The sequence below is a fragment of the Paraflavitalea sp. genome, assembly GCF_059502485.1.
In genome coordinates this window covers 692,059-807,401 of record NZ_JCACET010000008.1, presented here as the reverse complement: position 1 = coordinate 807,401, position 115,343 = coordinate 692,059, and the positions used below count along the sequence as shown (strand labels likewise).

The window sequence follows — 115,343 nt, the reverse complement described above, 5'->3', positions numbered from 1 at the left end:
ATGCCACTGAAAAGTTATCGGCTATCGACAAGCTGCGCTTTATCGGTACAGCTGAACAAAAGTCGGGTGTGTTGTCTTTTATTGTTGAAGGTGTTCACCCGTTTGATGTTGGCGTATTGCTCGATAAGCTGGGTATTGCGGTGCGTACTGGTCACCACTGTACGCAGCCTTTGATGGAATTTTTCGGCATTCCGGGAACTGTTCGTGTGTCACTGGCGTTTTATAATACCAAAGAGGAGATCGATCAACTGGCTGCCGGTGTGGAAAGGGCTGTGGCGATGCTGACTTAATACAAGCTGCGAGCCGTGAGCTACGAGCTGCGAGCGTTAGCCGGAGGCTAACAAATAGGCGTCACCAGCCAGAGGCTGGCGACTGAAAAGAATTACACGAAATTGAATTATGACGATTAACGAAATACAGGATGAGCTGATCGATGAGTTTTCTCTTTTCGGGGACTGGATGGAGAAGTATGAATATATCATCCAGCTTGGAAAGGAATTGGCTTTGATCAAGGATGAGTTTAAGAAGGATGAAAACCTGATCCGTGGCTGTCAGGCCAAGGTGTGGTTGCACGCTGATTTTCAGGACGGCCGTGTTCTTTTCACCGCTGATAGTGATGCCATCATTACTAAAGGATTGGTGAGTATGGTAGTGCGTGTGCTTTCGGGCCATACGCCTGAAGAGATCGTAAAGGCTGATCTGTATTTCGTGGATAAGGTTGGCTTGCGCGAGCACCTTTCCGTGACGCGCTCCAACGGGTTGCTTTCCATGATCAAACAAATGAAGGTGTACGCTTTGGCTTTACAATCCAAGGCTTCTTAACAATGTTCTTATGTTAGATAAGCAGTTGATTGAACAGGATATTATCGAGACTCTGAAAACCGTGCATGACCCGGAAATCCCGGTCAATATTTATGAGCTTGGCCTGGTGTATACTATCGACGTCAATGATGCCGGTTATGTTCAGATCACCATGACACTCACCGCACCCGGCTGTCCAGTAGCTGGTGACATCATCCGTGAAGTGGATGAGAAGGTGCGCACCGTAGCTAATGTTTCGGATGTGAATGTGATGCTCACTTTCGACCCACCGTGGAATAGGGAGATGATGAGTGAAGAGGCAAAGCTCGAACTCGGGTTTCTTTAATATTATTCCGAACGGAGGGTTTTGACGGGGTTGGCGAGGGCGGCTTTGATGGCCTGTGTGCTTACCGTGAATAATGCGATCAGCACAGCGCCCACTCCTGCTGCTGCAAATATCCACCAGCCTATTGTGATCCTGTATTGATATGTCTGCAGCCAATCGTGCATCATCCACCATGCTACCGGGAATGCCACCAGGCAAGCTATCGCTACTAATTGAAGGAAATCTTTTGATAGCAACCCCACCAGACCGCTCACGCTTGCGCCCAATACTTTGCGAATCCCTACTTCCTTGATTCTGCGCTCGGCCGTATAGGCAGCCAATCCAAAAAGTCCCAGGCAGGATATAATGATCGCTAATGCAGCGAATACGCCTGAAGCTTTCCCAATCAGGGCTTCGTTTTGGAATTTATCATTGAATTGCTCGTCTACAAACCTGTATTCGAAGGGATAGGCAGGGTTGTGTTTTTTCATCACTGCTGCTATTGTAGCTATTGCCTGTTCCGGATTGCTTTGTGGTTTTGGGCGTACGTATAGCAGGTTGGCTTTTTCAGGTGCGTTGAAAAATATTACTGGTCCTGGCTTTCCGTACATATCTCCATACACATAATCGTTTACCACTCCTATCACTGTCAGGCTCGTGTATTTTCCATCTTCATTGCCGCGTGGTGATTCGATGATGTTTCCTATCGCACTTTCTTTGCTGATGATCTTCGCCATCGACTGGTTGATGACAATGGTATTATTACCTGCTGCTGTGTTTGCATCTAAGTCCCTACCTTCTATAATCTTCATTCCTGTTGTAGCAAAATAATCGTTGCTAATACCTCTGTGTGCAATGGATATTTCCTGATCGGGTGTTTTGCCCTCCCACCAGAAGCGGCTGTCTGTATTTCCTCCACCCATAATCGTCCGGTCGATCATGGCTACATTTTCTATGAGGCCTGATTGCAAGAGGTCTTGTTTTATCAAAGGGAATATGGCCGCGATATTGTGTTGCATATCAACCTGCACCAGGTTGTCTTTGTTGAAACCGAGGTCTCTGTTCTTGATGTGTTGTAATTGCTGGTATACGATGATGGTGCTGATGATAAATACCACCGACACGGCAAACTGCAGCACCACCAATCCTTTTCTGATCCATACTGCACTGCCTGCTTTGAGTTTTAAGCCTTTCAATACAGCTACCGGCCTGAACGACGATAAATACAGTGCCGGATAACTTCCTGCCACCAACCCACAAATAAGGACAATGGCAAGCAGGGCTATTATATGTATGGGCTCACTGAGCTGCATGGACAGGCTTTTCTGCATGAGCACGTTGTAGCCGGGCAATGAGATCATGACTATGATGATGGCTACAGCAGCGGCCAGCACCGTCATGAGTAATGCTTCGCCGATGAATTGCGCTATCAACTTTCCCTTTTCAGCGCCCAGCACCTTGCGTACGCCCACTTCTTTTGCACGCTTCTGGCTACCGGCTATTGCAAGGTTCATAAAGTTGATGCAGGCGATGAGCAGAATGATCCAGGCGATGATGGTCAGCATGCGCACTTGTTTGATACGCCCACCTCCTGTTTGCTTGCCGTCTTCAAACTCACTGTACAAGCGCCAGTCGGACATGGGGAACAGGAATGCTTCGCTTTGCTGGCTGGCTTCTTTGTCGTGTATAAAGCTTTTTAGTTGTTGATTGACTATTGTCTCGCTGGCGTTGGGGTCCAGTTCTATATAGGTGTATGGGCCGTAGCTGTCCCAACTGAGGGCAGCCTGATCTTGTTGTATATCGAACTCATAGGGCGCCAGCCATTCGAATTTCAAGGTGGCATTTTCCGGCAAGTCTTTTAATACGCCCGTTACTACAAAGTCCTGTTGGTTATCTAAGCGTACTGTTCTTCCTATTACATTTTTTTCTTCTCCAAAGAACTTCTTTGCTGTTGCTGCTGTGATCACCACCGAATGTAATTGTGCAAAGGCGTTGCTGGCACTTCCCTGTTCAAAGGGCAGGGTGAACATTTTGAATATTTCGGGGTCGGCATATCGGCCTGTGGCATAGAGTGACTTGTCATCAAAGCTGAAGAGTGCTTTTTGTGGTTCGTCGGACACGCGGGCGGTATTGGCTATTCCGGGTATCTCACTTTTCAACGCGGCTGCCATGGGGCGTGGCGTTGACCCCATTGTAAAGATGCGGCCGTCGAATTTTTTGTTGATGTTGAGTCTATAGAGGTTATTCTTTTTTATATGTACTGTGTTGTAGTTCACTTCATCTTCTACCCACAGGAAGATGAGTGCGGCGCAGGCTATGCCGATAGCCAGTCCCAGGATATTGAGGGTGTTGTAGGTTTTGTTTTTGCGCAGGCTGCGGAAGGCGGCTTTAAGGTTCGTGAGCATGTTGCAGGTTGAATTGGTTGGTGACTGAGGGAAAGACACGGTCTGAAATGAAATGTTGCATGAAAAAGCCCGCCGGATATGTATCGCCGGCAGGCTTTGTTCTTAACCCTACTTTGAAAACAACCTTCTTCTTAATTCCTTCCGCGGGTTCTATCCAGTTCTATTCGTGCTGACAGGTATTCGAATACCGATTCCAGGTAATTCAATTGTGCTGTTGTGAGTGCCAGTTCCGCGTCTGTCAATTCCAGTCTTGAAGCTACTCCTTTGGAATAGCGGTATTGTATGATATCGTAGCTCAGCTTTGCTGTTTCCTGCACCTGTACTTGTGTTTTCATTCTTTCGAATGTTTCATTCAGGTTGGCTATTACTTGTGCTACTTCTGTTTTGAGTTGCTCGTGTGCGTCAGTTATCCGTACTGCCGCCTGGTCTTTATTGATCTTTGCCTGGCTGATGCGGGCCTGGTTCTTATAGCCAGTAAATAAAGGCAGTGTTACCTGTGCGCCGGCAAATGAAGCGCTGGGCCAGTATGCGTCAAAGAAGTTGGCGCCTTTGGCCTGGCTTTGCACCTGGTATTGACCGATCGCCGATACTACCGGTAAGCGTTGTGCTTTTGCCGATAAGATCTGCTGTTCGCTGATCTGCTGGTTGATAGCCAGCAATTGCAAGTCCGGGCGTTGGGCTTTTGCCTCTTCATATAATGCTTCCTTCGTAGGTATCTGCTCCTCTTTTGTCAAGGTGAGCGAATCAGTGAGCTGGAGATCCTGCAAGGAATCTATTCCAATAAGGGTAACCAACTGCTGCTTGCCTACCTGCAGGGCATAGTTCAACTTCAGGATATCGGGTTGCAGGTTCTTCACGGACGTATATGCCCGTAATGTATCTACCCGCAATCCTCTACCTTGCGCCAACAGCGAGCGGGCATCCTGCAGGGCTTTTTCATTGCGCTGCAGGCTTTCATATTGGAGTTGTAGTCTTTCATTCAATACCAACATACCAAGGTATACGCGCTTTACGGCAGCAGCCACATCTATCTCATTGTACTTCTGGTTGGTGCGGCGTGCATACTGGTTCAGTTGTGCTTCGCGCAGTGCCGGCTTTGCCGATGGATTGTAGAGTGGGTACGCCACTGATAATGTAGCTGCAAACTGATCTCTTCCTCCTATGCGGGAGTAAGGGACTTTATCGCCCCCACCATTATTACCAAACCCGAAGAAGGCAGGCATTACGAAGTAGTGGAGGTACTGACCGCCAATGCTGGCTGTGGGCAGGGAAAGACTGCGGGCCACGCGTATTTCTTCTGCTGCTTTATCTATATCCAGGCTCGATATTTTCAATGCCCGGTTGTTTTTGATGGCCATCGATACAGCATCGGGCAAGGTCAATGATAATGACTGTGCGATGCTGCGTACGCCGGGCAGGAGAAAGCCTGCCGATATAATGAGGGCGTACATTATTTTTTTCTTATTGCTCATATTGATGCATTTGGATTCACTATAACTGGTGCAGGGACTGGTGCTATACCGTGTGGTATAGCGTCCTCTCCCCCTGTTGTCTTTTTAGCGGGCCTCGAGAAATATGAATACACAGATGGTATTACATAGAGCGTAAGGATGCCCGCGAAAATCAGTCCGCCCACTACCACGATCCCCAATGAGGTACGGCTTCCGGATGAAGTGCCGAGTGACAGTGCGATGGGGAGTGTACCAAAGATCATGGCCAGGGTGGTCATGAGGATCGGACGGAAGCGTGATGTAGCTGCTGAGACTACCGCATCTCTTACTTTCAATCCTTCGTGTTTGCGCTGGTTGGCAAACTCCACGATGAGGATACCGTTCTTCGTGATCAACCCGATCAGCATGATGATACCGATCTGGCTAAAGATGTTGATCGACTCGCTCGTGAGCCACAGGCTCAACAATGCTCCGGTTACCGCCATCGGTACTGTGAGGAGGATAATGAATGGGTCTATCAAGCTCTCGAACTGTGCGGCCAATACCAGGTAGATGAGCACGATGGCAAAGATGAATGCGAAGATCAGGCTGGAACTACTTTCTGCATAATCACGGCTTTGTCCTGCCAACTGTGTTCTAAATCCTTTGGGCAACACTTCTGCTGTGATCTTATCCAACTCTTTGATCGCTTCTCCAAGGCTCACGCCTGGCGCTGGTGTGGCGCCAATCGTAACGCTGTATGATTGGTTGTACCGATAGATGGCGGGTGGACTGATACCTTCTTTAAGGGTAACCAGGTTGTCGAGTGACACCATTTCATTGCTGGCTGATTTCAAGAATAGCGAGCGCAGGTTTTCCGGTGTCGATCTTTCAACACGGTCCAACTGCCCGATCACTTCATATTGTCTGTCATTGTAGATAAAGTATCCATAACGGCGTCCGCTCAATGCCAGCTGGAGTGTACGTCCTATCTCCTGTGTTGAGATGCCCAATTGTGCAGCTCTTTGCCTATCAATAGAGATACTGATCTCGGGCCTGTTCACTTTAAAGTCCGGGTTCTGGAATGCCAGCTTAGGGCTTGTAAACACCGCTCCCATTAGTTTCGGCATCACTGCTATGAGGCTATCCAATGAAGGGGCCTGCACCACATATTCCACCGGTTGCGATGTTGAGAATCCTCCGATCGTAGGTATTTGGATCGGGATCAGGATCACGTTGCGGAATTTTGCGGATGCCACTACCAGCTTTTCGTAGATCTGCTGTTGTGTCATTTTGCTTTTCCGCTTTTGTGGATCTTCGAGGAATATCCATTGAAAGCCTCCATTCACCGGCTGCACCAATGTTCCTACTGAGGCTGCAATGCCGGCGTAGGTCGTATTGTTGTTGAGGTCGGGGATGGAATCTGCTACATAGGCCGTGATCTCTTTCATGGTTTCTTCCATGCTCTCGTAGGATGTTCCTTCCGGCGCAATGACAGCGAGACCCACCATCGATCTATCTTCCAAGGGGGCCAATTCTGAAGGCAGTTTCGGCGCCAGGAAGTAAGCGATACCAAATGACAGCAGCAGTAATACAATTCCTAACCAACGGAATCGCATGAATGCTTTTAAGGAACGCTCGTAGCCGTTGTTCAATTTCACGAACCAGGGTTCTGTTTTGCGGTAGAGCCAACCGTGTGTAGCTCCGGGCTTAAGCAGGTAGGCGCTCATCATTGGTGACAGTGTCAAGGCCACGAATGCGGAGATCAATACCGATCCGGCTACTACAATCGCGAACTCTTTAAACAATCTACCTGTGATACCACCCAGGAACAGGATCGGCAGGAACACGGCCGCCAGCGTAACGGTTGTCGAGATCACCGCAAAGTAAATTTCATTGGAGCCTTTCCGTGCTGCTTCCAATGGTTTCATGCCTTCTTCCACCTTACTGTAGATATTCTCCAGGACCACAATCGCATCATCTACCACCAGCCCAATGGCCAGTACCATACCCAACAGGGTAAGTACATTGATGGAGAAATCACCCAGGTACATGATGAAGAAGGCTGATATAATGGATACTGGTATTGCCACCAGCGGGATGAGCGTACTGCGCCAGTCGCGCAGGAAGATGAAGATGATCAACGTTACCAGACCAAATGCCAGCAACAATGTTTCTTCTACTTCGGAGAGTGAGTTGCGCACCGGCACTGTAAAGTCTTTTCCCAATGTGATGTTGTAATCTTTGGGTGCTGACTTTACAATGTCATCAAAGCGTGTTTTAAATTCTTCCACTATCGCCAGTGAGTTGGCACCGCGCTGGGGCTGCACGCCTGTTCCCACCCCGTATTGTGCTTGTTTTCCTTCTGCCACGATCATCGCTGTGCGCTCGTTCTGAGACGACATGATGGCTGTACCGATGTCCCTAAAGCGAACGATGGCACCATCTTTCTGGCTAATGATCATGTTGTTGAAATCTTCTTCTGTTACAAGGCGTCCTTGTGTACGCAGCGTTACTTCGGTGTTCTGTCCTTCAATGCGCCCGCTGGGCAAGTCAACGTTCTCTCGCTGCAGGGCTGCCTGGATATCGTTGGGGGTAAGACCATAGGCTGCCAGCTTCACCGGGTCCATGCGTAAGCGCATCGCTCTTTTGCGGCCTGCGTAGGTATCTACCAGACGCACTCCGGGAATGGATTGCAGTCTTTCTTTGATGTTGATGTTTACAAAGTCGGTAATGTCTTCGAGGCTCCTCGTGTCGCTTTGTACGGTGAGGAACACCAGGAAGTCGGCCGGTCCTGATTTTTCCACGATTGTGGGTTCAATATCTGTTGGCAGCTGCTGACGCGACTTGGATACTTTATCGCGCACGTCGTTGGCTGCTGCTTCCAAATCTGCATTGAGGTTAAACTCAACGGTGATGATGCTCACCTGTTCGCGGGAAACGGATGACATGGCGCGTATTCCGTTCGCTTCGGCCACCGCTTCTTCGAGCGGCTTCGTGACCTGCGAGGCTATAATATCCGCACTGGCACCGGGATACACTGTTGTAACCGTGACAATGGGTGAATCTGTAACCGGGTATTCACGGGTACCGAGGAAGGTATATCCTACGATACCGAAAAGTATTAGTAGTACTGACATCACTCCGGCCAATACGGGCCTGGAGATGCTCATTTGTGAAATGGCACTCATACAAATGTTGTATTAATTAGAATAAATTCTGAGACGGATGACTGCAGGGGTTCCTGCTTATTTAACTTTTACCAATGCTACATCCGCTCCGGGTGAAAGGCGCAGCAGGTTGCTCGTAATCACTGTGTCGCCCTGGTTGAGCCCGCTGATGATCTGCACTTCCTGTGTTCCGCGCTGCCCGATAACAACCGGTGTTATCGCTACTTTATTTCCTTTGGCTACGTATACTGCGTATCCCTGTGGTGAAGGCATCAGTGCCTGACTGGGCACTTTAAAGGCATTGTTGGTCGTGTGCAGTGCGAGGCTGAGCCGTGCGCTCTGTCCTGATACCAGCTTTGTCTGTGGGTTGTTGCCGATGGCTTCTACCAGCAGCGTACGTGTCTGCTCATTCATCTTCGATTCTTTGGCTACTACTGTGGCAAAATAGGAGGCGGTATCTGACTGCACAGTAAAGCGTTGTGCTTTACCTATTGTTACCAGGTTGGCGTATTTTTCCGGTACTGCAAATTCTACCTTGATTCGGGTATCATCTACTATGTTGGTGAGCACTGTATTGGGTGATACCAACGCGCCGGGATATACGCGCACAATACCTATGCGACCGTTGAAGGGGGCGCGTATGCGTGTCTTATCAATGGTAACTGCCAACTGGCGAATTTCTGCTTTCAATACATTCAGGTTGGTAATCGCCTGATCGTAGTCCTGCTGAATAGCGGCATCATGGGCTATCAGGTCTTTCATGCGCGCTTCATTGAGTGCTGCCAGTTTTTCCTGCTGGCGAAGGCGTTCAAGCTGCGCCTGCAGATCGGCATCGTCAAGCTGGAAGAGGAGGGCGCCTGCATTTACGTAGTTGCCTTCTTTTACGTGTACCTGTACCACTTTGCGCAGCAACTCGCTGGCGATCGTTACTTCCTGGTTGGCAACCAGTGTTCCGGTGATCTCTATTTCTTCGCTTACTGTAGTAGGCTGTACGATATAGCCATCGGCGGGTACGCCGGGATTGGCTGGTGCTGCCGCTGCTATGGCAGCTTTTGGTTCGTTGGCCTGGGTTTCACAGGCCTGGATGAAGATCAGCACAGGCAGCAACAATAGTAATAGCTTGTAGGCCTGGTTCTTGAATAATTGTGGACTCATATATCTGGTGTTTAATTGATACATTCAAATATTTCGATGTATTAGGGCATAGAACTCCATCCCGCTAATTACTTCGGCGAATGGTGACAAGCTTTTCGGTGGAAACGGACTGCAAACTTATAGAAACATCGAAATACTTCGATATGTTCGGCCAAAAAAAATTTGTTATGCCTTTAGTGCCTGCAGGAAGTTAACATACTGATCGATCATTTTGTTGTTGAGCTCGTACTTCATATTTCTCCCTTCCTTGGTGGGGATGATCAATTCGGCATCGGTCAACAACTTGAGGTGATGTGAAATGGAGGGTTGTGTAAGGTCCACAAACTCATATACATCTGTACAATACAAGCAATTCTTGTTTTTCCGGAGTTCTTTGAGGATCAGGAGCCTGTTGGGGTCGGCCAGGGCTTTGGAGATCTTTTCTACTTTTTTTGCGTCCATAAAATATCTTTTAATCGTTCTGCCTTTTGCAAGGCACTCACGCAGAAAGTTTTATGGTTCGAAATGAAAACATGTCTATTATAACAGGTATTTGGCAAGATTTGTTGCCGATTGCAAAATTAGGTGTTTAAACAATAAGGTGCTGCTTTTTTTGTAGCCACAAGGCATTGAGGCAGCAAGGCAACGAGAAGGCACCAGAAGGGCTGAATGCTTAATTTCCGGTAAGCAGTGCTCAAGTGGGATACTTTAATAAGGTCAAACGGTGATCAAAGGGCTCAGGGTTTAATAAAGTTTGGAGTTGACAAGAGGAATGTGCAATGTTTAATTTTTAATGGCCAATGTTGAACAGGATGGTTTAGGATGGAGCATAAAAAAAAGCCACCCTTTTGGGGTGGCTCGCCTGTGTGAATTGATACCCTATTGAATGATGACCCTGCTTATACCAATCAGTTTGTATAATTTTTTGTGCTACGGTTTAAACAATTAAAAATTGTTTTCATGGCTATACCCTTGTTGGGCTTGTTGCCTTGTTCAGGGATATTGAATATAATACTACCCACTTAATCGATGCATCTCATCCTCTTCTTATTCCTTTTACTAAGTATCGATAAACAGTATACGAATATCTGTTGCGTGCAGATTTGTATTTCTAAAAATATTTTTTAGTTTTTATTTGTCGAGTTTTTTACTGTAATAATCTATTAAGTAGTTCTACGCAAGCCTTTCTACAACAAGGTTTCAAGCGTTCTAATATTTCCCGCTATGGGACAACTTTTAATTATAAAATTGTCTCTCGTCAATAATTTTCGCTGCTCGCCACTGTTAGCAATTAAAAGAAAATAAAAATGACAAAAAATCTGACTTTCATTTAGTACGTTAATTCAGTTTACTTGTTACATATATAGGAAGGCGATGGTAAGAGAAAATACTTATAGATCGCCACTACGTACCGATAGAAAAAACACGATTAAAACCATAAACCATGCAAACTGAAAAACCAATTCCCGACTTCACGCAAGATGAATAAGATCTACCTACACATTTTAGTATACACGTTGCATTTATAAGGTACACTCCTGGGTAATGCTTTTGATGGGGGCAAGAATTTTGCAGCATCATTTACACCACATGTATTTAAGGTCCCCCCAAGTTGCTCTCTCTCCGAGAGAGTGTGCCGTATTTTATAATCACTCAAAACCAGTTATGAATTTAAAGTTACCAACCAAGAACTATAGTATTCCGTTGCCAGCGATGGACTGTGTGCAGGACTTTGAGCAGTTTGCCCGGGCCTTGAATGGGGAAGTGATCGGTAAAGACATTGTGCAACTAAGTGGCGGATTTGCGAAGGGGATGGTGAAGAAGCGGCAGGTTCAACCGGGTTGTTGTCTGCGGGCGTGCAATCTTGTGTTCAATCATCCTGTCGAGTTGCAAAAATGTAGCGAAGATCCGGACAGCAAGCGCTTTACTATTGTATATGTATTGACCCCTGGCAGTTGCCGGTTGAAAAGTATAGCAGGTCATGAGCAGTTCAGCCAGATCGAAACGCGTAATACGCTGATGGTGGCTAATGATGTAGCGCTTAAGTTCGACATTGCGCCTCACCGGGCTGTTCAAGTGATCGAGATCAGCGCGACTTCGTTTTGGCTGGCGCAGCAGTTTCAACGGGCTGGGCTACCATTGGATAATTTTCTGGACAGGGTTAATGAGAAAGGTAATCCGCTCATTCTGAACTGTACGTGCCCACCTTCGGTCATCAACCGGGTGAATATGCTTTTTGATCACCTGATGGGTGTCGAGGAGGATTACGCTGATGCTGACCAGTTAGCGACCTCATTGATCCTTGACTTTCTGCATAAAATGCTCAATAGTCAAATACCCCGGGTTGCCGGAAGCCAGGATGCACATTTTTTGAAGGTGATGGAAGCCGAGGCTATCCTGCAAGCTCATCTGCAGCGTAATCTGCCCAATGTTTGTGCTATAGCGCAGCAGGTATCGCTCAGTGAATCGACGTTGAAGCGTCATTTTAAAATCATCTTTGGTAAAAGTTTGTATGAATATTACCTGGAGAAGAAAATGAATCTTGCGAAGGTTATGTTGCTTGAGAAGCCGTTGACTGTATATCAGGCAGCATCTATGTTGGGTTATGAGAAGGTGAGTAATTTTATTGGCATCTTCAAGAAGCATCATGGTTATTCGCCGGGCAGTATGAAGAAGAAAGGTTTTATGAATCAGTAATAGCACAATTGTGTAGAATGATTCACAATCAGTACGAATTCCCATTTTTGGGGCAAACAGTGGTTAACAGTGTAATTTGTTAACATACTAACAAGGGCAGCTAAGTGAATTTTAATTTCTGCAGCCACTAATATTTGAAAAAAAATTCTAACTTAGTATCCTCATCAGCAGTAGCATAGGTTATTATTCCTGACTTCTCACAATTGGTTAAAGACTCTCTGAAAGTTGCTCCAGGCAAGGATTACATGCCATCACTCAAAGCCTTATAATTTTATTCCCGTGTTGTAGTAACGGGATTGCTATTTCTTATTGTGAAATCAATTGAAAAACCACAAATAAGAAAGAGTCAAGTGTCACATCCAGGCATGAAGAATGTTGCGTGCCCTACCTGGTTAAATGGCGCATCTCTTTCCAGTTGATCGCTTACCGGCCACTCCTGCTTAGTAATAGGGAGGAGTGGTTTTATGTTCTTAAGGAATCAATCCGGATTACCGGTTTATGCTCAAACAGCGACTCTCCACTGCTGCAAGGCATGCAAACCGGTGATCCGGATTTTGTTCTTTATCCTCCTGATTTACGTGCGTATATACCTTTTTAATTCCATTTTAATGCGATATTTATAGCAGGAAACCCTTAGATGGCCATTATTTACTGATTTTTGCCAGCATAATCATCTACTTACGCTATGGAAGAAGTTAAAATCTTATTGGTAGAGGATGAGAAGAAGATCGCTGAGGCCCTCAAGAAAGGATTAATGGAGCAACAGTATCACGTGGAAGTAGCCTATGATGGGTTGATCGGGAAGAAAATGGTGGAGACTTATACGTTCGATCTGGTCATCCTCGACATCAATCTACCGGGTATGAATGGCTATGAGCTTTGCAAGGAGATCCGTAAACGTGATGAGCGCATTCCGGTTGTGATGCTCACGGCATTAAGCGCCACGGAAGACAAAATCGAAGGGTTTGATGCGGGCGCTGATGATTATATCGTGAAGCCTTTCGACTTTAAGGAATTGCTGGTACGTATCCGGGCGTTGCTGAAACGTATCTATCAAAACGTTCCTACCGGTAATATGTTAAAGGTGGCTGATCTTGTAATGAACCTGGACAGCAAAGAGGTGATGCGTGCCGACAAAACTATTTCGCTTACCGCCAAAGAGTTTCAGTTGCTTGAATTTTTAGTGCGTAATAAGAACCGGGTCGTTTCGCGTGCCGATATTGCGCTGAATGTATGGGATATCGATTTCGATACTAAAACGAATGTGATCGACGTGTACGTTAATTTCCTGCGCAAGAAGCTGGATAAAGATTTCGATACCAAACTGATCCATACACAAGTGGGGATGGGCTATATTTTAAAAGAGCAAGCATAGGTGAAGATCAAATTTAAAATAACTGCTCTTTTCACGTTGCTTGTAACGGCTATCTTGTTGCTTCTTAGTTTTTCCATTTATTATTTTACTTCGCTGGAAAGGCTCGAAAGTTTTAAGAAACGGTTAAAGGGCCGTGCCAACAACAACGCTCAGTTATATACTTATTTCGGCGACAGCAGTACGGCGATGTTGCGTCGTATCGATTCAGGCTCCACCAATACGCTTGTCGATAAGAGTGTAATTATTTTCAATTATCTCAATCAGCCGGTGTACGAGTTCAACGCCCAAGGAGTGAAAACTCCCGAAGTGCCTTTGGCGATGCTGGAAAAGGCCCGCCTGAATGGCGAGACTTATTTCCACATCGAAAAGCGGGATGCGCTTGCTTTCCATCATACTGATTCTGTAAACCGCATTGTGGTGGTCGTAGCGTCGTATGATACTGATGGCTGGAACCGTCTCTGGCAATTGCAAAAGCTATTGCTGACAAGTTTGCTGATCGGCATTGCCGCGGCGGCCATCGTAGGATACTTGTTTTCCCGTCAACTGCTCATGCCTATTTCCCAGATCATCCGCGAGGTGAATGATATTTCTTCTCAGAACCTGTCGCACCGCATCGAGGCTGGCAGCGGACAGGATGAGCTACACCAATTGGCTAATACGTTCAATGAGTTGCTGAATCGCCTGCAGGAGTCTTTTATGATCCAGCGGCGGTTTATCTCCAATGCTTCTCATGAGCTTTCTACACCGCTTACTTCTATCTCCAGTCAATTGGAGGTAACACTGCAGAAGGACCGGAATACTGCTGAATATCAACAGGTGTTATCTTCTATTTACGAGGATGTGCAACAAATGCGGCAGCTTACCAAGAGCCTGCTGGAGATTGCCAAGACCGGCTCGCAGGGCACTATCGAGCTGAACGAGGTGCGAATCGATGAGGTGTTGTTCAAGGTGATGAGTGATGTACGGAAGATCAGTCCTACGTACCAGGTGGAGCTGCAGTTTGGCGAGTTTCCTGAGGATGAAAAGAAGTTCCTCGTTTTTGGTAATAATGATCTTCTGTATAGTTCTATCAAGAACCTTGTTGAGAATGGTTGTAAATATTCGCCTGATCATTCTACCTGGGTTGATCTTTCTTTTGCAGATGACCAGGTTATTGTAGAGGTGAGGAATCATGGTAATGTAATCGCTGCAGAGGAGATGGACCATATATTCCAGCCTTTTTACCGTACCGATAATACGACCCAGATCAAGGGTTTTGGACTTGGTCTTGCCCTGGCCAAGCGGATCATCAGTATTCACCGGGGCAACATCAACGTTCAATCGGACGAAAGCGCCGGCACTGTTTTCACTATCCAATTACCTTCTATCAAGGCTTTCTCTGCTCACCTCAATGCGCTTAATTAATTGCCTTTTAATGCTTGTTTAATTGGTGTTTAACGGCAATAAAGCATATTTGGCGTTGTATTATCAAGGTATGAACAGACAATTATTCTTTCGCTGGTTTCCCTTACTGTGTCTCATCCTGGTCGTTGCTGCCGGGATCAGTCTGGGGCAAAAGAATTCAAAGCTTGTCACCAGGAACCAATCTTTGGTATTACAGAATGATTCTATTCTGGCGGTGAACCTCCGGCTTTCAAAGGAGGTATCAAAGCTGCAATCTTTACTGGATAGTATCCGGTTAAAAAACAGCTCTGCCGGCAGTTTACGTATACGCAACTAATTGACGATTCCGGCCCGATTTTTATAGGTAATCGTATTGTTAATCCGTACTCTATTTATTGGGTTCTCTCCTGATTGATGTTGCCCCATAAATTACCCGTTTGCGATAACCATTTTTTAATAAAAAAGTCTTTCTGAATTTCCCCAACACTTCGTACCTTTTAGGACGTAAAAAAGGAACTATTTCTCCCTTGCCTGGCTTAGTTATTTAGTAGTATCACCGATTGCCCGCCTTCCTTGTTTTATCAGCCCGTTTTAATCAACCCCACGTCCCTACCTTATGAAAGCGTGTGCCGATACCCGTGGCATCCAACATCATTCCTGTCACACTCAAAAAAGGAGAAGCTATGAAACCGCATCAATCACCTTACATTAACAAGCGGAAGAAGACGATCGAATTCCACATTCACAACAGTTGTGCTGGTAATATTGCGCTTGCCGGCACGTTTAATCACTGGGCGCAGGATGAATTGAAAATGCAGCCTTCCAAGAAAGGTAATGGTATGTGGCTGATCGAGATCCCTATGCTGCCCAGCGGGAAGTATCACTACAAGTTTTTTATTGACGGGCGTATGTGGATGGAAGACATTGAAAACCAGCTGAGGGAGCCCGATGGCGTTTGCGGCTGGAACAGTGTGCTCACTGTGTAGCTCTGTGTTACTTGCTTATCGAATTAAAGGTGTAAAGAGGCTCTCTTTACACCTTTTTTATTTTCAGTCGATCTTAAGCTTCACCATATATTTTATACAGCGGTGCGCGCAGGGGATCGCCTTTATCGGAGCAGATGAATTCCAAGAGGTCGGCAATCTGTGCCGGGCTTACCCATTTGCTGAAGTCTGCCTTGGGCATATCCTTCCTATTTACGGGTGTATCGATCGTGCTGGGGGCTATGACCGACACTACCACGTTTGTGCCCTTGGCGGCTTCATTAAGGAGGTCAGCAAGCTTAATAAGGAGTGATTTACTAAGGGCATAGGCGATCATGTTCTTTCCTGCTTCGGGTTGCAGGGCCGGCCTTGCTCCTACCAACACGATACGCCCATAGCCATTTTCCATCATGTGTTGAAAGAGGGGGCGGGTCAGGTAGTAGGCTGTTTCAAAGTTTTTAGAGAACATCTTGCGGAGGGCTTCTCCGTCGGTGGCTGCAATGTCGCCCATAGCAAACCCTCCGGCCAGCAGTAATGCTCCGTCGATTTTTTTGTAGAGGCTAATGGCTTCTTTGACAAAGGTGTCGCTTTCTGATTCGGAAGCAAGTTCTACAGCATGGAGCTCAAACTGTGGGTGGTTATTGGCAAAGCCCAGGCGGCTGCCGGAATGGTCTACTGCTACTACTTTATAGTTTTCATCGAGGAATTTCTTTACAACGGCTGTTCCCAGGCCTCCATTGGCGCCGGTGATTAGTATCGTTTTGGGCATGGTAGTAATTGTATTGACAAATTTATAAAAAAACCGGCGTGGATACGCCGGTTATAACCAACATGGACTCGGTTGATCCTTTATAACACAAAATTCCAATTATGTATATCTGTTTCTTTGCCTGTGCGCATGGCTTCGAGTTTGTCTCTGAGCCGGAACATAACTGCCTGGGACGTATAATCGGGTAAATGATAGTCGACGCCGTTGATATGGATCGTTCCGATAGGTGCTACGATGGCAGCCGTGCCTGCTCCAAAGGCTTCGGTAATTGTATGGTGACGGAATGCCTTTTCCAATTCTTCGATGCTCACAGGACGGGTCTCTACCGGAACTCCCAGATCGCCGGCAATGGTGAGCAGTGAATCGCGGGTGACACCATCAAGGATAGAATCGCTCAGTGGTGGTGTTACCAGTTTGCCATCTATGACAAACATGGCGTTCATCATTCCTGATTCTTCAATGTATTTGTTCTCCTTGCTGTCTGTCCACAGTACCTGATCATAACCCGCTTCTTTGGCTTTTTGAGTGGGATAGTATGCTCCTCCATAGTTACCACCGCACTTGGCAGCACCGGTACCACCTCTGGCAGCCCGTACGTATTCCGTTTCCACCTTCACACGTAATGGCTTCTGAAAGGCTCCTGCTACAGGACCCGTGAAGATGACGAATTTGTATTCGTCGGATACCTTGACACCGAATTTCGCTTCGCTGGCGTAGGCAAAAGGCCTGATGTAGAGGGCTGTTCCGGGTGCTGACGGTACCCACTCTTTATCGAGTGTTATCAGCTGGCGCAACCCTTCTATAAATATTTCTTCGGGCACAGTGGCCATGCACATGCGATCGAGTGACCTGTTTAAACGTTCGTAGTGTTTATGGATGCGGAAGATGTTGATGCGCCCATCTTCGAGGCGGAAGGCTTTCATGCCTTCGAACACTGTTTGTCCATAATGCAGGGCCAGTATGGTGGGTGACAGTGTGAGATCTCCAAAGGGAACGATCTCCGGTGTTTTCCATGTTCCGTTGGCATAGTCGCATACCAGCATGTGGTCGGCGACATATTTGCCAAATTCGAGGTGGCTGAAGTCTACTTCCTGTATCCTGGAATGTTTGATTGGCCGTATGGCAACTGTTTGTGTGAGTTCCATGTTGATCTTTTTTATTAATGGCTATACTTTCCCTTTTGCGTTTTATGCGGTCAGCTCTTTTCCTATGCGGAGGGTGGCTTCTACCAATATATCAAAATCCTCCATCCTGCTGCGGTAATTGGTAATGGCTGCACGGATGGCATATTTTCCGTTGAGCAGGGTGTAGGAAGGTGCTGCAATACCTTGTTCCTGTAAACGCATCAGTATTTCTTTGTTGATGTTGTTCAGCTCTTCTTCTGTATGTGTGCCGGTATTAAACCGGAAGCATACGATGTTGAGTGTCACCTCTGCCAGCAGCTCCAGTTCCTGTTCTGTTTGTACTAGTCCTGCGAGGTATTGCGCCTGTCGCAGGTTCTTGCGGATCATGTATTGGTATTTCTGTATGCCGTGTTCTTTTATCGACATCCATACTTTCAATGCTTTAAAGCCGCGCGACAGCTCCATTCCGTAATTGCTGTATGGGTCGGGGCCGCCTGATAATCCTCGTTCATGCTGCACCAGGTAGTTGACTGCCGAAGCAAATGCTTCCCGGTGGATGGCTGTGTCGCGGATGAGCACACAGGCTACTTCATAGTTTACATATAACCATTTGTGGAAGTCGAAGGAAAGGCTGTCGGCGAGCTCTACTCCTTTTAAGCGTTCCTCAAACTCAGGTAATATTTTGGGTATGGCGCCAAAGGCTCCATCGATGTGAAACCACATGCCTTCTTCTTTTGCGATGGCCGCCAGCTCTTCCAGTGGATCGATAGCGCCTGTGTTTACCGTACCTGCATTGCCTACGATGCAAAAGGGCAGGTGGCCCGCTGCGCGGTCTTCCTGTATCATTTGTCTGAGCAGGTCGACGCGTACACGGTATTGTTCATCTACCGGTATTTTGCGAAAGTTGTCGCTTCCAATGCCTATTACTTCCACTCCTTTTATTACGCAGTTGTGTGTTTCGGCCGAACCGTACATCATCATCTGCGCAGGCACCGCCTGTAGTCCCTTCTTGCGAATGGTTTTATTGAAATGATTCCTGGCTACTACGAGGGCAGTAATATTGGCCAGGGAAGCGCCGCTCACCAATATACCACTGGCTTCCTGTGGAAATCCCATCATTTCTTTTGACCATTCTATTACCTGCTTTTCTACATACATCGGCATGTGATCGCCAATGCTCACATTGCTGTTCATGCCTGCCGCCAGCATATCGGCTAACATGCCTAATGGCGTGCCGCCTCCCTGTACCCATGACCAGAAGCGCGGGTGTGCATTTTCTGTATTGTAGGGCAGTATCTGTGTGAAGAAGTGCTCGTATACTTCTGTTGCATCCTGCGGAAACTGTGGCAGGGGGTGTTGCATGCTGCTGAGCGCAAACTTCGTTGGCTTCTTCCAGGCTAGTCGTTGCCGTGATGTTTGCAGATAATCAAACATATCATCTACCATCCGATGTCCCAGCTCTTTCATGGCTTCCCAGTCTGATGGGTCTAATGTTTCTTCTTCCAATATCTCCGGTGCTCTTTTCATACGAAACATGTTTTAGTTTAATTGTTACGTGCAAATTGTGAAAGGGGGTTGTGTGTAGCAACCTGATTCTTGCACTTTGCTTTTGTTACACAAATTTCCTTAGATATTGTGATTAAAAACAGATTCAGTTTTGTGAATTTGGAGTAGATCAGTTGGGGGATAGGTTGAAAGGTTAACAGGTTGAAAAGTTGATAGAGGGACGTTTGTTTCGAGGGGAGATTAGTCTGGCCGCTGGAGCGGCCTGACTAATAAAAAAGGAGCCAGCCTTACGGGGCTGACTCCTTAACGTTTAAACTTCGAAAGGCGTAGGGATCAAAGCTAATATAGCCTGTTGTGTTACGGCACAACGGGTTATGTTTTTCTTACTGCAATGTAATGGTATACGATTGCGGTGATGTTGTTTCTAAATACCCGTAGGTCCGATCGTTTTTGGGGGTCGCCGGTTTTGCTGCTACGTCGGCGTTTTTGTCTTCCCTGGCTACTGTAAATCCCATGGTGGCGATCACGCACAACAGGATGGCTATCTTTTTCATGCAAAGGTGTTGGCTGGTTAATGCAACTTTGATACGGCACAAATGTGCGCCGATTCAGCCGCCCGGGCAATGGCTGCATGCGCGAACTGTTGTTTCGGACGGATGAAATGGCGGAAAAGCGTGCCTGGGGTCAAATAGAGCGTAGCCCCTCTGGGGCACGATAGCCTTGTTTGATGTTTTTCTACAAAGCTTTAGTCCCTACGGGACAAAAACGCACAAGCGGAACAGACTTTTAAGAGGAACAAGTGGCTGAAAAATAAAGCAAAGCCCCGCTTTGGACGGGGCTGGCTTTATAGGGAATGAAATATGTAATGTGCTTAGCTGACGGTTTCTGTGCGGGTATCATGGTAAATACGGTCGATGGCATCGCGGTATTTTTCCATGATCACTTTGCGCTTGAGGCTTAGTTTGGGGGTCATTTCTCCGGTTTCTATGCTCCACTCGTTGGGGAGCAGTTCAAACTTCTTGATCTGCTCTACATGGTTGAAGTATTTGTTGAAGTTCTCTACCAAGTCTTTATACATGCGTATCACTGCTGGATCGTGTACCAATTCTGCGGTATTCGTAGTTTTGATACCCTGCTGGCGTGCCCAGTCTTTCAGGTTGCTAACGGATGGTACGATCAGGGCTCCTACGAATTTCTTTTCGGCGCCTATTACCATTACCTGTTCCACGAAGGGCGATTCTTTGAGTTTATTTTCAATCGGCAGCGGGGCTACATATTTTCCGCCACTCGTTTTGAACATCTCTTTTTTACGATCGGTGATCTTCAGGAACTTGTTCTCGACCAACATACCGATATCGCCTGTGTGGTACCAACCATCGGTAATGGATTCCTGTGTGAGATCGGGGCGCTTGTAGTAACCCATCATCACATTGGGTCCTTTGCAAAGTATTTCTCCGTCTTCTGCGATCTTCACTTCGATGTGGTCTATGAGTGGCCCTACTGTTCCAAACTTCCTGCCTTCCTGCTGGTAGCGGTTTACGCTGATGACCGGTGAAGTTTCTGTCAACCCGTATCCTTCCATGATGGGGATACCAGCGGCTGTAAAAATGCGTATCAATCTCACCTGACAGGCGGCCCCACCGGTTACTATGCAGAGCAGGTTATTACCAAGCGCTTCGCGCCATTTGCTAAAGATGAGTTTATTGGCAAGGGCCAATTGCATTTTGTAACCGAAGCCCATGTTTTTATCTATCTCGAAGCGAGTGGCGAGGTCATGTGCCCAGAAGAAGAGTTTCTTTTTGATGCCTGTCAGTTCCGCTCCTTTCGACATGATGCGGTCGTACACTTTTTCCAGCAAGCGTGGCACTGTTGTGAACATCGTTGGCTTCACTTCTTTGAGGTTGTCGCCGATGGTCTCCAGGCTTTCTGCATAGTAAATAGCTGTGCCCTTGAACAGGTATACATAGCTAACCATTCGTTCGAACACGTGGTTCAAGGGAAGGAAGCTAAGTGCTCTCATCTTATTGTCCTCACCGGGAGGGAAACAGGGTATAGAGTCCATTACATTGCTCAACAGGTTTCTGTGTGAAAGCATGACTCCTTTGGGCTTGCCTGTGGTTCCTGATGTGTAGATGATGGTGGCCAGGTCCTCGTATTTGACCGATGCTGCAATGGTGCGCACTTTTTCTGCCGCCTGTTCGTTGGCCAGTGCCATTATTTCTTTCCAATGTTTAGCACCGGCTACCTGTTCGAACGTGTAGATATCTTTTAAGGAGGGTACCTGCTCTTTTATGCTTTGTACTTTATGGAACAGGTCTTCGTCGTTCACGAATATCATCTTTACCTCAGCATCCTGTAGTATAAATTCAAGCTCACTGATGCTGATGGTAGGATATACCGGTGTAAGAATAGCGCCCACTTGTTGTACTGCCATATCCAGCATCAACCATTCGGGGCGGTTCTTGCTGATGATGGCTATTTTATCGCGGCCTTCGGCTGTCATATCGCCGGCACCGACGCCGAGGTTGAGCAAGCCTGCACTTAGTTTATCGACTATTTCTTTTACCTGTTGTGTGCTATAGGTTCGCCATTGGCCGTTTTCCTTGCCGGCAAACATATCGGGCAAGGGTGTGCGGTCGAGGTGGTATTGTATGCAATCAAAAAGTCGCCTGGGCTCTGTCATAACAATCGTTGTTTACGTGTATAATTCAGGGGCTCTCGTTATTACAACATCTGGTCTCTCCCTGTTGTTGTTTTTCCCTGGCTATCAGCCATCAAATTACCAAATATGTGGTAATAAAAAAAGCTCCCGCCATAGGGGAGCTTTATCAATATGTTAATGCGTGTAATCAGTTATTTAGAAGCTGTTTGGTAGTATTGGCCGGTGGGTTGTTTGTATACCCGGTTGTGTTGGAAGGTGTTGAACTGGTTGTATTCTTCCGCGTGTGTTTTGGTCCAGGTTTCATAGGCGGGCAGGTTGCCTGCTGTGCCAAATACCCACTGGTTGTATGCTTCGAACATTCCGGATTTCAGCAGTTGTTGCTGGTATTCGTATAAACGGAATGGGAGTTTTTTAGCATATTTTTCAAACCAGGTTACTACGAATTTGGTCCTGATGGCAGACAGGGTTTCCGGTGTAATGCCATTGGCTGCGGCGTAGGCCGATTGGGTCTTCATTATATCCAGCCATGTTTTTACAAACTCGTTCTTGTTGTCCTGGTTTTTGGAGATATCTCCTTCGGTGAAGAGCTTTTTGTAGGAATCGAGCATTATTTGCTTGATCTCTGGTGTACGTTTTGAATAGCTTTCGAGGTTCAGGAAGATCTCACCGTATATCAATGCCCAAACTTTATCTTTTGTAAAAAAGTAATATTTGGAGGCGTTGTAGTAGTTGCCTGAGTGGTTAGGATCGACTTCTATTCCTTTTTCCCATTGTTTTAACGCATCGCTATAGCTCTTTTTGCTCCAGAGCATTTCTCCGTATTCGCTGTAAAGCACGCCGCTGTTGGGGAATTTTTTCAGGCCTGCTTTGTACATCTTTTCGGCATCTTTTGCTTCTTCGATGGCTTTGTAGACCATGCCCAATATCTGAAAGCTTTGCACGTCAGCATCCTGCAATTCAGGGAATGGTTTTGCCACTTCCAGTGCGCGCACGTAGTCGCGATTGAGGTAGTAGGTAAAGGCAAGGTCTTTCTTCAACTCAAGGTTGGTGTTCTCTTTCTCCAATGCACGGTTGAGCACCATGATCGCGTTGGGATAATCGCCCTGACGGGTAAATGCCCGGGCTTTTTCCTGCGAGGCTTTCCAATCCTGATCCTGGGCTATTGTGGTTCCTATCGATAAGCTCAGGATAGTAGCAACAAACAATTGTTTCATAGTGGCCAAAGATAGCGAAAACGGAAGAGTACTGGTAATTCATCATTTTGGAGGACAAGCAGGCAACGGCCGTCTTTAACGGGTATTTCTTTGATGTCCCTGATCACTCCGCTCAGCTCAAGGCCGGATTGTTTATTTGACAGGTCGGTGAACTCTCCTTTGCCCTTGTTCAGTAATACGTGCCCAAAGGAGGCGTCCATGCGGGCAAACTGGGGCAGGAAGGCAAAGCAATTTCCTCCCATTACCAGGTCGGTAAGGCCGTCTTTGTTGATATCGGTACAAAGTATGCTGTTGATGCAGGAGAGTTGTGTTGTTGTGGGCAGTTTTCTGATGGTGAATTTTCCGTTGCCCTCATTGATTGCAATACAGGAGGCTGCATTGTTGATGGTTTTTACCATGCTTTTCTCCAACAGTTCGGCAGGGAAAAGGTCCTGTATTGTCTTTTTGGCAAAGTCTTCATGTTTCAATGTAAGCTTTTTCACTGAGGGTAGCTGATCGGTGAGGTCACGCTTCATGAACACTGTTACATCTTTTCCATTTACCGTGCGTGTCATGATCTTATCTGTTATTCCATTGCCATCAAAATCGTTGATCCATATTTTCTGCGGGGTTTCCTGTGTAGGTTTCAGGTAAAAGTTCTCGCCCATATTGCCGAGGATGAAATCCTGATCGCCATCGTTGTCTATATCGGCAGCGGCTATTGACTGCCAGCATCCGTATTGCTGACCGAGGTTGGTTTTTACTTCTGTAAAGTGGTCTTGCTGCCAGGTGAAGATGCGCGGGGTCATCCATTCGCCTGCAATGATCAGTTCCGGTTTTTGATCGCCTGTAATGTCGGCCAGTGTTGCTCCGGTTATCAACCCTATCGTAGCAAGGTCAGGATTCTTCGCTTTGGTGATATCGGTAAACTTACCGCTTCCATCGTTGAGCAACAAGTAGCTCTGTGGTGAGGTGCCATAGTTGCCGGGGATGCTACGGCTGCCTACAAAAAGATCGAGATCGCCATCGCTATCAAAATCGTTTGCCAATACAACTGCTGTGTTGCCATCATTGGCGGGCAGGGCATCGATGTGGATGGTGAAGTTGCCTTTGCCATCATTGAAGTAGAGCCTGTTCTGCATTTCGCGGCTGCCTATGGGATGGCTGTTGCCGCCTGATCCTACAAATAGATCGAGGTCTCCATCTTTATCGGCATCAAAGAATAGCGCTGTTACGTCCTCGAAGTTGACAAACTGATCGAAGGTCTTTTCCGGCTTTTTTACAAAGCCGTTGTTTGTTTGCAGGTATAGTTGCCCGGATGTTCCGGCAGCTCCGCAGATGTACACATCGATCAGGCCATCACCGTTCACATCGCCGCAAGCGGCTTTGGGACCTTCGCGGGAAAGCATCATAGGCACGTTGCGCTCGTAATAAAAGTCTACGTAATCATCTTCGGTGTGTTTGTCGAAGTTATTGCTGATTACTTCCAATAGTGGTTGTACCGGTGCGGGCATAAGCTCTGGCGCTATATTGCCACCATTAGGCTGCTGAATGACGTACATTGAATCACTGGCCAGCTTGTCGTAGTGGGTATAAGTACGGTCGGGCCAAATGATCGTCATTGAATCTATCGGCTTGTTACCTAACCCGATGATGGCTTTGTAGTCGATGGATGACTGGAAGCCCCGGGCGGGAATTACTTCGCGTGTCATCACCTGGCCTCCCTGGTAGACCTTGATGGTGCTACCGATGGCGAAGGTGTTGCTTCCTTTTCCTTTGAGGTTGATGCCTATGTAATGGTTGCCCGTGGTTTCGCGGCTGTTATTGCGGTAGATGAATGCTTTTTCGTTGACGTTGTTAACGATCATATCCAGGTCGCCGTCGTTGTCGAGATCGCCATAGGCTGCGCCATTGGAGAAGGATGGCTTGGTGATGCCCCAGGAAGGGCCCATGTCTGCAAATTGCAGGTTGCCCATGTTCTTAAAGGCTTTATTGGCAATGGGGCGTGAGGGCATTTTGGAAATGATCTCATCGATCTGTTCTTTTTTTCCGGTGAGGGCCATCTTGCGTACGACCTCATTGGCAAAGAAATCTATGAAGTCCTGATCGGTGACGTCGCGGTAGATGCCATTGCATACATAGATATCTGAAAGGCCGTCATTGTCTGCATCGAATATCAGTGCGCCCCAGCTCCAATCGGAAGCCGCTACTCCACTGTAATGGGATGTTTCGAGGAAGCGGCCGTTTTTGTTGTTTACCTGTAGTGCGTTCTGCATGTACTGGTGATAGAAGCCTTTTTTGATGGTGAGGCGGTTCACATCAATCGACTCAAAAGATGCCGTTGTTTTTAAGCGATACTCTTCATCGGGCAGCATATCTGTGGTGAAGATATCGGGATACCCGTCGTTATTGATATCAGCCATGTCGGCCCCCATTGATGACAGGCTGATGTGCTGCGTCCATTTCTCCAGTTCTTCTTTGAAGGTGCCATTCTGTTGATTGATGTAGAGGTAATCGCGTTCAAAGAAGTCGTTGGAAATGTAGATGTCGGGATAGTGATCGTTGTTGACGTCTCCTACCGTGACGCCGAGGCCAAAGCCAATGAGGCTACCGAATATACCTGCCTGCTCACTTACGTCTGTAAACCTGCCGTTGTCGTTCCTCAGCAGCCTGTCACCGCCGCCTTTGAGGAAGTCGGCCACCGGCCAATCTTTTGCACGCATATCGCGGTTATTGGCATAGTTCAGTGTGTTGACTGGTATGAAGCTATTGTTGAGTACGTAGAGATCGAGATCTCCATCGAGGTCATAGTCAAAAAAAGAGGCGTGGGTTGTATAATCGTTTTCGGTTAATCCATAGGCTGCTGCTGAATCGGCAAAGCCAAGGTTGTGGTTATTGATGAATAGTTCATCGTGCTGGTCTACTTCTTTCTGGTAGCCCGCGTTGCATACGTATATATCGAGCCAGCCATCGTTGTTCACGTCGGCCATGACTACGCCTGTGCTCCATTTCTTTTTGTTGGTGAAGCCTGCTTTTTCGGAGATGTCTTCAAACTGCCAGTTGCCTTTGTTGAGGTATAGTTTGTTGCCGCCTGTGTTGGCAGTAAAGAATACATCGCTCAGGCCATCGTTGTTGATATCGCCGATGGCTACGCCGCCGCCATTGTAGAAGTTGCGATAGGAGAAGATGTTGAAGTCGGAGTTATCCTCAACGATATTGGCAAAGTCAATGCCCGTGTGTTCCATCTGTTCAAACAAAGTGGGTGGAGAGTCCTTTTGTTTGCAGGCAAGGAACGGACTTATTGCAAGTAGCAGGCAGGCAAAGGTGTTGCGATTTCTCATAAAAAAACAGGAAGCTGTGTAGCTTCCTGTAATTTAACCAACTTATAATTATTATCTAATTAATAGCCGGGATTTTGTTCAAGATTCGGGTTGGCAGCGATCTGCTGGTTTGGTATGGGGAAGAGCAGGTTCCTGGGATCATCTGTTGGTTTTTCCTGCCAAGGCTGGAGGAATTTACCAAAGCGGACGAGGTCGTTCCTTCTCATACCTTCCCAATAGAATTCGCGTCCTCTTTCATCGAGGAGCTGGTCGAGGTTGACGGATGCCAATGCTCCGATGCCACGCTTGGTGCGCACGGAATTTACGATTGGCAGGGCTGCTGCTGCTCCGTTGTTCCTTAACAATGCTTCTGCTTTCATAAGGAGTACGTCGGCATAACGATAATACACATAGTCGTTATTGGAGTTGTCGCCTGAGCTATAGTCTATCGGGTATTTAATAACGCGTATACCGGTTACTTCGAGATTGGTTCCGATCTCGATGGCTTTTACTTCCGGAGTGAATGCCAGTGGACGGCCGCCACGGTCTTTCAACGCTACGCCGTTCTGGTCGAACTGTTGTCCTACGAGGAAGCCAGGTTTGATACCACTGACGTTGGTGACGCCGGGATAGCTTTGGCTACGACGCAGATCGGCTGCATCGAACTTGTTGTAGAAATCGGAAAGGGTGGTGAAGCCGTTCCAGCCGCTGGGGTTGTTGTTGTAGTGCAGGGTACAGAACCAACGGGAGCGTACGTTACCGCTGGATGAGCCACCAATATTTTCGGCCGTGAAGATGTTCTCGGTAGAGATGGCATCGTTGTTGGGCGCGAAGTTATCGAAGTAATTATTGGCGAGGCTGTACTTAGCGCTGTTGATGATCTGATCGGCCAAGGTTACTACCTGTTGCATGTCTGCAGCAGCAAAGGTGGGCGTAGCGCGGTTGGCGATCACTCCTTTGTTGAGGTAGCATTTCATCAGCAATACTCTGGCTGCGTCTTTATTTGCTCTATTGGCTGGCGTGGCTGGCAAATCGTTCATGATCGCATTTACTTCTGCGATGATAAAATCCAGCGCCTCCATCCCTTTTCTTACTTTGGGTGCTTCGAGGGCGCTGCCGCCTGGCTCACGGTAGGGTACCTGGTTCCAACCATCGAGCATAGAGAACATGGCAAATGCACGAAGAAATCTCGCTTCTGCCTGTTGTTGTGGTGATGGGTTGAATCGCAGCAGGTCGGTAGAGGAATAGATCACGCCTCCAAGGTCTTCGAATGTTTGACGAAGGAAGAGGTGATCACCATCCCATCTGTGTACGTGAAGTGTTCTCCATACGCCGTTATCGTCCCAGTCGCCTCCTCTTGTGGGCCCGATACATTCATCGGAAGTGTGTTCCTGTGCGGCCCAGAAACGGCTTTGATCCTGGTAAGGGCTGCGCATGGCATCGTATAGCCCTCTTACCAACGCGGCAGTATTGGCTGAGCCTCCACCAACGGAGGAGCCTGCCACTTCTCCATTTAGTTTCTCTTCGAGCCTCGTACATCCGGCAAGGATGAGGGGCAGCGAGATGATATATAGCAATCGTGTATGTCTCATAACTAATTTTTTATTATTGTAGTGAAAATCTAACACCTACCTGGAATGAACGGGCGGAAGGATATGGTGTGTATTCTATGCCTACGGAAGGCACGCCGTTCACCTGTTTATCTGTATTCACTTCGGGGTCAAATCCTGTAAAGTCTGTTATCACAAACAGGTTCTGTCCGGAAACGAATACGCTCAGGTCCTTCAGTGATTTTCCAACATTTCCAAATTGGTATGATATACTGGTGTTGGCCATCTTCAGGTAAGCACCGTTTTCCATGTACCTGGTAGAGGGCGTAATGGGGTTGGCTATGGCTTCTTTCACATCGCCTCCGACGAGTGACCTCGCAATGTTGCGACCTCCGTTGAGGTTGCCGATGGGAAGTACTGTATTGGCGGTGTTGTTATAAATATCTACGCCCATAACTCCATTGAGGTTTACTACTGCAAACAGTTTTTTGTACTGTACAGATGTTGTGATACCTATAACCGTTTTAGGGTTGGGATTACCCACAAAGTATCTTTCGTATCCCTCTTGTTCGTAATCGGCAATTCCTGTTGTTTTATTGATACCCTGGAAGCGCTTCAGGTAGAATACGTTGATCGGCTGGTTATTGGCGATCAGCTGCACAGTGGCTCCCGATATACCTTGTCCATGCAATGCGCCTGTTACGATGGGTGAGTTCAAATCCTGTACTTCATTCTTCAGGAAGGAGGTGATGATGCCGAAGTCCCAACTCAGGTCTTTTGTCTTTACAAGGTTCGCATTAAGGGTTACTTCAATGCCTTTATTGATGATGTTGGAAGGGAGGTTGGCCCAGGTGGGCGGCGCTCCGGGCGCTACCGGCTGTGCTGATACCAGGGGATACAGCAGGTCGGTTGTTTTCTTATTGAAGTAATCAATGGTTCCCGAAATCTTACCATCGAAGAGGCCGAAGTCGATACCTATGTTTGTTTGCTGATCGGCCTGCCATTTAAGTCCTTCGTTGGCATTGTTGGCAGGGCTAATTGCTCCGGGACCTGTGAAGGCGTACCTGAACTGGGCTGATCCGGCAGGTACATCCTGGCTACCGGTTTGTCCCCAGCCTGCGCGTACTTTCAGGAAGCTGATGAACTTAGCATTGGACATGAAGTCTTCGCGGTCCACATTCCACGCTGCGGAGAATGAAGGGAAGTATCCATATCTGTTGTCTTTACCAAACTTCGTCGATCCATCAGCCCTGATCGTAGCAGTAAGTAAGTACTTCTCTTTCAGGTTAACGGTTGCTCGTGCAAAGTAAGATTGCAACTCCGTGGTGGGATCGATGAACGAAAACACTCCACGGGTATTTTGTGAGCTAAACTGGAAGTAGTTATAGTATGGTAGCCCAAAGTTGCCAAAGTCGCTTGCATTCATTCCATTGCCCTTGTTGTCGAACTTCAGGTATTCGTATCCAACGAGTGCATTGAGGTTGACTGCAGACGAAAGTTTCTTGTTGTATGTAAGGGTATTCGTCCATTGTTTGGTGACCAACTCATTGCTGCCGGTATAGGCTACGCCGCGATCGACTATATTTTCCAGGTTGATGAAGGAGGCGATCTGTGCTTTGCGGATACCAGTGCTGTAGTTAATACTGAACAGCATGCGGAATTCCAAATCTTTGGTGATCTTGTAATAGGGTGTGATGCTTCCGAGGATCGTAGTTACTTTGGAATTGTCTGAATATGCTTCCGACATCGCCAGCGGATTCACAGTTGTTGATCCTCTGAGGATGTTCAGCGAGTCTTCTCCATTGGCTTTCTTTACTGTTAGTGGCATTGTTGGGTTCCATTGCAATGCCTGACCAATGATGCTTCCTGTGAAACCTGCGTCGTTGGAAACCGGTGCAATGTCTTCGATGGTCTGGGAAGCGATCAGGTTATAATCTACTCCAAGGCTTTTGTTGTCGAGGAACTTGAAGAAGCCAGCAATATTGGTGCTGTACTTTTTAAAGCCTGACTTGCGAACAATGCCTTCCTGATTGAGGTAACCGGCTGCGATACGATACCTGGAGTTTTCAGTACCTCCGCTGATGCCGATATCATAGTTCTGTGTCCAGGCAGTGCGTAGGATGGCATCCATGGCATCTACGTTTCCGCCAAAGTCGCCGGAGGTGAGGCCATAATCTGACAGTGCTTTGCGATATTCTGACCCATCAAGCACTTTCAGTTGTTTGATGATCTTACTCATACCTACGTAGGTATTGAAGTCGATCCTGGGTGCGCCAAGATTACCTCTCTTGGTATTGATGATCACCACGCCATATGCACCTCTCGATCCATAGATGGCGGTAGCTGAGGCATCTTTCAATACATCGATAGAGGCAATGTCATTAGGGTTCATAAAGTTCAGCGGGTTGGCACCTGGTGATGTACCAATGCCGGCTCCTGAACCACCCGGGCGTGCTGAACGGCCATCCAGTGGTATTCCATCAACCACGAACAAAGGGTTGCTACCTGCGCGGATGGTAGAGTTACCCCTAATCTTGATGGTGGTACCACCACCGGGCTGTCCACTGTTGTTGAGGATCTGCACACCTGCCACCTTACCTTGTATCAACTGGTCGGGTGAGGTTTGCATTCCCTGGTTAAAGTCTTTTGCTCTTACTGAGGCCACAGCGCCTGTAAGATCTTTTTTGCGTACTGTGCCATAACCAATCACCACGATCTCATTCAACGCGGCGTTGTTGGCTTCGAGTGAGACATTAGCAAGCAATGATCCTGCGATGTTGAACTCCTGTGTAGTGTATCCAACGGATGATACTACGATGATGGTTACGTTTTCACCCACGTTGAGGCGAAAGGTACCATCGCCACCGGAGGAGGTTCCTTTTGTTGAACCTTTCGGAACGATCGAAGCACCTACAACCGGAGCTCCATCTTTTGAATCTGTAATCTTTCCTGTGATGATCTTTTCCTGTGCGAGACTGACCGTGCTTATGCATAGGGCCAGCAATAGCATAGCAGATGCTGTAAACAATCGTCTTGATGTCATAGCAATCAGTTAGGTAGTTATAAAATGGCGGAATAGAACGTGTAGCTTATACACAATTTAATATATATTCTTTTAATATTCAAAAAAATTTAACAATCATTTCAGGACGGGGCATGATGGAGTTTGGAAAATTTGTTCTATTGGGGCAACTCTTGATAAGAATATAATTATCAATGAATTATGGAAATAGTTAATAGGTTGACGGATTGGAAAGTTTATAAGAGGATGCGAACAGGTGGAATTTGACAGGTTGAGAGGGAGTTGACAGGTTGAAAAGTTGATGGGTTGAAAAGGGGTTATTCTGACTGCCGGGAGCGACCTGACTATATATAAAAAGGTGAGCCGCTCTTTGAGGGCGACCCACCTTTAGTAAAGAGTCTTCGACAACCCTTCGACAAGCGCAGGGTGACAATGATTTTAATTAGTGTACTGCTTCTTCGACTTTTTCTTTGTCTTCTTTCACTTTGCCATCGGAGAATTTAGCGGCATTGAAACGGTATAGTTTGCCGGGACGGTGTGGTACATCCTGTTCGAGTTCGTTTACATCGATGAGCCAATCCATGAGGAAGAATTTCTTGCGGAAGTTGCGGCGATCGAGCTTGGTGGCGTGTATGGATTCATACAGGCTTTGCAACTCGCGCAGGGAGAACTTCTCCGGTAACAAGTTGAATACAATTGGATGTTCATCAATCCTCGACTGTAATTGCTTCAGGCAAGTGTCCAATATTTTTTTATGATCGAATGCGAGGGTCGTGATCTCGTTGACCGGATGCCAGTGGAGCTCATTGTGTTCGAGATCGAGCTGGTGGTCTTTTATGTTGATGAGTGAATACCATGCGGTAGTTATTACTCGTCCCGCAGGGTGGCGGTTGACATCGCCAAATGTGTGTACCTGCTCTAAGTATACATCGTCCAGTCCTGTACGCTCTTTCAATACACGGTAGGATGCACTGTCCAGGTTTTCATCGGGCTTTACCAGATCGCCCAGCAAAGACCATTGGTCCTGAAATTCTTCCAGGTCTGATTTAATGAGCAGCACTTTCAACTCATTTTCATCGAATCCAAAGATCACGCAGTCTACTGAACAGGCAATCTGGAAGTATTCTCTGTTCTCGGACCGTAGTTGTTGAATCGTTTTCTGCAAAGCGGTTCCCATATTGTTGACGTTATAAGAGGCTTAGTTAATAATTATTTTCCTGACTACACTGTTGTAGCCTACCTGCATTCGTATAAAGTAAAGCCCACTCAATTGCTTGTTGCGCTTCAATGCATACAAAGGTAATTGGTGTACTCCTTTGGCCTTTAAACCAGTATTCAGTACGGCAATTTGTTGTCCGTTGGCATTTAACAAGGATAGTGTGACTGCAGTGTTGAGCGGCAGTTCATATTCGATAGTAGAGTTCGATGTGACCGGGTTGGGATAGATGCTTAACCTTGTATTCTTACCCTGGTTATCCAAGTCGGTAACGGGTGTAAGAACATTCGTTATGTTCCGGTTCAAATATACGTGATACTCGCCGGGTTGCAAGGAAATGCTTTGGGAATTGCCTGTAGCAGTAATGGTTTGACCGGTTAAATAGTCGTACCAAGTGCCTCCATGTTGGAAGGTTACGGTGCCTGTTACAGTTGTTACATCAAAGTTTCCAACTACCAGTATATTAGACGTATCAGTGGTCAATTTCAACCACTTGAATGCACCTGAAAGTCCCCAGGTTATTCGATCAGTAGTGAATCCATTTTTATATGCAGGATGATTTCTCAAGGCCAGCATCACGCTGTAGATGTCGTATAATTTTTTTCTTTCGGCTTGTTGCTGGTATTCCCATTTGATGGGTTTTGGATTGGTGCGGCAGTTGTTATTGATAGTGCCGTCTTCGCAATAGTTGATGGCGTAATCGTATCCCAACTCTCCAAACTGCCAGATCATTTTGGGGCCTGGTATGCTGAAGTAGAAGGCTGCGGCCATCTCATTGCGCCGCAGGCCTGTGGCGAGGTCTTTGGTACTATAACCGCCAGCGGCATTGCCAAACTGAATATTCTTATACATCAGTCTTTCTTCATCGTGGCTTTCCATATAGGCTACCAGGTTGGGTTGAGCCCAGCCTCGTTCTACATGGATGGCTCCTTTGAAATCGGATTCATTCAACCAGCCCATTGTGGCTTCGTTGAATGCGTGGTTCATATTTCCCCACAGCATCATTCCATAGGCGGCCAGTTCTTTCTCTTCGTCGTTGACGCCCAGGTGTTCCAATATCACATAGCTGCCGGCTGACTTGAGTTGTATCGTGTCGTAATATTTTTTCCAGATGGCGATGCGGCTTGCATCGTAAGCATCCCAATTGGCCTGGTTGCAATTGTTGCCATCAGCATCGCAGGAGGCTTTCTGGGTGAAGCCTTTGGAAAGGTCGAAGCGGAAGCCATCAAGTTTGAATTCTTTTAGCCAGTATTCTACTACTCTGCTTGTGAAGTACTGGGTGGCGGCGCTTTCATGGTTGAAATCATAGCCTACATTGAAAGGGTGTTTTGCCGCGGTATTGAACCAAGGGCTTTCTGTCGAAGGCCGGCTTTTGGCTGCATCCCAGTACAACTGTACCATGGGTGACTGGCCAAAGGAATGGTTGAGTACCATGTCCATGATCACTGCGATGCCTTGTTTGTGGCATTCGTCGATGAAGGCTTTGAGGCCGCTCTCCGGGCCATAGTATTTATCGGGTGCAAAGTAGAAGGAGGTATTGTATCCCCAACTAAGGTTGCCTTCAAATTCATTGGGGGGCATGAGCTCAATCGCATTTATGCCCAGTCGCTTCAAATAGCCCAATGTATCTTTCAAGGTCTTCCAATCGTGGTTGCCCACAAAATCGCGCAGCAGCAGTTCATAGATCAGCAGGTTGCGCTTGTCGGGACGGGTGAAGTTGTTTACCTGCCAGGTATAGGCTGGCTTTGCTGTTTGCAAGGTGCTTACTATGCCTGTTGTTTTGCCGGTGGGATAGGCTTTGAGGTTGGGATAGGTTGCAGCCGTAATGAATTGATCATTGGCCGGGTCCAATACTTTTTGTGTGTAGGGGTCGGCAATCTTCAATGTATTATCTACTACATATTGGTATGCGTATTCTGTTCCGGGCGTGAGGCCAGTGATGCGTTTCCAAAAGCGGAGGCCGTCGGGTGTTTTATTGCATTGGGAGTTGACCGACTCTGTCCAGTTATTAAAATCTCCTATGATGGCTACTTTGTTTTTGTTGGGCGCATATAGCACGAGGATCGCCGATGTGTCGCCTTGTTCGTAGTTGATGCCATCGCGTACTCCTGTAGGCAATGGCTGGATGTTTACAGCAGGCGTTGCAAAGAAATTGATCGTATCGGAACGGGTGGTTGCACCTTCTGTAACTCTACCTACTATTTGTTGGTTGCCAGCTACCGTGATGGTGGGTGTTGATTGTATTACCGTATTACCGGCTACGTTGCTTATCTCGGCGCCATTGAAAAACAATTGCAGGTTGGCTGTTTTGTTGGCCGTGTAGCTGATCGCAATGGTTTCGCCGGTTGCTTTGTTAATGGGCTCTGGTATGGGCGTAAATCTTGCTTCGAAGGGTGGTGCTGTGAACTTGCCAGCCAGTGTATTGTCATATACCATTATGTACATGTTGCCCATATCGACTGAAGCGTCGGATATACGCTGTACCTGTGAGCCTGTTCCATTACGGAAGAGGATGGCTATGCGGCGGATGGTTTCTCCTGCCGGCACGCCGAAGAAGCTGCGGACATTGCTGATGGTGTACTGGTATTTGTTGGCTGCAACCCAGGTGGCTTTGGCTGACGCGTCTGTGCTACCCCAGGTAAATTTTGAATATTTCCAATCGGCATTGTTGCTGCTGAGGTTGGTGATGACGCCAATGTGTACGTATACATCATTGGTGTTGGCGTAGTTCAACAGTCCCTGGTTGCCTTTGGTACAATCTACCGTGATGGTGATGCCTGCATTGTCGGTTGGAAATTCCGGTGCTGTGGTAAGTAGCTGGGCTTTACCGGTTGTAGTGCTGCACAGGGTAACCAATATGGCAAGTAGTTTTGTCTTCATCAGCAATCGTTGTTAAGATGAGCCGCCCTTGCCACATAGTATTTGACTATGGGCAGGGCGACTCGCCTTTCTTATAAAATTGTAACGGTTCCGTTCTGTTCGTCGAGGGTGATGGTATAAGTGCCGGTCGGCTTTGTCAATTTGAAGTTGTCACCGCCTTCATATTTGATCTTTCCATTGCCTGCATCTTCGTAATCAAATGCGCCCCAGTCGTTGCCTGCGAGGAATTTGATCTCTTTGTCTTGTATGAGGGCAAGCGTAATCTGCCATTTGCCATTGCCGATGTAGGTCATCTGGGGTGAGCCACCCGGATTCCATTCGGGATATGCAGACATGCCGTTGCCTACCACACGCATTTCTGTAGCGGGTGTCAAGCTGTAGGTAAGATTTTTTACGTCGGTGCCATCGAAGATCACCCGTACGCGGCCTGTTGTACCTGTCCACTTCAGGTTTTTGGCGCCTCCTCCATCTACGATGATTTTGGTTCCTCCTTCTGTTTCAGGTCCAAACCATTTGCTCTTATTATTAGCGCCGTTGTCCCACTCATTGCCGTCATGGAATTTGAATTCATCGTTGGTGGTCATGTCTTGCAGTACCAGCATTTTATTGGGTGCAAGGTTGCCCATGCGTACGTTGGCGCCGGGGCTCCAGGATGATGGTTGCTGGAAGGCTCCTACTATCCCAAGTCCACCTATGCCACCTGAACCTGCTGCTTGCAAGTAGTATTTCTTATTGGAGTAGTCGAATGTAATGCGGTAGATGCCGGGTGTGCTTACGGCAATATTGTTTTCACCGTTGTCGGTAATGGTACCAGCGGGTGCAGCCGGATCTTGTCCCCAATCGATGATACCGGGTGCAGGGGGCCATTGTTGTCCATTCACAAATTTAAACTCTCCTGCTTTGAGGGTAACGTAAGTAAAGAAGGTGCCGGGGAAACGTGGATCGGGTATCATCCTGGATGCGTTTTCAATCGTCCAATCGGACGGTGTGGCGCTACCTACGATGAATACTTTGATCTCGCGCAATATCACTGTCTGGTTCACATAGTCGGCGTATTGATTCCAGGCACCGGATATGGCCACCGCTGTCCATAGCAGATCGACCGGCAGTTCTGTATTGGTGAATCCTTTTTTGGTGAGTGAGTCGCTGATTGCTTTATAGGTAATTGAAGCCAGCGAGTCTGCTCCATTGTTGTCGGCATCTATTGCGATCAATGGTTTTGTCCAGTCTACCGCTATTACGTTGCCTTGTCCGTCCAGCTTTCTTTCTGCAAACAGGACTTTGTATTTTACGCTACCGCCGGCAGCGGGCTGCGACTTCCTCCAGTTGAACTTCATCGTCTGGGTAGTACTGTTGGGATCGATGGCGTTTACTGTACCGCTGGAAGCAGGCCCCAACAGGATGAATGCTGTTGCGCCATCTTTCATGCGGGTAATGCTGACATTCCTTGTTTCGGTTGCGATTTGTTTTGTTGTTCCATTTTCAGCTCTTACACTCCAGATCAAATCGGCTTTGGCGCCATCGGCAATACCTTTTCCTTTCAGGGCATCATCGAGCTGTTTGTGAGTGAGTGTCAGCTTAGCATCTTTGCCTTCATTGTCGGATGTAATTTCTAACAATGGGGTTTCAAGATTGCCCGTGGTTTTCAAAGCTGCAATCCATTTGTAAGTTGGTACAGCATCCACGCCAGGTTTTGAAGGTGCCCAGGTTATTTCCACTTTAGCCGTGGGGGTAGCGGCGTTCAGCATAATGGCCGCATTGGTGGCCGGTACGTTCAAGGTAAAGGCGCCCAGGGCTTCTCCATTTACATTGGTATCGAAATCTGCTTTCTGGCAGCCGGCAAACAATGCCACCGACCATACCGCAAGCAATAATATCTTTTTCATATGCAACATCTTTAGTAATGTTTGAAGGATGTTATTTCATGTCGGTTAATGGAACGTCTATGACTGCCGTGCTCACTGTTACCGGTTGGTTGTTGGCATCGCGTATCGTTCCGTTGAACTTGTAAGTAAAGCGTGTGAATTTCTTTCCTGCTCCGGGCGTATAGGAACGCGTGGGAACAAAGAATGCTTTCCACAGTTTAGTGCCTGCATTTCTTACCGGCAGGGTAACTGGTGCACCTGCAGAGGCTCCTGTATTGTCAAATACTTCTACCGTTACTGAAACCGGCTCCATACGTTGTTCATCTAACGTAGTACCGAGGTCCTGGTGGAAGTAAAGTGATACTACATCGCTTTGTCCTACTCTGGCCGGGAAGATGCGCAGCATGCTGGGCACGAATATCAATGGGTCGAATGCGTTCTTCTTGCTATCGCAGCTTTGTTTGCTACCGCTCTTTGTTTTGGCCAGGAACTGGAAGTGTTTTAATTGGCCGGGCGCCAGGTTGTAGATGGTTGTGCCGGTCATCTTAAATGTAAACTTGTTGGGTGAGCCAGCTACCGGTGTCAGTTTAGCAGAGGCAGGTGAGTTGCCCCACTCCGTGTTGGTAATGCCGTCTTTCCCAGGAAAACCAGCTGCGTCTTTGTTGGCCCAGGTCCAGATGTAGAGGTCTGTTTCTCCCGCGACGGTTGTTCCTGTAAAGTCAAATGTGATGGTGATCTCATCTTCGGCCGTATAGGTAGCCGGGCTGATGGTGAAGTTAGTAAACTCACATTGGGCCATCAGCAGGTGGCTGCTCAATGTTATCAGTAAAAGTATTAATAGCTTTTTCATGATTGTTTAGTTAGAGGGTTAACGGGTGAATTCATAATCGTACACTATGAGCAGCTTGTTGGTTGCTACATCGGTCCGTGTAACCTTTACTTTCAGCCGGCTGTTGACTGAATTGGGATAACCTCCCAGTGTCATTGTTTCTGTCACTGTTCCGTTTTTCAATGTAATCGTCTTCGGTGTCTTTACATCGTCTACCGACCAGTTGCCGGAAGTGATGCCGGTAATGGGTGGTGCGGAGCCATTGTTGATGGCAAAGGTGGATGGCGTGCCATTGCTGAGGCTAAAGGTGAGCTGCAATGTCGTATAGCTAAACAGTGTAGTGATATCTTCTACCGCGTAAGGAAATCCTTTGCGTTGTGATTCTGCATCTGTCTGGGTTACTTTGGCCAGCTTCCACACGCCAGAGATGGCGGTAATGTTGTCACTGGCTGTACCGATCGGTTCGTAACCATCGGGGCGGCAGCCGGTGAATAATAATACTGCCGCCAGGCATATCGTTAAAAATTGTATTGTTTTCATTTTGCTTGTTTGTGTAGGTGATTAATCGCAACCTCCTTCCTGGTTCATGCGGAAGGATGCGTTGGCAGCCTGCTCGCTGATGGGGAATTGTAATGCCAGTCCGGGGCAGTTCCAGCGGCCACCGCGGCGGTCAATGTTGGTGTTTGTGCGTGCGCCAATGCGTTTGATCTCCTGTATGCGGTTGCCCTCTCCTACCAGTTCGAGCTCTCTTTCGCGGCGTGCCGCAGTAATCACCGTAGCTGCCAGTGCATTTGCAGCGAGGTTTTTAGAAGGGCCTCCATAAGCGCGGGTGAGCAGTTCGTTCATATCAGCAATGGCTGTGGCCAGGTTGGCTCCGCCTGTTTCGGCACCAGCTTCGGCGCGGATGAGTTTTATTTCTGTATATCCTATTACTTCTGCGTCGAAGTTGTTCTTATTGTATTTGGTGATCACATGGTAACCGGGCGCCAGGGTATTGCTGTACCAGGCTGCTGCTCTTACATCTCCGGCTGTGGTAGCCGCTGCGTAGAACTGGTCGGTAACATGGAACCTGCCTTGTGCGCTGAAGCCTACATCGCTGCGGTAGCGGTTGCGCAATTCTCCGCCGGGATACAGGTTGTTGTCGATGAACTTGAAACCGAAGATGATCTCTTTCGACAGTCCGATAGAGAAGCGATTGGCATATGATGCGTCCAACTGGAACTTGTTGCTTTTGATCACCTGATCAGCATAAGCGAATGCATTGGCAAAATCATTTTGCAGGAAGTATACTTTTGCGAGGAAGGCTTTGGCTGCCCACTTATTGGCGTAACCAAGGGTTATCGCATCGCCCAGCAGGTTCTCTGCTTTTTTCAGATCGGCAATGATCGTATCGTATGCGGCTTTTACTGAGCTACGTTGGCCCGGTGTGATGCTGGAGGTGGTGCGCAATACTATGCCGTCGTGTGAATTATCGGCTGTAAAGCCCCATGGCTGTGCCCAGATGCGTACTGCATCGAAATGGGTGATCGCGCGCAGGTAATAAGCCTGGCCTTCGATATCGTTGCGGGCTGTGGTGGCTTTACCAATGTTCTCCAACACTTTGTTGCCAACGTAGGCCGGACGATACACATCGGTGTACATGCCGTTCTTGTAATCTCCGAAGATGGAGGTTTTGCGTTTGAAGATCTCTCCGTCATCGCCGGTATATAATGTACCGTTGGCCTGATCGCCGAGGAGGTCTTCTATCCATTGAAATTTTCCGTTGTATACTTTATTGGAGTAATCGGTATAGGCGCCATTGATGAGACCCTGGAGGTCGGCATCGCCTTTGATGGCTTCTTCTTCGGTAAAGGCTCCTGATGGTTTCCGTTCAAGGAATTTATTGCAGGAGGAAGCATTAACGATGATGCACCCCACCAGCAGGCTATATATAATCTTTTTCATTTGTTACGTGCTTTTGTTGTTTAGAATGTAACGTTCAATCCTAACACCCATGATTTCTGCTGGGGTGGTGTGAGGTATGTAATGTTGGGGCTGAGGTTGCGGTCGGTGACGTTTTCAAAGTCACGTGCAATCTCCGGATCACCTCCCGGGTATTTTGTGAATGTGAGCAGGTTCATGCCTGTCACAAATACGCGGGCTCCTTTTACGTGCAGCTTTGTAAGGAGTTTAGGATCGAAACGGTATCCCAGTGATACTTCACGCAAACGCAGGTAGGATGCATCGTAAAGGAACATCGTGCTGTTGTATTGCCACTCACTGCTGAGGCCAGTGTAAGTGCCGGTGTTCATGGTGAGGCGTGGGAATTTGGTTACATCGCCGGGCTGCCTCCAATGGTCTAACAGATCGCGACGAATAACCCAATCGGTAACGATGCCATCTTGTCTTTTGGCAGAGCCGTCATATATATTACCGCCGATGGTGAATGTCCAGAGGCTCGTAAATTCAAAACCTTTCCAGGAGAGGTTGTGGTTCACGCCGCCGATAAAGTCGGGGACCACTGACCCTACGGGCATGCGGTTATCGAGGCTGAATGTTTTGGTGAGCTTACCTGTTTTGTCGTACCAGATGGGCAGGCCATCGTTGGGGTCTACTCCATAGTAGCGTACGAGGTAGTTGGTGCCTACGGGATATCCTGTTACCACGCGGGTGTCGTTGCTACCACCGCCTGCTGCATCAGCGCTCAAACCACCGAGGCTAATGAGCTCGTTGTAGTTCTTGGCAATGTTGCCACCTATGCTAAAGGTGAGGTCTTTCTTATTGACAACTTTTACGTTCAGGCTCAGTTCAATACCCTGGTTCAGTATTTCACTGCCTGCCACGTTGCGGAAGCTTGTACCGAAGCTTGTTGATGGAGAGATTGCTGTATTAAGTAACAGATCGCTTGTTCTTTTGTGGTAGTAAGCCAGTTCACCCGTGATGCGGTTGTTCCAACCGGCAAACTCTACTGCTACATCGGTATTTTGTGTTTCTTCCCAATGGAGATCGGGGGTACCAACGTTGCCGGGATAGAGGGTCGGTGCTGTATTGTACTGACCGCCGGCATAGTAGGTAAAGTAGTATTGGCCTGAAGGAATGTTCGAGTTACCTGTTAAACCGTAGCTGGCACGCAGTTTCAGGAAGTTGATGAATGTAAGGTCTTTCATGAAGTCTTCCTGGCTGATGGTCCAGCCTGCAGATACTGATGGGAATACACCATACTTTTTATCGGGGCCAAATTTGGATGATCCATCGCGACGTACTGAAGCCTGGAATGCATATCGTTCTTTGTATACGTAATTGATCCGGCCAAACACACTGGCAAAGGTTTCTGCATTAAAGGCTGGTGAGTTGAGTGGCGTGGTTGTTTGTTTGATAGAATCGAGTGCGTGTTCGTACAGGGCCTTATTTTTATAGAAGGGCCTGTCGCTGTTCTTTTCTACATATACCCTGTTTATAAAACTCTTTTCCTGGAACTCTGTACCTGCGAGGAAGGTGAAGCGGTTGTCGTCGTTCAGGTTCCAATTGTAGGTAGCAGTGGCTGAAGCAACCCAGTTTTTGCCACGGTAGGGTGAACGTTTTGCTATGCCGGGTTTTGTATTATCATTGATCCAGTTGGATGACTCCCACTGATCGTCGATCCCGCTCAGGTAATCGTAAGATCCGTTAACACGTACGTTCAGGCCTTTGATGACTTCATAATCGAGTGTGAGGCCACCGATCAGGCGATGGTCTGTATTGCGCCAGACTGTTTCGTTCATGCGGCGCACCGGATTAGCGCCACCGGTAAACCAGGTCTTGTCGTCATTGTATACCGGATAGATTGGGAGTGCTGTGCTCATTGCATCGCCAAGGCCACCAGCCCAGGCTGCGGGTACACGTTTGTTGATACCGCGGTTGTAAGCTGCGCTGAGGGTTGCTTTGAATTTGGGTGTGATCGTAAAATCAAAATTCGTACGTAGTCCCAAACGTGTATAGCTGTTGTTCTTCAGGTAGCTCTGGTTCTCGCTATAGGTAGCGCCTATAAAACTTTTCACCAGTTTGTTACCTTGTGTCATGCTCAGGCTGTGCTCGTTGATAAAGCCTGTACGGGTAAGCAAATCCCACCAATCGGTATTGTTCTTTTGGGCCTGCTCCCAGGTCAGTCCACCAGGGAGGGGTGCTTTGCCCGTGTTGCCGTCATTTTCCCATGCTTCCTGACGTAGCTGGAGCCATTCGGAGCCGCTTACGAAATCGGGCCTGTTGGCATATGTGGAGATACCAATCTTGTTGTTATAATTAAATGAGGGTTTACCGCTCTTACCTCTTTTAGTGGTAATGAGGATAACACCGTTGGAACCGCGGCTACCATAAATACCGGCAGCAGCGGCATCTTTCAGTATTTCGATGGACTCAATGTCATTGGGGTTGAGGGAAGCGAGTGGATTCTGGTTCATGCCTCCGCTGTTGGTGCGCAGGAATGCGTCGGCAATAATTGGAATGCCATCCACCACGTAGAGTGGATCAGCTCCTGCACCGATAGAGGCAATACCGCGGATGCGGATGACGGAGCCAGAGCCAGCGAGGCCGCTGCCTTGTATGACCTGTACGCCGGGGGCCTTGCCCTGGAGTGCAGCTTCAAAGCTGGGTGCTGCTATGGTGGTGAGTTTTTCGCCGGCAACTTTGGCAATGGCGCCTGTGACATCGCGGCGGCGCTGTGTGCCGTAGCCTATCACCACTACTTCGTTGAGGTTGGATGGCGCCGCTTTGAGTGATATCAGGATCACATCTGCTGCTACTGGCACATCCTGTGTTTCGTAGCCAACTCCTGAAATGGTGAGGGTGGTCGTTGCTCCTGGAATGGTTAGGGTAAAACTGCCATCTGCTTTGGAGGAGGTTCCGGTTTTGGAACCTTTGGCAGTGACCGAGGCTCCGGGTACCGGTATGCCGTTGGTGGCATCGGTGATCTTACCGGTAACGGTTTTGCTTTGCGCCCAGGTGAATGCGGGTAAGCACAGCAGGATCGTGAGGATTCCCACAAGCGATCGTTTCGGCATCATAAAACAAGCTTTCGTTTAGGTGTATTAATAATGTGTATCTGCTACACAAATATAATGTGTAAAGCATACACACTAACAAATGTTTTTTTGATTTCCCTAAGATTTTAATCTGGCGGGAGGAGGAAAATGGGGATTGGGTAGTGGCGGCGGGGGCTGGTTGGCAGCGATAGCAGGCAGGCAAAATTTTCGTGTGGCCGAGAAATTATCGGGCATACTTCTGGTTTTTATTAGGATTTTTCGTATATTCAAATATAATGAATTACACGCATTTATATTCCTCTTTACTTCTTTTTTGGGCAGGGATCGACCAACCTGTTTCGGGTCTTTTTCCACGTCCTGCCTACGTTTGAATCTCCTTCTCTTGCTATTGTCTTGCTATTAGCTTGCTACCAGCTTGGAACTGGCTTGGCTGCAGCCGTCTTCATCCTGGGGGGAGCTGGAGAGGAACCAGTAAGCATCCGGGGCAGAGGTTCAGGCTTGGGTCTGGCCGCCTGGAGCGGCCTGACTGGATTACTCGTTGCGAGAACTTCACAGTATTAAGCTTAACGCTCCGCTACAAAGCCAGAGGCTTTGAAATAGGCGTCACCAGCCAGAGGCTGGCGACTGAATGCAGAACAATATATTTATAAAGAAAAAGAGCAGCCCGTTCCACCGTAGCTGCTCTCTTCTGCTTATTTGTTGTTGTATTAGCCTATTACTCGCTTTTCTTTGTTTTGTCTTTGTGGTCCTGGTTGTATTTGGTTTCGGCTTCTTTGGCTTTTTCGAAGTCGAGTACTACGCCGTTGATGCAATAGCGGAGCCCTGTTGGGGGTGGGCCGTCTTCAAATACGTGACCAAGGTGGGCCTTGCAGCGGCCGCATTCTACTTCTGTACGGCTCATTCCGTGGGAATTGTCGGGCAGGTAGATGATGCTGGTTTTGCTGATGGGGGCATAGAAGCTGGGCCAACCGCAGCCGCTTTCGAACTTGGTGTCGCTCTTGAAGAGGGCGTTTCCGCAAGCTGCGCAATAATAGGTACCCACTTCCTTAGAATGTTCGAAGGCACTGGTTCCGGGGCGTTCTGTACCCTTCATCCGGGCAATGTAATAGACTTCGGGATCGAGGGCTTTTTTCCATTCTTCTTCGCTCAGGTTGACCTTGGAGGTATCTGTACGGGAATAAACGGGGTTGGTGCTATCTTTTTTTGCGTTATTCATAACTGTTTTTTTCTGGTTGTTGGTAGACTGGGAATAGGTGCATTGCTGCAAAAGGCTGGCCAGTATCAGGACGGTTATATATTGAATTTTCTGCTTCATCTGTATGATTTATAACAAATTTACGTAGTAAGGGTTCGTTGTGGTTGCCCTGCAGGCGCCAGCCGGTGTAACTTAACATTTTCTTTTCTACAAAGGATCGTTGTGTTTCCTCACCATTTTTTAATTAGAAACCGGGGATTGTTAAAGGATTTTTAAGGGTGTTCCTTTATTTTTGCTCCTTCATCAAGTGAAGTAAGTACCATGTTCAATCTGATTTTATTTGGCCCTCCCGGCAGCGGCAAGGGAACTCAATCCGAGAAGCTTATTGACAAATATGGCCTGATCCATCTTTCTACCGGCAACTTGTTGCGGGAAGAGATTGCTAATCAGACCAAACTGGGTCTGGAAGCCAAAAGTTTTATGGACAAGGGACAGCTGGTTCCTGATGCTGTTGTGATCGGTATGATCGGTTCTGCACTGGATGCCAACCCTCACGCCAAGGGTTTCCTGTTTGATGGTTTTCCCCGTACGGTAGCTCAGGCGGAAGCGCTGGACACCCTGCTGACAGGCAAGGCGTCTGAAATTGCCATCGTGCTGGCGTTGGAAGTGGACCGTGAAGAGCTGGTAGCCCGCCTGCTGAACCGTGGCAAAAGCTCTGGCCGCAGTGATGATACTGATGAGAATGTCATCCGCGCCAGGCTGGTAGAATATGAAAACAAGACTGCTCCTGTTGCTGGTTATTATGCGCAAGCCGGTAAGGTTGTGTATGTAAAGGGCGTGGGCAGCATCGACGAGATCTTCCATTCTCTGTGCAGGCAAATTGAAGCCCGCCAGTTGGTGTAATATATTCCGGGTTTACATTTTAAAGACCTGACAGGTTCGTCCCGCTTCACGGGGCAAAACCTGTCAGGTCTCTGTTTTTAAGGCTTCGACAAGCTCAGTCCCGCTAAGCGGGATAAACTCTGACAATGTCTCTTTTTAGTATCTCCAGCTATTCAGGTCTGCGTTGGCAGGGGCACGTTTTTTCATTTCTTCTGCCCATTTTGTGATGAACATCGAGTGGTAGCGCAGACGTGATATGTAGTTGGGTTGGGTGTGATCGCCGTTCCAGCAGTGTTCGGCGCGATCGCCGTAGTCTACTTCTCCATCATAGGTTGGATTGTCAAGTGCTTTGAGCATATCTTCGGTGAGGTACACCGCGTTGTTGAGGTAGTAGTTGTCCATGTCGCCGCAATAGATGTGTACTTTCCCTTTTAGTTTGTTGCCAATTTTTGCCCAGTCTCTTTTCATGATGTATGAAAGATCGAAGTGTTCTTTCCAATAAGCTGCCACCGAGCTGTCGATGGCGCCTGTGCGTTTGTTCCAAATTGGTTTTGGATATCCATCTGCTCCTACGGGTGAATAGACTGCTTCCCAGATATCGAACTGTTGTCCGCTGCGGGTTTTGGAGCCGAGGGTGAGCTCTCTGTAGTTCATCTCCTGCAGGGTGGTGCTAACGTGGCCTAGGTAATTGCGCATACCGGGGCGTGGTGTTTTTTTGTAATCGCTTTCGAGGTAGTAGGCGTTCTTGTCTTTGTAGAGGTCGACCACCGTGTATGCCCTGAAGTCGATGGGGTCGGGGCAAGCGGCATAGCAGCCGTTGTACTCGTCGGGATAAAATACTTGTGCAGCCAGTACTTCCCATCCTCCTGTGCTACCGCCATACATGAAGCGGGCCCATCCCTGCCCGATGCCTCTGAATCGTTTTTCTATTTCGGGTATCAGTTCATAGGTGATGGCATCGCCATAGGGGCCGATGTTGGCGCTGTTGACTGCGTAGGAGTCGTCGTAATATGGATTGGCGTGTTGTATTTCGATGGCTATAACGCGTGGGAAGTTGGGGCCTGTCCACTGTTTGTAAAAGTTGTAGGCCTCTTGTTGTACAATCTTATTGTAGCCTGTCAGTTTAAAGCGTTCTATGTAATCGGGTTTAAGGGCTGTATCGGGCGGCATCGTACGGAAGCCGCTGAAGTTGGCCGGGAAATGTCCATGGAAGATCGCCAGCGGATATTTTACTTCCGGATGTGTGTCCCATCCTTCGGGTAATAATATATGTGCACCCAGGTACATGGGCCGACCCCAAAACTCGGTGAGTAGTTTGCTTTGTATTTTGATGTGCTTAATGTATTTGGTGTCTTCCGGTTCTTTGATTGGTGGTATTGCTTCGGTGAGCTCTATGCGTATGATATTTTTCAGTCGTGGGTCTACTCTTATTTTAACTGGTTTTGAATACAGGTTGCCGGGAGCCTGGTTCCATTGTTGTCCTTCGCCGCGATCCATCGGCAGCTTTACTACATGCCCATCTTTGCGGTGAAAGGTTTCATACTTGTGGAGTAATGCCTGTACGTAGTATTCGCCGGGAGGTACTTGTGCCAGGCTTTGTATGGGATATCCAAATGCTGTAGCTGTTATTGTTTTCGATTCGCCGGTTTTCCAATTCTCTACATCGATGCCAAATGCCAATTGTGTTTGTGGCCCATCTACTATCTGCATGCGTGGCTCTGCGCGGTTGTTGTTGGAGAGGAGTAACAACAAGCGACCATCTAATGGCTGGTTGCCGTATTTAGCAGCGTATGTTATGAGTACTGGTTGTTGTGCTAAGACATGATGAGTTATGAATAGTAAAAAGAGTAAGATGTATCTCATGTTTGTTGGTTTTGGCTACTAAAAGATACTGATAAAAAGGGGAATGTGGCTTTAACAATGCTTTTGTAAACGCGGGGGCTTGTTTGTGATCTATTACTGTATAAAACAAAACGGAGGAAACAAGTTATGAAAAAGATTTTTACACTCGCCGCGATCATGATTAGTCTTAGTGTTGCTTCATTTGCTGCTGATCGTCCGAAGAAGGGAAAGATCTCAGTGACGAGCAATAGCCCATCTACCATCTTTGTGAAAATCGATGGCCAACGATATAACGTGGATCGCAATGAATTTGTGTTGAACAGTATCAAGCCGGGTAATCACCGCGTTGAGATCTACCGCATGGAGCGCAGGGGTTTATTCGGAGCGATGAAGACTACCATGATCTATAACAGTTTTGTGATGGTTGCTCCTGATCAACTGGTGAACCTGAATGTGAATCGTTATGGTAGTGTGGCTGTAAGAAAGACTGGTTTTGATCCTTATGACCGGGATGACAAATGGGGCCGTGACAGGAACAATGATAATGATTATGGCCGCCGGGATGATGACCGTGGCCGTGGTAACAAGTGGTAATGATTCAGGTGTTTGATAAATTGAAAGCCTTCCAGCAATGGGGGGCTTTTTTGTTTAATATACTGCGCCGTAGTCGGCTTTTACTTCGATGGTGGTGTATTTGCCTTTTTCTACTGCAACGGGGGCGATGTTGTTTTTGTCATCAAAAATATTGGCGTAGTACAGGTCGTCTTTTTTGACAAAGAGGGAGTATTGGCCCGGGGGTAGTTTTACTTTAAAGTTCCCCTTTCTGTCGGCCTTTACTTCTTTTACCAGTTTTGTGTTGATGGCGGTATAAAATGATCCTTCGGCGGCTCGTTTTACCTGGCTGATGTTAGTCAACTCGTAGATATAGAGGGTGGTTTGGAACGGTTGTGGCTGGGTGGACGGTTCGCCGGGGGCGGGCATCTGGTTACCCATTACCCGGTAAATTTTGCCCTTTATTCCCTCCTTTTTGCAGAAAATTCCCGTATATGAACTGAGGAGTATGATAAGTGGTAAGAATAACAGTGGTTTTACAAGCTTTTTTCGCATTTTCGGAAGGTTTATGACTAAATTTAAGGTGCTTTTAGCAACCGTAATTTCTAAAATATCGTTTTTTAATTAACCGCAAAAAACTTTATGCCTAAGCAGAAAATTGTACCCCTTTGTGTTTTATTGTCAGGTCTTTGTGCCGCTACGTATGGTCAAACTGTAACGAAGTCGGATGAGCTTCGTCGTGCCGCTACTGAACAGGCTGCCAAGGAAAAGGTGTTGGCTACCACTTTGCAAAAGCTGGCTAAGGAGAAGAACTGGCCTTTGGTGCTTCACACTAAAAATGGTGGGCTGGCAGCCTTGACCAATGTCGATGATCAGGGTTATCCTATTTATACTACTACGTACAACAATATCGTGGCTGCTGCCACTACCGGGACTAACAAGTTGTGGCCGGGCGGCGCTACCGGACTTAATCTTTCGGGCTCTTCGGCCAGTGTGCGGGGCAAGCTGGGTGTTTGGGATGGTGGCCGGGCCAGGCCTACGCATGTGGAGTTGACTGGCCGTATCAATAATAAGGAGAATGGTTCTGTGGCCATCAGTGATCACACCACGCACGTATCGGGTACCCTGATCGCCGCGGGTGTAAATCCACTGGCCAAGGGTATGGCTTTCGGGTTCCAGGACCTGGTGGTGTATGACTTCAATAGCAATCTTTCTGAGATGTTGACGGAGTCGACCGGCGGCATGCTGATCTCGAATCACTCTTATGGTTCTATTTCCGGCTGGTACCAAAATACCTCGCAGAGTAACCGTTGGGAATTCAGGGGTCAATTTAATGCTACAGAAGATTATAAGTTCGGTTTTTATGATACGGAGGCGCAGACATTCGACGAGATCGCTTTTAATGCTCCTTATCACTTAATCGTTAAATCGGCCGGTAATAACCGTAATCAAAACGGACCTGCTGTAGGGGCCAATTACTGGCGGTATAATTCTTCGGGTACGATGACAGATGCAGGTGCCCGCCCCGCTGGTATCAGTAATAATGATGGGTATGATATCATCCCCATGTCGGGCACAGCCAAGAATATCCTGACGGTAGGTGCTATCGATCCGCTGACATCGGGCTATAGTAGCGCGCAGGGTGTAACGATCTCCGACTTCAGCAGTTGGGGGCCTACGGATGATGGCCGTATCAAGCCGGATATCGTGGCTGATGGTGTTGAGTTGTTGTCTTCTACCGGTTCCAGTGATAATTCTTATGGCATATTCAGTGGTACATCTATGGCTTCGCCCGCTGCGGCAGGTTCACTGATCCTGCTCCAGGAATATTATTCGCGCTTGCATCCGAGTACTTATATGCGTTCTGCCACCTTGAAGGCACTGGCCATTCATACTGCTGACGAGGCAGGAACATCCGCCGGACCTGATTATATTTTTGGCTGGGGTGTGTTGAATGTGGCGAAGGCTGCCAACGTGATCACCGGCGCCAATGGCGGCACTGAATATCAGATTGTAGAGGATGTTCTGAATGGTGGCGCCACCAAAACAATCAATGTGGTTGCTTCCGGCAAGGGCGCACTCACTGCCACGCTTGTTTGGACCGACCCCAAGGGGGCTGTTCATGCTGCTCAGGTGGATCTCGATACACGTAAGCTGATCAATGATCTCGATATCAGGATCACCAAGGGTGCTACTACTTATATGCCCTGGATCCTCGATCCTTCTGTTCCTGACGCAGCAGCTACTACCGGCGATAATACCCGGGACAATGTTGAGAAGGTAGAGATTGCCGATGTCGTTCCTGGTGTTTCTTATACGATAACGATCTCTCATAAGGGTACGCTAACTAATGGTTCGCAGGCTTATTCACTGATCGTGAGTGGCGTAGGCGGCACGGCTTATTGTGCCCCTGCTTCCGGCGCTAATTCCGGCGCCCGCGTGGACAGTGTTTCTTTTGGTGGTATACAAAAGCAAAACGTAGCTGGCTGTATCACTTATACCAACTTCACTTCTATCACCGGTGCTGTTGAGCCCAATAGTACTGTGCCTTTGTATGTAAAACTGGCCAGCTGTGTTGGCGGTACTACCAATAAGGTTGTGAAGGCCTGGATGGATCTGAATAATGATGGCGACTTCAATGATGCCGGTGAATTGCTGACCACCAGTGCTGTTATCAATGGCGATGGTCCTTATACTACGAACGTAACCATTCCTGCCGGCGTGTCGCCAGGCAATTATGCTGTTCTGCGTGTTGCGGTAGTGGAGACTTCAAATGCTGCTGATGTAACGGCCTGCTATGCCGGCAATAAGGGTGAAACGCAGGATTACCGTATCCGTTTTGCCAACCCATCGAATGATGTAGGTATCGTCGATATCGTTTCTCCGCAGGGCTCGGGCTGTGCCTCCGGCAGTCAGTATGTGACTATCCGGTTCAAAAACTTAAGCACCACTGCCAAGGCGAATATCGTTCTATCGGGTACTGTGAAGGATGGCGCTACTACAGTGGCTACATTGAGTGGCACTTATGTTCCTTCGGTTGCCGCATCGGGTGAAGTTGAATATACTTTCCAGACTCCTTTTGCAGCTGTAGCTGGTAAAACATATACTGTTAACGTGAAGGCTGCTCTTGTTGGCGATCAGAATGCTGCGAATGATGAGCAGACGACCAATTTTGTGGTGAATACACAGGCTGCAGGACCTACTGCGCAAGCAGAGGTGTGTGGTACTTCCGTGATTTTACAGGCTACAAATCCGGGTTCGGACATCATTTTGTGGTATGAAACTGCTACCGCTACTACTCCTATTGCAAGCGGAGCTACTACGACCTCTACAGTCATTACAGCTAATAAGACTTATTATGTGGGTCGTAATGACCTGGCGAATGGCAAGGTAGGCCCTGCTAATAAATCAACGCTTGGCGCAGGTGGTTATTCAACGCTCCAGAATTTCTACATAAAGTTCAATAACCAGGTGCCTGTTACTATCGAATCGGCCAGGTTGTATATTGGTGCGGCCGGCAGGATCGAGTTCATTTTAGCTAATCTGGGCACTGTTACGGGAACCAGTTATACTTACTTCCCTATTGCCAGCAAGACGCTGAATGTATATCCAACGACGAATGGTACCGATGACCCGGGTGCTGTTTTCGCGCTCAACTTTGCGGTGACTGATCCCGGTGACCATATTATCATCTGCCGTCCGCTCGATGGTGCTTCGATCTACAGGAATAATGGTGTAACGGGTAGTCCTTATCCATTTAGCATTCCTAATATCTTCTCCATCACCGGCAACAGCAACTCTGACCCCAGTGATGCTAATTACTACCAGCGGTTTTATTACTGGTTCTATGATATGAGCATCAAGCTGAACGGTTGTGCCAGCACCAGAACTTCTGTGGTAGCCAGCACGAATACAGCTCCCACGATCACTTTGAATGGTAATACTTTTACCAGCAGTGTTGCTTCCGGCAATCAGTGGTACCTGAACAATGCTCCTATCAATGGCGCCAATGGTCAAACTTACCAGGCTACTCAAAATGGTGCTTACAAAACGGTTATTAATTCTCCTTTGGGTTGTCAATCATCGTCTAATGAGATCACTTATGGTGTAACTGGTATTCCCAATATCGATCCATCCGAGATCAGCCTGAAGGTGATGCCTAACCCCAATAATGGTCAGTTTACGCTCGACTTTACTGTGAGCAAGAAGTCTGATCTGAATATTTCTATTGTGAATGCTATTGGGCAGAAGGTTTATACCGATCGTACGCCAGGCTTTATCGGAAGGTATAATCAACCTGTGAATGCTGGTAAGCTGGCCAGTGGTGTTTATCTGCTGCAGATACAGCATGATAATAAGAGTTATTTGAAGAAGTTGATTGTGCGGTAGGCCAGGTGTATTGGGCTAAAGCCCAAAGATTGAATTAGATTTTTACCCCGGCCCTTTAGGGCCGGGCAATTCATAAGCTTCGCAGACAGAGTTTCTAAAAAATGGGCCGTCTTTGGAAGACGGCCCATTTTTTTATTTGTACTATATTTTATTATTTCATTTGACCGGGGATGACGGTGAGGATGATTTTGTGGCCGCCGCGGAGTACGTGTAACGGCGTGCGTTGCCCGATGACACTGTCGTTGAGTTGCTGGTGCAGGTCATCGACTGATGTTACTGCCTTTTCTCCAAAGCCTACTATGATGTCGCCGGTACGCAGCTCATTGTTGTATACCGGACCATCGGCCACTATCTCAAATATATATACGCCTGTTTTATTTGTGAGCCTATTCGCTGCCCGCATGCGCTCCGTGAGATTAACCGACTGTCCGGCTATACCCAACCAGGCTCGTTTTACCGTGCCATGGATGATCAGCTTGCCTGCTACATATGCTGCCAGGTTGGAGGATACGGCAAAGCATATTCCATGTGCCGTTGGTATCATGGCGGTGTTAACGCCAATCACCTGCCCTAATGAGTTCACCAATGGCCCACCTGAGTTGCCCGGGTTGAGGGAGGCGTCGGTTTGAATGATGTCATCGATCAGCCTACCATTGGTGGCCCGCAATGTTCGTCCCAAAGCACTTACTACTCCTGCGGTGACCGTGTGTTGTAATCCTAATGGGTTGCCTATTGCGATGGCAATCTGTCCGGGCTGCAACTGGCCGGAATCGGCAAAGGTCAATGCTTTCAGGTTGGTTTCATAAATCTTCAATACGGCGATGTCGGTAGAAGGGTCTGCTCCTTTGAGTTCTGCATTTACCAGCCGGCCGTCGGCCAGGGAGGCTTTTATGCTGGTGGCATTTTCTATGACGTGGTGGTTGGTAACGATGAAGCCATCGGACGAAATGATGAATCCTGATCCACTGCCGGGCGTGAGTCGCTCCTGCCGGGTTTGGCGATCGATCATTTTTTTGGTGACTTGTATATGTACTACGGCTTCAGCAACGGTATTTACTACGCCTGTAATCGTTTTAGAATAGGTGTCAAGCAGTGCTGCATCGGTATGCTGCACCAGTTGTACTGGTGTTGTGTTTTCCATACATGTTGCAGGTCAAACTTATGGCCAATTGTATTTCCTGTCAGGGTGGCGGGAAAGCAAGGTGTTAGCTTTTAGCTTTTGGCAGTTAGCAGAGCGGCCTGACGGATTGGGTGTTAACGCGGCTTTAACAGTGAGTCGGCGCGGGAGAGGCTTTCGAGTATTTCGTTCTTTACTTTATCGACTTTTACTTTTTCGGATTCGAGGTATTGGATGCGCAGGGTTTCATTGTCTTTGAGGGTATCGTCTTTGTATTTATCCATCCAGGTGCTCATTCCTTTATCCGCACTTTGTAATGCTTCGTGTATTGTAGTGAGTGTCTGCTGGTATTGTTTATCCTGCTGTTTGGCGGGCAGTTTGTTGAGGCTGTCGAGTTTTAGCTGGATCTGTGCAATGTACCTCCTGATATGGATTATTTTAGCCATTCCTACATCGTGGCCATCCATCACTTCTTTGCGAAGGGAATCGGCTTTGGAAACAGGTTTATCGCTGTATGCATTTTGGCGTGGTGTATCGGTAGCCTGGTCGTTGCAGGCAATGGCTGAAAGGATAGTAATAACTATAAATAATTTTATACGCTTATGCATAATTCTTTGCTTTTTATGTGTCTGTTAGGAATAGGATAACAAAATTACAATGGTTATTCCTGGCCGTTTATATTATTTTAGCCTTAAATACCGGTATTTATGAAAAAGCGCTGTGTGGGTTTTCTTGTATTTCTGTTGCTATCTCTGTTGTCTGCTGCGCAAAATAAATCTTCTTATAGTTACCGGTTTGGTGCGCAGGTGGCCTTTGGTCTGTCGAACATTGGCAATAATGAGGCAGGTATTGGCGGGCTTGCTGGTGCAGAGAACCGTTTTTCCAGGAACTTTGCCGTAGAGGTTGAAGGCAGTTATACCTATTTTATCGGTGACAAGGTATGGTATGAAGATGGCAAGAACAGGGCTTTTGTGCTGCCTGTGCTTGCTGGTATTAAAGGGTATCTATCTTCTCAGGTGTATGCCTCACTTCGTGCGGGCGCCGCCTGGTTTGCGTTGAATAGTATGAACAAGTCGGCTGTGCGGCCAGCGTATGGCATTGCAGCTGGCCTTAATGTGCCCAAATCGTCCAATCGCATCAATATTCAGCTGGGCTGGACCTCTTTCAGGTATGGTGGTACGCAAGCGGGTTACGCTACGTTATCGACTTCTATAAATATCAATTGATCTGCTATATGAGTAAACTTGCCAATTATGTAACCGGACGATGGATCACCGGCGATGGTACGGGGCAACCTCTGTACGATGCTGTGCATGGTTCATTGCTCGGTCATGCTTCTACTGAAGGTCTTGACTTTGGGGCCATTCTCGATTATGGAAGGAAAACCGGTGGCCCTGCTTTGCGAAAACTCACTTTTCATGAACGAGGACGCATGCTGCGCGCGCTGGCGCTTCACCTGCGTAATCACCTCGACAAGTTTTATAGGATCAGCTATCAAACAGGCGCTACGAAAGCGGATAGCTGGATCGATATCGAAGGGGGTATTGGTAACCTGTTTTCTTATGCTTCGCTTCGCCGCCAGTTTCCCGATGAACCTTTTTGCGTGGATGGGGAAGGGATAGTTTTGAGCAAGGCCGGGACTTTTATGGGCCATCATATCCTGGTGCCCCGGGAAGGTATCGCTATTCATATCAATGCTTTCAATTTCCCTGTATGGGGTATGCTGGAAAAGATCGCGGTGAACTTACTGGCCGGTGTACCTGCTGTGGTAAAGCCTGCTACTGTAACTTCTTTTCTTACTGAAGCTGTAGTAAAGGAAATTGTTGCTTCAGGTATTCTGCCTAACGGGGCTTTGCAATTGTTGTGTGGCTCTGCCGGCGATATGCTGGATCATGTGTCTTCGCAGGATGTCATCACTTTTACCGGTTCTGCTTCTACTGGTTTGAAGTTGAAGTCGAACCCAAGGATATTGTCGGAAAGTGTTCCTTTCAATATGGAAGCTGATTCGCTCAATTGTATTGTGCTGGGCGGGGATGTGGAACCGGATATGCCTGAATGGGATCTTTTTGTGAAGGAGGTGCGCAGGGAAATGACTGCGAAGGCCGGTCAAAAGTGTACGGCTATCCGCCGCATTTTTGTTCCGGAAAATAAAATGGAGGCTGCGTGGCAGGCAGTGGGCAAAGCGTTGGCGCAAACAACTATTGGTAATCCATTGAATGAAGGTGTACGCATGGGCGCGCTGGCTGGTCAATCGCAACGTGAGGAGGTAAGGAACCAGGTGCAAAAGCTACTGGCGTCTTCGCAGATCGTGTTTGGCTCGCTGGATAGTGTGCAGGTTGTAGATGCGGACGCGGAGAAGGGTGCTTTTATGAGTCCATTATTATTAATGAATGATAAGCCTTTTGAAAGTGCTGCTGTGCATGAAGTGGAGGCTTTTGGTCCTGTGAGTACTATCATGCCTTATAAATCAATGGCGGATGCTACCGAGCTGGCCAAAAAGGGTAAGGGCTCGCTCGTTTGTTCTATCGTAACGGCCGATCATTCGATTGCCCGGAACTTTGTGCTGGGGGCAGCTTCTCATCATGGCCGCATCCTTGTATTGAACCAGGAGTGTGCGAAGGAGAGTACCGGTCATGGTTCGCCGCTGCCGCTGCTGGTGCATGGCGGTCCGGGACGTGCGGGTGGTGGTGAAGAGATGGGTGGTGTTCGTGGTGTGAAGCATTATATGCAGCGGGTGGCGATCCAGGGTTCGCCTTCTGTGATCTCTTCTATCACGAATGTTTATCAACGTGGTGGTGCGGTGAAGGAAGACGAAAAGCATCCTTTCCGTAAATATTTTGAAGAGCTGGCTATCGGTGATACCGTGATCACGCACAAGCGTACCGTAACGGAAGCCGACATTGTGAACTTCGCGAATGTAAGCTGGGATCATTTTTATGCGCATACTGATCATACTTCACTGGAGGGAACGATTTTCGAGAAGCCTGTGGCGCATGGTTATTTTATTCTGAGTGCTGCTGCCGGCTTGTTTGTCGATGCGAAGAAGGGGCCTGTATTGTTGAATTATGGTTTAGAGGAATGCCGCTTCCTGAAGCCTGTGTATGCAGGAACCACCATCGGTGTTCAGCTTACGTGTAAAGAGAAGACGGTGCAGGAAAAGAAGGAAGGGGACGATGTAAAAAAGGGTATTGTCAAGTGGCTGGTAGAGGTTTCTGATCAAACCGGAGAGCCCGTAGCCATCGCCACGATCTTAACCATGGTCAAGTTAAAATATCAATAACGTTAACTTTTACAGTTATGATACAGGAAATTAAAAACGGTCATGTAAAAACTGAAACGCATAATGGTGTTACTACCATTGAGTTTTTTCATCCGCAAAGTAACTCTCTGCCCCACCGTATTCTGGAAGAGCTTGTTCATGCTATTCATGGCGCCGGCAACGAACGTGATACACGGGTGATCTTGCTGCGCTCTGCCGGTGACGGTGCTTTTTGTGCCGGCGCTTCTTTCGATGAGCTGGCTGCCATCACTACCAAGGAGGAAGGGCTGCAGTTTTTCAGCGGCTTTGCGCATGTGATCAATGCCATGCGTAAATGTCCCAAGTTCATCATCGCGCGTATACAGGGTAAGTGTGTGGGCGGTGGCGTAGGCCTTGCCGCTGCGGCTGATTATACCATTGCTATCGAGGGTGCGGACGTTAAACTGAGTGAGCTTTCTGTAGGTATTGGTCCTTTCGTTGTGGGTCCTGCTGTGGAGCGTAAGATCGGTACAGCTGCTTTCAGCCATTTGTCGATCGATGCTTCTATGTGGCGCAGCTCCGACTGGGCCAAGCGCAAAGGTCTATATGCCGAAGTACACAGCAGTGTTACTGAAATGGATGAGAGTATCGAACGGCTTTCGCATACGCTGGCGCATTCGAGTCCGGAGGCGATGGTGGAGATGAAGCATATGTTGTGGAAGGGGACTGAGCATTGGGATCATCTGCTTGCCGAGCGGGCTGCCATTAGTGGCAAGCTGGTGTTGAGTGCTTTTAGTAAGAATGCGATTGCGGCGTTTAAGGCGAAGAGGAAAGTCTGAACCTGGATTTGAGGGATTTTGAGGATAATGGCGATGTATTTGATTCGATCCTTTTATTTCGATAGCAGATTTCTCACCCTGTGTAATGGTTGTAAAGGCAGGTGCATATGGCAGGGTTCGAAATGACACGTTATATATAGATTGAGTTTTAAACTAAAAATGGTGAGCCGCCTTTTGAAGGCGACCCACCATTTTTAGTTTAATCTCATTCAGGGCCAGAGGCCCTGCAATAGCCTCACCAGCCAGAGGCTGGCGAGTGACCAGTGATATTCGTTTAATTCGTTTATATATTCAAGCCGCCGCAGGCGCTGATGACCTGGCCGGTGATGTATGAGCTGAGGTCGGAGGCGAGGAATAAGGTGGTGTCGGCCACTTCTTCTGCTTTGCCGAAACGGCCTAATGGTATTTTTTCCAGGAATGCTTTGGAGGCATCGCCATCTTTCAGGTAGTGGGTCATGTCTGTTTCGATGAATCCTGGTGCGATGGCGTTGCAACGGATGTTGCGGCTACCCAACTCATGGGCTATCGACTTGGTGAAGCCGATGATACCTGCTTTAGAGGCTGCATAGCTGCTTTGACCTGCATTGCCACGTATACCAATGATGGAGCTCATGTTGATGATGGATCCTTTTTTGGCTTTCATCATGGGGCGTATTACCTGTTTGGTCATGTTGTACACGCTCTTGAGGTTTACGTTTATCACGTCGTCCCACTGATCGGGGCTCAGGCGCAGCAGCAGGTTGTCTTTAGAGATACCGGCATTGTTTACGCAAACGTCTATGGTACCAAATTCTTTTGTGACATCGTTTACAAAGGTTTCGCTGGCGGCAAAGTCGGCAGCGTTGCTCTTGTATGCTTTGGCTTTTACGCCGAGAGCTTCTATCTTTTGTTGTAATGTGTTGGCTTTTTCTGCGCTGCTGTCACTTACATAAGTGAAGGCTATATTGGCTCCATGTTCAGCCAGCTTAAGGGCAATGGCTTCGCCGATACCGCGGGCTGCCCCTGTAACTATGGCTACTTTTCCTTCGAGTAATTTCATTTGATATTTTTTATTGTTTTTAGCCAAATGGAACGCCCTAACAAATCTTCCTTGTGTCAAAAAATTTACCTGGGCGTTTCATAACGATAATAAATTAGGGCCCGAATGTATTGAAAAACGCCTAATTTCTACAATTTCTGTGTGGGGCTGCTTGTTTATTAAAGGTTATAGCAGTGCAAAGACGGTTATGAAGAGTATAAATTTATAGCCTACATACATGATGATCGTATGTGCCAACAGCATTACCAATAATACAATCAGGTTATAGAACCATTTATATCGATAAAATCTTCTTATTGCCACGGCACTAAAAATGGCAAATACTATGTATCCAATTACGCCTAACCATCCATCTGCCATGTATGCATTATGAAGCTTCAGCCAACCGGCCAATGCCTCCCAGCCCATTAAAACCAAGGGGAATAACAGAAACCCAAAGAGGATAAAGAATGAATTGATCTCTGTAGCTAATACAAGGTGTTCATAAAAATATCTTCGGCGCCTGAAGGTTAATAACCACAGGGGTAGTGCTGTTAAAGGGATGACGAGGAAAAGCAGGATCTTAGAGGTCTTTTCTGATTTTTTAGCAAATTTTTCTCCCAATTGCGCTTTAGTGATGCCCGGGTGTGTTTGCAGGTAATGTTCAACTTTAGCCTCAGCATAGTTGCCATAAGTCTCCTTTTGTCCTACGTGTCCACCCAAGGTCATGTTGAGCCCCTGGAACCATGGAAACAACAGGTAAAGTATGACAATCATCAGGAAAAATGACACGGGCTTGAAGTAGGGCTGCCTGACGCCTCTGCAATAATCAACTGATAGTTTGCCGGGCCACCTGAAGATGGTTTTCAGTGTGGTGAAGAACTTTCCTTCAAAATGGGTAATGAAATGGACACCGTCTTCGAGGAAATGGGCGACGGTTTTATCGTGGTCGTGGAGTACTTTTTCGCCACAATTATTGCAGTAGTTACCTGTGAATGCGTTCCCGCAATTCAGGCAAGTGAGTGTTCCGGTCATGTGTGCTGTTAGTTTTCGGCTATGGCCAGTATTTCTTCGAGGTGTTTTCTTTCATTGCTCAGGCGAGGCACTTTGTGCTGTCCGCCTAATTTACCTTTACTTTTCAGCCATGTATTAAAGATACCTTTTTGGAGGGAACGCAGCAAGGGTTTGCGGAGGGCGATGTCTTTATGGCGTTTTGCTTCGTAATCGCTGTTGATGTTTTTGAGGGCAGTATCGAGGGCGTCTGTAAATGTGTCGATGTTGTCCGGCTCTTTTTCAAACTCTACCAGCCATTCGTGGGCACCGTTGCCTTCATCGCTAAAGTAAACGGGTGCTGCGGTATAATCGTTCACGATGGCTCCTGTTTGTTCACAGGCAATGGCCACTGCTTTATCGGTATTGTCGACAATGACTTCTTCGCCAAAGGCGTTGATGTAATGTTTGAGTCTGCCGCTTACTTTGATCCTGAATGGGCTAAGGGAGGTGAACCGGATGGTATCGCCTACGAGGTAGCGCCACAATCCGCCATTGGTGCTGATGACCAATGCGTAATTTTTACCCAGTTCTACTTCGCCAAGGCCAATGGTTTGCGGATGGGGTTTGCCATATTCTTCTATGGGCATGAACTCCATAAAGATGCCATGATCTACAAAGAGAAGCATGCCATCTTCGCCTGGTATGTCCTGTGCCGCAAAGAAGCCTTCGCTGGCATTGTACATTTCGAGGTAGTGGATAGGCTTTCCTATCAGTTTCTGGAACTGTTCTTTATAGGGCGTAAATGATACACCGCCGTGCATGTAGAGTTCAAGGTGGGGCCATACTTCGGCTATGTTCTTCTTGCCGGTGATCTCCAATATGCGGCGGAAGAGGACCAGCGTCCAAGTGGGTACGCCGGATATCGATGTCACGTTTTCTTTAATGGTGTTCTGGGCCAGCATTTCTATTTTGCTTTCCCATTCGTCCATGAGGGCTATGCTCAGGTCGGGTGTACGCAACCAATGGCCCCAGAAGGGTGAGTTTTGTAGCAGTACCGCGCTCAGGTCGCCATACTTCGCCTCCTGGTTGAGGGGGTTGATGGTGTGACTGCCGCCCAGGACCAATCCTTTTCCTGTAAGGAGGTCCGACTCGGGATTGAACTGGTAGTAGAAGGTGAGCACATCTTTGGTTGCTTTGTAATGGCAATCTTCGAGGCTCTCATCGCTTACGGGGATGAACTTACTTTTATCGCTGGTGGTGCCGCTGCTTTTGGCAAACCAATAGACGGGGGTATTCCATATCACATTCTGCTCTCCTTCCATGGTGCGCTGGATATAGGGCTTCATGTCCTCATATTCATGGATGGGCACCGTTTGTTTGAAGGAGCGAATATTAAATAGTTCTGAAAAGTTGTATTTGCGGCCAAACTCTGTGTTTTGTGCGGAGGTAACCAGGTCCTGTAATACCTCACGCTGCGCGTCGGCCGGATTGTTTTTCCAACCTTCGATGCGCCACAACCTCATGCGGGCCAGGGATGATATGGCAGGCGATAATAGTTTCACCATCGGCAAAATAAAGAATAATCACGACAGTCGGATACCCGACGTGGTGACTATCGTGTTTATCATTGTTTTTTAATGTGTTATTCGATGTCTTCTATACGATTCAGCTCCGACAAAGCTTGCTGACCTTTCATGGCTTCTTCGTGCAGATAATCTTTCCGCTTTAATTCAAAATTGCGGCCAAGGTACAGGCGTCGTACCTGTTCGTCTTCGGCCAGCTCTTCGGCGGTGCCATGTTTGAATATTTTTCCATCTATGAGCAGGTAGGCGCGGTCGCAGATGGAAAGGGTTTCGTTTACGTTGTGATCGGTGATGAGGATACCGATGTTCCTGTATTTAAGGCGCGCTACTACTGTTTGTATATCTTCTACCGCGATAGGGTCCACGCCGGCAAAGGGCTCATCGAGGAGGATGAACTTGGGGTCAACTGCGAGGGCACGGGCTATTTCTGTTCTGCGGCGTTCTCCTCCACTAAGGCTGTCGCCATTGTTTTTACGGACGTGGTGGAGGCGGAATTCATCGAGGAGGGCTTCGAGTTTCTCTTTCTGCTGGGCTTTCTTCAGTTTGGTCATTTCCAATACTGCCATGATGTTCTGTTCTACCGTGAGCTTACGGAATACGGAGGCTTCCTGTGGCAGGTAGCCAATGCCCAGTTGTGCTCTTTTGTACATGGGCAGGCGGGTAATTTCTTCGGTATCGAGGAAAACCTTGCCTTCATCGGGCTTGATAAGGCCTACTACCATGTAGAAACTCGTGGTCTTTCCGGCCCCATTGGGTCCCAGCAACCCTACAATCTCGCCTTGCTTTACGCTGACGGAGACATGGTTAACAACGGTACGGTTGCGATATATCTTTACGAGGTCCCGGGTATGAATTTCACTGATCACGTGTTATTACGTTTAAAGACAAAAATACCGGAACTAATCCATTTGATTTGGGCGGAAAGCCGGTTTGATGACAAAATAATGTTAAACAGTCTGGCTGACAAGTATTTGCCATCCGGGTTTCGTTGATTATGTTTGCACGCTGTTTTGGTCGGCAATCGATCCCGACAGGAGTCGGAAGCAATCGACAGTTTAGGATGATGACCTGCTCTGTTAAGCAGGTTGATGATTTGAGAGTTATTGAAATAGACCCAGTTATAACAATTTTACATGAAAGTAATCGATCACATCAGGCAGGCAAGCAAGCCGCTGATCTCGTTTGAAATATTACCTCCTCTGAAGGGCAAGACCATCAATTCTATCTTCGATCACCTGGATCCGCTCATGGAGTTCAAGCCTTCTTTTATCAATGTTACTTATCACCGTAGTGAGCATGTGTTCAAGAAAAAGGCTGATGGCACTTTCGATAAGGTAGAGGTGCGTAAAAGGCCGGGTACCGTAGGTATCTGTGCTGCTATCATGAACCACTACCGGGTTGATGCCGTACCGCACCTTATCTGCGGTGGTTTCAACAAGCGTGAGACTGAAGACGCCCTGATCGACCTGAACTTTATCGGTGTTGACAATGTGCTGGTGCTTCGTGGTGACGCCGCCAAGAATGAAACTGTTTTTGAACCAGAGCCCGGCGGCAACCGCTATGCGCTGGACCTGCTGAAGCAGGTGACCAACCTGAATAATGGTATTTACCTCGAAGAAGATATCCGTGATGGTTTTCGCACTAAGTTCTGTATCGGTGTGGCTGGTTACCCTGAAAAGCATTTTGAGGCACCCAACTTACAGAACGACCTGTCGTACCTGAAGGCGAAGGTTGAAGCCGGCGCTGAATATGTCGTTACACAGATGTTCTTCGACAACCAGAAGTATTTTGATTTTGTGAAGCGCTGCCGGGAAGAGGGTATCGATATTCCGATCATCCCAGGTCTGAAGCCGATCACTAATAAGAAGCAGTTGAGTGTGATCCCCCGCACTTTCCACGTAGATATTCCTACTGAGCTCAGTAATGAGATCCTGAAGGCTAAGTCTGATGCTGATGTTGAGCAGATCGGCACGGAATGGCTGCTGAAGCAATCGAAGGAATTGAAGGCTGCTAATGTGCCCGTGTTGCACTATTACACATTGGGTAAGCCGAAAGTGATCTGGAATGCAGTGAAGGAGATTGTTTAATAAATTGGGCTAAAGCCCAGTGGAGGTGTTGAATCTTTTAACCCGGCCCTAAAGGACCGGGCAATTCATAAAGCAAGAGGGTCGACTTAGGTCGACCCTCTTGCTTTTAATGGCTTAGTATCTTTTATTTTATTGGCAATGTCTTTAAAACTGCGTCGTTGACTTTGACGGGGTATTTCTTTTTTAGTTGTGCTATCCACAGGTCTTCGAGGGCTGCCTGGTAATCGTTGATCACGAATCCGCGGGCATCGGTAAAGCTGCGGGGCTCGCGGTCTTTGTATATCTTAATGATGTAGGCAAAGGTGCGGCTGTTGTCTGTTTCATTTTTAACTGGCGCCGTAATGAGCTTAGGTTGGAAGTTAGTACGTTCTACCACCGGTATCTGCCCCAACTCAAACCGGCCTGAATCGGCCTGGATAGCGCCATCGCTCAATTCCATCAGCGTTTTCCAGGTGCGGTAATCATCCTCCAGTTTCTTTCTTGCATCTCCTGCTGCTGCTTCTGTAGCTGCTGTCACTATGATGGCGTCGGCACTGGCTTCCCACCAGTAATTATTCTTGTGGGCGTCGTAATGTTTCTTCAGGCCTATGGTATCGGCTGCCGCTTTGTCCCAGATGTTGCGCTGCATGATCTCGAATAGCAGGTTGCCTTCTTTGAATTCATTGAGCTGGTAAGCGAAATCTTTATTGTAGGTTTCGAGGTGCTCGCGATAGTAGTCGAAGGCTGACTGTTCTATGAACTGATCCAGGAGTTGTGCATTGGTTTTACCTGCGCGCAGGTCTTCTATGCCACGTATCGTTTCCAGATAAGCCTGCCAGTCTTTTACGCGGAAGGTTTGTTTACCGATTGTAAATAGCGGTGTGCTGGCGGTAATGCCTGCCGGTAAGGGGGCTTTCTTGCTTTGGATGGTATTGTTTGTGAATGTCGACAGGCTCGTCTCATTTACCGGTAGTTTTTTGAACCCGGTAGTCTGTAGTATCTTCTTGTACAACACCTTTTTGGCTACTTCGAGGCGATCGCTTTGGAGTACCTGTTGTTTTGTTTCTTCCTGCCATTGTTTGTTGGCCTTATCATCTGGTATTGGTACTTGTTGCAGCCGCTTTATAATGTGGTATCCAAACTCCGTCAATACCGGGCGGGCTATTTCGTCGTCTTTACTGAGACCAAAGGCGGCACTTTCAAAGGCCGGTGTATACCTGCCTACTCCAAAGGTCATCATTTCGCCTCCTGTCTGGAAGGTGAGGTTATCATCGCTAAACGTAGCTGCCAGCTGTTTGAAGTCGCCTCCTTTCTGTAAAGCATTGTAAATGGAATCGGCTCTTTTAGCAACCGCCTGTTTTTGGGCATCGGTTGCGTCGGGAGTAAAGGCCAGGAGTATCTGTGCAGCTCTCATTTTGCCAATGGCTTTTCGCTCTGCGATCACTTTAAAGAGGTGGTATCCATTTTTGCTACGCAGCGGGCTTGTGTACTTACCAACGGGCGTGCTGTATACCAGGGTTTCCATAGCATAGGGCAATGAGAATACTGTAATGTATCCCAGGTCGCCTTTGTTCGTGTTTACTGCAGGATCTTCTGAATAGGCCAAGGCCGTTTTTGTGAAATCATCGCCGCTTTGCAGGCGCGCGTATGCTTCGTTGGCTTTGGCTTGTGCCTGTTTCACTTGTTCGGCAGTGGCTGATGGGCCGGCTGCTATGAAGATGTGGGCAACATGGAAGTCTTTTTTGCTGCGCTCCATTGCTTCTTCGACCAATACGCTTATGCTGGCTTCATCGTTCATGAAGCTTTCTACCACCTGGTTGCGGAAGGCTGCCAGTTCTGATTTCTGATTGGGCAGCGTGTCGAGCCTTGCCTCCATGGCGGCCTGTACTTTTACTTTAAACCTGGTGTACAGGTCGAGGTAATCGCGGTAGGATTGCGCTGTTGGTGTGGTTTCGGTATTGTTCTTATTATAGGCTTTCAGAAATTCTTCTTTGGAAACCGTGCGGGTTCCATAGGTGAACAGGGTTTGGGCATGTGCTGCGGCCACACTGGTTGTGCATAGTGTGGCTACTATTACTTTTCGCAGGAATGTCATATGCTGATCAGTTGGATTTTGCGGTTTTTAGTTTAAGGTTTATTACTTCATCGAGTTGCTGGTAGTTGAGTTTCTTGGCGACTATGCGTTTGTCTTTGTCCAGCAAATAGAGTATCGGTGTCTGGTATACATCGTACAGCTGCCGGTAGCTTGCTTTGCCGGCGCTGGCTTCTGCATCGTGTTGTGAAGGTAGTTGGTATACATGGAGCCAGTTCTTCAATCCTTTTTCGCGGATGAACTGCTGCCAGAGTTCTTTGCCTCCATCTACCATTACGCCGTACACGGTAACGCCTTCTTTTTTCCATTTGGCATTGTAAATGGAGTCGACCTTCGGTACCACTTCTTTGCAATGGCTGCAGGTGGGGTCCCAAAAGCAGATGACCACCATATCGCTTTTGACGTTGTAGAGTGGCATGGGCTTATCGAGGGTGTCTACCATTTGCAGGTTGGCGGCAGGCTGCCCGATGAGATTGGCCATGAGGCTATAGGCTCTTTTGGTCATGAACTCTTTGTACTGTTCGGTAAAGAAGTCGGCCTGACCGTTGTTGATGTATTTTTCGAAGAGGTGTACAAATACGGCGTCCTGCCCCATGTATTCGGGGTTAACGTATTTCTGCACGAAGTGTACCAGCAGGTATTTGTACATTTCTTTATTGGACCGGGAGTAGAGGAGCATGTGGTCTACTTCGCGGGTAATGGAGTCGGGATTGGGGGATACGAGGTCCTTGTAATATTTTGCCAGTTTGGACTCGAAGAATGGTGTTCTGATGAGCCGTTCGTCGGTAAAGGATACGTCGTCCCAGAAATGAGATTTAAAATAGTTGAAGGCATAGGTGGAATCGTATTTGCCTTTGGGGTGTTTGGCTGCCGGTGGCACTACTGGTTCTTTCATGGCCAGCAGGAGCGCTGAAAGGATAGCGTTGGGCTGTTTTTGGGTAAGGCTATCGCGGTGCCGTTGCATTTTATCGCTCAGGCTTTTTATCCGGGCGGTTACGGCTGCAGAGTCTTTATTATTGTGGGCGGCTTTGTATTCTTTGTTGGCCTCGTTCAGCGCCATGCCTGTGGTATTGGCAAACCTGGTATAGTTCTGGAAGGCCGCATTATCGGGGGAACCGGTAAAGACGACACTGTTGGGCAGTCCTGCGCTGTCGGCCGTAATGGTGAATTGTTGTTGTTTATCGATGAGCAGCTCGAACAGTATTTCTTTGCGGGGGGATACTACAAAGTAGATTCCTCCGGGCAGCGGCTGTTTGCCTTTGAAGGTCCCTTTGCTGTTCTCGTCCAGCAACACGGAATCGGCCAGGGCTTTCATTTTTCCGTAGTGGTAGCCGAGGTATACGTAGCTGTTCTTATAGGGCTTGAGGGTGATATTGATGTTATAGCCGGTCTGTGCTTTGGCCAGGTGTACGATCACTGTCAAGCATGCCAGGGTTACTATTTTCTTCATGGTCTGAGGCGCTAAATTTATTCAAAATAAAGGCAAATCTTGTTAATTCGTGGTTATAGACACCTAAGTTACTAAAACGTGATTTTGAGGGGGTTATTACGCAGCAGCCGGCAATGGGGCAATCGGCAGCCGGCAATGCGCTTGCTTCGAAAGCAAAAAGATGTTATAAACAACAAAGGTGAGCCGGCCTTAGAGGCCGACCCACCTTTATGATGAAGCTGTTTTATATTAATTATTTCGCTTCGGTGAGTTCTGCGTTGATGGTCACTTCCACGTCTTTTCCTACTACGAGTCCGCCGGCTTCTGTAGCACGGTCCCATTTCAGGTTATAATCGAACCGGTTGATCACTGTAGTGGCTTTAAATCCGGCCCTGGCGCCACGTTGTGTATTGATGGTGCCTCCGAAGGTAACATCAAATACTACGGGCTTGGTGATGTCCTTAACGGTCATGTTGCCTTCCAGTTTGAATTTCTTGTCGCCAGCGGGTTTGAATGCTGTGCTTTCGAATTTTATCTGGGGATATTTTTCTGCTTCGAAGAAATCTGCGCTTTTGAGGTGCTTGTCTCTGTTTTCGTTAAAGGTGTTGATCGAACCTGTCTCGATAGTGAATGTCACTTTGAAATCGGAAAAGTCGGGTTTTGTATTTTCAAAGGTGCCATCGAAGGTGGTGAATGAACCATCCATTTGGGACACTACATTGTGGGTGATGGTGAAGCGCACGTTGGAGTGGCCTTTGTCGAGGTTCCATTTGCCTGCTCTTAGTGGCAGGTTTTTAGTGGTGCCGGGGGTGTTGGTTGTCTTTGCAGGACGAAATGCTACCAATCCAGCGCCTGTAGCTACTACCACAACGGCGGCAAGGAGAAATTTCTTCATAATGCAGTGGGTTTTAATGTTTAAACGTCATTAAAGATAGTTATTATACCTATTGGAATGGTATACGGGAAAAAATAATCCGGGGTTTAGCTCAAGGGCTTGTTTTTTACCCAAATGCATTGATTTGTCTGTTATATAGAGAATATTTAAAATCAAACGCTTGCATAAGCGCCATGTTATTATTAGTTTGCAGCCCGATTCAGCGGCTGTATTTGATCGACCAGCTGCAAATATGTTTCATCTTCCTTGTTCTTTCTCCCGATACCCTTGAAATTCCGCTACTTAGGTACCCAATATTCGATGTGCCCCTTGACTATTGCTGGCTTTAATCTGTATAACCATAATTAAAATGAACGTTTCAACCAACATGCAGCCTTTTAACAAGCTTTCCATCGTAATTCCGGCCTACAATGAGGGAGCCACTATTCACCTTATCCTGGACCGGATCGATGAAGTGGAATTATTGAATAAGATCCAGAAGGAGATCATTATTGTTAATGATTGTTCCAAGGATAATACGGAGGAAGCTATTTTAAAGTATAAGGCTGAACATCCGCATTTGAATATTCAGTATTTCAAGCATGAAGTGAACCAGGGCAAGGGCGCCGCTCTGCACACTGGCATTTCTAAAGCTACCGGTAATTATACTGTTATCCAGGATGCCGATCTGGAATATGATCCCGAAGAATTTAATGTTCTTATCAAACCTATATTGAAGGGCCACGCCGATGTGGTTTTCGGCTCCCGGTTCCTGGGTGGTAACCCGCATCGTATCTTGTTCTTCTGGCACTCTATCGGTAACAAGATGCTGACGATGGCCTCAAACATGTTTACCAATCTGAACCTGACAGACATGGAAACGTGTTATAAGTTGTTCCCCACTCATGTTATTCAACAAATACAACTGAAAGAGAAGCGTTTTGGTTTTGAGCCTGAGGTAACTGCCAAGATCGCACGTGTGAAGGATGTGCGAATCTATGAAGTTGGTATTTCTTATTATGGCCGTACTTATGCCGAGGGTAAGAAGATCAACTGGAAGGATGGTTTCCGGGCTATTTATTGTATCCTTAAATACAATCTCTTCAGCCGATGACGGCACCGGATCATTTCCATGAAACTGACCCGACGGGTTTACAAACTTTAGAACGATTTGCAGCGGCTACTCATTTTAACCGCTGGTTATTTGATACGGTACGACCGCATTGTAAGGGTCATGTGCTGGAGGTAGGGAGTGGCATTGGTAATATTTCCAGGCTGCTCCTTGAAAATAAGTTCCGCCTTACAGCCAGTGATGTACGTACGGAATATTGTGAAATGTTGCAACGGCAGTTTGGCAATGATCCTAACCTGGCCGGTGTAGAGCATCTTGACCTGGCGACCCCTGTTCTTGCTCAGCAGCATGGCCATTTGCTGCATCAGTTCGATACGGTGATAGCGCTGAATGTTGTGGAGCATATCGAGGATGACAGGAAGGCTATTGACAACTGTATACAGCTTCTGAAACCGGGTGGGCATCTCGTGATCCTGGTGCCTGCTTTTCAATCGTTGTATAATTCTTTCGACGTGGAGCTGGGTCATTACAGGCGGTATACGAGGCGTTCTTTACGGGCTTTGGAGGAAGCTGCGGGGCTTACTGTTGTGCATCAACAGTTCTTTAATGCCGTAGGTATTATCGGCTGGTTTATCGATGGTAGTATTTTGCGCAAGCGTCTTATTCCCCGCAAACAATTGCTGCTTTTCGACAAACTGCTTCCGATCATTAAGCTTGCCGACGTTCTATCTTTTCATTCTATCGGTTTATCTACTATTGCTGTTGGCCGCAAACCCTTATAAATTATTGTATCTATGGTACAACCTTCTTTTTCTCCGATCAATGTTACGATGAGCAATCTTTTCAGGCTGGCGATGTTTGGTATGGCTGTGGTGTACCTGGTGAGTTGTTTTACGCCGCTGCATATCCATTTCGATTCTATCCGCTACTATAACATCAAGGATTGTATCGAATATGGTTGTCCTCCCGATTCTTTTGCTGCTACCGACTATCTGCCATATGGCTATACCGGATTGCTGATAACGTTGTCGAAGCTGGGGGTTCTGAATGCTTTCAGTATCACTTTCGTGAACTGTCTCTTTGTTTTTGCGGGGTTGTATTTTGTGTACAAGATCTTTGTGGGTAAGGTTCATCCGTTCTTGTTTGCCGTGCTGGCTTTGTTCAACTGGACTGTGATCAAGTTTGTAACGCATCCGCTGTCGGAGATGCAATATATTTTCTTCTCCAGTGCGAGCTTATACTGTTTCTACCTGTACACACAAAAGAAAAGCTATCTGCACCTGGGACTGGCGTTTGTATTCTGCATTCTGACCATCCTGACGCGCACAGTGGGTATTGCTCTGCTGCCTGCTCTGGTGCTCGGCATCGTGTGGGAATACCGTGATCAGCTGAAGCGTGTGGTGCAAAAGAATAAGTTGTTGATTGCCGGTGTTGTGGTAGTGGGTATCGGGGGTGTTGTGTTTTCGGCCAGCAAACTGAAGATCACTGATTATACTAACTTATTGAAAGGGCCACTGGAAAAGGGCGTGGGTAATTTCTTAGGCGAGAACCTGAAGAATCACTTTACCGAGTTGACCGAGGTATTTTTCAATACGCCCTCCAGCAAACTGATGGGTTATCTGCCGGGCTCTATCGGTACCGGTTTGTTTGTGGCACTGGGTGTAATCCTGTTTGGCTGGGTGATGTATAATACGTTCTCCAAACGGAGTACTATTCCTTTCTATATCCGGATGTATTTGTTGTTTTATTCTGTTATCATTCTGAACTGGCCTTATTATGACCCCCGCTTCTGGGTGCCCGTGTTGCCTCTGCTGGTAGTGGTGGTGTTGCAAACGCCTTTCAACAGCAAACCGCTGATAAAGGGTGTGAGCCGGCTGTACCTGGCTGGTTACCTGGCGCTGGGTTTATTTGCTGCTGCCTACTCTCTCTATGTAGGTTTGAATAAGGAACGTTTTGCTCAAAAGCAGGCCAGTGGGGTGTATAGGAATGAATATGAAACGAAGTTTTTTGGCAAACCGCAGAGTGATACGGCTACGCATATCGATGCGGAGGTGTTGAATATTTTGAAGAAGTATGATTAGGGTTGTTTCTGTATTTTTGGCGTATGAAACTTAGCCATTTGTCCGAAACGCTCATCGGTTCGGAGATTGTGAAATTAGGCGGTGAAATCCGCGAAAAGATCAGCCAGGGTGAAAAGATTTACAATTTTACGGTAGGGGACTTCGATCCTTCTATTTTCCCCATTCCACAGGCGCTTGAAGACGAGATCGTCAATGCTTACCGGAAACATTTTACCAATTATCCGCTTGGTGAGGGTAATACCGATCTCCGGGAGGCGATTGCTGCTTTCCTGAAGAAGCGGGAAAACCTGGAGTATGCTTTGCCGGAAATATTGGTTGCTTCCGGCGGCCGGCCGCTTATCTATTCTTTGTTCAGGGCCATTTGTGATGCCGGTGATAAGGTGATCTACGCGGTGCCTTCCTGGAATAATAATCATTACACGCATTTTATAGGTGCTCAGCACGTGGTGGTGGAAGCCACTGCCGAGAATAACTTCATGCCTACGGTTGAACATATCCGTCCTCATCTTAATGGGGCTACGTTGCTGGCGCTGTGTTCTCCTCAAAACCCAACGGGTACTACTTTCACGAAGGCCGACCTTGAAGCGATCTGTGACATGGTGCTGGAAGAGAATGCACGCCGCGGTGAGGGTGAGAAGAAGTTGTACGTAATGTATGATCAAATGTACTGGCAACTGACTTTCGGTTCTATCCGGCATTTCGACCCGGTGAACCTGCGGCCAGCCATGCGTGATTATACTGTTTATATCGATGCTATCAGTAAGGTGTTTGCCGCTACCGGCGTAAGGGTGGGCTGGGCTTTTGGTCCGCGCATCATCATGGACAAGATGAAGGCTATCTTAAGTCATGTGGGCGCCTGGGCACCTAATGCTGAACAAAAGGCCGTAGCGAAGTACCTGTACATGAACGAGGATATCGATGCTTACCTGGTGACCTTCAAGGCTGCTGTAGAAGCACGTCTGCGTGGTATTTATGAAGGTCTTCAGCAGTTGAAAAAGGAAGGCTTTGCGGTTGATGCTATTACTCCTCAGGCGGCGATCTACCTGACTATTAAGATCGACCTGGCTGGTAAGAAAACTGCCGATGGCGGTGTGTTGAAGGATCAGGCTGCTGTGACTGCCTACCTGCTGAATGAGGCGAAGCTGGCTATTGTTCCTTTCTATGCTTTTGGCGCTGACCGTTCTTCGCCCTGGTATCGCTTGAGTGTTGGCACGTGCAAGGTGGAGGAAATCCCGGCGATGATCGATCAGTTGAGGGTGGCGCTGGGGAAGTTGACAAGTTAACCGGTTGAAAAGTTGATAAGGGATTAATCGAAATAAAAAAGGATGACTTACTCAGTCATCCTTTTTCAATTATGTGGTGGGACTTCTATTAGTTCTTATTGCAAATGAAAACGAACGGCTTCAGCTCAGGCTGATTGATCACCTTCTGGATAACATGGGGCTGGTGTATGATCTTATACTTGTTAAGATCAAATATCTCATGCGCCATGCAAAAATTATCCATGGTCTCAAAAAAGAGTAATAACTGGTTTAGTTGTTCCAGTTCATTCTCCATAGCATCCTTGTCAAGACCTTCGTCTTTCATCAGGACAAGCAAATCGCGATTGGGCGTTTTCATTTTCTATCAGGATATTAATAGCCTACAAAACCTTTGTTGAGGCCACATCCGCACTTCTTTGATGAACCCATACCTTTACCTGAGCTACAGGCCGTCATCAACACACTCATCACTATGGCCAGCAATACCAATTGATATTTAATCTTCTTCATACTGTTCTTTACTAAATTAAACTATTTTACACACAAATTTATTATTTAAGACTGGTGGTATCTGTAAATTTTAACAGTTCTACACATAAACCCCTAGTGCTGGTGAGCCCCCTGGATTGGGGCCTGGGCCATACCACCCGCTGTATTCCGCTGATCCGCGAGCTGCTTCTATTGGGATGTGAAGTCATTATTGCTTGTAATTCAATACAAAAGGAGTTATTAAATTATGAATTTTCGGACAGGGTTGGCTATACCCATTTAGCTGGCTATGGTATCCGGTATGGTAAAAATCGCCGTTCGACTTTTGCCCGATTGATGCTCCAATCCTTCAAAATTTTGACCAAGATCAAGGAGGAAAGGCGCTGGTTGAAGGCTTTTTTGCAGGAAAAACGGGTCGATTTCATCATTTCCGACAACCGCTTTGGACTGTATGCTGCCGGCATCCCCACCGTTTTTATTACGCATCAATTGCAGATCAAAACGGGCTTAGGACGCTGGGCTGACGGGCTAACGCGCCGCTGGAACTACCTCCGGCTTCAACAGTTCAGCCAGTGCTGGGTGCCTGACATTGCGGGTTCTCCTTCTTTATCGGGCGAGCTGTCGCACCCATCTGAAATGCCTACCCTGCCTGTGCGTTATATCGGTCCTTTGTCGAGGCTTGAAGCATGCACTACAAGTGGGGGTGGCGGGTTACTCATTATTCTTTCTGGCCCCGAACCGCAGCGCAGTATTTTTGAAGGGTTGCTGCTTGAACAGCTTACTGACTATAAGGGTAAAGTAGTTTTGGTGCGCGGGCTTCCGTCGTCGACTGCTTTGCCTGCTGTGCCCACCAATTGTACAGTGCTCAATCATGCACCGGCCAATTCGCTGCATGGGTTGATCTGTGCGGCAGACCTTGTGATCAGCCGTTGTGGTTATACTACTGTGATGGATTTAATAGCGCTACAAAAGAAATCCATCATGGTGCCTACACCTGGGCAGGCTGAGCAGGAATACCTGGCGCGGCATTTACAGGATCAACAGTGGGCTTATACGCTGGATCAAAAAGGGTTTGTGCTGAACAAGGCTTTGGCGGAAGCTGAACGTTTTGAGTATAGGTTGCCGGTGATTGATATGGAAGGGTATAAGAAGGCGGTGAGGGAATTGGTTTTTACAAACAAGTAAGCGTAACATATATAAAAGCATTGAGCCGCCTCTGATAGGCGGCTCAATGCTTTTATGTAGTCGATTAGCGTGTATTACTGCTTTACGATCTTTTGTGTTTGCGCAAAGTTCTCTCCCTGTACTTTGAGGAAATAGGAGCCTTTGGGCAGATCGGTTGTTTTGATATTGATCTCTGCAGCGCCCTGAGCGTATTTGCCGTTAACAGTTTTCAGCACGCGGCCACTGAGGTCAGTGATTGTAATGGTCACGTGTTGTGTCTGTGGCACGTTTACAAACGCTGTGAGCTCGGTCGTGAACGGATTGGGTGCTATTATGATTGAACGGTCGAATGTTGCACGGTTCAATACTTTTTTGATCTGGAACCACTCCTGCCGTCCATTCAAGTCGGTTTGTGTAAGACGATAATAGCTGAGGTTGGGCAGCGGGCGCTCATCAACCCACTCGTATGTTTTGCCATTGTTGTTGCCCGCAGCAGGTATGGTTGCCACCTCTGTAAACTTCTGACCATCGGTTGAACGCTCCACATTGAAGCGGGCATTGTTGCTTTCGGAAGAGGTAGTCCAGCGCACGATCACTTTTCCATCGCGCAGGGTCACTGTATAATTTTCCAATGCTACCGGCAGCAGGGAAGAACGGCTGTATTGTACCATCCACTCATAGCTGTTTACACTCCTGCCATTTACCGTTTGTCTGAAGTTCTGGTTGTAGGCATAGCCCCAAACATCATGGGCAAAAGGATTACAAGCCTGTTCGGGCACCGGGAAGGTAGTGTGCTTTGCAGGAACGGTTGGTGACTGGCTATTGATGAGGTTGGCATTATTCTGCGCATTGGTCCCATTGCACATATTATCATTGATACACTGGAAGGTCCAATATGGCAGGCCGGCACGTGCTACGTTGGCGGCACCTGTACTGCTAAGCAGGTCGCAAGGGGCAACAGGGGTGATGGCTGCAATGCGTCTTGCATTGGCTTCGCTGGCTGTTACATACGATTGAATGAAGTTGGCACCAGCGCTCAAGCCTGTCAAATACACTCTGGAGGCATCTACACGATACCGGCCAATCAGGTAATCGATCAGTTTATTGATCGTATTGCCGGCATTTCCTCCGAAATCTGTCAACTGTGCACTGATGACGATAAACTTAAAGGTCTGTCCGTTCTGATCTGTCACTGAAGTTGGGAATCCTGGTCCGCCTGTGAATTCGGGCAAAACGGAAGGTGTCCACCACCACGGGCTGCTCACTAGTTTACACAGCGAGGCAGAAGATCCATCGCCTGTTTCGTTGATACCATGTATGAAAATCAGCACCGGATATTTTTTCGTAGGATTCGCGCTGTAATCGTTGGGCAGGTTTTCGATGTAGCCTTTTATCTGGGTGGTACCCGGAATGGTGACGTTGGCTACTTTTTTTTGTTTCATGTTGCCAGGAAAATCCGGATAAGCCGGAGGGTTCGTACAATTATCCTGGGCACGGGCCATGTCGGCAGTCATTACACACAAGGCAAAAAGGAACAGGGTGCTGCGCACAGCACGGCTACTAATCCGAAGCATAAGCAGGGTAGTTTTTTACAGGTTTTAATTAATAAGCTCTTATCGATGCAATGCAAAAGTAATAGGTTATTGTTTTATGATCTTATATGTTTCTGTTATGAATTCACCAGCTGCTCTTAAAAAGTAGATGCCTTTCGGAAGATGAGTAGCAGGTATGTTCACTTCGGTGGTGCCGGGTGCATATACACTATTAACACCAGCTACTTTTCTGCCGCTCATGTCTGTGAGCTGTATCTCTACTTTTTGGGTTTTATCGATATTGATAAAGGCTGTCAGGTTATTGACAAATGGATTACCGCCGAGAATAATGAGCTGGCGGTTTCCCTGTTTGTTCATAATGCTTTTGGTACCCAGGTATTGTTTGTCTCCATCGAGGTCGGTTTGTAGCAGACGATAATAACTGAGTTGTGTCAATGGTCTTTCATCTGTATACTGGTATCGTTTTTCTGTGCCTGAGTTTCCGCTGCCAGGCAATGTGGTTAATGTTGTGAAGCGATTATCACTGCCGGCGCGCTCGATGGTAAAGGATGCGTTCTCATTTTCGGAGGTGGTGGTCCATTGCAAGTATACTTTTCCATCGGTTAACCGGGCTGTGAAATTCTTAAGCCTGACCGGGAGTGTGCTAAGACTGTATTGCAGGAACCACTGGGTAAGGTTGGGACCTCCGGATGGGGCAAATGCCGTATTGTACATCGCCGACCAGGTATCGTGTGGAAACGGGCGGCAATACAACAGCTGGTCTTCATAGGGGAATGGATTGGGCAGTGGATTGGGAACAGGGCCGAGCCGGGAATACCTGGGTGCCACTGCTCCGGGTATATTGTCGATGGCATCGACCCACTCATCGGGCCAGGCAACTACACAAGGATTGTCCTGCTCGCAATGTACCATCCAGATGGGCAGGTTGGCCGCAGCAATATTGGCTGGTCCTGAAGGATTGAGTGATAACCGCCAACACATGGAGCTTAATGAAACGGCTGCTACGCGTTGCGCACGCGCCGTGCTGCTGGAAACATAATCAATGACATGATTGGCGCCGCTGCTCATGCCGGTCAAATAAATGCGGGAGGGATCGATGCGATAGTTGGCTACAGCATAATCGATAAAGTCTTCTATTTCATCGGCATAATAAGGAGGCTCGTTGTACTCGGTATACTGGGGCATGAGCACAATGAAGGAATAGGTTTGTCCACCTGATGTAACTGTAGTAGGAAATGCATTTGCTTCTATCTGGTTGGGGAGGGAGGTGGCTACATCGGTAATGATCTTGCACAGATCGTTTTGTGTGCCTTCACCTCTGGCTTCTCTTCCATGGAAGTAAATGATAACAGGGTATTCTTTGGTGGGATTGGTGTTGTAATCGGGGGGCAATAATCGCATCAATCCTTTAAAATAACCGCCCGCAATCCATTGGTTGGATGGCAGGGTTATTTTTTCGAGGTATGTGGGTGTGCACTGTGACCACGCAGTGCCGCCAATACATAGGATTGCAAAAAAGCAAATTGCTTTTTGTGCAACAGCAGGTAGCCGTAGCAACATAAGGTTGATTTTAGCAACAATAAATGCGTGGCGCCAGAGGTATTGGCAAATGTGCGGGCTTTAAAAGGAATATTGAATGCCTGGTAAGCGTGTACAAGAATATCAATGGGTATGGAAAAGGGTGGCCAGACGAGGACCAGCCTGTCTATATTAGTAAAAATCATGCCATGCCGGTTGACAATTCCGGAATGTTAGACCGATAAGGATTTGGGGTAATCAAAAAACCAAAATGTCTTAGGCGCCGTTTTGAAATCTATCCAATCCTGGGTGGCTACCTGTATTCCAAATATAGCGCAAGTGGGCATGTCATCCACGCGCACTTCGGTCAACATATTGACAAATTCGGTAATGCCCGGATTATGGGAAAAGACGGCGATGGTATTGGCTTTTGCCGGCGCCTGTGCTATAGCTTCAAAAAAATTGGCTGGCGAAGCGTGGTAGAGCTCAGGAATAAGGATAACCTGTTCTTTGTCGTACTTGTACTCGGCAGCAAACAGGGCAGCCGTTTTACGGGCGCGCTTTGCTGGGCTGGAGATAAAGGCATCGATGGTTATGGACCTGGCCAGGAGGCGTTGGGCCATCAGAGGGCTATCATGCTTGCCACGGTCATTTAACGGACGATCAAAATCTGGTAGGGAGGCATCTCCCCAGCTGCTCTTGGCATGCCGGATTACAAGTAGGTGCTTCATAAAAAAATTTAAGGGGGAGAACTCCCCCTTAAAGTACTTAATAAGTTTCAATCAAAGGAATCAGACAATAATAAACAGGCCTGTTTTTAGTGGTGGTTCCCCATAGGAAGCTAAACGGTCGGCAGGTAATTATTAGCAAAATCTTTGCCAGAAGTGGGTATTTTTGGTCAAAACTGGTGATTTGCAAAAATATTTTTGCTTTTTTCACTGATTTGCCAGTTACGCAATCGTATGCGTAGCGCGAGGGCGCAATCTATTGGTTCGAGAAGACACGAACCGGGGCTAAATCAAGCCAGTACTAAGGCGCAGCAAGGGCGTCATGCAGATCACTGATCATAATCCGCTTGCGTTGATGTAGTTAATGAGCGATGCGGTATTTTTTACTTTGAGTTTTTTGAGGATGTTGTGCCGGTGTACTTCCACTGTTTTGATGGCGATGTTGAGCCTGGTAGCTATTTCTTTGGAGGAGAGGCCATCTCTGATGAGGTTAATGACCTCTATTTCCCGTTCGGATAGCTGGTTGAGGCCTGGCGTGGCTTCATCTTCGCCCAGCATTTGCACAGAAATGATGTTTTTTACTTCCTGGCATATATATATCTGGCCATCGTATACTTCTCTGATGGCATCCAGCATTTCTTGGCGGGGGGAGTTTTTAGTAATGTACCCTCGGGCGCCCAGGCGCAGCATTTTTTTGGCGTAGGAGGGCTGGGAATGCATGGATACGGCGATGACTTTGGAACCCGGCGATAGTTTGCGGATCATTTTCAGGATATCAAAACCGTTGAGGGGAGACATGTTGATGTCCAACAGTACTATGTTGGGTCGTTTGTCTCTTGCGATTTCGATTGCCTGTTGTCCGTCGCCCACTTCGGCGATCACTTCAAAGCCTTCATTTCGGCCAAGGAGGAATGACCAGGTTTCACGGATAAGCGTATGATCGTCAACAATCATGATCGTAATTCTGCTCATAAGACATTTCTTTTTACTATGGTAAATTTGAGTAAGCAACAACACACCATACCAAACAGGCAGTAGAGACTGCCTCTTTTGTTCTTTACTGCGGGGTGCTACTAATGCTTATTGCCTTACCACGGTACCTTTGTTCATCTACAGAATAAAAATTTATGCCACGATCCAAATATGATATTATGATTTTTTTCCGACTCTATCATTACATTTTGACTGCACAGGGATGAAATCTTCATTAAAAGATTACTCTGATCGGCCATTCATCGGGACGGACTTGCGGGTGGGTGCTACTTATGGCGGGGTGATCGAAAAGTGGTCTTCTACATAAAAATAACGATTTTTCGCGTATAAGGCCGCCAGTTATTTGGTCTGATATGGGCATGAAAAAGCCCCACTTAGAAAAGCAGGGCTACACTAATCAAATACGTTAACCATTAAACCTTATCCTTTTATATAATAACAACAATTCCGCCCCTCTGTACTAAACAGCTATTGAATTTTTTTTACATGTTGAAGTATTTCGCCCTGAATAAGTAAAGGAGTTTTACAAAGAACAACGCCCCCGCTTTGCGGGGGCGCTATTACCCTATAAAGTGAAATGGCCCGGCTTTAGTAGCCACGGACATTTTTGCCTTCCATGTAGTTGATGAATGCTTTATTCACCACTTTGTTGCCTCCTGGTGTAGGATAGTTGCCGGTGAAGTACCAATCGCCTGTATTGGTAGGGCAAGCTCTATGTAATGACTCAATAGTCTGGAATATTACCTGCACGGGGATAGTAAGTCCCTTAGGTGTAATAAGCTGGGCTATTTTATCGGAGATCTCTTCTGTAGTGAATGGTTTGTAGACAAGTCGTACCAGGTTTTCGGTGTGTAACTGATCCAGGCGCTGGAGTTCTTTACACTTTTCATAGACATCCTGGAGGCAATCTTCTTTGCCTTTGTCTTTCATTAATTCAATGGCTGCTCTGAAGGCGATGAAGTCTCCCAGCTTGCTCATGTCGATGCCATAGCAATCGGGGTATCGTATCTGGGGAGCAGATGAAACAACGACAATCTTTTTAGGTTCCAGCCTGGCCAGCATGCGTACGATGCTTTCTTTAAGGGTGGTGCCGCGTACGATTGAGTCGTCGATCACTACCAATGTATCTTTTCCTTTCTCGACTGTTCCGTAGGTAATGTCGTATACGTGCTGCACCATTTCGTTACGGCTGGTATCGGCAGTAATGAAGGTGCGCATCTTTACGTCTTTGATGGCCACTTTCTCTACCCGAACCTTGCGATTGATCATTTCCGATAACTTCTCTTCGGTAATGTCTTTGCCCCAGGATAGTATACGCTCGATCTTTACTTTTTTCAGGTAATCATCGAGTCCTTTTTGCAATCCGTAGAAGGCAACTTCGGCTGTATTGGGTATGAATGAGAAGATGGTGTTCTTAAGATCGTGGTTGACGGAGGTGAGGATCTGATCGGTGAGGTTGTAGCCCAGTGCATTTCGTTCGCGGTAGATCTTTTCATCGCTACCACGTGAGAAATAAATGCGTTCGAAGCTACAGGCACGGCGTTCTTTTGGCTCCAGTATCTTATCTACTATTACGTTGCCATCGGATTTGGCGATCAATCCCATACCGGGCATCAGTTCCTGTACTTCATTTTCTCCTACATTGAATACCGTACGGATGGCAGAGCGCTCAGAGGCTGCAACGATCACATCATCATCCATATAATAGTATGCCGGGCGAATGCCGTGGGCATCTCTGAATATAAAGGAATCTCCATTGCCAATAAGGCCACCTACGGTAAAGCCGCCATCGAACAAGGGCACTGCTTTGCGTAATACTTTCAACACATCGAGACTGCCTGGAGAGTCTTCATCGGCCTTTACCATAAAATGATGGATGACTTCCATCATAGCTGCCAGGTCGCTTTGTTTTTGAAACTCGCCTGGTTCTACGTTGATGAGGGAAAATAGCTCATCAGTATTGACCAGGTTAAAGTTTCCTGCCAGGGCCAGGTTGCGGGCCGGGATCGTATTGCGTTTGATAAAGGGGTGACAGAATTCAACATTGTTCTTTCCCTGTGTACCATACCGGAGGTGACCCAACAGTAATTCACCGATAAAGGACATGTGTCCTTTCATAAGACCAGGATGTTTCATCAGGTCGGGCTGGTATTGCTCCAGTTCTTTTACCTCATTGTTGATCTTGGTGAAAATGTCGGCTATGGGTTGGCTTGCATTGCTGCGAATGCGATTCAGGAAAGGATATCCTGGCTCCACGTTGAGTTTAACTGCGGCTACTCCCGCGCCATCCTGGCCACGGTTGTGCTGCTTTTCCATGAGCAGGTACAGCTTATTAAGGCCCCACATTACTGTACCGTATTGCTGCTGATAATAGGAGAACGGCTTGCGTAAACGTATGAATGCCAGTCCGCATTCATGTTTTATTTCATCACTCATGGATTACTCCTGATTAAGGGCGCAAGTTAGGAATACTTTATGGTTTTTCGGTGGTCGATTATGACGGGAGTAATATAATGGTGGAACATTAACAAAATAGAAGGAAGAAAAAGCCCCCAGTTTTCATAGGAACTTGGGGGTGGCTTTTCAAGGATTGGATCATTATTTCCATAGAAACGGGTTGTGAAAATCAGGGTTTAGGGTCAAGGGTCATGATAGGTATTGGATTCGGGTGTAAGTTGTTTGATTTTAATCAATGCGCAACCATTCGCATCATTGTTTTTCAATGACCTATGGAATTTTTTCAGTTTTATTTACAGGTTAACCCCTAAGTGTCAGTCGATTACCGACAATCTGGCTTATGTAATTCCGTGGAAATACGGGGGTTAGAGGCTCGTAGCGAGGTTATTGATGTAGTTGACCAGGGAGGCTGCGTTTTTCAGTTTGAGTTTTTTGAGGATATTATGGCGATGAACTTCTACTGTCTTGAGGGATATCTTCAATATGGTAGCGATCTCTTTGGACGACTGTCCTTCTTTGATGAGGTTGATGATCTCGATTTCGCGTCCTGTGAGGGAGTTGACATTAGGCATTTCCTGTTTTTCGTCAAGGACCAGTTCGGAAATATTGTTCTTGATCTCATCGCAAATGTATTTGTTACCGCTATGTACGGAGAGGATGGCTTCGATCATTTCATCTTTGGAAGAGTTCTTGGTAACATAGCCCCGCGCTCCTATTTGCAGCATCTTTTTGGCATAGGCTGGCTGTGAATGCATGGAGATGCCAATGACTTTTGAACCCGGGGAGAGTTTCCTGATCTTTTCAGTGGCTTCAAAACCGGAGATGGGTGCGATGTTGATGTCCATTAAAACGATCTGTGGCTTTTTGTTCTTGGCATGTTCTACCGCTTCTTCTGAATCGCCACATTCAGCTACTACCATGAAACGTGGGTCGTTATTTAATATATAACTCCATGTTTCTCTGATTAGTTTGTGATCATCGGCTATTAGGACACTGATCTTCTCCATAAGTAAAGGTATTAATATTTTTATAGCGGTACATTGATATTAAGCGTACAACCTTTTCCGGGAGCAGTGATGATGTTTATGGTTCCGTTAAACAATTGTACACGGCTCGCAATGTTTGACAATCCCACTCCTTTTTTCGTTGTTATCTTTTCCAGTTCAAATCCTCTGCCACTGTCGTTTATCGTTAGTTCGGCTGCTTGCGGATTTACTATGAGTTCAATAAAAGCGTTGGCAGCTCCTGAATGTTTTAGTACGTTGTTTACTTGTTCCTGAATGATGCGAAAGAGCATGAGCTTCTTTTTCTCGTCGAGCGTTGCATCTATATCTCCCTGATAATGAAATTCTATTTTTATTTGTCTGGTAGCGTTGATGTTTTCTACCAGGTCCTGAATGGACACTACCAATCCCAGATCGCCAATGCTGGCCGGCACTAATGATCTCGATATGCTACGAATTTCATTGATGGCTTCTACAATATTATCAGAGCAACGTTCAATCAGTGCCGCTGCTTCAGGGTCTCCTTGCTTTGCCATTTCCAGGTACAGCTTGGCTGTTGTAAGTATCTGGTTAACGTTGTCGTGCAGGTCTTTACCGATATCTGCTCTTTCTTTTTCCTGTGCGCTTACTACGGCCTGGGCTACCAGTTTTTGTTTATCCAGTTCCTGTTTCAGCAGTTCTTTTTCCAATTCTCTTTTTTCGGTTATGTCCTGCATGGAACCGATCATCCTATTAATTTTTCCTTCCTGATCAAAAATAAGAAACCCACGGTCATGAACGAGCGCATATTCGCCATTTGATTTTTTAAATCTGTATTCTTCTTCCCATACGCGTGACCGATTGTTGCTGGTAAACTGTTCCAGTCTTTTCACTACCCGTTCCCGATCGTCGGGGTGCAGGCAGGATTCCCAGAAGCCGCTGGTCTTTCGTACATAGGCTGGCCTGTATCCAAAGAGTGTATAAAAGCCATCGCCCCAATGCATTGTGTTGCCGTTCGTGATATCCCAATCCCACACCACATCGTTTGTGACACGGGTAACGAGCAGGTATCTTTCATGGCTTGCCCTGATGCGGCTTTCAGCGTTTTTATTTTCTATAATGATGCGCAGCAGGTTTCCTACGCGCTCCAATACAGCCAGTTCGTGCTCGCCGGGCGATTTAGGATACCTGTGGTATGCCGCAACGGTGGCCAGCACTTCCTGGTGGCTATTCAGGATCGGGAATGACCAGCAGGATCTTATGTTAAAGTGGTCAGCTACCTCCAAAGCATTTGCCCACAATGGCTCCTCATATACATCGTGTGTGATTACCCGTTGTTTACGATAGATGGCAGTGCCGCAGGAGCCTGCAGCGGGGCCTGGTTTAAGGTGCCTTACCACATCGGAAAATTCCGCCGGAAGGCTGGGGGCTGATAAATGAACAAGACCAAAGTCTTCGGAGTCAACTTGTATGATAGAGCATAACATACCGGGAAAGAACTCTTCCAGTCCTTCCAGGAAATAATCGGCAATAGTTTTAAGGGATATACCTGGCAGGGCATTCATTTCAAGTACCTGCTTTTCGAGCAGCAGTAGTTGTTCCTGCCTGAGACGGGCCGCTTCTGTTTCCCGCAGATCGGTGACATCTCTGTGAATACCGGCAATACCTACACGTCGGCCTTCATGGTCTTTGATGAATACGAGTGAGCAGTGCATGTAGATGCGTTTGCCATCGATCCGATCATAGTAGACCTGACCTTCCCAAGAACCTTGCCGGTAAAGTTGTTGTACTGCTTCTTCTCGTGTGCAATCAGGGTATTTGTGGTCTATGAAGTCGCGAATGGGATGTCCGAGTATATGGGCTGCATCAATGCCGTAGGTGTTTTCGGCTGCTTTATTGAATACGGTGACTTTGAAGTCGAGGTCAGTAGAAATGATGACGTCGGAAACATTGTTGAGGGCCTGTACCTGCTGGAACATTTTTTCTTCTTCATCAGCAGCGCCCAATATTACTTTGAGTGAGCGGCCCAGTAATTCGTTTGGTTGTTTTCCGGTAAAATTAAACAGGTCCGGCGAGGCATTTACAATACGGCCTTGTTCGTCGGTTTGCAGGTTGAACGTATGGCCTGCAAGGTGCCCGGGTTGTTTAGTCTGCTGTAACATCACGGTTGATAAGCACCACTACCATCTATTGCCGGAAGAGGGACCAGCAGTAACAATAATGGCAAATACCTTCCAAATTACTTTAAAGCGGTTGCTTAAGCAGCAGTATTTATACTTTTCTATTTGCTATAAGTGTTTACCCCTACTTGGTCGTCTTGGCAGCATACTGGAACCAGGTGCTGAGGTTGGGACAATGGGTAAATTCACTATCTACCATGAGGTAGTAGGATGGGATCTTACCAGCGAACCATTTATCGAGTGCCTGTTGTTTCTTTAATTCAAGGGCTCTTTGAGATACACGGTCATAATCGTCTTTCAGATTTTCGCGGTGTGGCTCTGTTCTTGATTTAAGGTAAACAATGCGTACGCCTTGTTTTTTGCGCTCGTCGGTAAATGGTGTGGGCTTGGAGAACTCACCAACTTTCATGTTGGTTTTGCTCATCATTTCCACCATGTCTTTGTCCAGCTGATCGATGGTAACTGCGGGATGCATACCACCTGTGTATTTGGAGTTGTCGTCGTCGCTGTATTTGCTAACTGCTTCACCGAAGGTCATGGTGCCGGCTATAAGCCTGGCGCGTACGGTATCGAGTCTTTGAATGGCCTCATTGATCTCTGCGTCGGTGATCTTTGGCGTACGCAGGATATGGCGTATAACGGCATCATCGCCTGCGCGGCTTTCCATCAATATGATGTGGTAACCAAATTTGCCTTTGAAAACGGGTGATATTTGTTTTTCTTTCAACCGGAAGGCATTGTTCAGGAAAGCAGGATCCCAGGACTTCTCTGTACGGTTGATGCTGTATTGCCCACCAATTTCTTTACTACCGGGGTCTTCTGAATACAGCCTGGCGAGGGTTTCAAAACGTTGTCTTCCTGATTCTACCTGTTGTTTAAAATCTGCCAGTTCATCCATGGCCAGTTTTTCCAGGTCGCGGCTCGGTTTGGGATATATAATGATCTCTCCTACTTCTACTTCTGATTCGTAAAAGAGCAAACTATCCTTTGGAATCTTATCCCAATATTCTTTTACTTCCTGTGGCGTAATCTTCATGTTGCCTACGATCTTATCGCGCATGTTCTCAGCCAGCTTACCTTCTTTGATCGATTGGCGGAAATCTTCTCTGATCTGGTAAATGGTACGACCGGCGATTTCTTCCAGGCGATCTTTACCGCCATACATCTGGATGAAGTAACGGATACGGTTATCGAGCAAGCCTTCCAGCTCATCATCTGTAACTAACAGGGAATCTTTTTCTGCCTGCAACACGAGGGCTTTCATACCCAGGATCTGGTCGAGGATGAGGCATTCTGCATTTTCGGGCACCGGCTCGTTACGGCGCTGCCTGTCCAATATTTCATTGAACACGTCGGAGCGCAGGATGATCTTATCTCCTACTATGCCTACAATTTTATCGGCCACTACTTTCCGGGGCGCCTGTGCAAATGCAGTTGTTACCAACAAGAGGGCAGCAAATGCAGTAAAAAGTTGCTTCATATTATTATTAATCGCGATGAGCTCAAAAATACTTTTAGAAGTAGAACTATGTAGGAGAAGGTCGTTAATTAACAAAAGTTTGAGGCTCTATTACAAGTTACAGGTTTCAAGTTACAGGTTGCAGGGCTTATGCTGGGGCTTCCTGAAACTTGTAACCTGGAACCTGTAACTGCGTTTTTATAATGTCCTCTTAACTTCTTCTTCTTCAAAGGCTTCAATGATATCACCTACCTGCATATCACTAAAGTTTTTCACGGTCAGGCCGCATTCCATACCAGAGGCAACGTCTTTAACGTCGTCTTTATAGCGCTTGAGGGATGCCAGCTCGGCGCTTTGGCCTTCTCCTTTGGGGTATACCACGATACCATCGCGGATAACCCTGATCTTGGAGTTGCGCTGGATCTTTCCATCAAGTACAAAACATCCGGCCACGGTAGCTTTATCGAACTTGAATACGTTGCGTACTTCGACGTTGGCAACGATCTTCTCCTGTATTTTGGGTTCCAACATCCCTTCCATCGCGCTCTTGACTTCATCGATGGCGTTATAGATGATGGAGTACATTTTGATCTGGACGCCTTCGCCTTCAGCCAGTCGGGCTGCCTGCGAAGATGGGCGCACGTTGAAACCAACGATGATGGCATCGGACGCAGTGGCCAGGAGTACATCACTTTCAGTGATGGCACCTACGCCTTTCAGTACCACGCTCACCACAATCTCTTCTGTAGAAAGTTTCTGCAGAGAGTCTGTGAGGGCTTCTACTGAACCGTCCACGTCACCTTTGATGATCAGGTTCAACTGTTTGAAGTTGCCCAATGCAAGACGACGACCGATCTCATCGAGGGTGATATGTTTCTTGGTACGGATACCTTGTTCACGGAGGATCTGAGCGCGGCGGTTGGCCACTTCTTTTGCTTCCGCTTCGTCGGTATATACTTTGAATTTCTCACCTGCCTGGGGCGCACCGTTCAAACCGAGTATAAGCACCGGCGTTGAAGGTGGTGCAATGTCCACGCGCTTGTTACGTTCGTTGAACATGGCTTTTACGCGTCCAAAGTGTTGACCGGATACTACCAGATCGCCCTGTTTGAGGGTTCCGTTCTGTACGAGTACCGTGGCTACGTATCCACGTCCTTTATCGAGGGTAGCTTCAATGATGGTTCCGCCAGCTTCTCTGTCAGGATTAGCTTTCAGGTCCAGCAGTTCTGCTTCGAGCAATATTTTTTCCAGCAACAGGTCTACGTTCAGTCCTTTTTTGGCGCTGAGCTCCTGGCTTTGGAATTTACCACCCCATTCTTCCACGAGGAGGTTCATGCCGGCCAGTTGTTCGTAGATCTTCTTGGCATTGGCGCCATCTTTATCGATCTTATTGATCGCAAAGATCATTGGCACATTTGCCGCCTGCGCGTGGCTGATGGCCTCCCGTGTTTGTGGCATCACCGCATCGTCTGCCGCAACTACGATCACAGCGATGTCGGTTACTTTGGCACCACGGGCACGCATCGCGGTGAACGCTTCGTGACCTGGTGTATCGAGGAAGGCTATCTTTTTACCATTGGCGAGGGTCACCTCATAGGCACCGATGTGCTGGGTGATACCTCCCGACTCACCGGCTACCACATTGGCGCTCCGGATATAGTCGAGTAATGATGTTTTACCGTGGTCAACGTGACCCATGATGGTAACGATGGGGGCGCGTGGCTGGAGGTCTTCTGCATTGTCTTCTTCTTCTTCCTCCTCCATTTCCATTTGCTTCTCCATGTCAATGAATTCTACATCGAATCCAAATTCATTGGCTACCAGCTCGATCACTTCCGCGTCGAGACGCTGGTTGATAGACACCATCAATCCGAGGCTCATACACTTGCTGATCACCTCTGCAAAGTTCACATCCATCAGGTTGGCGAGCTCGCTTACACTGATAAATTCTGTTACCTGCAGCTTGTTGTCCTGCATATCCTCGGCGCCCTGGTCTGCGTTTTCCTGGCGTTTTTCACGACGGTATTTCGCTTTCAGGCTCTTACCACGTCCTCCGGTACCGGCCAGTTTGGCCTGTGTTTCCCGGATCTTATTTTGAATTTCTTTTTCGTTGATCTCTTTGGGCTCACGGGAGATCGTTGGTCTTCCGGGACGATTGCCACCCTGGTGACCTCCGCGGTTTTGACCTCCTCTGAACTGACCGCCACCTTGCTGGCCATGGCCACCACCGTGTCCTCCATGCTGACCACCACCCTGACGTTGCTGGTGTTGGTTGCCTTCGGGCTTTTTGAAGAGGTGCTGTGCTCTTTGCTGTGGGGTTTGCGCGTCTTTCTTTTCGATGGGGATACGCTTGCGCTTACGTTTTTCCTCACTATTGGCACCTGCAGCAGCTCCAGCTCCCTGGTTTTGATTCTGGGGCTGTTGTTGCTGGCCTTGTTGTTGTTTGAGGCGGTCGTTGCCGATAGGTAACTGGATCTTTCCAAGGATCTTGGGTCCTTCCAGTTTTTCGGCTTTGATATTTTCAATAACGGGACCTGCTTCTTCTTTTTCTTCTGTCGCCACAGCGGGTTTGGGTTCTTCCTTAGGCTCCACCACTTCCGGCACTTCAGCTACCACTTCTTTTTCTTTCTCCTTAACCGGTTCCGGTTCTTTCTCTTCTTTCTTTTCAACAGGCTTCGGCTCTTCGACTACCGGCGCCTCAACCTTTGCTTCAGGCTGTGGAACTACTGGCTTTACTTCTTCCTCTTCTTTTTTCTTAACGGTCTTCTTTGGTCTTGTAGAGGAATCTATAGCGTCGAGGTCGATCTTGTCAAATACTTTGGGCCCTTCTATTTCGGGGGCCTCTACTTTCACCACTTCAGGCTGAACGGGTTCTTCCACCACAATTGCTTTAGGCTCTTCCACGGGCGGCTTAGGCTGGGGCGGCTGCGGTTGTTCTTCCTTCTTTTCCTCTTCTTTTTTGGGAGCGGGTGTTGCATCTTTTTTGAATACAACTGCTTCCTCTTCCTTCTTTTTCTTGGCCTCGAGGCTACCTTTCGGCAGATCGATCTGGTCGCTCTTCAACTTGGCCACCTTATCGCTCTGGAACTCCTGCTGCAAAGCACGGTACATGTCCTCCGTCAGTTTTGACGTAGGTTTCAGTTCGTCTTTGTCAAATCCCTTGCCCACCAAAAAGTCCACCAGTGTTTCTTTACCGATGTTGAACTCTTTGGCCGCGGCCATTAATCTGGGTGTTAATAATTCTGCCATTCGTTATTGTAAGACAATTTTTTGTTTTGTTTGCTGTCTGGCATTGAAAAATAACCAGTCAAACAGATCCTAAAGGTCATAAAAGTTCACCAATCTTCGGGCGTCATAAAAGTCATACCCGGTATTAGTTTTCTGCAAATGTGCCACAAGTTAGGGCAAAATGCGTGGTCTAAACTTTTTCTAACCTGTTTAACGGCTTATTATCCCTTGTCAAACTCTGCTTTCAGCACTTTCCGCACTTCGTCGATCGTTTCTCTTTCCAGGTCGGTCCTACGTTCCAGTTCTTCAGGGGTCAGGTCGAGTACGCTGCGAGCGGTGTCGCAACCGATGCGTTTGAACTCGTCAATGATCCAGGTTTCAATTTCATCGCTGAATTCTTCGAGGTCGATGTCGAATTCCTGGGGTTCTCCTTCTGTATCTCTGTAAACGTCGATGCTGTAACCGGTTAATTCCTGGGCCAGCTTGATATTTACGCCTTTTTTACCGATTGCCAGCGATACCTGATCTGGTTTAAGGAAGACATTCGCCTGCTTCTTTTCGTTGTCCAGGTCCATGCTGGTAATTTTGGCGGGGGTCAATGCCCGCTGTATCAGCAGCTGAATGTTATTGGTCCAGTTGATGACGTCGATGTTCTCGTTCTTCAGCTCACGCACGATCCCGTGGATACGGCTACCTTTCATACCTACGCAGGCGCCTACGGGGTCGATACGGTCATCGTAAGATTCTACGGCCACTTTGGCTCTTTCGCCGGGCTCCCGTACTATTTTCTTAATTACGATGAGGCCATCAAAGATCTCGGGTACTTCTATTTCCAGCAATTTAGCCAGGAATGAGGGGGAAGTACGGGAAAGGATGATGACGGGTGAGTTATTTTTCAGTTCTACCTTTTTCACTACTGCACGGGTATTTTCGCCCTTTTTGAAGTAGTCCTGGGGTATTTGTTCTGACTTCGGTAATATCAATTCATTGCTTTCTTCGTCGAGCATCAGGATCTCTTTCTTCCACACCTGGTATACTTCTGCACTGACAATATCTCCTACACGGTCTCCGTATTTTTTAACGAGTACGTTTTTCTTCAGGTCGCTGATACGGCTGGCCAATGTTTGCTTGGCAGCCAGGATAGCGCGACGACCGAAATCGAGGATGTTTACTTCTTCATAGAGTTCTTCACCTACCTCAAAGTCGGGGGCTACTTTCACAGCTTCACTGTAAGCTACTTCTGCCAGGGGATCCTGTACAGAGCCATCTTCCACAATAGTACGGCGACGCATGATTTCCAAGTCACCCTTTTCAGCGTTTACGATAACGTCAAAATTTTCATCGCTGCCAAATTTCTTCCGCAGTAATGTTTTAAACACGTCTTCTACCACTTTCATCATCGTAGGACGGTCAATATTTTCAGCGTCCTTAAACTCCTGGAAAGCCTCAATAAGGTTAATACTTGCCATATACTACATTTTTAAACCTTTTAATGCCATAAACACGAATTACGCGAATGGAACACGAATTACACGGGTGTCACGGACAAGGTGTAAGGCGCATCCGGTGCGATCTTCGGGCTTAAGAGCAGCTTTGTTAAAATACTATTTGAATTTTTGTTGTCTTGATTTCTTCGAAAGGGAAGCGATGTTCGATCACTTCTTTTTTCTTGTTCTTTCCTTTGGTTTCTTCCACTACGATCTCACTTTCCAGCACTTCAATCATCTTGCCTTCTACTTTTCTGCCATCTTTCAACAACACTTCTACCAATCTGCCTGTATTTTTTTTATACTGGCGGAACATTTTGAGGGGTTCATCCAGTCCGGAGGAAGAGACTTCGAGGGAAAAGTCGTCGCCCGGGAAAATAGCTGCTTCTTCAAGCTTCTTGTATAAAGCGCGGTTAATGCTGATGCATTTTTCGATGGTAATGCCGTGGTCTCCGTCCAGAAATACTTTTACGTTGTTGGTGGGTTTGATCCTTATTTCTACCAGAAAATGTACCGGATCGTCGACCAGTATATCCCCCACCATTTTTTCAATCGTCGCAACTTGAGTGTCCATTATCATAACCTGCTTGGGAAATAAAGAAGGGAACGGACCCCGTTCCCTTCTCTTTTCATCTTTTTCCGATGCAAATGTAAGGTAAATGTGGTATTCATTCCAAATCCTTTAAAACAGCTTTTGAGCTACGGAGTTCCCGCTATGGGCGGGACAAGTTGTGCGCTGCGGGCCAACAAAACCAGGGCTGGGCTGTTATATTGGTTTAACAGTTTATTCTGTCATTAGGTAGTACATTTGTCAACATTATGTTACGTATTATTCTCTGGATATTGCTTGGTTATTTCCTGTATAGGTTTGTCGTTAATTTCCTGATACCCATTTTCAAGGTATCCCGGCAAATGAAGCGGCAGGTGCGGGATTTCCAAAGCCATATGCAGGCTCAGCAGGAGCAATACCAGCAGCAACAGTCTTTCCAACAGGGCACCCATACTCAGCGCCCGCCATCCGCTGCTGCCTCCCCCAAAGAAAAATCTGGCGATTACATTGATTTTGAGGAAGTAAAGTAATTTTTAAGAGAGCTGCCAGTCGATATCCAGCACCGTTTTTCCGGGTTCGAGGTGGAATCCCTGGATGCCCGCCGCCCGGGCTCCTTCTACATTGACCAGGGCGTCGTCAATAAACATGGTTTCGTGGGGCAACAATTGTTTGTCGCTCAGGATGTATTCAAAGGCCTTTAAATCGGGCTTGCGGAGTTTAATATCGTGGGAGTACCAGGCTTTTTCAAAGAGATTGTCCAGCAAATCTCCTTTGAAAGCGTTGCTATAGGTATGCTGAAAGGAAGTGAGGTGGATCGCATTGGTGTTGCTGAATAAAAAGAGACGGTATTTCTTTTTTAGCTGTATCAACAGTTCAATGCGTTCTGTTGGGAAATCGCACAGCATGGCGTTCCAGCCGGCGATTACTGCTGGGCGTTCGAATTGCTGCCCGGCCAGGTTTTGTAAGGCATCAATAAACTGGTCATCATCAATACTACCTACTTCATATTCCTTAAAGAAGGAAGCTGCATGACCCAATGCAAAGAGTTGTTTGAAGTTTTGCACGCCCATTTTTGCAAAGGCGTCTTCTGTTCTTTGGAAGTCGAGGTTAAGTAATACGCCACCGAGGTCGAATATGATGTTTTTGATCTCCTTCATGTACCAAATGTATGAAAAGCTGCGAGCCTTGCAATCGGCAGTCCGCAATCGGTAATCGGCAGTACGTTTGCTTCAATGGCAATTCTATCTGGCGTCGAAGTCGACCACTACCTTATCGGTGCGTGGATGGGATTGGCAAGTAAGGATAAATCGTTGTTCTATTTCTTCAGGCTCCAGCGCATAGTTGATGTCCATCTCCACTTCTCCTTCTGTCAGCTTAGCTCTGCAGGTGGCGCATACGCCTCCTTTACAGGCAAAGGGCAAATCGGCGCCTTGCTGGAGGGCTGCATCAAGGATGGGCTGACCATCATAAGCCAGGTCGAAATCGAAGGCAATACCATCCAGCTTTACGGTGATACGACTCGTCTTTTTCTTATTGGTCTTTCCTGCTTTCTCCTGCTGATCGCTCGTGGCAACCTGCTTGCTGCCGCTTGTTGGCGTGGTGAACAGTTCGAAATGGATCTTCTTTTTATCGATGCCTTTTGCTTCCAGCCATTCTTTTACAGAAAAGATCATAGACTCTGGTCCACAGATGAATATTTCATCCATTTTTGAAAAATGCACCAGCATTTCGAGCTGCTGACACTTTTCTGCATCTATGCGGCCATGGTTTACTGCTGCATCTGTTTTTTCCCTGCTAAGTATATGGTGCAGTGTAAACCTGTTGATATACCGGTTCTTCAATCCTTCCAGTTGCTCCTTGAAGATGATGGATGCGCGGTTGCGGTTGCCGTAGATCAGGGTAAACCGGCTATTGGGCTCTATGGCCAGGGTGGCTTTGATGATGGAAAGTACGGGCGTGATGCCGCTGCCGGCGGCGAAAGCCAGGTAATGTTTCGTGTGTGCAGGGTTCAGCTCTGTGAAGAACCTACCTGTGGGTGGCAGCACGTCTACTGCATCGCCTTTTTTTAATTGCAGGTTGGCCCAGGAGGAGAATTTACCTGCTTCTACTGCCTTGATGGCTACTTTCAATTCATTGTCGTAGGGGCTGCTGCAAATGGAATAGGAGCGTCGCACCTCTTCGCCATCGAGGATGGTTTTGAGGGTAATGTTCTGCCCCTGTTTGAAGTTGTACGTTTCCCGTAATGCTTCCGGCACCTGAAACAGGACGGATATACATTCAGGTGTTTCTTTTTGTACGGCTGCTATCGTTAGTGTGTGAAAATGGGTGGCCAAGAGGTATTGTTTTATAATGCAAGCGGTAGTTCGGCTTATTTCTTTAATCCTTCAACGAGGATCATCACCATGTTGTCTTCCAACACATGGCCTTCAATCTTTTTGGTGCTACGGTGCCAGGATTCAATACCGCTCACCGCATGCAGCATGATGAGCACGGCAGTGGGGGCATCGATCTCTTTTATATCGCCTTTCCGGATACCTTCTGTAATGATCTGGGCAATCCGTTGGCGATAAGCACGTCGCTGGCTTTGCATGTTTTGCATGTAGGGCTCGGTAAGGTGTTTCCATTCGCGGTCGCTCACGTACACTTCTTCGTAGTGTTCTACCATCTGCCGGATGTGGAAACGCAGGATGGCCTCGATCTTGGCGATGGCAGTCGTTGGGCTATTGTCTACTTCGTCGATGTGGGACATGAACTGGTTGGCCACCTTGAAGCAGATCTCCTGTAATATTTCTGCTTTGGAGCTGATGTGGTTGTACAAGCTGGCGGCTTCTACGCCTACGTGTTCTGCCAGGTCGCGCATGGAGGTTGCGCTGAATCCTTTTTCGCGAAACAATTTAGCAGCTTCGGCAATGATTACTTCTTTGCGGGTGCTGTTCCTGTTGCTTTTGATTTTTGCCATAATACGGTAAATAGCCAAAGATAATAAAAAAGAACTAACGTGTGTTAGGGCAAATATTTGAGTTGTTTCATAAATAACCTAGTTTTCAGGCTAACGAGGCATAGGGCTATTGGTTCTGCTTATGGCAAGGGGATTGGGGAGTTTTTGTGGCCAATTGGCTGGAAGGGCCTTGCTACGATCCTGATCTCATAATTAAATAACGTGTTATCTTCTCTTGCTCCGGATTTTCGTGTAGGTTTGCGCGCTGTTAATTTACAAACATTCTAAAATTTCAAATTACATTATGTCTTTGATCTCTGTAGGTACGATGGCCTTTGATGCTATTGAAACACCTTTTGGTAAAACCGACCAGATTATTGGAGGTTCAGCTACTTATGTAGCTTATGCGGCCAGCAATTTTGTACAGCCCATCAATCAGGTGTCTATCGTAGGCTACGATTTTCCGAAGGAAGAAATGGACTCATTGAAGAAAAGGGGTGTAAATCTGGACGGCGTTGAAGTGGTGCCTGATAAAAAATCTTTCTTCTGGAGTGGCCGTTATCATATGGATATGAACACCCGCGATACACTGGTGACCGACCTGAACGTGTTGCTCGACTTCAATCCTGAACTTCCTGAGTCGTACCAGGGATCAGAGTTCCTGATGCTGGGTAACCTCGACCCGGTGATCCAGAAAAAAGTGATCACGCAGTTGAAGAAGCGCCCCAAGCTGATCGTAATGGACACAATGAACTTCTGGATGGAGATCGCTATGCCTCAGCTGGAAGAAACACTGAAGCTCGTAGATGTTCTCATGGTAAATGACAGTGAAGCCCGCCAGTTGAGTGGTCAGTTTTCCCTGGTGAAGGCTGCTAAAACCATCATGGGTATGGGTCCTAAATACCTTATCATTAAGAAGGGTGAGCACGGTGCATTGTTGTTCCATGGCGACCAGGTGTTCTTTGCTCCTGCATTGCCACTGGAAGAAGTATTTGACCCCACAGGCGCTGGTGATACTTTCGCCGGAGGCTTTATTGGTCATATCGCCCGCACTAAAGACATCTCTTTCGAGAATATGAAAACTGCCATCATCGTTGGTTCAGCTATGGCTTCTTTCTGCGTAGAGAAGTTTGGTCCGCAAAGGTTGAAAGAGATCACTCAGGTTGATATCGAAGCGCGTATTCAACAGTTTGTGAATCTGGTGAATTTCGATATCGAGCTGACGCACTAAGAACACGAATTTGATTCGAATTACACGAATTGAAATAAAAAGCGAAAGGCAACCATTCAATGGTTGCCTTTCGCTTTTGTATATGTTCTATGTTATTACTCGAGGGTAACTGTTACGCTAACGCGGGTACCATCGTGGAACAGGTTAAGTGTTTTAGGCTTGGCATCTGCAGGTATTTTGTAAGTGACGCCTGCCAGTTCTTTTGTTGACTCTGCATCTACACCACTTGATGTGCCATTGTATTCGGTAATACTGTTGTTATTGTCCAGTTGCAGTCTGAAGTTGTCTGTTCTGAAGAACAGGCTATTGCCACCTACTGCGTTTTTATTAGTCACATCGAGGTCGAATGTCAGCTCTGTGCCTTCTGATTTACCATCGGGATTCTGTAAGGCTACTGCTTTTGCGTTCTTAATTTTTACAAAGGCTTCTTTGTTTTTGCCGAGGTAAACAGTATCAGGGGCGAAGGTTACTTTATAGGTCTTGGGTTCGTTGGTGGCAGGTGTTGTTTCTGCATTAGACGTGGTTTGCTCTGCAGCGGGCTTTGTTTCTCCTTCAGCTTGTTTTGCTTTGTCTTTGCAGGAGAATAAGGCGATGGTGGATACAGTTGCAATGGTAATGAACGTCTTTTTCATGTAAAAGGTGATTTTAGTTTTTATGTTAGTTAGAATTTTCTCGCTAATGTTACACTATTCCTGAACTTTTTTGTTTTGCCTTGCAAATTAAAGAGTTCTGTAAATATTACATAAATGCCAATGGGTAATTTGCGCCGGTTATTGTCCAACCCATCCCAGCGGAACGTGCTCTGCTGACCGATCGTGGCGCTCCGAATAAGATGCCGCACGGGTATTCCGTTGGCATCAAAGATGGTAATGTTGGCAACATACCCTGGTTCTGTCATTTGGTATTGGATGTTTACGAAGTCATCTACCGCGTCATTGTCTGGCGAAAACAAAGAGGGCGTAACAGTAACTGTTCCTTTGGGTTGCAGGTCGGCCCTGAACTGTGAGTTGCGATAGCCTGGTGTGCCATAGCTCACCGTAGCTGCTGCCGACATCCAGTTGTGGCTATCCTGTGTTGGCTTGCTGTAATCTATTCTCTCCAGGGCAACGCCATCTTCATTGCTGATCAGTGCAAAGTGCCACTTATGATCGTATTGGACCTCATCTACTACTGTTCCCTGTGCATTTATAATGACCACTGTTCCTTTATCATCCGGCATCGAAGGCAGGGATGGTAGTTGTGTTACAACAGCCGGCTCTTTGATGAGGTATTGCTGTTGTAACCAGCGGGCATCTTCGGTCAGGGCCATGTATTCGCCGGGAAATAATAACCGGGATGTGGCGGTGACTTGTTGGATACCCGCTAATGCACCCGCAGCAGAACGATTGGCGATGTACAATTGTTTTAGGTCGATCGTTTTGTTGCTGCGATTGTACAACTCTGCATAATCTGTGCCACCTGATGGCGGATTAAATAACAATTCATTAATAATTACATCATGCGTGTCTGCAGGCACCGGTAGGCCCACCTTCGTGCTGTTCATCATACCAATGGTGTTGCCAGAGCAATCGGTTACACCTTTTACAGTAAGGTGGTACACCTGATTTTTGTTGATAGCTGCGGACAGTTTAAGCACCACCTCCTTAAACATAGGTGCTTGCGGGGTTGCCGAAACAGGATTCCCAACAGCGTGGCTGAAGGAATAACGACTGGCTACGGCCCCACTTACACTATCCAGTGATTCATCAAAAACAGCTATGATCGTAAGGCTGTCGGTTGTAAAGGTGCCCACTAATGCCGGTGGTGTTTCATCCCGGTTATCAGCTTTGATGGAATTCTCCCTGCCAGGTGTTCCGCCACTATTATGTGTTGCGGCTTTCCAGTTGCCGGCTCCTGTGCAGGGGTTGCGGGTGTCTATCATTTCCAATGTCCATCCACCTCCTGCTTTAACCGCGTTCTCATACCATTGATCTGTGTAGGCCACTGTGTGTATGGCATTGCCTTCGGGCGCATACAGGGTTATGATATCGGCATCGTTGTTCAGGGCAGGGAAATTGGTTACGCCTATTGTAGTGCCCCAGGTCGTATACAAGGGAACAGTAGTATTGGCACAGATGATCACGAAGCTGTCGGGCTGAAGGGTGATGTTGGTATTGATCGTAGCTGTGGCTGTTCCGTCGCTTAGTTTCCAGCCTCGCAGGTTGATGGCATGGGTCGTTACATTCTTTAGTTCTATGAACTCATTGTTGGGCAAGCCTATCGGCGGCGCAGGATCTGGCAGCAGTTCTGTTATTATTATATCGAATCGTTGTGGTGGCTGGGCATACAGCCTCATGAAAGACATGCATAGGAGTAATGCAAGCAGTTTTGCAGTCATTGGTTAATGGTTTTTCAAAGGCCATTACGGTTGTTCGATACCGTGTATGGAGGGATGAAAATAAGGAGCAAACATTAAATAATAAAATAATTTATTTGGATGCAAGCTGTGAGCAGCGAGCTTCGAGCAACAAGCTTAATGCCAAGGAGAGGACTGCTTGTTTGACGTCCTTCAAGAAATCAGAGATATCTTTTAAGAAATAATACCGGCAAGGGGCTTTTTTACTTTTTTTGAATAAAAATTTGTGGATTCTGTGTTTGCCAATTACTTTTGCTGCTCGTTATGCAAAAAATGATGAAACATACAAAGCGCACGAAGAAGCAACCCAGCAATGGGGAAGGTTGAGTACTGCTTTGTATAACAGAATATTCAAAAAGGCCTTCCCCCCACGGGAAGGCCTTTTTGTTTGCAGCATACCGGAAACAAAAACATTATTGTTAAACCATAAACAAGCATCAACAAATCATGAAAGTTGCAGTAGTAGGCGCCACTGGCCTTGTAGGCACTAAAATGTTACAAGTATTAGCCGAACGTAATTTCCCCGTAACTGAACTCCTTCCCGTTGCCTCTGAAAAGTCTGTAGGTAAGGAAGTTGTATTCAAGGGTAAGGGATACAAGATCATCAGCATGACGGACGCCATTGCCGCCAAGCCTGCTGTAGCTATCTTTTCTGCTGGTGGCAGCACTTCGCTGGAGTGGGCTCCCAAGTTTGCAGAGGCTGGTATCACTGTGATCGATAACTCTTCGGCCTGGCGCATGGACCCTTCCAAGAAGCTGATCGTTCCCGAGGTTAATGCAGATGCGTTGACTAAAGAGGATAAGATCATTGCCAACCCCAACTGCTCTACTATCCAAATGGTAGTAGCGTTGAACCCGCTGCACAAGAAATATAATATCAAGCGTGTGGTTGTATCTACTTACCAAAGTGTAACCGGTACTGGTAAGAAGGCAGTAGACCAACTGATGGGTGAACGCGCCAAAGCTGAGAAAGGCAGCAATGGTGAGTTTCCGATGGCTTATAAATATACTATCGACCTGAATGTGATCCCCCAGATCGATGTGTTCCTCGACAATGGTTACACCAAGGAGGAGATGAAGATGGTGAATGAGACGAAGAAGATCATGCGTGATGATTCTATCCGCGTTACTGCTACTACAGTACGTATCCCTGTAATGGGTGGTCATAGTGAGAGTGTGAACGTAGAGTTTGACAGTGATTACAGCCTGGATGAAGTGCGCGGCTTATTGAGCAGTGCTCCTGGCGTAGTGCTGGTGGATGATCCAGCTACTCAAAAATATCCTATGCCGATGGATGCGCATGACAAGGACGAGGTGTTTGTGGGCCGTTTACGTCGTGATGAGACGCAGCCCAATACGCTCAATCTTTGGGTGGTGAGTGATAACCTGCGCAAGGGTGCTGCTACTAATGCAGTACAGATCGCAGAATACTTAGTATCTAAGAAGCTGTTATAAGTGCTTAATGGGAAAGTATAGCCATACTCCCGGTCCCGCCTAATAAGCGGGACTTTTTTTATGCTAAAGCAAAAGGGTGAGCCGCCTTTTGGAAGGCGACCCACCCTTTTGCTTTAGTCTGACAACGTTTATTCTTCGAGTGCGCGGTTCAGGAACATCAGTAGAGGTTGGAGGGCTTCAAAAGCGGCTACTGTTTTCTTTACCAGGGTATCTGAAGTGAGATCGCTGTCTTTGAGTTCCTGCATGGCCAGCCAGCTCTTCAGCTTCAGGTAGTCGGCTGCGGGGTTATCTTTTTCGAATCCCTGGGGCACACGTGCGAGGGAAACATCATCCCCCTGGTATAAGCTTCCATATATGGCCTGGAATTTCTTGCTGCCAACAATCTTTTTAAACTCATCAAAGCAGTAATCTATCTCCTGTCTTACTTTCTTCGTTTCGGGTGGCATGGGTATCCAGAGCCCGCCGCCTACAAAGCTCTCGCCGGGCTGGCAATGGAAGTAATAGCCGGCATAGATGGATTTCTTACCTCCCCGGTTAATGCTGGCGCCAAAGTTGTTTTTGTAGGGTGCTTTATCTTTTGAGAAGCGGACATCGCGGTTGATGCGGAACATGCAGCTTTTGGCTGTCAGTTCTTTGATGGTGGGGTCTTGCTTACCGTGTTTATCAATAACAGCCTGTATAAATTCTTCGAAGTTCTTTTTAGCAGCTTCGTATTGTGGGCGGTGTGCGTCGAACCAGGATTTATCGTTATTCTTTTTGAGGTCTTTGAGGAACTTGACCGTAGCAGGCAACAGCATATACTTTTTATTTTAAAGGTATGGATGGCTGTTGATGCTCCCAAAAAAGATAAGTGGCGTATTGATGATCGCTCTCATCATATACGCCACTTATACTGTTTTTACCGGTTGTTGGGTTTAGATCCTACCCCAGTTCTCACCACTCTTAATGCGGTACATGGTCATTTCGCTAACGCCATATTTTTCCGCGAGTTTTTTAATAGTGATCTTCCGGTTCTTGTCTGTAAGAACTTTCTTGATGCTCTTCACCTGATTTGCATTCAGCTTAAGACCTTCAGTCCGGTTCGCCTGAACTTTCTTGTAAGCGATCTTTGCTGGGCTGTTTTGTTGGTGACTGATCATTTCTTCCAGTGAAGCCCACTTAAGGTTTTTCACTGTGTTGTCGAGTTTGTTGTGATTCAGGTGAATCACATACTTGTTTTTGGCTGCGGGCTTACCGAGGAATAACCTGGCAATCTCGCGGTGAATGTAGAGGGTGCCATTGTTTCCGGGTCTGTGCAGGTTCAACGTCCGGTAGCCGGTAGTCAAAGAACCTTGCAACAGTTTACCATCTTCAACAACATCTTCTGTGTAGCTGGCTATGCGGCCATGAGATGACAGCGCATACTTTTTTCTAAGGTGCTTCCAGCCTGGAAACTGTAAAGGTTTCCACACCTCGTTGGGGAGTTTTTTTATCATCGCCTTTTCCTTTTGGCTAAAGTTACAAAAAAAGATATGCGAAAATCAAATCATTTGTAAGAAAGATATGTTAGCGGTTAACCAAGGTCAGGAATTCGGCCTCACTAATGATCTTAACCGATGTTATCTTTTTGGCTTTCTCCAACTTCGACCCGGCCTCATCACCAGTGACCAGGTAGTTGAGCTTACTACTCACACTACCCAATAGCTTGCCTCCATTGGATTCGACCAAAGCCTCTGCCTCACTGCGTTTCAGCGTTGGCAGGGTACCGGTAAATAAAAACGTTTGACCGGAAAGGTTGCCGGATACGGCCATATCTTTTTTATCATTTTTTAACTTCAACCCCAATGTTTCAAGGTGTTTAAGCATCTCTATGTTATCGGGATTACGGAAGAACTGATGTATACTTCCTGCTACTTTTGGTCCTACATCTTCCAAGTTTTGTAGCTCTTCAAGCGAAAGTTGAGCAAAGTCAAGTAAATGCTTTACAGCATGGGCAAGGGTCTTAGCGGTTGTTTCGCCTACATATCTTATACCGAGTGCAAAGATGAGCCTGTGTAGTGGCTGTTCTTTAGAGGTAGTGATAGCTGCCTGCAGGTTAGTGATGCTCTTTTCGCCAAAGCCTTCAAGGGTCCTGATCTTATCGAATGGCAAGGTGTAGATTCCTGGAATATCTTTCAGGAAGCCAAGGTCATAAAACTTTTGTACGATGGCTTCGCCAAGGCCCCTGATATCCATGGCATCCTTACTCGTAAAGTGAAAAATACGTTGGAGAACCTGGGCTTCGCAATTAATGTTGACACATCGCCACACTGCTTCATCGGGTGTCTTTACCAGTTTATCATGGCAAACGGGACATTTCGTTGGGAAGACAATGGGTTGTTCATTACCTGTTCTTACTTCGGGTAGTGATTTTACTATATATGGGATCACATCGCCTGCGCGTTCTACCAGTACTGTGTCGCCGATCATGAGGTCTTTTTCACGGATCACTTCTTCGTTGAATAATGAAATAGAGCCAACGGTTACTCCGCCGATCGGTACGGGTTCAATCTTGGCCACCGGTGTAATGGAACCGGTTCGGCCTACCTGAAATTCTATAGCTCTGAGTTTACTGGTTGCCTGGCGTGCTTTGAACTTATACGCGATGGCCCAACGCGGGTGATGGGTAGTCATGCCGAGTTGGTCTTGTAATTCGAGGCTATTGACTTTAACTACCATGCCGTCTATTTCATAGGGCAGGTCGTCGCGCTTTTGCTCGTACTCATGGCAATACTTTACTACTTCTTCTATGCCTTTAAATACCCTGACTTCTTTTTGGGGGCTGCGGAATCCCAGTTCCCATAACAGTTCGAGTGAACCGCTGTGTGTTTGCAGTAGTTTATGAACGGGTGCTCCCGGCAATGTTACATAATCACTGATATGGTAGAGGAATGCTTCCAGGTTGCGGCGGCTTACTTCTTTTGGGTCTTTGATGCGCAATGATCCTGCTGCCGCATTGCGTGGATTGGCCAGCGGCGCCAGGTTTTGCTCGATGAGTTTATCGTTGTATTTTTTAAAGTTGTCTTTGGTCAATAATACTTCGCCTCTTATTTCTACCTGTTGCAGTCCATATTCTGAAATTTTAGCTGATAATGGTACGGAACGGATCTGTTTGATATTGGTGGTTATATCATCGCCCTGTACGCCGTCTCCCCGGGTAGCGCCCCGGGCCAGCAGATCGTTTTCGTAGATGAGGGATATACTGGCGCCATCAAATTTGGGCTCTACGCAATATTCTATCTGGTTTAGTTTGGACAGCTCTCTGGCTTTGCGGTCCCAGTCTACAAGGTCTTCTTCGTTGTAGGAGTTTTCCAATGAAAGCATGGGCACCAGGTGGGGGGCTGGTGGAAAGTCTTTGGTAAGTCCTTTGGCTACGCGCTGGGTAGGGGAATCTGTCGTTATGAGTTCGGGATGGGCGGTCTCGATCGTTTCGAGGGTTTTGAACAGCTGGTCGTATTCATAATCGGCTACCAGAGGATCATTGATCAAATAATATCTGTATTCATGAAAGCGTAATACTTCGCGCAGCTCATCTATATCTTTTTTAGCATCTATCTTTTCTTTCTTCACCTTATCTAATAAGGTTGTGGTCAGTTGTTGTAATGATTTGGTCTTGCCGGCAGAATACATAATTGGTTGGTTATGTGTTTATGTGTAAAATTAGGCATTGGAGGGCTATCCGTTATCTTTGCGGCATGAGAAAAAAGAACGTGGTACTGGAAAAGTTGACTGTACAGGATTATGCGGCGGAAGGCAAGGCGCTGGGCAAGGTAGATGGGAAGGTTGTATTTATTGAGGGGGCTGTACCTGGTGATGTGGTGGATGTACGCTTATCGAAGAACAAAAAGGAATGGGCGGAGGGTAAAGCTGTTCACTTTCATGCTTTTTCCCCGGACCGGGTATCGCCTTTTTGCGAACATTTTGGTGTTTGCGGGGGTTGTAAATGGCAGATGCTGCCCTACGAGAAGCAGCTGGTGTATAAGCAACACGAAGTGGAGCAGCACCTGCGGCGGATCGGCAAAGTGGCTTTACCGGACATTGCCCCGATCGCGGGGTGCGAGAGCACGGTGCGATACCGGAACAAGCTGGAGTTTACTTTCAGCAACCGCCGTTACCTGCTGCCGCATGAAATAGCCGGGGCTGATACCATCGAGCAAGAAAGTGCGCTGGGTTTCCATATTCCGCGTCTGTTTGACAAGATCATCGATATCAATACTTGTCATCTCATGGCGGAGCCGACGAACAGGATCAAGAATACCATCCGGCAGTTTGCGATGGAGCGGGGTTATCCTTTTTATGATATCCGCGAGCACAGAGGCTGGCTGCGTACCCTGATCATCCGGGTATGCACTACGGGTGAAATAATGGTGAATGTGTGTTTGGGTTATGATGACCAGGAGGCGCTGAAGGAGCTGTTTGATCATTTGCTGGGACAGGTGCCGGAAATTACCACGTTGTTGTATACTATTAACCCTAAGAAGAACGATTCTATTTATGACCTGCAGCCACGGGCATATTATGGAAAAGGATATATTACTGAAAAACTGGAAGACCTTGCTTTTAAGATCGGACCGAAGTCGTTTTTTCAGACAAATACACGGCAGGGTGAACGTTTATACCAGATCACCCGTGATTTTGCAGAGCTGACCGGCAAAGAAATAGTATATGATCTTTATTGTGGTACGGGCAGCATCGGGTTGTTTGTGAGCAAGCTGGCCAAAAAGATCATCGGCGTAGAGGTGATCGCTGAGGCTATCGAGGATGCCGGAGAAAATGCCGCGCTGAATAATATTCATCATGCGGAGTTTTTCGCCGGGGATGTTATAGATATTTGTGATGATGCTTTTTTTGCGCGCCATGGTAAGCCCGATGTAATTATTACCGACCCTCCACGGGCCGGGATGCATGAAAAGCTGGTTCAGAAGATACTGGATATGGAAGCGCCGCTGGTGGTGTATGTAAGCTGCAACCCTGCCACGCAGGCCAGGGATCTGCACAAGCTGGATGAGAAATATGCAGTAACGCGGATCCAGCCGGTAGACATGTTCCCGCATACGCATCATATTGAGAATGTGGTGCAACTAAAGCTAAAAAAGTAGGACCTTAGATTGTATAACCTAAAACAGCATCATAGTGTATTCGAACAGAATGTTTATGCCATTAACGCCGATCGTTAAGAATCTTATGATCGTTAATGGCCTTGTTTTCCTGGCGCAGCTTACTTTTCAAGGTAAATTTCCCATCGATGAATTGTTTGCCCAGCACCACTTCCTGTCCAAGGATTTTAAGCCGCACCAGTTGCTGACTTATATGTTCATGCACGACACGAGGGGCTTTAGCCATATTCTTTTCAATATGCTTGCTTTGTATATGTTTGGCTCCAAGCTGGAAATGGTGTGGGGCGCCAAGCGATTCCTTACTTTTTACCTGATCTGTGGTATTGGCGCCGGGGTGATCAGTGGTGTGGCCACACTGGTGGAGACCTACCCGGTGATCAGTGATATCAATTTTTTACAGGATCATACTTCTGTAAAAAATTATAATGCGCTCTTGAATAAATATGACTGGATACGGAACGGAATGAATAGGGCTTACCCCAATTTTACCGACATCGTGAACAGTAATCCAGATAACCCAGAAGTGATCAAAAGTATTTTCAGGGTTTCAGGTGAATTAAAAGAAGCTGCTACCGGGGGTAGTGTAGTGGGTGCTTCAGGAGCGGTTTACGGTTTGCTGGCGGGCATCGCTTATTTATTCCCGAATGACATGGTGATGATCTACTTTCTTTTCCCACTCAAAATGAAATGGCTGGCCCTTATTTATGGCGCGGTAGAGGTTTGGGCAGCTATCCAAAATGACCCCAATGACCAGGTTGCTCACGTAGCTCACCTTGGTGGTGGCCTGGTAGGCTTTTTGATGGTATACATTAGTTACCGAAGGGGCAACCGGCGTAAATTATTCTGACGACAACTTTAGGTGCTGTACGACTGTTAATTATTACCAATATCGTAATGCCGTATAAGGGCGTTGTGGGTTGGGTTTTGTAAATTCACCAAAAATAAATTCGTGTTGCGGGAAGATCGATACAGGAAGCGCATTTTGCTGGGCCAGGATGGTAATGCGTTGGTTTTATTGCTGGCTATTCTGGCTATTATGTTCTGCCTTTTTAAGTTTCTGTGGCTTGTATATACCATGTCGGATGTTCCCTTAGCCGTTTTTAACGCCGAGATATTCAACTGGTTTACGCTTCCCGCCAATCCGAGCGTTCTGCTCAATCGCCCCTGGACGATCCTGACTTATATGTTTATGCATACCGACCCGATGCGTCTGATCGGTAATGTGCTGTGGCTGTGGGCTTTTGGTTATATTTTGCAAGACCTTGCCGGTCCTCGGAAGCTGATCCCATTGTTTATTTATGGTAGTCTGGCAGGTGGTGTGTTCTATATTTTAAGTTATTCTTTCGTTCCTGCTCTTTTCAAAACTGCTATCGATTATAACCTGGAGGGGGCTTCGATGGGTGTAATGGCGATTGCGATTGCTACAACAGCTTTGGCGCCCCGTTACCGCATTTTCCCGATGATCAATGGTGGTATTCCGCTTTGGGTGCTTACTTTGATCTTTGTGGCACTCGATCTTGCGATGGTGCCGGCGGTCAGTAATATTACCCCCCATCTGGCTGGTGCGGGTATCGGTTTCCTTTTTGTGCATCAATTGCGCAGGGGCCGTGACTGGACAGCCTGGATGAACAGGTTCTTTGATTGGGTCAATAACCTGTTCAACCCTGATAAGCGTAGCTGGAAGAAAACTGCCAAAGACGAACTGCATTATAAATCAACAGGCACTCAACCTTTTAAAAGAATTCCCAATATCACACAAAAACGTATTGATGAGATATTGGATAAGATCAATCAACAGGGGTACCGTTTCCTGACCGAAGAGGAAAAAGATATTTTGAAACGGGCTTCTGAGGGTGAAGAACTGTAATTTTAATCATGGCCGTACGAACCATCGCCAAACGTGTTTTTATCTTTTTTCACATTGGTATAGTAGCACTTTTCCTGCTGTCCTGTGCCAATGCATTCCTGCATCCTGAAAAGTGGTGGTTCTTTGCTTTACTGGGCCTCGCTTTTCCCTATCTGTTAATCCTCGTAATCGTATTTCTTCTCTTCTGGACCTTGTTTCGTTCCAAGTGGGCATTTCTTTCGCTGGCAGCTCTGGTATTAGGTTTCACCAATATACGGGCGCTGATCGCTTTTCATACGGGTGAATATTCTACTACTAAAAAGGAGCATAACATTCGGGTGTTGACGTGGAATGTGCGCTGGTTTGACGAGCAGAAGCGGCTCACCAAGGGTGCTTATCCAAGCCGTAAGCAGATGCTTGCTTTTATCAAGGAGCAGGATCCGGACATCTTATGTTTTCAGGAATACTTTGAAACCAACAAGGTCAACTACAGCAATTTTAAGGATATCAGCAAGATGAATTATCCTTATTGTTATAAGGTAATCGACTATGGCCGTAAGGATGGCCCGCTGGAGGTTGGGGTGGCTATTTTTTCGCGATTCCCGATCACTGACAGTATGCGGATACGGTATCCCGGCCCTGTTCAGTTGCGGGCAGCAGAAAGCCTGATCTCCTGTGATATTAAGGTGGGCGAGCAAACTATCCGGGTTTTCAATACGCATCTGCAGTCGGTATTGTTTCAAAAGCAGGATTATGAGAAATTGCGGATGATCAAAACTGCGGATGACAGTATATTGGATGCCTCCAAGTCGATCGTCAAGAAGTTGAAGCAGGGGTATACATCCCGGGGCGCCCAGGTCGATATTGTGCGGGAAGAGCTGGACAAAAGTCCTCACCCGGTTGTTATTTGCGGCGACTTCAATGATGTGCCCAATTCTTATACTTATTTCCATATCCGGGGTAAACGCCAGGATGCTTTTATTGCGGCCAGTAATGGGATCGGGCGTACTTACCGGGAAATTGCTCCCACGCTGCGGATCGATTATATCATGGCGGACGAGCGATTTGAAGTGACGCAATGCAAACGGTTTGCCCTACCTTATTCGGACCACTACCCTGTGGTGGCCGATTTACAGCTTAAAGTCACTGAATAAAATCCCTATATTTGTCTCATGGCGATCCTGTTCTTTCCCTCCTGTTGTTGTACGTGTCCTGTTGTGGCAGGATAAATCTATTTTTGTGTTATCCATACGGTATTTTCCCATTTTTATTTATTTCGCAGTCTGATATCAACGATTTTTTATGAGTGAGCTGAAAGTCCTGAATTCTTATACAAGACAGAAAGAAGTGTTTACGCCTATTATCCCGGGGCATGTGGGGATGTATGTGTGTGGTCCTACTGTAAGTGGCGAAAGTCACCTTGGGCATGCGCGGCCTTATATCACCTTCGATGTGGTGTACCGGTACCTGACGCATCTTGGTTATAAGGTGAGGTATGTACGGAATATAACCGATGCCGGCCACTTTGAAGAGGAAGGCCGTGAAGCGGAGGATAAGATCGCCAAGAAGGCTGTGCTGGAAAAGCTGGAGCCTATGGAACTGGTGCAGAAGTATACCAACCTGTTTCACTGGGCGATGTTGCAATTCAATAATGTGGAGCCAAGCATCGAGCCTACTGCTACGGGCCATATCGTGGAGCAGATCGAAATGATCAAGAAGATCATCGAGGATGGTTATGCTTATGAAGTGAATGGATCTGTTTATTTTGATGTAAAGAAGTATGCCGAGCATTATCCCTATGGTAAATTGAGTGGCCGGGTGATGGACGAGCAACTGGAAACTACCCGCGAGCTGGAAGGACAGGATGAGAAAAGGAACAAGCAGGATTTTGCTTTGTGGAAGGCGGCTCCTCCTCAACATATCATGCGTTGGGTAAGTCCCTGGGGCGAAGGTTTCCCCGGCTGGCATATCGAGTGCTCGGCCATGAGTACCAAATATCTTGGAACTGAGTTCGACATTCATGGAGGTGGCATGGACCTTCAATTCCCGCATCATGAAAGTGAGATCGCTCAGAGTACGATCTGCAATAAGCATGTGCCTGCCCGCTACTGGATGCATAATAATATGATTACTGTGAACGGGAAGAAGATGGGCAAGAGTTATAATAATCAGATCAAGCTGACGGAGATGTTTGCCGGCACGCACCCGCTGTTGGAGCAGGCTTACAGCCCCATGACGATCCGCTTCTCTATTCTGCAAACGCATTACCGGAGTACGCTCGATTTCAGCAACGAGGCGCTGAAGGCTGCGGAAAAGGGATTGAAAAGGTTATGGGAAGGGTATGAGCATTTGAAGAAACTGGAATATGGAGCAAAGGATGCAGCAGGAACAGACAAAGAGCTGGATGAAAAGGTGAACAGGTTACTGTCTGAGATGGATGATTTCATGAATGATGACCTCAACACTGCTAAAGTACTGGCCAATTTGTATGAGGTATTGCCTGTTATCAATTCGATGCGGGATAAACTGATTGACATTTCTGCTATTTCAGCGGCTACTTTTGCCCGCCTGCAACAATATTTTAAAGCTTATATCGAAGACATTCTTGGCCTGAAGGGTGAGACCGCTAATGAAGATGGCAAACTGAATGGAGTGCTGGAACTGCTCATCGATATCCGCAGGGATGCACGCGGCCGCAAGGATTTTGCTACTTCCGACAAGATCCGCAATCAGCTTCAGCAGCTGGGTATTTTGCTGAAGGATGAGAAGGATGGCAGGGTTAGCTACTCGTTTGATTAGGAAAACACCCTTAAGCGACCCTTCGACAGGCTCAGGGTGACAGTTACTTCTTTGTGGCTCTTACCATTTCGCGTTTACCGGGCGGGCCGGGAATTTTCTCTATGAGGAATCCGGCTGCCTGCATCGCCCGGCGTACATCTCCTTTGGAGCAATAGGTTACCAATATACCTTCTGCTGTCAACATGTTGAATAGTTGGGTAAAGGCTTCTGCTGTCCATAACTCCGGCTGGGCGTTGGGAGCGAAGGCGTCGTAGTAAATGAGGTTAACAGGTTGAAAAGTTGACAGGTTGAAAAGGGTGGTGTGGTTCTTTTGGAAGGTGAACCAGGGACTAAGGTGGATGGGTTCGTTCCAGGGAGAAGCGTGTAGTTCGTTGAAGAGGGGGTTGAGTTCCGGTTGTTGTAATTGTTCACAATAGTTCAACTGTGCTACCATTTCTTTTTCGAGGGGGAAGGCTTCTACTGTGTGGTAGTTTATTTTCTGCTGGTGTTTTGTTGCTTCGACAAGGGTTAGCAGGGCGTTGAGTCCTGTGCCAAAGCCCATCTCAAATATGGCGATAGTCTCCTGTTTGTGCAACAGCGGCCTTAATCCTGCTTCGATGAATACGTGCATAGATTCCTGTATGGCGCCGTGTTTCGAGTGGTAGGTAACGTTCAGCTCCGGGATGGCAATGGTTACTGAGCCATCGGCTGTTATCATGACTTCCCTTTCCTTCATGTTGCAAAGCTATGTTGCGGTGATAGTGTACCCAAAAGATTATATCTTAGGGTTATAATTGTCTGCTATGCGCTTTTTATGTTCCTGCTTTTTCTTATTTGCGTTCGTTGTACTTCTTATCAGTGGATGTGGTAAAGACAATCCTGCTCCCAATGTTCTCAAGGAGGATTCTCTTGGAACCGGGTGGAGTAAAGTACCTCTCGCGAATGTTATCGACCTATTTTTTGTAGATAACAATACTGGTTATGCTGCCGGAACTGCTTTTTATAAGTCAACCAACGGGGGTGTTACCTGGTCAAGCTTATCGCTACCTGCCAATACAGGCACGATCAAAAATATGTTTTGGCTGGATGCCAATAATGGCTGGCTTACAGGCAGCGACAATGATCATAAAAATTTTGTTTTAAGAACTTCAGACGGAGGCATCAGTTTTAGTAAAGCAGCTTTGCCAGGCGACGAACGGGTCTCCGATGTACAGTTTCTCAATAAGCGTCTTGGCTATATCGTTCTCAACAACAATCTGTTTATGAGTGTTGATAGCGGCAAAACCTGGAAGGTTACAGCTTCCACTTTTAATGAGCCAGCTATCACCTTATTTTTCCAGGACTCTACCAAGGGCTTCATTGCCGGCGAGAATACTATTTTTGGTACAACCAATGGCGGGGCCTCCTTTATCACTCAACAATCACTTGCCCAACGTAGCATGCCGTATGGGATGCAATTCAGCGATGCCAATACCGGCTGGGTTCCCTGTACCGGAGGGGTTTATAAAACGATTAACGCTGGCGCCAACTGGGAACTCGTTCCGATGGCAGGTCCCGCGGTAGACGTACACTTCTTCAATAAAGACCAGGGATTTTTATTGCAACTGGGCGCGATCCTTAAGACCACAGATGGCGGCAAGCATTTTTCTAAGGTTGTAAGCGTTGTTGATGCGAGTCTTGCAGAAATCCATTTCACTGACAGCAAGCATGGATGGGTTATAAAAGAAGGCCCGAATGATTCTTACATTTTACGTTATGTTGAACCTTAAGTAATGGTATATAAAGAGCATTTAAGTAAAGATAAACGCTTTGCCAAACTGTTGGAGAAGCATGAAGGGTTTACGCTGAAGAAGCGGAAGAATATCTGTATTTACCTGTGTGCTTCGATCATGAGTCAGCAGTTGTCGACCAAGGTGGCGGATGTTATTTATCAGCGTTTCCTGAACTTGTATGAAGGCAAGGAGCCAACGGCCGAACAAATACTGGATACGCCATTGCCTACTCTGCGGAGTATTGGGTTATCGAATGCCAAGACGAATTATGTTCATAATGTAGCGCGCTTTTCCATCGAGCAGGGTATGGATGTGAAGAAGCTGCATAAGATGAATAATGAGGAGGTGATTGCCTACTTTACGCAGATCAAGGGTGTGGGCCGGTGGACAGTGGAGATGTTGCTCATGTTTGCACTGGGACGGGAGGATGTGTTTTCGATCGATGACCTCGGTATTCAAAATGCCATGATCGGTATCTACAAGCTGAAGCGGGATGACAAGAAGAAGTTCAAAGCTGACTTACTGCGTATTTCTGATAAATGGAGTCCTTACCGCACATATGCCTGTATCCATTTATGGCATTGGAAGGATAACAGTCCGGCTAAATAGTTCTATTTTCTTTCTCTGATAACGCGGGTCTCTGTCCATTGATCGTGGAATGGGCTTCCTACGCATCCTGTAACGTATTCGAGGGGGATCATGCGCATGCAACCTCTTCTGAGGGCATCGCGCCAGCTAAAGGAGTCTGTGCGCTCGTGTATTACGCGTGTGCCTGTAATGAGCTTACCCAACGTCTTACCTTTGAACACTCCTTCTACTATGAGCATGTAGAATCCGTATAGAACGTGGAGTATTACAAAATCCGTCAGGCCATCCAGTTTTTCTATTGCCTGAAATATTACGGGTCCCCAGGTGGTGAGTGCCATCAATAATATCAGTGTGATAATAATCGCGTAGAAGCTGATCAGGTCAATTATGTAATTGGCGAAGCGCAATTGTGGTGGCGCTTCCTGGCGTGACATCATTTCGTGTTCAATGTCCTGTAACAGGTTGACATTGCTGGGGTGGGGCATATGTTTGCTTACTAATCTTGCCACCAAATAACATAAAGTTTTTAATATACTTTATAGTGATATCACGAAGTTTCGATTATCTAAGTATTAATGTTTACAGAAATAATAAAGAAACCCTGCAGTCGTTGCCAATCGGTGCCGGCACTTGCTGCAGGGTTTGCTATGAAAGCTGAACAGTTGGGTAATTACTTCACCAACTTCAGTTCTTTAATAATGTTGGATGCGCCACCCAGTTTATCAATGCACCAAAGTACATAGCGTACGTCTACACAAATGGTGCGGTTGTAAACAGGATCGAAAGCAATTTTGTGGCTGAGGGCTTCGTAGTTGCCATCGAAGGCCAGGCCTATCAGGTTGCCATTAGCATCAATAACGGGTGAACCAGAGTTGCCGCCTGTAATGTCGTTGGTAGTGATAAATCCAACTACGAGGTCTTTACGTCCGGCATCGGCATACTGGCCATAGTCTTTCTTTTTTGCCAGTTCTATCTCTTTTGCCGGCAAGTCAAATTCATAATCGCCGGGTTTGTATTTTTCCAATACGCCGCTCATGGTGGTTACGTAATCATATTTTACTGCATCTCTTGGTGCATAGCTTTTTACGTTGCCATAGCTTACGCGCATGGTAAAGGTGGCATCGGGGTACATCTTTTTGGCTTTTACGGTATCCATTTGCAGGATGCCTTTGAGGTAGATGCGGCCAAACTCATTGTTCTTTGCATTGAACTGTTGTGACTGGGGAAGGTATTTGCCTACCCAGTTCTTTACAAATGCGGAGGCGGTAGCATAAGCAGGATCGGCCTGTAATACCGTAGCGTCTGGATTCGTGGTGAAGGTGTTCCATTTATTTTCATCCAGGATCATGGTATTGGTAAACAGGTTATTGGCGAACTTCTTATAGGTGGCTTCGTCCTTCAGATCGCCGTAGCTGCCGCGCAGACCTTCATAGAATCCTATGGGGTGCTGGCTTTTATCTACATCATTATAGAACATCATGAGTACAGTGGCCACGATCTGCTGGTCGGATATTTTGTTCTCGCCTTTCAGGAAGTTGGCTCTTGTTTCTTTGGCTGCGTCTACTGCTTTTTTAATATCGGCAGAGCTTCCTTTTTTCGCGATGGCATTTTCTACCTGTTGCAAGCTGGATGCGAAGGCCAGGAGTGGTGATCCAAAGATGCCTTCATTCAGGTACACGAAGTGTTTGCTGTAAGGTCTCCATGCATCGTAGGCGGCTGACCAGTCGTTGAACAGGTTCTGGAATTCCGGTTTGCCATTTGCCCATTGCTGGAATTTTGCTTCTGCTGCTTTTTTCTGATCGTAGATATCGTACTTCACTAATTGTTTTGTTTCGCCATCGTAGAACTTCCAATAGTTGGCAATGGATGCATAGCTGGATGCCAGCTGCAGTTTGATTGCCGGGTCGTTCTTCATCTGGTCGAACATGTATTTGAGCCTGATGTCGCGCAGCTTTACCAGTGTTGGGTTGCTGATGTCTATTTTTTGTTTTACGCCGAAGGATGTTTCGTAGCGGTTGGTGCTGCCAGGGTAGCCATAGGTCATGGCATAGTCGCCGTCTTTAACGCCCTTGATAGAAACGGGCAGGAAGTATTTAGGTTTCAATGGAACATTCTCTGTTCCATAGGCTGCAGGCTGTCCGTCTTTTGCTGCGTATACGCGGAACACAGAGAAGTCGCCGGTGTGGCGTGGCCATTCCCAGTTGTCGGTATCGCCACCAAACTTTCCAATGGATTCGGAAGGAGCGCCTACCAGGCGGATATCGGTATAGCGCTGGTAAACGAATACCAGGAACTGGTTGCTTTTGAACAAGGGGCTCACGCGGGCAATGATGCCTTTTGATTCATCGGAAAGGCGTTGGTTGATGGCTGCTATCGCTGCGTTTACCTTAGTAGTGCGATCGGCACCGGTAGCATCTTTAGCTGCTTCTTCCACTTCTTTTGTCATGTCTTCTATCTTCAGCAGGAACTCTACATATAGTCCCTGCGAAGGAATCTCTTCGCCTTTGCTTTTTGCATAGAAGCCATCTCTCAGGTAGTTGTTGGTAACTGAGCTGGCTTTGGCAATGGCATCGTATCCGCAGTGGTGGTTGGTGAAGATGAGGCCTTCGTTGCTCACGATCTCGCCTGTGCAACCTCCGTTGAATATGATGATCGCATCTTTGATGGATGCTTTGTTGATGTGGTAAAGCTGGTCTTTGGTGAGTTTGAGTCCACGTTTTACCATGTCGTTATACACTTGCTGGCCCAACAGCAGTGGCAACCACATGCCTTCATCTGCCAGGGTCCTGTACGTTGAGATCAGTAATGCAATCGCTATGAAAAGCTTCTTCATAATGAGAGTAGTTTTTAGGAGGCAAACGTACTTGAAAATTTTGTAACGCGGTGAATTTTTGCGGATTCCTGCATGGGCTGAAAGCCAGCGCTGGCAAGAATTAACACACCATCCGTACTAACCCGCAGGGAAAAATTATTGATGCTGAAGTTGTTGTTTCGTGTAAAGGGAATCGTTTATATTTAGTATCCAACCAAATCAATAGCTGTGTGTATTGTCAACACACAGCAACATTAATCAAAACGCTATGCTGCACCGTCAACTGCTTTTTTTGTATGCTGCTTTATTATTGTTAGCTGCCTGTAGCAAAAAGGACTCTGCTCCTCCTACGCCTAATCCTCCGCCTGTAGTGATCACGGCTCCTCCTGACTTTGGCTTCAAGGTAGTTGGTTATTTTCCTTCTTACCGTGACCCGAATGCAGTACCAGACGTCAAGTTCCGTATGACGAACGTGGTGAATTATGCTTTCTTTACTTTGAATGCTGCCGGCGCTCTCGTGATCAATAGTCCGTCTACTTTCACGACTGTGGTAAACAAAGCAAAGGCGAATAATGCCAAGGTGATGATCAGTATCAATGGAGCCTCTGCCGACTTCCGCACGATGGCAGCTACAGCTACCGGCCGTAATAATTTCATCAAGCAGGTGATGAACAGTATTCGCGTGTACCAGGTGCACGGGGTTGATGTGGACTGGGAATTCCCCAATACGGGTGATGGCTCCGACATTACTTTCACGGCGCTCATGAAGGAGCTGAGTGATAGCTGCCACCGGGATGGCAAATATTACCTAACGGCAGCGATTACTGCCGGCAAATATGCAGGGGGCAACCGCGATGCCATCAAGGCGGAGTTGTTCAATTATGTGGACTGGTTCAACGTAATGGTTTACGATGACTTCAATACTTCTGTTGCTTATAAGCATCATTCGGACATGGCGTTGGTGCAAACGTGTATGAACTACTGGCTTACCACGCGCAGCATGCCCAAGGCCAAGTTTGTGCTGGGCCTGCCTGGTTATGGAAGACCTTCCGGCATTACGCAATCCAATACCACGCTGTCGTATAGCAGCATCATAAGCCAGGGCGGCAGTCCTTTGTCGGACTCAGCCATCGTTACCACATCGGGCTGGCCTACGCCGTATACGATCTATTATAATGGCATGCCTACTATTAAAAAGAAGGCCATGCTGGCCAAGCAACAGGCCAACGGTATTATGTTATGGGAAAAGGGGCAGGACGCACATGACGGCAATTCACTGCTGAAAGCCGCCTGTGATACGCTTGGCAGGGCGTATTAATTGCCACCGGCAATCGGCAATGCTTTGTTGCTAACTAACTTTCCTTATCGCTACTTCTTCGATGGTGCGTACGTTGGTGTTGACTTCGAAGGTTTGGATGTGATTGGTCTTGAGGCCTTTGATGACGAACTTGATCTTATTGGCCTCGCCTTGTGGCAGCTGGTATTTTTTATCAAACTTCTTATCGGCGTATACATCCTGGTAGAGAACGGCGCCATCTTCATCTTTAATGGTGAGGGAAAACCTGTCGCCGGTGACGTTGTCGTATTGTACCTGGAATACGACGCTTCCTTTGGGATTGCCAATGTGCTTTACTGTCGCTGTTCCTACAATTGGCTCTCTAACAGCTACTGCTCTTGTTTGTGCAGTGGAAGCATTTGCAAAAATGAGCATGGCTACCGTGATGCCTGTCAGCTTGTTACGGATGATTGCTTTTGTGACTTTCATGGATTGCTTTTTCATACAAAAGGGATTTAATTGAATGTTACAATGGTTGTATGAGCAAGTAATCGCCTGGAAGCAATCATAGAGGCATGTCAATCAGGGGAGGAAAACAATCATTGAGGTGTGTGAGAAATGTATAGGATAAAGATACGGGCTTTTATCTGCCGGTGCAAATAAATCAGTGCTGTAGCGGGTTAAGGCTTTATTATGTTTGGATCAGTGTTACTACATGAATTAATGTGGTTATTACTTCTGTGCCATTCTTTTGATTAATAATTGCAGTTTGGGTTGTATTAATAAGCGGCTGTCCATACGCTTGAGTGTTGTATCTGATATGAACCAGTTCATTGCGTAGGGTGTTTCTTTGAGTGTATCTTTCCTTTTCTCATCTGCGTCTTTATACAGGTGAATGGGGTAATACTCGGCGCCCCGGCAAATGGAATCTCTGTCGGTGTCGTTCAGGAAGTTTATTAATCGTTTATCATTTACTGTCGTCTGCATGTCGTAAGCGCCAAGAATGGTGAGTACCGGTGAGGAAAGGTCATTCTTCAATGGGCCGACGCTGGTGAGGGGCGCTACGCCTACCGGGCTATTGGTGATGTGCAATACCATCAAATGTAGCTTGGCTACTCTTCTCTTAAATACAAGGTCTTTAGTTGTATCTGCCTGAATTAACAGGGAG

General features: G+C 47.1%; 90 protein-coding genes (2 of these 90 only partly in view). 31 read left to right on the top strand and 59 right to left on the bottom strand.

What is annotated here, in order from left to right; translation table 11 throughout:
- From AC5JBY_RS06050 to AC5JBY_RS06040, 3 genes are all read left to right on the top strand, one after another.
- Window positions 1-290 carry the 3' portion of an aminotransferase class V-fold PLP-dependent enzyme gene (locus AC5JBY_RS06050; RefSeq protein ID WP_495903666.1) on the top strand. 958 nt of this gene lie to the left of the window's left edge, so only the last 290 of its 1,248 coding nucleotides appear in the window; its start codon lies off the left edge, out of view; it ends in the stop codon at window positions 288-290.
- Between the two features lie 109 nt (window positions 291-399).
- On the top strand, window positions 400-822 hold the full coding sequence (locus AC5JBY_RS06045; RefSeq protein ID WP_495903665.1) for a SufE family protein: 423 nt from the start codon (window positions 400-402) through the stop codon (window positions 820-822).
- A 10-nt stretch (window positions 823-832) separates the two neighbouring features.
- On the top strand, window positions 833-1,147 hold the full coding sequence (locus tag AC5JBY_RS06040; RefSeq protein ID WP_495903664.1) for an iron-sulfur cluster assembly protein: 315 nt from the start codon (window positions 833-835) through the stop codon (window positions 1,145-1,147).
- Window positions 1,148-1,149: 2 nt separating this feature from the next.
- Here the strand turns inward: AC5JBY_RS06040 and AC5JBY_RS06035 are convergent, their stop codons facing one another.
- From AC5JBY_RS06035 to AC5JBY_RS06015, 5 genes are all read right to left on the bottom strand, one after another.
- The gene (locus tag AC5JBY_RS06035) at window positions 1,150-3,531 is read right to left on the bottom strand and encodes an ABC transporter permease (RefSeq protein WP_495903663.1); all 2,382 of its coding nucleotides are present in this window, start codon (window positions 3,529-3,531) and stop codon (window positions 1,150-1,152) included.
- 131 nt (window positions 3,532-3,662) lie between these two features.
- Entirely contained in the window at window positions 3,663-5,003 is a 1,341-nt protein-coding gene (locus AC5JBY_RS06030) for a TolC family protein (RefSeq protein ID WP_495903662.1), read from the bottom strand.
- A complete protein-coding gene (locus AC5JBY_RS06025) occupies window positions 5,000-8,152 on the bottom strand; it encodes an efflux RND transporter permease subunit (RefSeq protein ID WP_495903661.1) in 3,153 nt (1,050 codons plus the stop codon). The genes AC5JBY_RS06030 and AC5JBY_RS06025 overlap by 4 nt, the downstream gene beginning before the upstream one ends.
- 57 nt (window positions 8,153-8,209) lie before the next feature.
- A complete protein-coding gene (locus AC5JBY_RS06020) occupies window positions 8,210-9,286 on the bottom strand; it encodes an efflux RND transporter periplasmic adaptor subunit (RefSeq protein ID WP_495903660.1) in 1,077 nt (358 codons plus the stop codon).
- Window positions 9,287-9,451: 165 nt separating this feature from the next.
- Window positions 9,452-9,727, bottom strand: coding sequence for an ArsR/SmtB family transcription factor (locus AC5JBY_RS06015; protein ID WP_495903659.1), 276 nt, complete (start codon window positions 9,725-9,727; stop codon window positions 9,452-9,454).
- 1,203 nt (window positions 9,728-10,930) lie between these two features.
- On the opposite strand from AC5JBY_RS06015, the gene AC5JBY_RS06010 reads away from it, so the two are divergent.
- From AC5JBY_RS06010 to AC5JBY_RS05990, 5 genes are all read left to right on the top strand, one after another.
- Window positions 10,931-11,962 carry a helix-turn-helix domain-containing protein gene (locus AC5JBY_RS06010; protein WP_495903658.1) on the top strand — a complete coding sequence of 344 codons (1,032 nt, stop codon included), beginning with the start codon at window positions 10,931-10,933 and terminating at the stop codon, window positions 11,960-11,962.
- Window positions 11,963-12,647: 685 nt separating this feature from the next.
- Complete coding sequence (locus AC5JBY_RS06005) at window positions 12,648-13,337, top strand: response regulator transcription factor (RefSeq protein WP_495903657.1); 690 nt, start codon at window positions 12,648-12,650, stop codon at window positions 13,335-13,337.
- A complete protein-coding gene (locus AC5JBY_RS06000; RefSeq protein ID WP_495903656.1) occupies window positions 13,338-14,741 on the top strand; it encodes a HAMP domain-containing sensor histidine kinase in 1,404 nt (467 codons plus the stop codon).
- A 70-nt stretch (window positions 14,742-14,811) separates the two neighbouring features.
- Entirely contained in the window at window positions 14,812-15,057 is a 246-nt protein-coding gene (locus AC5JBY_RS05995) for a hypothetical protein (RefSeq protein WP_495903655.1), read from the top strand.
- 346 nt (window positions 15,058-15,403) lie between these two features.
- Window positions 15,404-15,706 carry an early set domain-containing protein gene (locus tag AC5JBY_RS05990; protein WP_495903654.1) on the top strand — a complete coding sequence of 101 codons (303 nt, stop codon included), beginning with the start codon at window positions 15,404-15,406 and terminating at the stop codon, window positions 15,704-15,706.
- Between the two features lie 73 nt (window positions 15,707-15,779).
- On the opposite strand, the gene AC5JBY_RS05985 is transcribed toward AC5JBY_RS05990, so the two are convergent.
- The 17 genes from AC5JBY_RS05985 to msrB all read right to left on the bottom strand — a co-directional run bounded on the left by AC5JBY_RS05985 (window position 15,780) and on the right by msrB (window position 43,951).
- Window positions 15,780-16,472, bottom strand: a complete 693-nt coding sequence (locus AC5JBY_RS05985) for an SDR family NAD(P)-dependent oxidoreductase (protein ID WP_495903653.1) — start codon at window positions 16,470-16,472, stop codon at window positions 15,780-15,782.
- A gap of 80 nt (window positions 16,473-16,552) precedes the next feature.
- Window positions 16,553-17,617: a branched-chain amino acid aminotransferase gene (locus tag AC5JBY_RS05980; protein WP_495903652.1), complete on the bottom strand. Its 1,065-nt coding sequence runs from the start codon at window positions 17,615-17,617 to the stop codon at window positions 16,553-16,555.
- 42 nt (window positions 17,618-17,659) lie between these two features.
- The gene (locus AC5JBY_RS05975) at window positions 17,660-19,123 is read right to left on the bottom strand and encodes a pyridoxal phosphate-dependent decarboxylase family protein (protein WP_495903651.1); all 1,464 of its coding nucleotides are present in this window, start codon (window positions 19,121-19,123) and stop codon (window positions 17,660-17,662) included.
- Between the two features lie 362 nt (window positions 19,124-19,485).
- On the bottom strand, window positions 19,486-19,656 hold the full coding sequence (locus AC5JBY_RS05970) for a hypothetical protein (protein WP_495903650.1): 171 nt from the start codon (window positions 19,654-19,656) through the stop codon (window positions 19,486-19,488).
- A 317-nt stretch (window positions 19,657-19,973) separates the two neighbouring features.
- On the bottom strand, window positions 19,974-21,785 hold the full coding sequence (locus AC5JBY_RS05965; RefSeq protein WP_495903649.1) for an AMP-dependent synthetase/ligase: 1,812 nt from the start codon (window positions 21,783-21,785) through the stop codon (window positions 19,974-19,976).
- A gap of 170 nt (window positions 21,786-21,955) precedes the next feature.
- Window positions 21,956-22,978, bottom strand: a complete 1,023-nt coding sequence (locus AC5JBY_RS05960; RefSeq protein ID WP_495903648.1) for a tetratricopeptide repeat protein — start codon at window positions 22,976-22,978, stop codon at window positions 21,956-21,958.
- The gene (locus AC5JBY_RS05955; protein ID WP_495903647.1) at window positions 22,975-26,298 is read right to left on the bottom strand and encodes a VCBS repeat-containing protein; all 3,324 of its coding nucleotides are present in this window, start codon (window positions 26,296-26,298) and stop codon (window positions 22,975-22,977) included. Before AC5JBY_RS05955 ends, AC5JBY_RS05960 begins: the two co-directional genes overlap by 4 nt.
- A gap of 59 nt (window positions 26,299-26,357) precedes the next feature.
- Window positions 26,358-27,869, bottom strand: coding sequence for a RagB/SusD family nutrient uptake outer membrane protein (locus AC5JBY_RS05950; RefSeq protein WP_495903646.1), 1,512 nt, complete (start codon window positions 27,867-27,869; stop codon window positions 26,358-26,360).
- 13 nt (window positions 27,870-27,882) lie between these two features.
- The gene (locus AC5JBY_RS05945) at window positions 27,883-30,870 is read right to left on the bottom strand and encodes a SusC/RagA family TonB-linked outer membrane protein (RefSeq protein WP_495903645.1); all 2,988 of its coding nucleotides are present in this window, start codon (window positions 30,868-30,870) and stop codon (window positions 27,883-27,885) included.
- A gap of 421 nt (window positions 30,871-31,291) precedes the next feature.
- Window positions 31,292-32,026 (bottom strand): NUDIX hydrolase, encoded by a 735-nt coding sequence (locus AC5JBY_RS05940; protein WP_495903644.1) that lies wholly within the window; start codon window positions 32,024-32,026, stop codon window positions 31,292-31,294.
- A gap of 21 nt (window positions 32,027-32,047) precedes the next feature.
- On the bottom strand, window positions 32,048-34,945 hold the full coding sequence (locus AC5JBY_RS05935) for an alpha-amylase family glycosyl hydrolase (RefSeq protein ID WP_495903643.1): 2,898 nt from the start codon (window positions 34,943-34,945) through the stop codon (window positions 32,048-32,050).
- Window positions 34,946-35,016: 71 nt separating this feature from the next.
- Window positions 35,017-36,831, bottom strand: a complete 1,815-nt coding sequence (locus AC5JBY_RS05930) for a SusF/SusE family carbohydrate-binding protein (RefSeq protein WP_495903642.1) — start codon at window positions 36,829-36,831, stop codon at window positions 35,017-35,019.
- 31 nt (window positions 36,832-36,862) lie between these two features.
- Complete coding sequence (locus tag AC5JBY_RS05925; RefSeq protein ID WP_495903641.1) at window positions 36,863-37,660, bottom strand: hypothetical protein; 798 nt, start codon at window positions 37,658-37,660, stop codon at window positions 36,863-36,865.
- A gap of 18 nt (window positions 37,661-37,678) precedes the next feature.
- Window positions 37,679-38,179, bottom strand: a complete 501-nt coding sequence (locus tag AC5JBY_RS05920; RefSeq protein ID WP_495903640.1) for a hypothetical protein — start codon at window positions 38,177-38,179, stop codon at window positions 37,679-37,681.
- Window positions 38,180-38,200: 21 nt separating this feature from the next.
- The gene (locus AC5JBY_RS05915; protein WP_495903639.1) at window positions 38,201-39,583 is read right to left on the bottom strand and encodes a RagB/SusD family nutrient uptake outer membrane protein; all 1,383 of its coding nucleotides are present in this window, start codon (window positions 39,581-39,583) and stop codon (window positions 38,201-38,203) included.
- 20 nt (window positions 39,584-39,603) lie between these two features.
- Complete coding sequence (locus tag AC5JBY_RS05910) at window positions 39,604-42,657, bottom strand: SusC/RagA family TonB-linked outer membrane protein (protein WP_495903638.1); 3,054 nt, start codon at window positions 42,655-42,657, stop codon at window positions 39,604-39,606.
- 694 nt (window positions 42,658-43,351) lie between these two features.
- Window positions 43,352-43,951, bottom strand: coding sequence for a peptide-methionine (R)-S-oxide reductase MsrB (gene msrB, locus AC5JBY_RS05905; protein WP_495903637.1), 600 nt, complete (start codon window positions 43,949-43,951; stop codon window positions 43,352-43,354).
- A 201-nt stretch (window positions 43,952-44,152) separates the two neighbouring features.
- Here msrB and AC5JBY_RS05900 point away from each other — a divergent pair, with 201 nt between their 5' ends.
- Window positions 44,153-44,734: an adenylate kinase gene (locus AC5JBY_RS05900; RefSeq protein ID WP_495903636.1), complete on the top strand. Its 582-nt coding sequence runs from the start codon at window positions 44,153-44,155 to the stop codon at window positions 44,732-44,734.
- A gap of 135 nt (window positions 44,735-44,869) precedes the next feature.
- Here AC5JBY_RS05900 and AC5JBY_RS05895 read toward each other — a convergent pair whose 3' ends face one another.
- Window positions 44,870-46,576 (bottom strand): alpha/beta hydrolase, encoded by a 1,707-nt coding sequence (locus tag AC5JBY_RS05895; protein ID WP_495903635.1) that lies wholly within the window; start codon window positions 46,574-46,576, stop codon window positions 44,870-44,872.
- A 126-nt stretch (window positions 46,577-46,702) separates the two neighbouring features.
- Between AC5JBY_RS05895 and AC5JBY_RS05890 the strand changes: the two genes are divergently transcribed.
- A complete protein-coding gene (locus AC5JBY_RS05890; RefSeq protein WP_495903634.1) occupies window positions 46,703-47,149 on the top strand; it encodes a DUF8447 domain-containing protein in 447 nt (148 codons plus the stop codon).
- A 54-nt stretch (window positions 47,150-47,203) separates the two neighbouring features.
- Here AC5JBY_RS05890 and AC5JBY_RS05885 read toward each other — a convergent pair whose 3' ends face one another.
- The gene (locus tag AC5JBY_RS05885; RefSeq protein ID WP_495903633.1) at window positions 47,204-47,548 is read right to left on the bottom strand and encodes a hypothetical protein; all 345 of its coding nucleotides are present in this window, start codon (window positions 47,546-47,548) and stop codon (window positions 47,204-47,206) included.
- Window positions 47,549-47,749: 201 nt separating this feature from the next.
- Here AC5JBY_RS05885 and AC5JBY_RS05880 point away from each other — a divergent pair, with 201 nt between their 5' ends.
- A complete protein-coding gene (locus AC5JBY_RS05880; protein WP_495903632.1) occupies window positions 47,750-51,496 on the top strand; it encodes a S8 family serine peptidase in 3,747 nt (1,248 codons plus the stop codon).
- Between the two features lie 151 nt (window positions 51,497-51,647).
- Here AC5JBY_RS05880 and AC5JBY_RS05875 read toward each other — a convergent pair whose 3' ends face one another.
- A complete protein-coding gene (locus AC5JBY_RS05875; RefSeq protein WP_495903631.1) occupies window positions 51,648-52,637 on the bottom strand; it encodes a S1C family serine protease in 990 nt (329 codons plus the stop codon).
- Window positions 52,638-52,750: 113 nt separating this feature from the next.
- Window positions 52,751-53,221, bottom strand: a complete 471-nt coding sequence (locus tag AC5JBY_RS05870) for a viral A-type inclusion protein (protein ID WP_495903630.1) — start codon at window positions 53,219-53,221, stop codon at window positions 52,751-52,753.
- Between the two features lie 99 nt (window positions 53,222-53,320).
- Between AC5JBY_RS05870 and AC5JBY_RS05865 the strand changes: the two genes are divergently transcribed.
- Genes AC5JBY_RS05865 through AC5JBY_RS05855 form a run of 3 tightly spaced genes read left to right on the top strand, consistent with a single transcriptional unit; the run spans window position 53,321 to window position 56,690 of the window.
- Complete coding sequence (locus AC5JBY_RS05865) at window positions 53,321-53,839, top strand: hypothetical protein (RefSeq protein ID WP_495903629.1); 519 nt, start codon at window positions 53,321-53,323, stop codon at window positions 53,837-53,839.
- 8 nt (window positions 53,840-53,847) lie between these two features.
- A complete protein-coding gene (paaZ, locus tag AC5JBY_RS05860) occupies window positions 53,848-55,893 on the top strand; it encodes a phenylacetic acid degradation bifunctional protein PaaZ (RefSeq protein ID WP_495903628.1) in 2,046 nt (681 codons plus the stop codon).
- 17 nt (window positions 55,894-55,910) lie between these two features.
- Window positions 55,911-56,690: an enoyl-CoA hydratase/isomerase family protein gene (locus AC5JBY_RS05855; protein ID WP_495903627.1), complete on the top strand. Its 780-nt coding sequence runs from the start codon at window positions 55,911-55,913 to the stop codon at window positions 56,688-56,690.
- Window positions 56,691-56,973: 283 nt separating this feature from the next.
- Here the strand turns inward: AC5JBY_RS05855 and fabG are convergent, their stop codons facing one another.
- The 4 genes from fabG to lptB form a co-directional block, all read right to left on the bottom strand.
- Window positions 56,974-57,729 (bottom strand): 3-oxoacyl-[acyl-carrier-protein] reductase, encoded by a 756-nt coding sequence (fabG, locus tag AC5JBY_RS05850; RefSeq protein WP_495903626.1) that lies wholly within the window; start codon window positions 57,727-57,729, stop codon window positions 56,974-56,976.
- Between the two features lie 165 nt (window positions 57,730-57,894).
- The gene (locus AC5JBY_RS05845) at window positions 57,895-58,743 is read right to left on the bottom strand and encodes a DUF3667 domain-containing protein (protein WP_495903625.1); all 849 of its coding nucleotides are present in this window, start codon (window positions 58,741-58,743) and stop codon (window positions 57,895-57,897) included.
- An 8-nt stretch (window positions 58,744-58,751) separates the two neighbouring features.
- Window positions 58,752-60,266 carry a GH3 auxin-responsive promoter family protein gene (locus AC5JBY_RS05840; protein ID WP_495903624.1) on the bottom strand — a complete coding sequence of 505 codons (1,515 nt, stop codon included), beginning with the start codon at window positions 60,264-60,266 and terminating at the stop codon, window positions 58,752-58,754.
- 77 nt (window positions 60,267-60,343) lie between these two features.
- Window positions 60,344-61,150, bottom strand: coding sequence for an LPS export ABC transporter ATP-binding protein (gene lptB / locus AC5JBY_RS05835; protein ID WP_495903623.1), 807 nt, complete (start codon window positions 61,148-61,150; stop codon window positions 60,344-60,346).
- Window positions 61,151-61,417: 267 nt separating this feature from the next.
- On the opposite strand from lptB, the gene metF reads away from it, so the two are divergent.
- Window positions 61,418-62,371 (top strand): methylenetetrahydrofolate reductase [NAD(P)H], encoded by a 954-nt coding sequence (metF, locus tag AC5JBY_RS05830; RefSeq protein ID WP_495903622.1) that lies wholly within the window; start codon window positions 61,418-61,420, stop codon window positions 62,369-62,371.
- A 124-nt stretch (window positions 62,372-62,495) separates the two neighbouring features.
- Here the strand turns inward: metF and AC5JBY_RS05825 are convergent, their stop codons facing one another.
- The 3 genes from AC5JBY_RS05825 to AC5JBY_RS05815 all read right to left on the bottom strand — a co-directional run bounded on the left by AC5JBY_RS05825 (window position 62,496) and on the right by AC5JBY_RS05815 (window position 66,766).
- Complete coding sequence (locus AC5JBY_RS05825) at window positions 62,496-64,445, bottom strand: peptidylprolyl isomerase (protein WP_495903621.1); 1,950 nt, start codon at window positions 64,443-64,445, stop codon at window positions 62,496-62,498.
- A 7-nt stretch (window positions 64,446-64,452) separates the two neighbouring features.
- The gene (locus AC5JBY_RS05820) at window positions 64,453-65,892 is read right to left on the bottom strand and encodes a DUF5106 domain-containing protein (RefSeq protein WP_495903620.1); all 1,440 of its coding nucleotides are present in this window, start codon (window positions 65,890-65,892) and stop codon (window positions 64,453-64,455) included.
- 232 nt (window positions 65,893-66,124) lie between these two features.
- Entirely contained in the window at window positions 66,125-66,766 is a 642-nt protein-coding gene (locus AC5JBY_RS05815) for a YceI family protein (protein WP_495903619.1), read from the bottom strand.
- A gap of 349 nt (window positions 66,767-67,115) precedes the next feature.
- Here AC5JBY_RS05815 and AC5JBY_RS05810 point away from each other — a divergent pair, with 349 nt between their 5' ends.
- The 4 genes from AC5JBY_RS05810 to AC5JBY_RS05795 are packed head-to-tail and all read left to right on the top strand — an operon-like array spanning window position 67,116 to window position 71,181.
- On the top strand, window positions 67,116-67,859 hold the full coding sequence (locus tag AC5JBY_RS05810) for a glycosyltransferase family 2 protein (RefSeq protein ID WP_495903618.1): 744 nt from the start codon (window positions 67,116-67,118) through the stop codon (window positions 67,857-67,859).
- On the top strand, window positions 67,856-68,599 hold the full coding sequence (locus tag AC5JBY_RS05805; protein WP_495903617.1) for a class I SAM-dependent methyltransferase: 744 nt from the start codon (window positions 67,856-67,858) through the stop codon (window positions 68,597-68,599). The genes AC5JBY_RS05810 and AC5JBY_RS05805 overlap by 4 nt, the downstream gene beginning before the upstream one ends.
- Window positions 68,600-68,611: 12 nt before the next feature.
- Window positions 68,612-69,898 carry an ArnT family glycosyltransferase gene (locus AC5JBY_RS05800; protein ID WP_495903616.1) on the top strand — a complete coding sequence of 429 codons (1,287 nt, stop codon included), beginning with the start codon at window positions 68,612-68,614 and terminating at the stop codon, window positions 69,896-69,898.
- 23 nt (window positions 69,899-69,921) lie between these two features.
- Complete coding sequence (locus tag AC5JBY_RS05795; RefSeq protein ID WP_495903615.1) at window positions 69,922-71,181, top strand: pyridoxal phosphate-dependent aminotransferase; 1,260 nt, start codon at window positions 69,922-69,924, stop codon at window positions 71,179-71,181.
- 88 nt (window positions 71,182-71,269) lie between these two features.
- Here AC5JBY_RS05795 and AC5JBY_RS05790 read toward each other — a convergent pair whose 3' ends face one another.
- Window positions 71,270-71,518, bottom strand: coding sequence for a hypothetical protein (locus tag AC5JBY_RS05790; RefSeq protein ID WP_495903614.1), 249 nt, complete (start codon window positions 71,516-71,518; stop codon window positions 71,270-71,272).
- A gap of 14 nt (window positions 71,519-71,532) precedes the next feature.
- Entirely contained in the window at window positions 71,533-71,670 is a 138-nt protein-coding gene (locus AC5JBY_RS05785; RefSeq protein ID WP_495903613.1) for a hypothetical protein, read from the bottom strand.
- 336 nt (window positions 71,671-72,006) lie between these two features.
- Between AC5JBY_RS05785 and AC5JBY_RS05780 the strand changes: the two genes are divergently transcribed.
- Window positions 72,007-72,834, top strand: a complete 828-nt coding sequence (locus tag AC5JBY_RS05780; RefSeq protein ID WP_495903612.1) for a glycosyltransferase — start codon at window positions 72,007-72,009, stop codon at window positions 72,832-72,834.
- 74 nt (window positions 72,835-72,908) lie between these two features.
- Here the strand turns inward: AC5JBY_RS05780 and AC5JBY_RS05775 are convergent, their stop codons facing one another.
- The 11 genes from AC5JBY_RS05775 to AC5JBY_RS05725 all read right to left on the bottom strand — a co-directional run bounded on the left by AC5JBY_RS05775 (window position 72,909) and on the right by AC5JBY_RS05725 (window position 89,973).
- The gene (locus AC5JBY_RS05775) at window positions 72,909-74,387 is read right to left on the bottom strand and encodes a T9SS type A sorting domain-containing protein (RefSeq protein WP_495903611.1); all 1,479 of its coding nucleotides are present in this window, start codon (window positions 74,385-74,387) and stop codon (window positions 72,909-72,911) included.
- 66 nt (window positions 74,388-74,453) lie between these two features.
- Window positions 74,454-75,926: a T9SS type A sorting domain-containing protein gene (locus AC5JBY_RS05770; RefSeq protein WP_495903610.1), complete on the bottom strand. Its 1,473-nt coding sequence runs from the start codon at window positions 75,924-75,926 to the stop codon at window positions 74,454-74,456.
- Window positions 75,927-76,117: 191 nt separating this feature from the next.
- Window positions 76,118-76,615, bottom strand: coding sequence for a SixA phosphatase family protein (locus tag AC5JBY_RS05765; protein WP_495903609.1), 498 nt, complete (start codon window positions 76,613-76,615; stop codon window positions 76,118-76,120).
- Window positions 76,616-76,948: 333 nt separating this feature from the next.
- Window positions 76,949-77,584 (bottom strand): response regulator, encoded by a 636-nt coding sequence (locus tag AC5JBY_RS05760; RefSeq protein ID WP_495903608.1) that lies wholly within the window; start codon window positions 77,582-77,584, stop codon window positions 76,949-76,951.
- Between the two features lie 609 nt (window positions 77,585-78,193).
- The gene (locus AC5JBY_RS05755; RefSeq protein WP_495903607.1) at window positions 78,194-80,041 is read right to left on the bottom strand and encodes an amidophosphoribosyltransferase; all 1,848 of its coding nucleotides are present in this window, start codon (window positions 80,039-80,041) and stop codon (window positions 78,194-78,196) included.
- Between the two features lie 386 nt (window positions 80,042-80,427).
- Entirely contained in the window at window positions 80,428-81,069 is a 642-nt protein-coding gene (locus AC5JBY_RS05750; RefSeq protein ID WP_495903606.1) for a response regulator, read from the bottom strand.
- A 20-nt stretch (window positions 81,070-81,089) separates the two neighbouring features.
- Window positions 81,090-83,207: a PAS domain S-box protein gene (locus tag AC5JBY_RS05745; protein ID WP_495903605.1), complete on the bottom strand. Its 2,118-nt coding sequence runs from the start codon at window positions 83,205-83,207 to the stop codon at window positions 81,090-81,092.
- A gap of 142 nt (window positions 83,208-83,349) precedes the next feature.
- Window positions 83,350-84,705 (bottom strand): peptidylprolyl isomerase, encoded by a 1,356-nt coding sequence (locus AC5JBY_RS05740; RefSeq protein ID WP_495903604.1) that lies wholly within the window; start codon window positions 84,703-84,705, stop codon window positions 83,350-83,352.
- A gap of 177 nt (window positions 84,706-84,882) precedes the next feature.
- Window positions 84,883-87,933: a translation initiation factor IF-2 gene (gene infB / locus AC5JBY_RS05735; protein ID WP_495903603.1), complete on the bottom strand. Its 3,051-nt coding sequence runs from the start codon at window positions 87,931-87,933 to the stop codon at window positions 84,883-84,885.
- Window positions 87,934-88,133: 200 nt separating this feature from the next.
- Complete coding sequence (gene nusA, locus AC5JBY_RS05730; RefSeq protein ID WP_495903602.1) at window positions 88,134-89,381, bottom strand: transcription termination factor NusA; 1,248 nt, start codon at window positions 89,379-89,381, stop codon at window positions 88,134-88,136.
- 127 nt (window positions 89,382-89,508) lie between these two features.
- Window positions 89,509-89,973 carry an LSm family protein gene (locus AC5JBY_RS05725; RefSeq protein ID WP_495903601.1) on the bottom strand — a complete coding sequence of 155 codons (465 nt, stop codon included), beginning with the start codon at window positions 89,971-89,973 and terminating at the stop codon, window positions 89,509-89,511.
- Between the two features lie 245 nt (window positions 89,974-90,218).
- Here AC5JBY_RS05725 and AC5JBY_RS05720 point away from each other — a divergent pair, with 245 nt between their 5' ends.
- Window positions 90,219-90,479: a DUF4834 family protein gene (locus AC5JBY_RS05720; RefSeq protein WP_495903600.1), complete on the top strand. Its 261-nt coding sequence runs from the start codon at window positions 90,219-90,221 to the stop codon at window positions 90,477-90,479.
- 3 nt (window positions 90,480-90,482) lie between these two features.
- Here AC5JBY_RS05720 and AC5JBY_RS05715 read toward each other — a convergent pair whose 3' ends face one another.
- From AC5JBY_RS05715 to AC5JBY_RS05705, 3 genes are all read right to left on the bottom strand, one after another.
- Window positions 90,483-91,106 carry an HAD family hydrolase gene (locus AC5JBY_RS05715; RefSeq protein WP_495903599.1) on the bottom strand — a complete coding sequence of 208 codons (624 nt, stop codon included), beginning with the start codon at window positions 91,104-91,106 and terminating at the stop codon, window positions 90,483-90,485.
- 84 nt (window positions 91,107-91,190) lie between these two features.
- Entirely contained in the window at window positions 91,191-92,282 is a 1,092-nt protein-coding gene (gene paaE / locus AC5JBY_RS05710) for a 1,2-phenylacetyl-CoA epoxidase subunit PaaE (RefSeq protein WP_495903598.1), read from the bottom strand.
- 35 nt (window positions 92,283-92,317) lie between these two features.
- The gene (locus AC5JBY_RS05705; RefSeq protein ID WP_495903597.1) at window positions 92,318-92,908 is read right to left on the bottom strand and encodes a TetR/AcrR family transcriptional regulator; all 591 of its coding nucleotides are present in this window, start codon (window positions 92,906-92,908) and stop codon (window positions 92,318-92,320) included.
- A gap of 283 nt (window positions 92,909-93,191) precedes the next feature.
- On the opposite strand from AC5JBY_RS05705, the gene AC5JBY_RS05700 reads away from it, so the two are divergent.
- Window positions 93,192-94,118: a PfkB family carbohydrate kinase gene (locus tag AC5JBY_RS05700; protein ID WP_495903596.1), complete on the top strand. Its 927-nt coding sequence runs from the start codon at window positions 93,192-93,194 to the stop codon at window positions 94,116-94,118.
- Between the two features lie 95 nt (window positions 94,119-94,213).
- Here the strand turns inward: AC5JBY_RS05700 and AC5JBY_RS05695 are convergent, their stop codons facing one another.
- Both AC5JBY_RS05695 and AC5JBY_RS05690 read right to left on the bottom strand, forming a co-directional pair.
- Window positions 94,214-94,750, bottom strand: coding sequence for a hypothetical protein (locus tag AC5JBY_RS05695; protein WP_495903595.1), 537 nt, complete (start codon window positions 94,748-94,750; stop codon window positions 94,214-94,216).
- A 29-nt stretch (window positions 94,751-94,779) separates the two neighbouring features.
- Window positions 94,780-96,495, bottom strand: a complete 1,716-nt coding sequence (locus AC5JBY_RS05690) for a lamin tail domain-containing protein (RefSeq protein WP_495903594.1) — start codon at window positions 96,493-96,495, stop codon at window positions 94,780-94,782.
- Between the two features lie 465 nt (window positions 96,496-96,960).
- Between AC5JBY_RS05690 and AC5JBY_RS05685 the strand changes: the two genes are divergently transcribed.
- A complete protein-coding gene (locus AC5JBY_RS05685; RefSeq protein ID WP_495903593.1) occupies window positions 96,961-97,968 on the top strand; it encodes an aspartate-semialdehyde dehydrogenase in 1,008 nt (335 codons plus the stop codon).
- 128 nt (window positions 97,969-98,096) lie between these two features.
- Here the strand turns inward: AC5JBY_RS05685 and AC5JBY_RS05680 are convergent, their stop codons facing one another.
- The 3 genes from AC5JBY_RS05680 to ligA all read right to left on the bottom strand — a co-directional run bounded on the left by AC5JBY_RS05680 (window position 98,097) and on the right by ligA (window position 101,616).
- On the bottom strand, window positions 98,097-98,765 hold the full coding sequence (locus AC5JBY_RS05680) for a DUF2461 domain-containing protein (RefSeq protein ID WP_495903592.1): 669 nt from the start codon (window positions 98,763-98,765) through the stop codon (window positions 98,097-98,099).
- A 117-nt stretch (window positions 98,766-98,882) separates the two neighbouring features.
- The gene (locus AC5JBY_RS05675) at window positions 98,883-99,443 is read right to left on the bottom strand and encodes a helix-turn-helix domain-containing protein (RefSeq protein WP_495903591.1); all 561 of its coding nucleotides are present in this window, start codon (window positions 99,441-99,443) and stop codon (window positions 98,883-98,885) included.
- A 70-nt stretch (window positions 99,444-99,513) separates the two neighbouring features.
- Complete coding sequence (gene ligA / locus AC5JBY_RS05670; protein WP_495903590.1) at window positions 99,514-101,616, bottom strand: NAD-dependent DNA ligase LigA; 2,103 nt, start codon at window positions 101,614-101,616, stop codon at window positions 99,514-99,516.
- A 65-nt stretch (window positions 101,617-101,681) separates the two neighbouring features.
- Here ligA and rlmD point away from each other — a divergent pair, with 65 nt between their 5' ends.
- From rlmD to cysS, 5 genes are all read left to right on the top strand, one after another.
- Window positions 101,682-103,085 carry a 23S rRNA (uracil(1939)-C(5))-methyltransferase RlmD gene (rlmD, locus tag AC5JBY_RS05665; protein ID WP_495903589.1) on the top strand — a complete coding sequence of 468 codons (1,404 nt, stop codon included), beginning with the start codon at window positions 101,682-101,684 and terminating at the stop codon, window positions 103,083-103,085.
- Window positions 103,086-103,140: 55 nt separating this feature from the next.
- Window positions 103,141-103,950, top strand: coding sequence for a rhomboid family intramembrane serine protease (locus AC5JBY_RS05660; protein ID WP_495903588.1), 810 nt, complete (start codon window positions 103,141-103,143; stop codon window positions 103,948-103,950).
- Between the two features lie 102 nt (window positions 103,951-104,052).
- Window positions 104,053-104,970 (top strand): rhomboid family intramembrane serine protease, encoded by a 918-nt coding sequence (locus tag AC5JBY_RS05655; protein ID WP_495903587.1) that lies wholly within the window; start codon window positions 104,053-104,055, stop codon window positions 104,968-104,970.
- Window positions 104,971-104,978: 8 nt separating this feature from the next.
- The gene (locus AC5JBY_RS05650) at window positions 104,979-106,103 is read left to right on the top strand and encodes an endonuclease/exonuclease/phosphatase family protein (RefSeq protein ID WP_495903586.1); all 1,125 of its coding nucleotides are present in this window, start codon (window positions 104,979-104,981) and stop codon (window positions 106,101-106,103) included.
- A gap of 148 nt (window positions 106,104-106,251) precedes the next feature.
- On the top strand, window positions 106,252-107,748 hold the full coding sequence (gene cysS, locus AC5JBY_RS05645) for a cysteine--tRNA ligase (protein ID WP_495903585.1): 1,497 nt from the start codon (window positions 106,252-106,254) through the stop codon (window positions 107,746-107,748).
- Window positions 107,749-107,791: 43 nt separating this feature from the next.
- On the opposite strand, the gene mnmC2 is transcribed toward cysS, so the two are convergent.
- Window positions 107,792-108,463, bottom strand: coding sequence for a tRNA (5-methylaminomethyl-2-thiouridine)(34)-methyltransferase MnmC2 (gene mnmC2 / locus AC5JBY_RS05640; RefSeq protein ID WP_495903584.1), 672 nt, complete (start codon window positions 108,461-108,463; stop codon window positions 107,792-107,794).
- A gap of 67 nt (window positions 108,464-108,530) precedes the next feature.
- Here mnmC2 and AC5JBY_RS05635 point away from each other — a divergent pair, with 67 nt between their 5' ends.
- On the top strand, window positions 108,531-109,496 hold the full coding sequence (locus AC5JBY_RS05635; protein WP_495903583.1) for a WD40/YVTN/BNR-like repeat-containing protein: 966 nt from the start codon (window positions 108,531-108,533) through the stop codon (window positions 109,494-109,496).
- Window positions 109,497-109,499: 3 nt separating this feature from the next.
- A complete protein-coding gene (locus AC5JBY_RS05630; protein ID WP_495903582.1) occupies window positions 109,500-110,108 on the top strand; it encodes a DNA-3-methyladenine glycosylase family protein in 609 nt (202 codons plus the stop codon).
- A gap of 2 nt (window positions 110,109-110,110) precedes the next feature.
- Here AC5JBY_RS05630 and AC5JBY_RS05625 read toward each other — a convergent pair whose 3' ends face one another.
- Together AC5JBY_RS05625 and AC5JBY_RS05620 are read right to left on the bottom strand one after the other, a co-directional pair.
- Window positions 110,111-110,596, bottom strand: coding sequence for an RDD family protein (locus AC5JBY_RS05625; RefSeq protein ID WP_495903581.1), 486 nt, complete (start codon window positions 110,594-110,596; stop codon window positions 110,111-110,113).
- Between the two features lie 161 nt (window positions 110,597-110,757).
- Entirely contained in the window at window positions 110,758-112,920 is a 2,163-nt protein-coding gene (locus AC5JBY_RS05620) for a S46 family peptidase (RefSeq protein ID WP_495903580.1), read from the bottom strand.
- Window positions 112,921-113,167: 247 nt separating this feature from the next.
- Here AC5JBY_RS05620 and AC5JBY_RS05615 point away from each other — a divergent pair, with 247 nt between their 5' ends.
- Window positions 113,168-114,217, top strand: coding sequence for a glycosyl hydrolase family 18 protein (locus tag AC5JBY_RS05615; protein ID WP_495903579.1), 1,050 nt, complete (start codon window positions 113,168-113,170; stop codon window positions 114,215-114,217).
- Window positions 114,218-114,247: 30 nt separating this feature from the next.
- On the opposite strand, the gene AC5JBY_RS05610 is transcribed toward AC5JBY_RS05615, so the two are convergent.
- A complete protein-coding gene (locus AC5JBY_RS05610) occupies window positions 114,248-114,679 on the bottom strand; it encodes a hypothetical protein (protein WP_495903578.1) in 432 nt (143 codons plus the stop codon).
- 228 nt (window positions 114,680-114,907) lie between these two features.
- Window positions 114,908-115,343: the 3' end of a hypothetical protein gene (locus AC5JBY_RS05605; protein WP_495903577.1), read on the bottom strand. Its footprint extends 1,961 nt past the window's final position; only the last 436 of its 2,397 coding nucleotides appear in the window; the start codon falls outside the window, past its right edge; the stop codon is at window positions 114,908-114,910.

Bases quoted from the DNA above. Each gene is read 5' to 3' on its own strand.
- AC5JBY_RS06045 (WP_495903665.1), top strand. From the start codon at position 400: ATGACGATTAACGAAATACAGGATGAGCTGATCGATGAGTTTTCTCTT.
- AC5JBY_RS06040 (WP_495903664.1), top strand. From the start codon at position 833: ATGTTAGATAAGCAGTTGATTGAACAGGATATTATCGAGACTCTGAAA.
- AC5JBY_RS06035 (WP_495903663.1), bottom strand. From the start codon at position 3,531: ATGCTCACGAACCTTAAAGCCGCCTTCCGCAGCCTGCGCAAAAACAAA.
- AC5JBY_RS06030 (WP_495903662.1), bottom strand. From the start codon at position 5,003: ATGAGCAATAAGAAAAAAATAATGTACGCCCTCATTATATCGGCAGGC.
- AC5JBY_RS06025 (WP_495903661.1), bottom strand. From the start codon at position 8,152: ATGAGTGCCATTTCACAAATGAGCATCTCCAGGCCCGTATTGGCCGGA.
- AC5JBY_RS06020 (WP_495903660.1), bottom strand. From the start codon at position 9,286: ATGAGTCCACAATTATTCAAGAACCAGGCCTACAAGCTATTACTATTG.
- AC5JBY_RS06015 (WP_495903659.1), bottom strand. From the start codon at position 9,727: ATGGACGCAAAAAAAGTAGAAAAGATCTCCAAAGCCCTGGCCGACCCC.
- AC5JBY_RS06010 (WP_495903658.1), top strand. From the start codon at position 10,931: ATGAATTTAAAGTTACCAACCAAGAACTATAGTATTCCGTTGCCAGCG.
- AC5JBY_RS06005 (WP_495903657.1), top strand. From the start codon at position 12,648: ATGGAAGAAGTTAAAATCTTATTGGTAGAGGATGAGAAGAAGATCGCT.
- AC5JBY_RS05995 (WP_495903655.1), top strand. From the start codon at position 14,812: ATGAACAGACAATTATTCTTTCGCTGGTTTCCCTTACTGTGTCTCATC.
- AC5JBY_RS05990 (WP_495903654.1), top strand. From the start codon at position 15,404: ATGAAACCGCATCAATCACCTTACATTAACAAGCGGAAGAAGACGATC.
- AC5JBY_RS05985 (WP_495903653.1), bottom strand. From the start codon at position 16,472: ATGCCCAAAACGATACTAATCACCGGCGCCAATGGAGGCCTGGGAACA.
- AC5JBY_RS05980 (WP_495903652.1), bottom strand. From the start codon at position 17,617: ATGGAACTCACACAAACAGTTGCCATACGGCCAATCAAACATTCCAGG.
- AC5JBY_RS05975 (WP_495903651.1), bottom strand. From the start codon at position 19,123: ATGAAAAGAGCACCGGAGATATTGGAAGAAGAAACATTAGACCCATCA.
- AC5JBY_RS05970 (WP_495903650.1), bottom strand. From the start codon at position 19,656: ATGAAAAAGATAGCCATCCTGTTGTGCGTGATCGCCACCATGGGATTT.
- AC5JBY_RS05965 (WP_495903649.1), bottom strand. From the start codon at position 21,785: ATGACAGAGCCCAGGCGACTTTTTGATTGCATACAATACCACCTCGAC.
- AC5JBY_RS05960 (WP_495903648.1), bottom strand. From the start codon at position 22,978: ATGAAACAATTGTTTGTTGCTACTATCCTGAGCTTATCGATAGGAACC.
- AC5JBY_RS05955 (WP_495903647.1), bottom strand. From the start codon at position 26,298: ATGAGAAATCGCAACACCTTTGCCTGCCTGCTACTTGCAATAAGTCCG.
- AC5JBY_RS05950 (WP_495903646.1), bottom strand. From the start codon at position 27,869: ATGAGACATACACGATTGCTATATATCATCTCGCTGCCCCTCATCCTT.
- AC5JBY_RS05945 (WP_495903645.1), bottom strand. From the start codon at position 30,870: ATGACATCAAGACGATTGTTTACAGCATCTGCTATGCTATTGCTGGCC.
- AC5JBY_RS05940 (WP_495903644.1), bottom strand. From the start codon at position 32,026: ATGGGAACCGCTTTGCAGAAAACGATTCAACAACTACGGTCCGAGAAC.
- AC5JBY_RS05935 (WP_495903643.1), bottom strand. From the start codon at position 34,945: ATGAAGACAAAACTACTTGCCATATTGGTTACCCTGTGCAGCACTACA.
- AC5JBY_RS05930 (WP_495903642.1), bottom strand. From the start codon at position 36,831: ATGAAAAAGATATTATTGCTTGCGGTATGGTCGGTGGCATTGTTTGCC.
- AC5JBY_RS05925 (WP_495903641.1), bottom strand. From the start codon at position 37,660: ATGAAAAAGCTATTAATACTTTTACTGATAACATTGAGCAGCCACCTG.
- AC5JBY_RS05920 (WP_495903640.1), bottom strand. From the start codon at position 38,179: ATGAAAACAATACAATTTTTAACGATATGCCTGGCGGCAGTATTATTA.
- AC5JBY_RS05915 (WP_495903639.1), bottom strand. From the start codon at position 39,583: ATGAAAAAGATTATATATAGCCTGCTGGTGGGGTGCATCATCGTTAAT.
- AC5JBY_RS05910 (WP_495903638.1), bottom strand. From the start codon at position 42,657: ATGATGCCGAAACGATCGCTTGTGGGAATCCTCACGATCCTGCTGTGC.
- msrB (WP_495903637.1), bottom strand. From the start codon at position 43,951: ATGAAGCAGAAAATTCAATATATAACCGTCCTGATACTGGCCAGCCTT.
- AC5JBY_RS05900 (WP_495903636.1), top strand. From the start codon at position 44,153: ATGTTCAATCTGATTTTATTTGGCCCTCCCGGCAGCGGCAAGGGAACT.
- AC5JBY_RS05895 (WP_495903635.1), bottom strand. From the start codon at position 46,576: ATGAGATACATCTTACTCTTTTTACTATTCATAACTCATCATGTCTTA.
- AC5JBY_RS05890 (WP_495903634.1), top strand. From the start codon at position 46,703: ATGAAAAAGATTTTTACACTCGCCGCGATCATGATTAGTCTTAGTGTT.
- AC5JBY_RS05885 (WP_495903633.1), bottom strand. From the start codon at position 47,548: ATGGGTAACCAGATGCCCGCCCCCGGCGAACCGTCCACCCAGCCACAA.
- AC5JBY_RS05880 (WP_495903632.1), top strand. From the start codon at position 47,750: ATGCCTAAGCAGAAAATTGTACCCCTTTGTGTTTTATTGTCAGGTCTT.
- AC5JBY_RS05875 (WP_495903631.1), bottom strand. From the start codon at position 52,637: ATGGAAAACACAACACCAGTACAACTGGTGCAGCATACCGATGCAGCA.
- AC5JBY_RS05870 (WP_495903630.1), bottom strand. From the start codon at position 53,221: ATGCATAAGCGTATAAAATTATTTATAGTTATTACTATCCTTTCAGCC.
- AC5JBY_RS05865 (WP_495903629.1), top strand. From the start codon at position 53,321: ATGAAAAAGCGCTGTGTGGGTTTTCTTGTATTTCTGTTGCTATCTCTG.
- paaZ (WP_495903628.1), top strand. From the start codon at position 53,848: ATGAGTAAACTTGCCAATTATGTAACCGGACGATGGATCACCGGCGAT.
- AC5JBY_RS05855 (WP_495903627.1), top strand. From the start codon at position 55,911: ATGATACAGGAAATTAAAAACGGTCATGTAAAAACTGAAACGCATAAT.
- fabG (WP_495903626.1), bottom strand. From the start codon at position 57,729: ATGAAATTACTCGAAGGAAAAGTAGCCATAGTTACAGGGGCAGCCCGC.
- AC5JBY_RS05845 (WP_495903625.1), bottom strand. From the start codon at position 58,743: ATGACCGGAACACTCACTTGCCTGAATTGCGGGAACGCATTCACAGGT.
- AC5JBY_RS05840 (WP_495903624.1), bottom strand. From the start codon at position 60,266: ATGGTGAAACTATTATCGCCTGCCATATCATCCCTGGCCCGCATGAGG.
- metF (WP_495903622.1), top strand. From the start codon at position 61,418: ATGAAAGTAATCGATCACATCAGGCAGGCAAGCAAGCCGCTGATCTCG.
- AC5JBY_RS05825 (WP_495903621.1), bottom strand. From the start codon at position 64,445: ATGACATTCCTGCGAAAAGTAATAGTAGCCACACTATGCACAACCAGT.
- AC5JBY_RS05820 (WP_495903620.1), bottom strand. From the start codon at position 65,892: ATGAAGAAAATAGTAACCCTGGCATGCTTGACAGTGATCGTACACCTG.
- AC5JBY_RS05815 (WP_495903619.1), bottom strand. From the start codon at position 66,766: ATGAAGAAATTTCTCCTTGCCGCCGTTGTGGTAGTAGCTACAGGCGCT.
- AC5JBY_RS05810 (WP_495903618.1), top strand. From the start codon at position 67,116: ATGAACGTTTCAACCAACATGCAGCCTTTTAACAAGCTTTCCATCGTA.
- AC5JBY_RS05805 (WP_495903617.1), top strand. From the start codon at position 67,856: ATGACGGCACCGGATCATTTCCATGAAACTGACCCGACGGGTTTACAA.
- AC5JBY_RS05800 (WP_495903616.1), top strand. From the start codon at position 68,612: ATGGTACAACCTTCTTTTTCTCCGATCAATGTTACGATGAGCAATCTT.
- AC5JBY_RS05795 (WP_495903615.1), top strand. From the start codon at position 69,922: ATGAAACTTAGCCATTTGTCCGAAACGCTCATCGGTTCGGAGATTGTG.
- AC5JBY_RS05790 (WP_495903614.1), bottom strand. From the start codon at position 71,518: ATGAAAACGCCCAATCGCGATTTGCTTGTCCTGATGAAAGACGAAGGT.
- AC5JBY_RS05785 (WP_495903613.1), bottom strand. From the start codon at position 71,670: ATGAAGAAGATTAAATATCAATTGGTATTGCTGGCCATAGTGATGAGT.
- AC5JBY_RS05775 (WP_495903611.1), bottom strand. From the start codon at position 74,387: ATGCTTCGGATTAGTAGCCGTGCTGTGCGCAGCACCCTGTTCCTTTTT.
- AC5JBY_RS05770 (WP_495903610.1), bottom strand. From the start codon at position 75,926: ATGTTGCTACGGCTACCTGCTGTTGCACAAAAAGCAATTTGCTTTTTT.
- AC5JBY_RS05765 (WP_495903609.1), bottom strand. From the start codon at position 76,615: ATGAAGCACCTACTTGTAATCCGGCATGCCAAGAGCAGCTGGGGAGAT.
- AC5JBY_RS05760 (WP_495903608.1), bottom strand. From the start codon at position 77,584: ATGAGCAGAATTACGATCATGATTGTTGACGATCATACGCTTATCCGT.
- AC5JBY_RS05755 (WP_495903607.1), bottom strand. From the start codon at position 80,041: ATGAGTGATGAAATAAAACATGAATGCGGACTGGCATTCATACGTTTA.
- AC5JBY_RS05750 (WP_495903606.1), bottom strand. From the start codon at position 81,069: ATGGAGAAGATCAGTGTCCTAATAGCCGATGATCACAAACTAATCAGA.
- AC5JBY_RS05745 (WP_495903605.1), bottom strand. From the start codon at position 83,207: ATGTTACAGCAGACTAAACAACCCGGGCACCTTGCAGGCCATACGTTC.
- AC5JBY_RS05740 (WP_495903604.1), bottom strand. From the start codon at position 84,705: ATGAAGCAACTTTTTACTGCATTTGCTGCCCTCTTGTTGGTAACAACT.
- infB (WP_495903603.1), bottom strand. From the start codon at position 87,933: ATGGCAGAATTATTAACACCCAGATTAATGGCCGCGGCCAAAGAGTTC.
- nusA (WP_495903602.1), bottom strand. From the start codon at position 89,381: ATGGCAAGTATTAACCTTATTGAGGCTTTCCAGGAGTTTAAGGACGCT.
- AC5JBY_RS05725 (WP_495903601.1), bottom strand. From the start codon at position 89,973: ATGGACACTCAAGTTGCGACGATTGAAAAAATGGTGGGGGATATACTG.
- AC5JBY_RS05720 (WP_495903600.1), top strand. From the start codon at position 90,219: ATGTTACGTATTATTCTCTGGATATTGCTTGGTTATTTCCTGTATAGG.
- AC5JBY_RS05715 (WP_495903599.1), bottom strand. From the start codon at position 91,106: ATGAAGGAGATCAAAAACATCATATTCGACCTCGGTGGCGTATTACTT.
- AC5JBY_RS05705 (WP_495903597.1), bottom strand. From the start codon at position 92,908: ATGGCAAAAATCAAAAGCAACAGGAACAGCACCCGCAAAGAAGTAATC.
- AC5JBY_RS05700 (WP_495903596.1), top strand. From the start codon at position 93,192: ATGTCTTTGATCTCTGTAGGTACGATGGCCTTTGATGCTATTGAAACA.
- AC5JBY_RS05695 (WP_495903595.1), bottom strand. From the start codon at position 94,750: ATGAAAAAGACGTTCATTACCATTGCAACTGTATCCACCATCGCCTTA.
- AC5JBY_RS05690 (WP_495903594.1), bottom strand. From the start codon at position 96,495: ATGACTGCAAAACTGCTTGCATTACTCCTATGCATGTCTTTCATGAGG.
- AC5JBY_RS05685 (WP_495903593.1), top strand. From the start codon at position 96,961: ATGAAAGTTGCAGTAGTAGGCGCCACTGGCCTTGTAGGCACTAAAATG.
- AC5JBY_RS05680 (WP_495903592.1), bottom strand. From the start codon at position 98,765: ATGCTGTTGCCTGCTACGGTCAAGTTCCTCAAAGACCTCAAAAAGAAT.
- AC5JBY_RS05675 (WP_495903591.1), bottom strand. From the start codon at position 99,443: ATGATAAAAAAACTCCCCAACGAGGTGTGGAAACCTTTACAGTTTCCA.
- ligA (WP_495903590.1), bottom strand. From the start codon at position 101,616: ATGTATTCTGCCGGCAAGACCAAATCATTACAACAACTGACCACAACC.
- rlmD (WP_495903589.1), top strand. From the start codon at position 101,682: ATGAGAAAAAAGAACGTGGTACTGGAAAAGTTGACTGTACAGGATTAT.
- AC5JBY_RS05660 (WP_495903588.1), top strand. From the start codon at position 103,141: ATGCCATTAACGCCGATCGTTAAGAATCTTATGATCGTTAATGGCCTT.
- AC5JBY_RS05650 (WP_495903586.1), top strand. From the start codon at position 104,979: ATGGCCGTACGAACCATCGCCAAACGTGTTTTTATCTTTTTTCACATT.
- cysS (WP_495903585.1), top strand. From the start codon at position 106,252: ATGAGTGAGCTGAAAGTCCTGAATTCTTATACAAGACAGAAAGAAGTG.
- mnmC2 (WP_495903584.1), bottom strand. From the start codon at position 108,463: ATGAAGGAAAGGGAAGTCATGATAACAGCCGATGGCTCAGTAACCATT.
- AC5JBY_RS05635 (WP_495903583.1), top strand. From the start codon at position 108,531: ATGCGCTTTTTATGTTCCTGCTTTTTCTTATTTGCGTTCGTTGTACTT.
- AC5JBY_RS05630 (WP_495903582.1), top strand. From the start codon at position 109,500: ATGGTATATAAAGAGCATTTAAGTAAAGATAAACGCTTTGCCAAACTG.
- AC5JBY_RS05620 (WP_495903580.1), bottom strand. From the start codon at position 112,920: ATGAAGAAGCTTTTCATAGCGATTGCATTACTGATCTCAACGTACAGG.
- AC5JBY_RS05615 (WP_495903579.1), top strand. From the start codon at position 113,168: ATGCTGCACCGTCAACTGCTTTTTTTGTATGCTGCTTTATTATTGTTA.
- AC5JBY_RS05610 (WP_495903578.1), bottom strand. From the start codon at position 114,679: ATGAAAAAGCAATCCATGAAAGTCACAAAAGCAATCATCCGTAACAAG.